This is a genomic window from Collinsella aerofaciens, from assembly GCF_039062365.1.
Lineage (GTDB): Bacteria > Actinomycetota > Coriobacteriia > Coriobacteriales > Coriobacteriaceae > Collinsella.
Genome location: NZ_JBCJBI010000009.1, coordinates 1 through 97218, shown reverse-complemented (window position 1 = coordinate 97218; position 97218 = coordinate 1). Strand labels below are relative to the sequence as shown.

Sequence of the window (97218 nt, the reverse complement as noted above, 5' to 3'; positions counted from 1 at the left end):
AGGACCTCGGGGGCGTTCGGTTAACTGCGGGAGCGTGCCGTCAGCTCAATGTGTTCGGTTGGGATCGGAAATCAACCGAATACAGGTAATCCGATGGCATCGAACAGTCTTGATATCCGTTAAATTACTTCCGCTCTTTAGCCCTTGTGATCATCCCATCAATACGCTCAATCACCTCAATTAAATGCATCAAAATCTGCCCGAGTTCTTCCTCGGGCAGAGAACAGATGTGATCACAAAAGGCTTGCTTTTGAAATTCGGAGATCACCTTTTTATCGCCATAATCTCCAAAGGTTTGCTTTTCCTGATAAAAAGCCGACGTATCGAAATCGCCATCCAGCACTAGGGCATTTTCGATACCCTTCTTAAAATTCTTTCTGGAATCGTAAGTTTTCATTTTCGCGCGGAACACATTGTTGCTTAAGCACTCAGCAATCTTTTGATCGCAATCGTACAGGAAAGCAGTAAAGACCGATGGAGGATTCGCATCCAAATAAGCAGCAGCTTTATTAAGCGATGGTGCGCCCGTGAATTCGCACGACCCATCAGAGCTCTTCTTTCCTATCCATTTAAATCGCAAGTGGTTGTTAGTATGGGCAAAAGAAAGTGCTTTATTGAAATACTGCTCGTCAGTAGGCCCCTCAAGATAAACAGTCGGAGCTTCGTTGGCAAACCACGAGACCGAGAAAGCATCCTTTACAGCCTGGACCGTGCCTGGACCATAGAACTCCGGATTTGTCTGTGCAATCACATCGCCAGACTCATTCCTAGCCAAAACGATTACTTTGTCGTTATATCTTTTATCATCATGAATAATAAAGGGCGAGTGAGTTACGCAAAATATCTGAGAGGTCTGATGCCCGCCTTCGTCCTGGAATAGCGACTTGTAAAAGTGAAGTATCTTCTCTTGCCAAGAAGGATGAAGGCTAATTTCGGGTTCATCAATAAATACAAAAGAGCCTCTGAGCGCATTTGAATCCTTCAGCATAAAGCACCCACGATAGACAATCTGCTTTTCACCAGAGCTCAGTTGATCAACACGAACGTCATGGCCGTTCTTTTTAAACAGAATCACTTTATGGCCTTCACGATTATCAACGCGGTCATATCTCAGATCGTCGAAAATCAAATCAAAGGCTTTGGTAAACCTGGGAATTCTTTGAGGGATTTGAAGTCTCGAAAAACTAACATCGGGATTGTCTCTAACCGCTCTGGCCACATCAGCATCATCAAGCGCCTGAATGTCGATAATAAGCTGATTGATTTCTGTGGGAAGATCGCTAGAAGATCTTCTACTCTCAACCGACTCGTCAATATTTCGGCTTGTAACATTCGTTATTTGTTTAGATTGAAAATTAATATCGACGTCAGAGAAGATAGCGGAAGTAGGAAAAACCTCGGCAAATTGATCCGAACCCACCCAATTATCAAGGCCTAAACCATCTTTGACGTAGAGATAATCGCTCCCATTAATATCCTTGGCATAAAACTTGTACGTTCGTATTTCGGAGTCATATTCGACTTCGATTGAGTCAACATAGCATGGCATATCGTGGTACTTATGCGCCATAATTTGATAAAGCAGCTCAACTAAGCTGCTTTTACCAATGCCGTTATTACCAGCAATGATGACAGTATCAACGGCTTTATTTGAGGAGTCGGTAAAGTCCAACTCTAGATTGCCCAATACCGGATGATTCGATAGTTTCAACTTACGAACTCTGATCATGAGAACCCCGATTCAAACTGCTTTCATAGCAGTTTACTAAACCTATGGTGCCAAATGATCAGCAATACCGGTGTTGCCATTCCACGATATTCAACAGTGGCTATTTAAACAAATGACGCGTCCCGACAAAACATCAGAGACGACGGTTCTAGCCAAAGAAAGACTTAGGCACACTCCGTAAGTAACGGCCAGGGCCGCTGGCCGGACCTCTCGCCAATAACGGAGACGCTTCACACCGCCGGTAATCACCCCTCTCCGTCCATGACCGACCAGCTCACAGGTTCAATGCCTGAAAGAGACGTTAGGCAAGAGGGGCAGGCAACCTGATAATTCCCGTAATTTGTCCTGCGCTGCATAGAAGCGGAGACATATACCGCTTTGCGGGCGCGAGTGACGCCGACGCACAGCAGGCCCATTTCCTCAATAAGCCCGTCTGGCATTTTCTTCGCATCCACGATCCGGCATCCACGCACAGAACGCGAGCATATACCAGCTCTTTCGCACCGAGAGCAAATCCATCCAGGCCAGTCGAAACGCGTAGCGCCCGGAATGAAAACGGTGTCCCACTCGTGCCCCTTAGCGGAGTGAACGGTCATCATCGAGCTATCCGCATCAAGGCAATCGGAGAAACGCCGCAGGGAGCCCTCGGAAAAGATGCTAACGATATAGTCGAAGCGCTCCAAAGAACTCATCGCGACGCAGTCATTTTTACGGTGTTTTCGCAGCGCTCCAAAAAGCATGGCATAGGACCGCTCGCAATCGAATCTCCTGGAGCCAGTCAGCAGTTCATCAGAGATGGAGTCGATTATTTTGTCCGCAGCAGACCGGCTGACGCCTTTTTCCAAGAAGTTACATCTACAATATAAATTCGGCTCTAAATCGGCCCTCGTAATATTGAAAGGCAACTTTTGCTGGGAAAAAAGCATCAGAGCAAGCAGCGCATAAAAGTACGTCTTCAGCCCATTTAGCTAAATCAACAGGCAGTAAATAGGCAACCTCATGCCCATTTTCGGCAATTAGAGCCATTGGAGCACCGTCCTCAGCAAACATGACTTTCAGTACATCATAGTTTCTTGGTTGATCAGTGATCCTAAGACGAGGTCGAAACAAATTACTAGGCTCACTCGAATGGCCAGTCCCCATAGGGTCAACATCCATTACTCGAAAGTGCTCCGAAAGACTTTCACAACATAAGCCGTTGAAGTATTCAGCATTATTCTTGCCCGCCTCATGTAGCTGAGCGGCATTCTCGAAGCCGTTGAGGTAATTAAGAAGAGCAATCAAAACCACAAGGTCATCTGAGTAGCCACTGGCATAAAACTTGTACCAGCATTGATCATACTGAACCAGCACTCGACGCAACTTTTTATACAGAACGAGACGTTCGTCATTTAAGTTAAACCACTCTTTATCAAATTGTTGCTTTTTGAGCTCATCTTCTTGCGATTGATAGGTTTGCTCGTCGCGGATGGCTTTCATGAGTTTTGCAATAATTCCAACAAGCATGTCAGCCATTCTAATGCCAAAGCACTCTGTCGAGTCAGCTTGACACACCCCACTAAAGCCCAGTTGATCCGCAGCGATTCTGGTATTCTCTTCACGATCAATTACAAGCCTGTAGTTATCGACTTCATTATGCTCGCTCAGATAAAGCGCAAATCCTGACAGAGAAGAGCGGTATTCCCACTCATAGTTTTCCAGCGGCTCTACGAAATAAATAACATCCAAAAGCAGCTGACATTGGTCTATTTCAGTATGCTTAAGCTCGGGATTCGTTTTGTCTAACTCAATTCTCTTTCGAAGAAAATCCCGTAGCGGAATTAGAAAATCATCGGGAGATCGGTATAACGACTCAACCACTTCAATAGGCCTATATTGAACTAAAAGCTTTGCAAGAGAGTACTTCAGCGAATCGGCATTAAACCAAAAGTTGTTTTGATATTGACTGAACAGCTTATCAATAAGCCATTCGGCCTTGCTAGAAAAGGCACAGTAAACGTATGTGCCTTCGTCAAACATATCGAGGAAATCACTTATCAAACGCGCATTGATCTGAGATAAAGATTTAAAACCATATTTAAAGTGACTCTTTTTAAGAACAGTACTCTTTAACTCTTTAGCGCTTGGAGAAAGATACTTATTCTCAAACGCGGAGTACCTAGCGGCCAGATCTTGCTCCCGCTTAACGTCCCATCCAACTATTGCAACAACAAATCCATCGTAAAACTCATCGGCAGTGACTGTCTTGAGATTTAGCAGACGGCTATGCTGGCTTTCGTCATAGTAAAAGGTGAAATTAGACATGTCTACAAAACCTCCAATCCTGAATTAATGTCACGATGGAAACGATTCAACTAAATCTTCCCCGTATCGGCAAGGCGCCAATACTGCTTGCCCAGGGCCGTTAGCTCGCAAGATCTAGACTCCATAGCAGCAAAGTACATGTGCTCTGCCCCCACGGGGCGGACAAGGCCAATGCCTTCCAGCTGCTGAAGGATCTTAAACTTCTCCGTATTATCCTTAGTCGCATAGGGCTCAACAATTCGATGCTCTTCCCAATCGGGACTATTGGTGGGCTCAAAAGACGGATCCAAGGACAGCTGAGCACCAGGCGTATCAAACAAAGATGGCAACTGCCGCAACACACTATCCGGAACCTGCGAGACGACTTTCCTTAGCGAAATAAACGAGTTCACATTGGTCCTAAAAACAGGACGTTGATCCCATGGTCCGAGGGCCTTGTCTATAAACGCGTAGACTCCACCAGGGGTAACATGCCCCATCACATCTGCTGCTCCGCCATTTAGCGCATCCACAAGAAGCGATGTGAAAGTCCCTCGGCCGTTATATTCCTCCGCACATTCGTTAGAACAGCATGCACTTAGAATTGTTAAACCCTCATCAAGCAGGGAGGATGTCCCACCCAGCGCTCCAGGAGCCCCCATACACCCAGAATTACAGCTATCGAGAAGAATTACGCGATTTTTAGCTTTGGAGTTATTTGCTATCGTCAGAATCTCGTCAAGGGAAAGCTGTCCCTCTGGATAGCCCTGTCCGGATAGGATAAAACCATTTTTAGTAACATCGCATCTTCCGCCGTGCCCAGCAAAATACAGCAGCGCAATCTCAGGGTCCCCAGAGAAACAGTCTTCGATCATCCGCTTCAATTCAAAAGGAGACTCAACGTTTCTCTCAAGGTGAATGGAGAAATTAGGAGAGCCGTCTCCGTTTTTAGCCAAGACCCCGGCCACCGCATTGGCATCGGCAACACAACCATATAGCGGAGACGACGCATATTCATCAATACCGACAACAAGTGCCTTGCGACCTTGCATTAGATCAACTCCAAAACGGCGGCAAAATAAACTCAAACAGCGAAAACAGACAAACCAAGAACAGGCAGATCGAGACAGCCACGATAAGCAGTATCATCGACGCCTTTAGACATTTTCTCATGTACTCGTTCTTGCGATTAAGCGATTCAAAGTGAGACTGCACTGCTCTTGCCTTACCCTCGGCAACCTCCATTGGAGAGGCAAAAGGCGCACCACGATTGACCTCGCCCGCAACATAGTCATTCAGCTCAGTCGGTGATGCGAGAACACTCATCTTTAGCCTGACTTGACTAATCAATGACAGAAGAAATGAAGCGCCCAACAGCAGCATAACGACAACATAGCCACTCGCCAGCAAAATAAAAGACGCCGTAGCCCCGTTATCGTTATAGCCATATTTAGCAAACAACACTGGGGCCACCGTCAATAAAGCAACGGAAATAATGGAAACGCAGCTCAGCAAACAGTTAGACAAACGCTCATACGAATCACACCGACTCAGCTCTGTCTGATAAGATAGCTCGGTCATCCATGAAAGATATTCGGCAGAATAGTCAACCGCGTCGAAACCCGGGACTACGTTCTCTTTTTGCTTTCGGCTGCGTTTACCCATTTAATCCTTCTTTTGCGGACGAGGCGAAGGAGATCCGGGGTAAGAGAAGCCGGACTTCTTTTCGGTATTGCCACGAACAACTCTAATCGGAGGATTAGGATGACTTGTCGGCTGCTGTTTGCCGGGGGATGACTTCGAAGGATTTCCATCCGAATTGCGCTTATTAAAATGCATGATTCTCCTAGAGTGAATGCTGTCGGACAGCGTCGACAATACCGTCTCTTGTCCAACCAACCATAACGTCGGCATTAGAGGACACCGCATCGGGGACGCGCATCTGGCCCCGAGGCCTAACCCCAATAATCGGCTTGTTGTACCTCAAAGCAGTTTCAATCTCAAAGTCGATCCACTCGCTGTAGGCGACATACATTCCGGAGAGAACAATTACGCAGCTACAGCATGAGATTCGATTTGCGATCCTCTGCTTAAGCTCAGCCTTGCTCTTAGCGTCAATCGGATTCTCGATACCAACAGAATAGTCCGACCACTTAAAGTAGCCTGCTGAATCAAGCCAACTCTTTAACGTCCTATAGTCATCGCTGTAATCCCACGAATGACTAATAAGAATGTGGTAATCACGAAGACCCATGTTACACTCCCCTCCGTGACGTTTGGAGTCTCATTGATTCACCATTCAGCGAATTCAAATTAGACTGCCAATCACTCTTAAAATACTTGACAATAGATTGTTAACGTCATGCCCCAGGCAGTGAACGCCAAAAGTAATGGTACTCCCTAACACTTTTGAAGAAGGCATCTGTCTAGGTTTTTCGTCAAACGGTATTCGGATAATCGAACTGTCTAAGCGCTGATGAATATCGCGAGCCGGCGCCGCTGGTATTGCACTTGGGCACCGGTCCGATGCGGATCCCGATGCCCTTTCTTTGCTAGCGAACCACCCCGCGGCGTTACTGCATGTTGACCCCGTCCATACCGGACCAGACCGCACCGTGCACAATCTTGCCCATGGTCTCATCCGCATGGACCCCGCCACCGAACGTCGACCGCGCCCTCATTGCCGCCATGACCGAGATGCACGCCACCGACACGTACGCCTCTACGGACATACTTGCCTGCCCATCTACTACATGTACACGGTTCGCGAGAACGACATCGTTGGCAACACCGTTAAAATCCCGATGCGCATGATTCGGGAGTTCGGATGCACGGACGGGTGGATCGGCGTTGTGCAGTACGACAGCTTCGCGCGCCTCGCCGACAGACACATTGCCGAAGACGGAAGCATCTACGCCCACGGCCCCATCTCCTACGGCGTCCCTGGGCCAAAACTGATCTGCGAGATCTTTGAAGGCATCCCGCACAATCTCGTTATCAAAACGCCCAAGTACGCATATCAGAAGGAGTATCGAATCATCGGGTCGCGTCCGGTCGAATGTCGCCTTTTACCAGACGAGAATCACCCGGGCTGCAAAATTGAAAAATACGACCACGCAGAACTTGACCTAAGCAGCAGCCTCGCGGACTTTTCCTGGAAGACCTCGGTGCCGAGCCCCGAAGAGGCGCAAGACGGCCTCATGTTAGAGCTGCCGCGTCGCGTATAGTCAACCCAGCTCGGGTCAGAGCGACGCCGGGGACTAAAGCGGGCCCGCCCCCCCAACATTCCCCAGAAAGTTCGCTGATGTTGACTGGTGTTCCCGTAAAATAAACCCCAACAAAATATGTGCGGAGTGCTGGCCTGGAGCTGCCTTCGGACCCTATTGGCTGCTCACCGAGAGGCTCCGCTATGAAACGACCCCTTTACTACCTGCTCTGCGCGATCGCGTGCACGTCTATGGTCAGCGCGACGATGCCCATGGCAGCCATTGCGGAAGCCATTCAGCCTCGAGCGACAACCGAGCAGCAGGCGCAAGCCGACGCCACGAGCATCGACACAGGCAAGGCTGAAGACGGCACCAACACAAATGCGACAGCAGATACCGTAGAGGACAGCACCGCAACATCCACCGGCACCAGCGCAGCCAACACGGAAAGCACTGACGGCACCACCGCCCCATCCCTCCTCGCCCAAGCCACCCCCACGCCCGCCACAATCTCCGCCACGTCACAAACCACCTACGCCCACTCCGCCACGGCAACCCAAAACGGCGTCACCTTCACCGTCTCGTGGAACGACGCCCCCGCGGGCACCGCGACGACCTTCCACGTAACCCAGGCCAACGGCTCGTCCCAGGCCAAGGCGCGCATGGACGTGCCCACCTATTGGGACGGCGGCAGCCAGGAAAGCGTCTGCGACCCGTCGCGCCCGGCATGGGCCGGCTACTACACCCTGGGCACCGCGGGCCACGACTTTACCTTTGACTTCACGGCATCGGGCACGTACCGCATCTACTTCTACTTTATGGACAACGACAGAAACGACCCCCAAAACGACAAGGGGATCTACTACCTGCGCACCACGGCGGAGGTGACCGTCAACGACGCCGCCCGCCCAAGCGTCACGCAGATCGTCAACGATGCCATAGCCCAGTGCAGGCAACAGACAAACGGCTCGGAATACGACATGGCGCTGTGGCTCCGCGATTGGACGCTCGACCAGCTGGAGTACAACCACAGCCTCAACTGGTGCTCGGCCGAAAGCGGCCTCACCCGCCACCAAGGCACCTGCGAGAGCTACCAGCGCATCTACGCCAAGCTCCTTAACGCAGCGGGCATCGACAACGGCCGAACCACCGGCAACGGCCACACCTGGAACGCCGTAAAGATCGACAACAAATGGTGCCAGATGGACCTAACCTGGGACGACACCAGCGACAACTGGTACGGGGACCTGGACCAGCGCCATCTGTACTTTGGCCTGACCGACGAGCTCATGGCAATTGCCCACTCCGACCACACGGCAAACTACCAGAAGGACGGTTACTCCTACCGTTCGACCGACCTGTCCAACAATTACTTTGTGCGAAATGGCAAGGCCGAAGAATGGGCCGAGAAGTATGCCGACCGCATTCAGCAGCACCTGGATGCCAAGGAAGAGAGCTTTTCCATCGATGCCGACAACCAGTCCTTCCCAGCTAGCATCTCGGGGATTCAGAATGGGATTATTGCTTATGCGATGAATCTGAGGTAGTGGAATGCTAACGACGTCAAGGTTGAACTAATCGCAACATCACGCGTCATCACACAGACCAACAACAATTGGTTAGCGAGTTACGACTTCACAGCTAAGATTAACGCGCCGGCCCCTCCCCCGAGCTCTCCGGCGCGACCTAGAGCCTGCTGTCCGCAGACGACCCCTCCCGCGCGGTCGACTGCTGGTAGCGCACATCTCGGCCACCGCCGCGACGAGCGCGCGGTCGACGCACCGGTGGCGCTCGAGGACGTCCTCGGGGAAGAAGCCGCCCGTCCAGAGTTGAGGGACCCTCAGGTTGAGCATGCCCACGCATGTCACGAGGCGGCCTCTGTTGCCGTTCCTATTGTTTGCCCCATCGCCGCAGAGCCGGTCAACCTCGGCGTCCATGATGGCGGCAACCACCTGCACGGCAAGCAGCATGAACAGCAATTGGATGTCCACCATCCCGTCCGCCAACTTCGGCATCGCTACGGACCCGGCATCGCGTCCGACGGCATCTCCATAGCGGTCACCGCCCTTTCCCAGAATCCGTGTTATGGTATTCCGGATTCATGAAAAGGGGGCAGTTTTCCCCTTTTCGACGGCTGGCCGTCGGCGGATTTACATCAACATATCCGGCGCGATCGAAATCATAAGTCACATTAAAGCAGTGATTAACATTTATTTCTTCAACGCGCAGGACCACTGCATGAGACCAGCTCTAATCAACGCAAAATAATGGGAAGAAAATTTACGTGCAAGGTATACAGGCCATTTCCAATTATTATATGTAAGCTGAGCAACCCCATTACCAACCACAAGCGCCCAGACGCCCATGTTAGTAAAGGAAATTAAGACATACGACAATACAAAACCCGCAATAGCCGAAACTATATAAGCCGGAAGATAAGGGATTTCATTTGTACTAATAATGTAATTGCAACACAATGAATGATGGTTCCAAACCGCAAGATAAACAACCAAGGCGAAATAAAGAAGCCCGTCGGGGGAAAAACCTTCCTTAACTAGGAACAAAACTGGGAAGCCGACAAACCAGACACCGATTGTGCATACAACAATTAAAATCCAATATAGAGATAGACTTTTTTCAATAATTTTTCGTGCAGTCTGAACTTCACCACCAGCATAAGCAGATTGAAACATAGGAATAAAAGATCGAACGTAGGCGCTGGCAAACCCGTAAATTGCACCGCCAACTTGAATAATTAATGAATACTGAGAGTTTACCTCCACGCCAAGAAAATAGGAGCAGAGCAGCGAACTCAACTGAGTGGAAGCATAGCAGCAAAGTTGAACAACGCCGTCCCTCCACGCCAAATAAGCCACTGAAATAAACGTTTCTTTTATTTCAGAAATAGAAACACCCGCACAAGCGTCATTTGCTTTTTTCATCGCCTCTGAGTGAACCTCCAGAAAGCGACCGCAAAAAAATCTCAGCACAATGTCATTAAACAGATAACCGATGGCAGCGCCAATAATGCCAAAACCCATAAACAGCAAAAACGCAGACACCACAAGCTGCCCAATGCGACCATAAGACTTTGCCCTGCTTTCAGCGGAAATATCCCCGAACCCTCTCAGGCAGGTCGTATAATGAAAAAAGAATAGATTAAAAAACACATCAAAACAAAAAATTAACCATGCGGTCCAACAAGAAAAGGGATCAATGGCACTCGAAATTGAAGAAATGTAGGCAGTTCCAACTGTAGCGGTAAGTATCAAGACAACGCAAGAAATTAACGCGTAAACAAGCCGAGATGTTTTAATCAGTTTGCCAAGCAGCTCATAGTCTACAGAATCACAAACTTGAGATGAATCGTAGCCGCACTTGCTAATGCTACGTGCACCGCTAAGACAATAGACAATATTTCTCGCAAAAGTTGGCGTAAAGCCAAATTCAAATAGCAGCGTTAAATTGCCTATAGCAACAAAAGTGTACCAGAGACCAAGTTCAGCGCTAGATAAGCAAGCAAGCAGAAACGGAAGAAGGAGGAAGCTACTCCCCATTGAAAGAACAGTACTTACATAATTCCATATAATGTCTGACTTAGTGGTATTAATTTTAGCCATTATTTTGCCATCTCCACAACATCCTTTGATGGCACCCCGGATTGACAGGGCACCTTATCTGAAAAGGCGGGCAACGCCATAAGCATAAAGAAATTACATGCTGGATATAACATTCCGCATTCAACAAACCCCATTAGGCAATACAAGACCAAGCCCATGAAAGTCACGTGGGCCGAAATGCGCGCTTTATTTATCGCTACGCAATAGAAAGCGACAAACGCGGTAAATGGGATCAAACCGTATTGAATAAGTAGTCGACAATAAGCATTATCAAGCATGACTCTTGTTTGGATTAAATAACCGCCCGTTGCAGACGGCAGCGAAACTATGGCCGTTAAGTCATTACCAAAAACAGTCAGAGGGTAGTTTTCAAAATAATAGGCGGAATAAAAAATCCGGTTGGTCACTAAATTATCAAGCTGGACAAGCCATTTATTGCCACCATGGGTCCACATAAAAGGCAGGGCAATACTAACAATCGCCAGAAAAAGCGGTAAAAAAGTAAATAGGAACCCATATGGTTTTGAACGGGGGCTTTTGAATGAAATACCCGCATACAAGGCCATTACGAAAATACCCGCTGCAGAAGTTTTTGAATCGGCTACGAAAAAAGCAATTGCAAAGCAGAAGATACCCACAAGACCGCTTCTGCCTTTCAGCTCAAAAATAGAAGCAGAATAGGCGATAAACAAAAGCTGGCCAAAATTATTAGGATGGGCAAAACCCATCGAATTTCGAACAAAATTGCTACCGCGCGACATTAATACAGAAGGAATGGCACCGACACTATTTAGACCAACAACCATCAATAACGTTAAGACGGAAGATACAAGAATAGACCTAGAAATGTAGGATTCAGGGACGTCTTCAGCACAAAGACAAAGCAGAGCCAACCAAATAATCTGAGGAGCTTTATTTGATTTCAGCGACCCAACGCAAATTAAAATCAACAGCATCCCAACAAGCACTTTTACATGGGAAGTCTTTTGTAGCAAAAGCTTCAACAGTAGAAACGCTAAGGCGCATAACTCAAAAACCAGCGAAAGCGCTGCAAGAGAAATCCCAAACAAATTGTTAGCATTTACTGATCCAATATAATAAGAAGATGAAAATAAAGCCAAAGCGAAGCTGAACAGTACAGCCCCCGCATTTACCCGTTTAATCTCAGTCCAAGATCTTTCAACATTAGTCAAAGTCAATTAACATACCCCATAAACAAACTTAGTAAAGCCAATTGCAGCCATAACACGCCTCGCGAGAAGAAGACGGATCGTAATGCGATTTTTCACTTCAGAGATTAAACGGCGTGAATAACGGTGAGAGGCAAAACCTTCCATTAAATAGCTGAAATACGGCTGGCAGACCATATTAGAGACAGGCATATAAAGCTGATTCGATTCAAACCGTGCAAGATTACGAATCAAAGATAAGACTTCCCTGACTGCAGATTGCTTGTATAGTTCGTTTAAATCCGGATTAACGAGACATAGCTCGTATAGTTTTATCAATAAATTATCGACACCCTCGATAGCCGAGATATCAGTATTTCTCGTCACCGAATCGCTATTGTTCACATAGCAATAGACCGCCGAGTCTACCACTTTTACATTTTCCGCCAGACGATAAGCATCTACCATAAACAGTGCGTCTTCACCGAAACGAATGCCATCTTCAAATTTAAGAGAACCGTTCCGAAATAATGATTTATTAAATATCTTTCCACAGACGCTTCGAAATGCAACACCATTAGCAAAGCTCGGAAACGGTACTTTATTAACATTGTCCCAAAATGCAAGGCTAAGCGAGCATGCTGTTTCCCATCCAATACTTATAGCCTTGCTCGAATTATCGCAATGCTCATTCAGCAGCGCCCCAACAACCAAGCTACAGCCATCTGAGGATTCAAGCAACAGCCTAACTGCATTTATAGGCAGTATATCGTCAGCATCAACAAATGCCACCCAATCACCGGAGGCCTCATCGACACCCCTATTACGCGCCACGCATACACCACTATTGTTTTGACTAATCAGCTTAATCCGGTTGTCGCCCTCCGCTATAGCCATAACTAGCTCAGCGCCACGATCTGTCGACCCATCATCAACAATAATTATTTCAATGTTGCTCATACTCTGACATTGAAGACTATTTAATGTCTTTTGAATCGTTTTTTCAGCGTTATACATCGGCACAATCACGCTCACAAGTGGATTGTCTACCAAGGAAGATTGACAACAATTTACCTGCTTGCTTGTTGACGTCATAAACAGACGCCCCCCCGCAAGCTTATTTGGACGATTCATAGAAATAATTGCGTCGATCCATTCGGCAACATTAAAAGAGCATTTTAAAAATTTATCAGAAATATCAGCCGCATCTGGAACGCCAAATGAACAGACACAAGGCAATCCGTTAAGCTGAGCTTCAATTGCGGCAACACCAAGTCCCTCAAACGTAGATGGAAATACAAAACAGTCAAATGAAGACAGAATGTCTTTAATATCTTTTCTTTCGCCTGCAAACAAGACGCTAGATGAGATACCCAGCGTAGCCGCAGATTCCTGAAGACTCTTGTGTAGGGGGCCATCGCCAACAATCATTAATTTACAGTTGGATTTAACTGTTAGCAATTCCTTCATTATCTTTAAAAGAAAAATATGATTCTTTTGACTAGTCAAACGTCCAACAGTACCAATAAGAAAATCTTTTGGCGAAAGGCCGAACTCTTCCCTAATTACTATCCTGCTGACAGGATCGTACTCCATGTCATTAAAATCTAAGGCATTTGGAAGAATCTGAAAATTATCGCCCCAGAAGTATGAACCCGCTTCTTTTGAACACGCTAGCCTAACATTAGAATTACGCAACGCCACATGGCGATTAAAACGACTTATAACTTGAGTCGGCAAACCACCCAAAAAACGAGAATTGCGAGAATGAGCAATGCGGACAGAGACATTCGCCCGTTGAGCTGCTCGCAAGACATCCGCATATAGAAGATGGTTAAAGTTACACCAGACCGCCTGGTAACGATTTGGTTCATCTTGAAATAGATGGTCTAGATACTCAAAGCGCTTAATGGGCCTATCAATATCCGGGCAAATATGGATTTCTGAGTTCATCTCATGAACGAATGCAACGTCTGATAAATCAGACGTTGCAAGAAATTCAAACGTAGCATATGAGCTAAGGGCCTTTATATACCTCCCAACAACGATTTCGGTTCCACCAAGCCCATTTGAAAGGCCAGAAACTAAAACCCTAGGCTTATTGTGGTCTAAGGCAGACGAAACCATTAAAAAGCCTTCCTTCCAAATCTGAGAACCGATAGAACAGAGGAGATAAACCAAGACAGCTTGGGTCCAATTACTGGCGCAAGCTTTTTCCTCATTTCGACACGAAACTTCTTAGCAGGTGACAACCAGGTGCCTGAATAATGGTGAATAGAATATGTATCCTCAGTAATTTCAAACTTGCCACTATGGCTGTCTAGGGGATCAAAATAAGTAGCAGGGTATGCAGTGAAACCATTTAACTCCTGGAATGAACCGTCTCTCCTAAGAGCGCAATTCACTTCCAAGTAATCAGTCAGCACCCTCGGAGAAGTATCCATAGAGTTGCGGCCTTTTCGCAGCTCAAATTTCATAGATTCATATAATTTTGCGACATCGCTCATGACATGGCTCCCGGCCTCAGAACCCATGATGAGGCCGGGATTCATGAAGAAATTATTCTTCATGAATCCCGCAAAAGCCTCATTATCTAAAAGCTCGTCCAAAGGCTTCAGGACTTCGACATCTGTATCGAGAAGGATTCCACCCTCTGAATACAGTATTTTGTATCGCGCATAGTCGCTGACAAACGCCCATTTTTTTGAGGCATATGCCTCACGAGAAAAGTCGCATTGATTTATATCGAAATTGCTTTCGTCCCATCTACGAATTTCCCAATCAGGCATGATCTTCGACCAAGACTCAATGCATTTTCTTTCAAGTTCAGGAAGCTCACTCCCACCGAACCAGATGTAGTGCAGAACTTTAGGAATCATCAATTCCCTTTCGAACATTAGGCTACTTCTTTATGATTTTTTTAACCAGACGCTTCATCGGGTCATAAATTCCAAGCTTTTCGCATGTATGCCTAGCAAAACGCTCGGCTTTCACTTTTCCGGAATCGGGGAACCACTTATTCATTAGCTCCTCGCCATCCAGATTCGCCACATCAGCCATGAATTCATCGCGGCGCGGATTCAACTTCACGGACTTAGTAAGTTCACGAACACCTTCTACTGCGGCCTCAACATCAATCTCCTTCATACGGGCATAGCTTGAGGCGCGATCAAGCAATTCTTGCCCTTCATCGCTTTGGATTAGAACTCGAGTGACGCCTCTATTGTCATCGAACTCTTTCGAGAGCCGATAAACATCGAAAAAATCCCAGCAAGTCAAATCAGTAACGCGATAACGCTTTTTGAACGGGCATTCGTAACAGATGGGTCGATCTGATAGGTCTGCAAAAAAGGCCCTTAGGTAAGGATCCGTTTCGACACCTTCGCTGTACAGCCTTTCTCCATCCAGAGTCTCGCCTTCGAGCTCGCACATATTTGAATAGCGATAGCCAAACAGTGATTTATCTCTAAAAAGAACGGTCTCACCTTTTACGCCAATCTTTGCGTCAAGCCATTCGACCTGCCGCGCGAACACAGCGCGAGCGGGGTTCGCGTGGCAGACGAAGTCTGCCACGCGTAAATTTACCGGCTTACCGCCCAAAAATCGAAGCAGGCCTTCGCATTGACAAGGGGTACCAATAAAGAGAACTTCACGTCCGGTTTTAAGTTGTTGTTTGACCTCAGGATACGCAGGGCCAACAACGCTCTGAACATATTTACTGTTGCGAAAGCGCCAAAGTTCATCAACGCTCTCCACAGAAAAATGTCCGACCTTAAGTCGCCCAGGCGCTCCTTCGGCCCGAACAAGCTGTTCACCGCGCAAATAGCCTGCGCCAAACACAATACCGCCGTTGGCAATCACGGCCTGAGCAAGGGCAGTAAAGGCCCCACCAGAAGTGCTTTCAGCGAGCACCTTTTGATCATCATGCTGGACTAGAAAGGCTCGCTGAGACTTAGGCTCGTCATTATCAACATTAAGCACCGGGCAAGCCTTTTCGCATAATCCGCAATCAACACACTGGTCAACATTGACTACGGGGTACTCGCAGCCCTCGGCGTCAAATTCCATTGATATGCACTGCTTGGGACATTTATGAGCGCAGGCAGCGCAACCGCAGCATTTACTTTTATCCGTGATGGAAATCATACTGTTCCCTATAACTCAAGAGCGGACATAAGCCAATTGGCCGATTCATTCCTATATGCATTAAGTCGTTGACGCACTGACACAAAGTCGATTTCATTTGTCATTGCGGCATGGAAGGCATCCTTCGATTCGCAAATACGATCGGAGTTTCCAAGGACACGCAGCAATGTATCAATACGTGAGTTCGTAGACTGGGCACCCATATTCTCGTGGCGACGGAACGAAAAGAATGGCACCTCAAAAATATTTGAGAACACGCTTCCGTGGAAAGAGTCAGTACAGACATACGAAGCATGGGCAATCAAGTTGACCCACTCAGCCGGACCTGCCTCCCAAGGATAGTAATCCGCATAATCGTCATCAGCCTTAACATACTCATCGGGATGGGCAATTGCGACGATCTTCAAATTATGCTTCTTGGCAAGCTCCTGAGCACATTCACGATTCCATGCATTCTTACCCATGAAATAGCAGAAAACATACGGCTCGTCAGGAACGTTAATCGATGAAGAACCAGCAAGGCTTGCCCACTGATCTTTAGCCAGCAGCATCGTAGGGTCGCATACAACAGAGCATCGGACGCCCGTAGCTTTCTCTACCAAATCCGCTCCCGTATCCTCGCGAACAGAAATGGCCGAAAAATCAGAAAGAAACTCTTTTGTTTTGAGAAGATATTTTTCAGAAAGGGAAGATACTCCAAAACTAGTGGAATAAGACACCTTGCGGACAGGAGGCTGCACGAAAGAAAGTGTAAAATACCTACCAGCAATGTTAACGGGCAGCCAAAGCTGATCGCTACCAACAACAACGCTGTCATAATCAGCCACAAGAGCCCCAAGATCTTCAAACGAAGCAGCTTGAGGAGTAAAACTAAAATGTGTTGACTCGAAAGAAGAAAATGCACTTTTCCTCTTTGCCATTTTCTTTCCAAAGTCAGCATCAAACTTCTGCTTGATGCGATGCTTTACAAACCCCAGCTTTGCTCGATAAAGGTCTACATCAAATAGATGCTCAAGATAGTAATCATTACGTCCTACAGAAATAGCATGACCCAGGCCACGTTTATCAATAGTATTGACTTCAACACCCAGCTCCTCAAGGGCGCGCTGGGTCGCGTACGCCTGAAGAACGCTGCCAAAGTTGATTTTGTCATGACACGACGCGACTGCAACTCGCTTAGAACATGTAATAGCCAAACTGTCCCCTTAATCAACAGAACCCAAATAGGTCATATAACAATCCAATAAAACTCTGGCCGCAGCATCAATTTCAAATACCCGCAAACCGGCATCGTCACCAGGCGCGAAGACCTTTGTGCTCAACTCAATTAGCCTTTCGGCCCACTTTATACAGGAGCTAGAAAGTGATTCAAATTGCATCATGGTTGTAACAGCAGTCTCAGAGGTAACGGCATCAGACGCAAGAATGGGTGTATGCGATGCCTGGCATTCGACTCCGACCATTGGAAGACCTTCATACAGGCTCGGCAGGCAGAAAACATCAAATGCTCGATATAAAGATGCAGTGTCGCTTCTAGTGCCCAAAAACCGAACAGAATGGCTAATCCCCAGACAATCAGCTTGGTCCTTAATCTGTTCAACTAACGGACCAAAACCTACCAAAACTAAAACTGCATCATTGCGAATCTTTAAAACCTGATCGAATACCTTAAGCAAATATGAGTGATTCTTCTGCTCTGTAAAACGACCAATGTGCCCAATTAGAAGCTGTCCGTCAGCAACACCAAGCGATCGCCGCATCCTTAGGCGATCCTCATCATCTGGCGCGAAAACAGACAAGTCAACAGCATTACGCATGACTTCATATTGAGAACTCGATCCAAATAACCATTCACCAGCGAATTTGCTACATGCAAAACGGTGTGTCGGATACCGATTTGATTGCGTTTTCAGCACTGCCTTCAGGGCATTCTTGGCATACTCACCCTTACCACTCGTAGAATGGCTATGGGCGATACGCACGGGGACGCCCGCCTTCTTCGCGGCACGAAGTGGAAAGACCGAAAGCGCGTTGATGTGACTGTGGACAATCTTCCAGCCCTCTTGTTTAAAGAGGCGCTGAAGCTCTCGCTGATATTCAACAACGTGCTGATAGGGCGGAATCTCAAAGACCCTGCCACCGAGCGATTCGATTTCTTCACGGGGAACAAGCGTCGAATCGGAATCAACAAGAAAGTCAAACTGCACTTTACCGCGATCGATGTGGCGATAGTAATTCATAACGACAGCTTCGACGCCGCCGCCAACCATCTTGCCAACAACCTGAGCCACCCTAACCGGTTCAGTCATTTAGCAAGCACCTCCACCGGTAAAGACCTCAACGACCGTGAGGAGAACAATCTTCAAGTCCGTGATGGGGCCGCGCTTGGCGATGTACTCCAAATCACGGCGGACCATGCCGTCGAAGTCGGTGTCGTTGCGATCGGTCACCTGCCACCAGCCGGTGATGCCGGGCTTAACGGACAGTCGCTGCAGGTCGTACTCGGTGTATTCCGCCACTTCGTTGGGCAGCGGCGGGCGCGGGCCCACGACAGACATCTGGCCCAGGAACACGTTCAGGAACTGCGGGAACTCGTCGATGGAGTGCTTGCGAATGAACTTGCCGATCTTGGTGACGCGGGGGTCATCCCTCATCTTGAACATAGCGCCAGCGATCTCGTTCTGCCCCTTGAGCTCGGCGAGGCGCTCGTCGGCGTCCTTGTACATGGATCGGAACTTCCACATGCGGAAGGTGGACAGGCTGCCGTCGCGGTGGGTCTGGCCCACTCGGATCTGGCTGTAGAACGGGTTGCCCTCGCTCTCCAGGCGGATGGCCGCGGCGAGCACCAGGCTGGGCACCGCGATGATGGCCAGCACGCAGCCGCTGAACACGATGTCAAAGGCGCGCTTAACGGCGCGGTAGGCCAGGCGCGAACGATCCCAGTCCATGATGGATTGCATAGCCTTATATCGACCGGCGCCTTCACGTTGGTCCATGGCCTGAGCAATCAGCGCTGCCCCTACTTGCGCATTGCTCTCTGTCACTTCTTTATTAGCAGTCACGATAAAACTTACGTCCCTGTCCCCAGGAACCCCCCCCCGTCTATGAATTCAAAAAACGAATGATTTGCCGCTGCAACGTCTCCCTTACGTTTTGCTGGGCACGTCGAGCGGAAGTAACTCCCTAAAACTGGAATCGCCCTCGCCCACATCCACCAGGCACCAGCGCTTATGACGGTCGATCTTCTTTACGCGGGCCTCTTGCCCCACCAAGGGACCCTGCTCTATGTGCAACACGCCGTCTTCTATGCGCGCAACGCTGTTGCGCACCACGCCGTCGTCGTCAAGCACGCTGCGGTACCAGTCCTGCGCATCGTCCGGCATGGGCATATACGCCCGCTCCCTGCTACCGGCGATACGACAGCCAAAGCTCAACTGGGCCAAAGCCTTGTCAAGCGCGGCTGCATCGTGCGTGGCGACGAAGAAGTATTCCTTGTACATAGGTTTGGTTTGGAGCGACCATGCGCCGTCCCGCTTAAACCAGAACTCCTTTTGCATCACAAAAGCGTCCTGCATAAGGTTGTGCGGGATAATGCGGCGGACCTTTTCGCAGGTCTCGCGCTCTTTACCATTGGGGGTGTGAACCAAATACCAGCGGACGCGGCCATGCTGGCTGTTGGTGGTGACGCCGTTAAATGCGCCCGGCAGCTGCTCTTGGCGCCGTGCCGTCTGTTCCATGTTCTCGCCCCCTCTTTTGGCTTTGCGATGCACGCAAATGCAGGGGCGTTTAGAACAGGCTTCTCGCTCGCAGCTAGGCGCAGTCGCAAAAGTACAGGTTTTTGTAGAGGGGTATGGAGATGTACCTACTAGCAGTACATTTTGCGTAATCTGGGCAAACGCTGATTAATTGCTCGTATAATGTCGTCTGTCGAAAGATACAAAAACCTGTACCTTTTTGTGCAACAAAAAAAGCCGCTCAACCAGCGGCTTTTCTTATTTTGGCATGAAAAAAGGCGACCGCCCTATATGGACGGTCGCCTTTGTTAATTGTTGTGAAGCTTGCCTTAGGCGCGGGTCTTGATCTCCTCGGTCACCTTCGCAACAAACTCGTCAACGCTCATCTGAACGGTCTCGTTGGAGCGATCGCGGACGGAGATGTTGCCGGCCTCGACCTCCTTCTCGCCCAGAATGAGCATGTAGGGCACGCGGTCGATGCTGCGGGCCTCGCGGATCTTGTAGCCGATCTTCTCGTCGCGGTCGTCGCAGACCACGCGAATGCCGGCCTCCTCCAGCTTGGCGCACACCTCGTGGGCGTAGTCGCGGCTCTTCTCGGAGACGGGAAGCGCCTTGACCTGCACGGGAGCCAGCCAGGTGGGGAACTTGCCCGCAAAGTGCTCAATCAGAATACCGATGAAGCGCTCGATGGAGCCAAAGCACACGCGGTGCAGCATAATGGGGCGCTTCTTGGTGCCGTCGGCGTCCACGTACTCCAGGTCAAAGTTGAGCGGCATCTGGAAGTCGAGCTGTACGGTACCGCACTGCCAGGTACGGCCGAGCGAGTCCTCCAGGTGGAAGTCGATCTTGGGGCCATAGAAGGCGCCGTCGCCCTCGTTGACCTCATAGTCCATGCCCAGCTTCTCCAGAGCGGTGCGCAGGCCCTCCTCGGCGCGAGCCCAGTCCTCATCGGAGCCCATGGAGTCCTCGGGGCGGGTGGAAAGCTCTACATGGTACTTAAAGCCAAACTTCTGGTACACGGAGTCGATGAGGTTGACCACGCCCACGATCTCGTCGGTCAGCTGGTCGGGACGCACAAACAGGTGGGCGTCGTCCTGGTTAAAGCAGCGCACGCGGAACAGGCCGTGAAGGGCGCCGCGCAGCTCGTGGCGGTGCACCAGGCCAATCTCGCCGGCGCGGATGGGCAGCTCGCGATAGGAGTGCGGCTTGGAGGCGTACACCAGCACGCCGCCCGGGCAGTTCATGGGCTTAATGCAGTACTCTTCGTCGTCGATGACGGTGGAGTACATGTTGTCCTTGTAGTGGTCCCAGTGGCCCGAGGTCTTCCACAGCTGCTTGTTCATAATGAGCGGCGTGGAGATCTCCACGTAGCCGGCCTTGTGGTGAATCTCGCGCCAGTAGTCCAGCAGCGTGTTCTTAAGGATCATGCCGTTGGGCAGGAAGAACGGGAAGCCGGGGGCCTCGTCGCGCATCATAAAGAGGTCCATCTCGCGGCCGATCTTGCGGTGGTCGCGCTTCTTGGCCTCCTCCAGCATATGCATGTGCTCGTCGAGCTCTTCCTTGGTGGCAAAGGCGACGCCGTTGATGCGGGTGAGCATCTTGTTGTCCTTGTCGCCCTTCCAGTAGGCGCCCGAGACGCCGGTGAGCTTAAAGGCCTTGAGGGCCTTGGTGTAGCAGATGTGGGGGCCGACGCACATGTCGATGTAGTCGCCCTGCTGGTAGAAGGTGATGCGGGCGTCGTCGTCCAGGTCGCCGATATGCTCGACCTTGTACTTCTCGCCGCGCTCCTCCATAAGGGCGATGGCCTCGGCGCGGGGCTTCTCAAAGACGGTGAACTTGAGGTTCTCCTTGACGATCTTTTTCATCTCGGCCTCGATCGCGGGGAAGTCGTCCTCGCTGATCTTGACGCCCTCGGGCAGGTCGACGTCGTAATAGAAGCCGTTGTCGGTCGCGGGGCCGTAAGCAAAGTCGGCCTCGGGGTACAGGCGCTTGATGGCCTGTGCCATGATGTGCGCGGCGGAGTGGCGGATGACGTGCGTGACCTCGTCCTGCGGGAGCTCGGCCACCGAACCGTCATTGTAGAGTGCCTTCATGGGTATGTTTTCTCCTCTCGGATGCCTGATGCAAGTGCGTGCGATGCGCTCGGCGTTTTAACTTGCATCATTATAGGCAGGTTGCCTTGGTATACAAGCGCCCGCCGCACCTTAATGGCACGACGGGCGATTTTCTACGCATGCTTCATCGTGTGGGGCGGGGTGTGGGTCGCGCGTAGCTTGCGGCGTGCCCGTGGCTTGCACGGGACGCGCGGTGCCCGTGGCTTGCAGCCGGCCCGGCGATGGATGCGTTACTGGATGCGAGTTCGGCAGTAGGGGCAGACCTTCCAGTGCGCATCGAGCGGGCGATGGCAGCTGGGGCACACGTTGCGAACCTGGGTATCGCACACCGGGCAGACGACGAAGTCTTTCTCGATGGGCGCGCCGCACTGCGGGCAGGTGCCGTACTGGGCAAGCTGGCGCTCGCGCAGGGCCATGTCCAGCTCCTGCTCCTCGCGGTCGGCCGCGTAGGAGTGCGGGCGCAGGACCAGGTAGGCGATAAGGCCTACAAACGGGATAAGGGCGATGATGCCCCATGCCACGTAGGCGCTGGCGCCGCGGCGGCGAGCGTCGATGAACACATAGACGACCGACAGCACATACAGGGCGATGATAAAGCCAACGAAGGCATAGACGACGCCCATAAGCTGCGGCGACATGAGCTCGGAGATGTACTTGGACATTACGGGTACCTTTCGGAATATTAACAGTCCGGTCAAGTTTACCACGGGGTTTGTTTATATGGGACCACGGCTAGGGGCGGGGCCGCCGCGGACACAAACATCTCAATCTGTAACAGTTGGGAGCGGAATCCGGGTCTAGATGTTACAGATTTAGACGAATGGGTGCGCCGTCAGACTAACGTCCCAATCTGTAACATCTGGAGCCCAAATCCTCGTCTAACTGTTACAGATCGAGACATTCAAAATCCGCCGGAAGGTTTGTCTTGATCTGTAACATCTAGAACCCAAATCATCAGCTAACTGTTACAGATTGAGACAAAGGAAAACATCCAGGCCGAACGTCTCAATCTGTAACAGATACTCGGCAAAAACAGGTCTAACTGTTACAGAATTAGACATTCGAAATCGACTGATAGGTTCATCTAAATCTGTAACATCTAGACCCCAAAACAGTCCCCAGATGTTACAGATCGAGACGAACGGTTGCCGAAGTTGTCGACAGACGAGGTTGTCGACGTTACCGGGTCTCCCCTCGTCTGCCGTTGGCGGGTGTTGCGGGGCTGTTCGCCGCATTGCCGCTGCGCCGGAGGTGTGTAGACCGTAGGATAGTCTTATTGACGGCCTGTCAACTAGTCTGGGAGGCACTGTGGCAGAAACGTTTGATATCGCGATTGTCGGCGCGGGCATCACCGGATGCGCCATCGCGCGGCAGCTCGCGCGCTATGACCTGTCCATTTGCGTGGTCGAGGCGGCCAACGACATTGCGCTGGGAGCGTCGAAGGCCAACGGCGGCCTGGTGCACGCCGGCTACGATCCGGCACCGGGCACGGTAAAGGCGCAGGTCAACGCGCGTGGTTGCGAGCTATATGGCACGTGGGCCCAGGAGCTAGGCTTTTTGTTCCGCCGTACCGGGTCGATGGTACTGGGGTTTAGCGACGAAGACCGCGCACACCTGGAGAAGCTGCGCCAGAATGGCCTGGCCAACGGCGTGCCCGAGCTGTCGATTATCGGCCCCGACCACATCCGCGAGCTGGAACCGCGCGCGAGCGCCAAGGCAACGAGCGCGCTGTGGTGCCCCTCGACTGGGTTTGTCGACCCGTTTGAGGTTGCCATCGCCGCGCTGGAAAACGCCGTGGCCAACGGGGTGACGTTTATGCGGTCCGCTCCGGTGGAAGCGATTGAAGTCGCGGGCTCGGGCGACGACGCGCGCTTTACGCTGGCGACCCCCACTGGCAACGTGCGCTGCTGCTACCTGATCAACGCCGCAGGCAACGGAGCCGCGGACATCTCGCACATGGCCGGCGCCGAGGAGTTTCAGATGGTCTGGCGCCAGGGCAACATCGTGGTGCTGGACAAGGAGCCACGCACGCTCATGCCGCTCTACCCCGTGCCGACGCCGGTGTCCAAGGGTGTTATCGTCACGGGCACCGTACACGGCAACACCGTGATTACCGCGACGGCTGCCGTGCGCGAGCCGGACGACACGCAGACCTATACGAGCGATGTGAACGCGCTGCTGACCGGCGCGCGCAAGCTGGTGCCCGATCTGGATACGCGCCGCGTGGTGCGCGCATTTGCCGGCGGGCGCCCTGTCATTCAGGGTACGAACGACTTCTTTATTGGGCAGTCAGCCGTGGTGCCGGGTCTTTTCCAGGCGGCGGGCATTCAGTCGCCGGGCGTGGCGAGCGCGCCGGCCATTGCCGAGCGCATGGAGCAGGTACTGCGCGACGCCGGCGTGGCCCTGCGCGAACGTGCCGATTGGGACCCGATCCGCCATGCGCCGGACGACTTTGACCGCGCGCCGCTTGCGCGCAAGGAGGAGCTCATCGAGTCCGATCCTACGTGGGGACAGATTGTCTGCCGCTGCGAGACGGTGCCCGAGGCCGAGATCGTGGCCGCGATCCGACGCCGCCCAGGCGCGGTTTCGGTCGAGGGCGTCAAGCGCCGCTGTCGTGCCGGCATGGGTCGGTGCCAGAGTGGTTTTTGCCAGAGCCGCGTGGTTGCGATCCTTGCTCGCGAGTTGGGCTGCGACCCCAGCGACGTGCTGTTGGAGGATGCCGGATCTTGGCTGGTTAAGGGACCGCTGAAGGGGGTGCGCTAGGATGGCGGAATTCAAATCGAGCGCGATTGATTGCGGCATCGCAGAAGCCGTACAAACGCAAGTCTTCGACGTGGTCGTTATCGGCGGCGGACCCGCCGGCATGGCGGCCGCGCTGGCCGCGCATAAGGCAGGCGCACGCGTGGCCATCGTGGAGCGCGAGCAGCACCTGGGCGGAATACTCCGCCAGTGCATCCACCCCGGCTTTGGCCTGTCGCACTTTAAACAGGAGCTCACCGGTCCCGAGTACGCGCAGCGCTTTATCGACCAGGTGCACGCAACCGACATTGCGCTGTTCTTGGGCAGCATGGTGCTTGGGATCGATTCAGGCGAGGGCGCGGAAACCGCCGCGTTCCGTACCGTCACGCTCATGAGCCGTGCCGGCATGCTGCAGCTCACCGGACGCGCGGTCGTCCTTGCCATGGGTTGCCGCGAGCGCACCCGCAGCGAGATCAAGATCCCCGGCAGCCGCCCCGCCGGCGTGTTTACGGCCGGCCTGGCGCAGCGATACATCAATATCGAGAACCTCAAGCCTGGCTCGCGCGCCGTCATTTTGGGATCGGGCGATATCGGGCTTATCATGGCACGTCGCTGTACGCTCGAGGGGATTTCCGTCGAGGGCGTGTACGAGCTCATGCCATACGCCAACGGTCTGCGCCGCAACGTCAAGAACTGCCTGGACGACTTTGGCATTCCGCTGCACCTGTCCACCACCGTCACACGCGTAATCGGGTACGACCGCGTGGAAGCCGTCGAGGTGAGCCAAGTCGACGAGCGCCTGGCGCCCATTGCCGGGACGGAGCGCATCGTTCCGTGCGACACGCTGCTGCTTTCGGTGGGCTTGATTCCCGAGAACGAGCTTTCGGTGGGCGCGGGCGTTGAACTTGACCCGCGCACGCGTGGCGCCGTGGTTGACCAGAGCCTGCAAACGGGCGTGCCGGGCATCTTTGCCTGCGGCAACGTGCTGCACGTGCACGACCTGGCCGACAACGTGACGACCGAGTCCGAGCGTGCCGGTGCGGCTGCGGCGGCGTACGCGTTGGGTGGCAGCGCGGATGTCAAGACGAACACGGGCTGTCAGCTCACGGTCTCCCCCACCGGCATTGCGGGCTACGCACTGCCGGGACGCATTACGGCTGTGGCACTCACCAAACTCAACTTCCGTGTGCGTCGACCGGTCGACGCCGCCCGTGTGCGCATTCTGGCAGGCGACGAAGAACTGTTTGCAGGCAAGGTCCGCCCGTTTAAACCGAGCGTAATGGAAAGCTTCCCGCTGCCGGCAAAGGCAATCCAGCGCGCACTCGACCTGGGTGCCAGCGAAATTGTCCTGTCCGTCGATCCCGTTGAGGAGGCGTAAGGCCATGAACATAAACGCGATCGAAACACTGCAGTTCAACTGCACAACCTGCCCATCCGAATGCCTCCTGACCGTGGAGGTGGAGCGCGACACGAACGGCAACGTGATAGAGGTACGCTCCGTAACCGGCAACAACTGCCCGCGCGGCGATAAGTTCGCGCATCAGGAGCTCACCCGCCCCATGCGCGTGCTCACCACCACCGTGGCCGTATCCGGCGGCGACGAAGCCCTGCTCCCCGTGCGCACCGCCGAAGCCATCCCGCTAGAACTCCACGCCCAAGCCGTGGCCCTCATCCGCGGCCTGGTCGTCAACGCCCCCATACGCATGGGCGACATCGTGCTGAAGAACCTCCTAGACACCAACATCAACCTAATCGCCAGCATGGACATCGACCGAGCCCAAGTAGCTAATTAGGGACGAGACTCTTTTAGCTACCCCGCCATCCACCCCGCCCCTCCTCAATTGCGGTGAAATAGTTCCTGATTTCCGCCAAACCCCGGCATCCGGGAACTATTCCACCGCAACTATCTTTGGAATTGGTATTTAGCCTGTGCCTACTTTAGTGCCATTTCAAAACTATGCCGGATTACGAGGCTAATTCGGAGACCCCCATCCATACCGGCAATTTTCGATTTTTGATAAGCCGTCTACCTGCGGTTTTAATTTCGCGATTTTTCCCATGGTCAAGTAATACAGGTCCAGCCCCGTAATCCGCCATACTTTTGAAACCAGCCCATTTGGAACGGCCCTCTTTTAGCTACTTTTGTCTGCGCGCATGCCAGACTGGCCATGCCAAGGGGTGTCCCGAAGTGCCGGCATAAAAGGAACGTCCCCATGTGCCGGGCTTGGGATACCATGGTGGCAACCTAGCGAAAGGACGATGTATGGCACATGTCGATGACCAGCGTGTGGCGCGCGTGCTCGATGCGCTCGAGGCCCAGCACCCCGGCGCGCAGCTGCTTGTGAATGACCCGTGGTCGATCTACTATCTGACCGGCTTTTATGCCGATATGTTCGAGCGTTTTTGCGGCGTGCTGCTCGCACGCGGTAACGAGCCCGTGATCTTGGTCAACGCGCTGCATCAACTGCCCGAGTACGACAATGCCCGTGTTGCCTACCACACCGACACCGACGTCGTAACCGATGCCATCGCGAGTGAGATCGACCCGACCAAACCGCTCGGCATCGATACCGTCATGCGCTCCGGCTTCTTGATGCCCCTCATGGAGCGCCATGCCGCAAGCGAATTCTTCCTGGGCGATTATGCAGTCACCGCCGCACGCACCCACAAAGACGCCACCGAGCAGGAACTCATGCGCATGTCCTCGGCCGCCAACGACGCCGTGATGGCCGATGCGATCAAGCTCGTCCACGAGGGTGTGACGGAGCGCGAGATTGCCGACCAGATGCTCGGCCTGTATCGCAAGCACGGCTGCGAGGGCTTTAGCTTTCCGCCCATCGTGAGCTTTGGCGCCAACGCCGGCGACCCGCACCACGAGCCCGACGACACCATACTCAAGCGCGGCGACGTGGTGCTGTTCGACATTGGCGGACGCCGCTGCAACTACTGCTCGGACATGACACGCACATTCTTTTGGGGCGAGCCGGACGAGGAGACGGCGCGCATCTGCGACATCGTTCGCCGCGCCAACGAGGCCGCCGAAGAACTCATCGCACCGGGCGTTCGTATGTGCGACCTAGACCGTGCCGCGCGCGATGTGATTGAGGATGCGGGCTATGGACAGTACTTTACGCACCGCCTGGGGCACTCAATCGGCCTGCAAGACCACGAGCCGGGCGACGTCTCGCTCGTCAACGAGCAGGTCGTCGAGCCGGGCATGACGTTCTCCATCGAGCCGGGCATCTACCTCCCCGGCCGCACCGGCGTCCGCATCGAGGACCTAGCCCTAGTTACCGAGACCGGCGTCGAGATTCTAAACGCCTACCCCCACGATCCGGTCCGTCTAGACTAGCCAATGTGACAAAGGGACAGCCCCTTTGTCACATTGCGATTACGTCGCGCCACGAAAACGGGCCATCTACTACGTTTAACCCGCATGGGTCAACCATGCGGGTCTTTTTTAAAAACCAGCAAGCCGTCTACCTGCGGTTTTGATTTCACGATTTTCCGTGTGGTCGAGGGTAACCGGTCAAACGTAGTAAATAGGCCGATTTCGTGTCAAGCGAGTCAACTCGGGGCACAGGACAGCCAAAAAAGCACCGTCCCAAATTGACTGTTTTTGAGTTGCGGTGGAATAGTTCCTGGATGGGCCGCTAAAAACTGAAACAGGAACTATTTCACCGCAACTGATGAGGGGATGGGTTAACGCAGCAGGCCGGCTACTTCGCCGGCTAGGGTAATGGTGCCGGCGGCTACGAAAGGCTCGCCGGCGGCATCGAGGGCCGCGAGGGCCTCGGACACACTCGGATATACGCCCGTGAGCTTATCGGCATCAACGAGGACGGCGAGCTCCTCTGCCGGCAGGGCGCGGTCGGAATCGGTCTGGGTCACGACGACGCGGGGGAACGCCGGAACCAAAACGTCGACGATGCCCGCCACGTCCTTGTCTGCCAGCGCGGCGCACAGCAGCGTGGGGCGATTCTCCACGCACGGATCGATCTCGTCCAGCGCGCTCACAAAGTTCTCGCAGCTCTGAGGGTTATGGCAGGCGTCGATCAGCTTGAGCGGTTCAGTTCCCAGCACGTCAAAACGACCCGGTGTGGGGCAGCCCATAAGCGAAGCGTCGAGCGCATCGTGGTCGAGCTCGCGGCCCAGATAGCCCTCGCACAGCATAATCGCGCACGCAGCATTCTGCGGCTGATACGCCGGCTTAACCATGCTCGACGTATAGATGGCACGCGGCGTAGTGCAGCTAAACTCCACTGTATCGCCCACGTGAGCCGGAACCTTGGTCGTGGCATGGTTCACCACCAGCGGCACAATGCCGCACTCGCGGCAGCGAGCATCCATTACGCGCTGAACGCTCGCCTCGTGCGTGCCCTCGCCCAGCACAACCAAGCGCCCGGGTTTGATGACCGCGGCCTTCTCCCCCGCAATGGCCTCGAGCGTATCGCCCAAAATGCGTGTGTGATCGAGTCCGATGCCCGTAATGGCGACGGCGACGGGATCGGCCGCACTTGTGGCGTCCCAACGCCCGCCCATGCCAACCTCGAGCACAGCAACGTCCACCGCAGCCTCGGCAAACACCACCAGTGCGGCAGCCGTCAGCAGGTCAAACGGTGTGATGGTATAGGCGAGCTCCCCCGCCGCCACACGGCGCGCATTCACGCGATGTCCCGCCTCAACAGCAGCAGAAACGCCACGGGCAAAGGCCTCGTCGCTCACAACGCGACCGCCAACCTCCATGCGCTCGGGATAGCGAACAAGCTGCGGCGACGTATACAGCGCGGTCTTGAGCCCCTCGCCGCGAAGAATGGCAGCCGAAAAACGCGTAGTCGAAGTCTTGCCATTGGTACCGGCAACCTGAATGCAATCGAAATACTCATCCGGACGACCAAGCTCATCGAGCATATCGACAACCGTCTCGAGCAGAGGACCAGCATCCCCAGAAATCCGCCCCGTATCAGCAGCAAGCCCCACAGCCTCATCAAACGAAAGCAGCTCAAACGAGAACGGCACAGAATACGACCCCGAACGCTTAGGCATAAACCAAAGTCCCCTCAACATAAAAAGAGGCCCGAATCAACAACGAGCCCCTCCCATACAAAATATCAGCCAAACACCGCTTTGCAGCGACCTCAAGGCCACAACCAAGTGGCCCCACCAGGCAGCGGACGCCTCCGTAACCGCCATGGGAGCGGTTTGGGGCTTTGCTCGATACAAGTTCCGCACGAGCCGAAGGCCACTTAATGTGGCCTTCGTGCGAGCAGGACTGTTCGCAGTAGCGAGCAATGCCCCAAACCGCGTCCCTCAGTTACGCCTACGAGAAGTCAGCAACCTGCGAGTTCAGCGCCGCCAGGATCTCCTTGAGCTCAGCTGCACGGTCCCTCTTCTTCTGGACCACCGCGGGCGCGGCCTTAGCCACAAAGCCCTCGTTGGCGAGCGTCTTCTCGCAGCCGGCAAGCTCCTTCTGGGCAGCGGCGATCTCCTTCTCCAGGCGTGCCTTCTCGGCCGAAAGGTCGACCTTGCCCTCGAGCACCACAAAGACCTCGACGCCGCTGTCGACCACGGCAATGCTCGCAGCCGGCTTCTCAACATCGGTGCCCATGACCAGCGAGGAGGTGTTGGCCAGCGGCTCGATGGTCGAGCGCAGGCTCTCGAGCTTCTCGACGTCCTCGGCACCGGCGCGCACGACCACGTCGAGCTCGGCCTTGGGGCTCAAGCGGTAACGCGAACGCGTGGCGCGGGCGGCGGAAACGACGGCGCGGCACAACTCAAACGCGCGCTCGGCGTCCTCGTCGACATACTTAGCGTAGTCGGCGGGCTCGGGCCACTTGGCGATCATGAGCGCCTCGGCGCGGTCCACGTTGCCCTCGGCGTCCAGATCGAGCACGCTCGCCGGCATGTTGTCCCAGATTTCCTCGGTAACAAACGGCATGAGCGGATGCATCAGGCGAATGGAGGTGTCGAGCACAAAGATCAGGTTGCGCTGGGCCTGCAGACGGCCCTCGCCCTTCAGGCGGGCCTTGGTGACCTCGACATACCAGTCGCAGACCTCGTTCCAGAAGAACTGCTGAACGCCGCGGGCCATATCGCCAAAGGTGTAGTTCTCAATACCCTCGGTGACCATCTTCACGGCCTTGGCCAGGCGGCTGAACATCCAGGCGTCGGCCGGCGTCTCAACGACGGGCTCGCCGGGCGTGTAGCCCTCCATGTTCATGAGCAAGAAGCGGCTGGCGTTCCAGATCTTGGTCACAAACGACTTGGCCTGCTCGGTGCGCGGGCTGTCGATGAGCTTCTTGGTCTTCTTGTCGATGTTCGCGTCGAACTTGACGTCCTGGTTGGTGGTGCACAGCGTGAGCAGGTTGTAGCGCATGGCGTCGGCACCGTACATGCCAATGAGGTCCATGGGATCGACGCCGTTGCCCTTGGACTTGGACATGCGGCTGCCGTCCTTGGCCAGAATCGTCGGGTAGATGACGACATCCTTAAACGGGACCTCGTCCAAGAAATACAGCGAGCTCATGACCATGCGGGCGACCCACAGCGCGATGATGTCGCGCGCGGTGACCAGCGCCGTCGTGGGGTGATGGCCCTCGAGCAGCTCCGGCTTTTGCGGCCAGCCCTGCGTGGCGAAGGTCCACAGCTGCGAGCTAAACCAGGTATCCAGCACGTTCTCGTCCTGGTGCACGTGATGGCCGCCGCACTTGGGGCACACGTCGGTGTCCTCGGTGAGGGCGTCCTCCCAACCGCAGTCCTCGCAGTAGAACACGGGAATGCGGTGGCCCCACCACAGCTGACGGCTGATGCACCAGTCCTTAAGATTCTCCATCCAGGTGGTGTAGGTCTGCGTCCAACGCGCGGGGTGGAAGGTGACCTTGCCGGAGTTGACAGCGTCGAGCGCCGGCCCTTTGAGCTTGTCGACGGCGACGAACCACTGCTCGGACAGCCACGGCTCAAGCGCGGCGTCGCAGCGGTAGCAGTGCATGACGGAGTGATCGAGGTCCTCGACGTGATCGAGCAGGTCGTGCTCCTCAAACCACTTGATGACGGCCTCGCGGCACTCGTCGCGGTTCATGCCGGTGAACTCGCCATAGCCCTCGACGACCACCGCATGCTCATCGAAGATATTGATCTGCGGCAGGTCGTGGGCCTGACCCATGGCGTAATCGTTGGGGTCATGGGCCGGGGTGACCTTGACAAAGCCGGAGCCAAAGTTGGCATCGACGTGCCAATCCTCAAAGATGGGGATCTCACGGTTGACGATCGGCAGCATGACGGTCTTACCCACAAACGCTGCCTTCTCGGGATCCTTCGGGGAGACGGCGACGCCCGTGTCGCCGAGCATGGTCTCGGGACGCGTGGTGGCGACGACGATGTAGTCCTGGCCGTTGACCGGCTCGGTCAGCGGGTAGCGCAGGTGCCACAGGTGGCCCTTCTCGTCCTTGTACTCGGCCTCGTCGTCCGAGATGGCGGTGGTGCAGTTGGGGCACCAGTTGACGATGCGCTTGCCGCGATAAATCAGGCCGTCGTGGTACCAGTCGCAGAAGACCTTACGCACGGCCTGGGCGTAGTCCTCGTCCATGGTGAAGCGCTCGTTATCAAAGTCGACGGAGCAGCCCATACGCTTGATCTGCTCGACGATGATGCCGCCGTACTCGTGGGTCCAATCCCAGCAGGCGTCGACAAACTTGTCGCGACCGATCTCCAGGCGGCTGATGCCCTCGCTCTTGAGCTTCTTGTCGACCTTGGTCTGCGTGGCGATACCGGCGTGATCGGTACCGAGCACCCAGCGCGTGGACTTGCCGCGCATGCGGGCCATACGGATGATGGCATCCTGGATGGAGTCGTCGGTGGCGTGACCCATGTGGAGCTTGCCGGTCACGTTGGGAGGCGGAATGGTAACGGTGCAGTCGCCCACGCCCTCACGGCGCTTGTAGTAGCCGCCGTCGAGCCACTTCTGCAGGATCGCCGGCTCGTTGGTCGACGGATCGTAGTTCTTGGGCATTTCTTCCATATATCTCTCCCTGTCCCGCCGGGGAGGAATGTAGGCCCGCCAGGGTCTGCATTCCTCCCCTTAGGTATCGATTACTTCAGTCTGATATGACTTCGCTGAGGCTTAAACAAACACACAGAATAACACAGGTAGTTGGGGTTATTGCGCATATATAAAATAGCCTCCGACCGCGAGTGGTCGGAGGCTATTTGCAAACACGTTTTAGGCAGGTCTAGCCGTAGATGCGTTGGGGCTGTTCTTCGCCCTTGACGGCGGCTTCGGTTACGATGACCTTGGTGACGCCCTCCTCGCTGGGGAGGTCGAACATCGTCTGCTGCAGCACGTCCTCGCAGATGGAGCGCAGGCCGCGGGCACCGGTCTTGCGGGCAAGCGCCATGCGGGCGATCTCGTGCAGGGCGGCGTCCTCAAACTCAAGCTCAACGTCCTCGAGCTGGAACATCTTGCGGTACTGACGCACCACAGCGTTCTTGGGCTCGGTCAGGATCGACACCAAGTCGTCCTCGTCGAGCGCCTGCGTCTGGGTGACGACAGGCGTACGTCCCACGAACTCGGGGATCATGCCAAAGGCGTTGAGGTCCTGCGGGAGCACCTGACGCAGCAGGTCGTTCTCGTCGACCGAGGTGGGGCCGGCGATCTCGGAGTTAAAGCCCACGCCTTTGTTGCCCACGCGGTCGGCGATGATCTTGTCCAGACCCACAAAGGCACCGCCGCAGATAAACAGGATGTTGGTCGTGTCGATCTGCAGCAGCTCCTGCTGGGGGTGCTTGCGGCCGCCGGTGGGCGGAACGCTTGCCACCGTGCCCTCAAGGATCTTAAGCAGCGCCTGCTGAACGCCCTCGCCCGAAACATCGCGGGTAATGGAGAGGTTCTCGGCCTTGCGAGCGATCTTGTCGATCTCATCGACATAGATGATGCCCACCTGCGCGCGCTCAATGTCGCCATCGGCGGCGTTGATGAGCTTGAGCAGGATGTTCTCCACGTCCTCGCCCACGTAGCCGGCCTCGGTGAGCGCGGTGGCGTCGGCGATGGCAAACGGCACCTCGAGAATGCGCGCGAGCGTCTGGGCGAGCAGGGTCTTACCGGTACCGGTGGGACCGAGCAGCAAAATATTGGACTTGGCGAGCTCCACCTCGTCCATATCATCGCCGAGCTGCGAGTCCAAACCGTCGTCAAAGGCCGAAAGCGCAGCGCCGCCCTCGATTACACGGCGGTAATGGTTGTACACGGCAACCGACATGGCGCGCTTGGCGTCTTCCTGGCCCATAACATAGGCCGAAAGCTCGTCATAGATCTCGTGCGGCGTCGGCACGTGCGTGATGACCTGGCGGGCATCGTCCTCGAGCTCAAATCCCTCGGACTCGGGGTCCACGGCGGGCTGGGATGCAGCCTGGCCGTGATCGTTGAGGAAGCCCGGCAGCTTGCCGTTGCGGGCTGCGTCCATAAAGTCCGAAGCCAGCGACTCCTCCAAGATCTCGGAGCAGGCGGCAACGCACTCGTCGCAGATAAAGATGTTGGTCGGACCCTTAACAAGGCGACGAACCTGCCCCTGCTCTTTTCCGCAGAAGGAGCAGCGGATGGGGTTGCCGTTCTCGTCGAAGTTGTCCTGCATGTTACCGGCCATCCTAGGCGTCCTTCGCGGCAAGGTCGCGCGAGGTGACGATACGGTCGATCAGACCGTAGTCGAGGGCCTCGGCGGCCGTGAGGTAGTTGTCGCGCTCGGTATCGGCCTGGACCTTCTCGATAGGCTGGCCCGAGGCGTCGGACAGGATCTGGTTGAGCTCGCGGCGGGTCTTCTTAATCTCCTCGGCCACGATCTCAATCTCGGTCTGCTGGCCCTGGGCACCGCCGCTGGGCTGGTGAATCATGACCTTGGAATGCGGCAGGCAGAAGCGCTTCCTCTTGGCGCCGGCCGAAAGCAGCACGGCGGCCATAGACGCGGCCATACCGACGCAGATGGTGGAGACCTGCGGCTTAATGAAGTTCATAGTGTCAAGAATCGCCAGGCCGGAATAGACCTCGCCACCGGGCGAATTGATGTAGAGCGAGATATCCTTCTCGGCATCCTGGCTCTCAAGATGCAGCAGCTGGGCAACGACCAGGTTGGCGCTGACGGAGTTGATCTCCTCGCCCAAGAAGATGATGCGGTCGTTGAGCAGGCGCGAATAGATATCGTAGCTGCGCTCGCCGCGCGGCGTCTGCTCGATAACGTATGGCACGAGGGCGGAATCGAACTTAGCGATCATACGCATCTCCATTTCTCTCTTGCGGACCAAATTGGTTCTAGATAAACGTACGGTGCCCGCATGCTATGCATTGGCTGGCACCGTACGAAGCAACCGGATAACCGGTGTATAACTTTACCCCATCACGGGCGCACCCATGCGCTCGCGGGCAAGGTGGCGAGAATTACTCGGCGTCCTTGGCGGTCTCGTCGACCTCGGTCACCTTGGCGTTCTCGACCAGGTGATCGACGGCCTTGGAGCGACGGATGGACTCGCGGACGGCAGGCATGCGGCCATCGGCGATGAACTCGGCCTTGGAAGCCTCGACGTCCTTGACGCCAGCCTTCTCGAACTCGGCGTTGATGTCGTCCTCGGTGACCTCGATCTTGAGCTCACGGGCGAGAGCGTCGAGCGCCAGGGACTCACGGGCAACGTCGTTGGCCTGCTTGTGCAGGTCGCCGATGAACTGCTCCATGGTCAGGCCGGAAGCGGGCAGCCAGGTGTCCAGCGTCATGCCGCGGGCAGCGAGGTTGGACAGGAAGTTCTGGCCAAGCTCCTCAAAGACGGACTGCTCGTAGTCAGCGTCCATCTCGTCGAGCTGCAGACGCTCGGCGAGAGCGGAGACGCAACGGTTCTCCTTCTCGGCCGGGAGGCGGGAAGCCTTGTCCTGCTCGATTTCGATCTTGATGGCGTCGCGCATAGCGTCGATGCTGTCGAAGCCAAAGTCGGACTTGACGAGCTCGTCGGTGAGCTCGGGGGTGTTGCGGACCTTGATGCCCTTGACGGTGACCTCGACGGTGTGAGTCTCGGCCTCCTCGCCCTCCTCGGCCTCGTCGGTCCAGGTGACGGACTTGACGTCGTCAACGTTAGCGCCGATCAGGGCCTCGTTGAACTCCTTGGGGTTGCTGTCGCTACCGGCGATGAGCATGCGGCCCTCGGCGGCGAAGTTGTCGGCGTTCTCGACGGCCTTGAGGTCGACGGTCACATAGTCGTCAGCCTCGACGGCGCGACCCTCGACGTCCTCGAAGGTGGCACGGTAGTTGAGGAGCATCTCGACCTGGTTGTTAATCTCGGACTCGGTGACCTCCGCAGGAGGCATCTCGATCTCGACGGCGTCGAAGGAGGAGAGCTCAGCAGCAGGACGCAGGGAGAACTCGACGGTGTAGGTGTAGTCCTCGTGATCCTTGGCGAGGTCGAGCTCCTTGTAGTCACCGTTCTTGGTGGGGACGATGTCCAGCTCGTTGAGGACGGCGGGCTCGTTGGCGGCGATCAGGTCGTTGGTGGCCTGAGCGAGGGTAGCCTCGGCGCCAAGAGCGGAGTCGATGACCGGACGGGGGGCCTTGCCGGCACGGAAGCCCGGGAAGCGGTACTTCTTGGCGGTGTCCTTGTAAGCCTTCTTGATCGCGGCGTCGACGTCGGCGGCCGGGATGGTGACCGTAGCGGTGAGCTTGGCGTCCTTGACGTCAGAAGCGGTGATGTTCAACACGTTCCTCCTCATACTGCCCAGCTTATCTGAGGTGCTGGTACCTTTATGCAACAAAGAGTCGCGACGGCCGAAGCCGACGCAGATGCGTTGGTGCGGGCGAAAGGACTCGAACCTTCACGGGAATCCCACCAGAACCTAAATCTGGCGCGTCTACCAATTCCGCCACGCCCGCATGAGCGCACAGACTAGGAATGATAGCAGATACGAACGGCAAGCGCACGCACACCTTTTACAAGCTCACGACCTCACCACGAGTGCAAAAGGCGGGACGAGTTGCCCCACCCCGCCAATTACGACTTGTTCGCTGACCTGTTACTCCCCCAGCAGGGCCTTCTCGGGCGTGATCGGCAGCGAGCGCACCTGGTGGCCGGTGGCGTGTGCCACGGCCGAGGCCACGGCGGCGAGCGGCGTGTTGATGACGACCTCGCCGATCGACTTGGCACCAAACGGGCCCGTCGGCTCGTAGCTCGGCTCAAAGGCCACGCGAATGCTGCCGATATCCAGGCGCGTGGGCAACTTGTAGCTCATAAAGTTGCCGGTGCGCAGGCGGCCGCGGTCGTCGTGCTCGACGATCTCGTAGAGCGCGTGACCGATGCCTTGGGCAATGCCGCCCTCGGCCTGGACGCGCGCGAGCGCCTCGTTGATCACGGTGCCGCAGTCAACGGCAGCGGCGTAATCCACCACGGTCACCTTGCCAGTGGCCTTGTCGACCTCTACCTCGGCAATACCAGCCATAAACGGCGGGGGCGAAACGGGCAGGCAGGCAGAGGCGTGCGAGGTGAGCGCGTCGCCGCCCGCGATGTTCTTGACACACAGGTTGGCAAAGTCGCGCAGCGTGAGGTAGCGGTTCTGCTCGCGCGCGGCACGCTCGTCGGACAGGCGCACGTACTGGCCATCAAAGACCACGTCGGCGGCGTCCACATCCCACATCTGGGCGGCCTTGGCGCAAATCTTCTCGCGCAGCTCGGTCGCGGCGTTCTTGGCGGCAAGGCCCGTCACGTAGGTACCAGAGCTCGCGTACGAGCCGGCGTCGAACGGCGACACATCGGTGTCTACGCCGCGCACCACGATCTGCGAGCTCTCCACGCCCAGCTCCTCGGCAGCAATCTGCGCCAGAATCGTATCGACGCCCATGCCGTTATCGGTGGCGCCGGTGCCGATGGTAATGAAACCGTCCTCTTCCAGGCGCATGTCGATGCCGGCGATGTCCACGTTGGAGATGCCCGAGCCCTGCATGGTGAGCGCGCAGCCCAGGGCGCGCACGCGATCGCCCAGATCCACGGCCAGCGGCTTGTCGCGCCAGCCGATCATGTCCATCGCTCGCAGCAGGCAGCGGTCGAGTGCGCAGGCGTTAAGCTTCTCGTTGTAGTACTGCGGCATGGTCTCGCCCTCGCGAACCATGTTCTTAAGGCGCAGGTCGGCGGGGTCCATGTGCAGCATGTCGGCGAGCTCATTGACGGCGCTCTCCACGGCAAACTGGCCCTGGGTGGCACCGTAGCCGCGATAAGCGCCGCCGCGGTTGGTGTTGGTGTAGACGGCGTCCCACCTAAAGCGGCTCGCCTTCACGTGGTTGTAGATGGGCAGGCTCTTGTGGCCCGACAGGCCAATCGTCGTGGTAGCGTGCTCGCCGTACGCGCCGGCGTTGGACAACGTATGCAGGTCGATCGCCGTGATGGTGCCATCGTTCATGGCGCCCAGCTTGACGGTCATCTGCATCTGGTGACGCGAGTTGCCCGCGGTGATGGTCTCCTCGCGGGTGTAGCAGCAGTAGCTCGGACGGCCGGTCTGCTGGGTGACGAACGCCACGAAGATCTCGCAGCAGCCCGTCTGCTTGGAGCCAAAGCCGCCACCGATGCGCGGCTTGATGACCTGCACCTGCGACTGCGGAATGTCGAGCGACTGCGCGACCATGCGACGCACGTGGAAGGGCACCTGCGTGGAGGTGGTCACCGAGATGCGGCCGAACGCGTCGGTCGTCGCGAAGGCGCGGAAGGTCTCCATGGGCGCAGTCTGCGTGGCCTGGCTGGTGTAGGTGCGCTCAAAGACGATGTCGCTCTGGGCGAAGGCCTCGTCCAGATCGCCATAATCGCTGGTACCGCTGCACACCAGGTTGCGCGGGACATCGCCGCCCTGCGGGAACATAAAGGTCACGTCGCCCTCGGGGTGAATCACGATGTCGTTATCGAGTGCCTGGGTAAAGTCGAGCAGCGGTTCGAGCACCTCGTAGTCGACCTTGATGAGCTTGAGCGCCTTGTCGGCGGCCTCCTCGGTCTCGGCGGCGACAATCGCCACTTCCTCGTTTTGATAGCGCACGAGGTTCTCGAGGATCAGGCGGTCGTAGGGACTCGGCTGCGGATAGCTCTGGCCGGCGATGGTAAAGCGGCGCTTGGGCACGTCCTCGTAGGTGTAGACGCCCACGACACCGGGCACCTTCAGCGCGCGCGAGGTGTCGATGGAACGGATCTTAGCGCGGGCATACGGGCTGCGCTTGAGTTTGACAATGAGCGCGCCGGCGGGAACCATATCGCCCGTGTAGACGGGACGGCCCTCGAGCAGAGCCTTCGAGTCCTTCTTGGGCTGTTTGTGAGTAATCTGCTTGTACGCAACACCGTCGGAGCTCGTGTCGTTGACCGGCAGCTCGGGCATCTCAAAGCCCACCCGTACGCCAGACTCGTTGAGGAAGCGAACGATGGCGCGCAGCTGGCTCTCGTAGCCGCTGCAACGGCACAGGTTGCCGGCGAGCTGGCGCGAGAGCTCCTCGCGCGTGGCGACGAGACTCGGGTCCTCCTTGGCGGCGCGGGCGAGCGCCAGCACGTTCATGATGAGGCCGGGGGCGCAAAAACCGCACTGCTCGGCGCCTTCGGCGGCCATCGCACGGGCAAGCGCCTCGGACTCGGCCTTGAGGCCCTCGAGTGTGGTGATGGAGCGGCCCTCGACGCGCGCGGCGGGAACCGAGCAGCTCAGCACCGGATCGCCATCGAGCCACACCGTGCACAGGCCGCAGTTGGTGGTCTCGCAGGCGCAGCGCACCGACGCGCAACCCTGCTCGCGCAAAAGCGCAAAGAGCATGGTGTCGGGGGCAATCTGGACCTTGACCTTGCGGCCGTTGAGCGTAAAGGAAAGATCGATGAGTTTGGCAGCCATTAGCGCACCTCGCTAGAATCGACGCCGGGCACGCGGCGGCAGGAATACTCGTCCGTGGCAAACTTGGGGACCTGCACGGTCTCGAGCTCGCGGGCAAGCGCGGCCGAAAGCTCGATGCCGGCGGCGCGACGCACGGCCTGGACGGCGAGCGGTGCCGAGATGCGGCGGCGGTAGTCGGCCGAGCCCCACAGGTTGGTGCCGTAGCTCAGCGCGCGTACGGACGCGGCCAGGGCGCGCAGCTCGTTTTCGCAAGGACGCTCATTCACCAGGCCGCACGCCTCGCCCTGCAGCAGGGTCGCGCGCAGCGGACGGGCGCCCACGGTGACGTGCCAGGTGTTGTCCCACCAGGCGGCGGTGACGTTCAGCGAGGGGAAGTCGGTAGCGGCCTTGCGTACGGCCTCGTAGCTCGCGCGGTAATCGTGTTTGATGACCACGATGTGCTCGATAACGTCGCGCACGTAGCCCATATCGACGAACTCGGCGAGCGGCACGCGGCCGGCCCCCGTCAGCTCAACATAGGAATCGAGCGCGAGGAAGGCGGAGAGAACGTCCGAGAAGCCAAAGCGGCCGTAGATGCTGCCGCCAACCGTGGCGGTATTGCGCAGCTGCACGCCCACGATGTCGTGGACGGCGAACTCAAAGACATGGTTGACAAGCGCGTTGAGCCCGGCATGACGCTCGAGCTGGCGCAGGGTGCACATGGCACCGATGCGAAACTCGGTCTCGGTCTCCTCGATCTGATCGAGTCCGCAGGCCGAAAGGTCAATCGCCGTCGCCACACGACGCGAACCCAGGCGCATCCAGATGCCGCCGCCCACAATCTTGTTGTTGCGGTTCTTCTGCAAGAGCTCATAGGCTTCGGCCGCGTTTCCAACACGGACGTAGGTACCGAACTTGAGCACGTTCTCCCCCATCTCTCCACTTGTCCAGTACCTTTAAGTGTACCAAACGAGGGGGCACAGCTCGTGTCGGGACAAAATGAACCGTTTTCCTCCGTCGCGTGCGGATCAAAAAGGCTCCCAGCCAAGATGACTGGGAGCCTTCTGCGATGCTATATCGAGCGAAGATTTAGCAGACGCCCTGAGCGAGCATAGCGTCGGCGACCTTCAGGAAGCCGGCGATGTTGGCGCCCATGACGAAGTTGCCCTCCTCGCCGTACTCCTTGGCGGTGTCGTCTACGTTGTGGAACATGCCGCGCATGAGCTGCTCGAGCTTGCCGTCGACCTCCTCGAAGGTCCAGGACAGGTGCTCGGCGTTCTGGCTCATCTCCAGGCCGGACACGAGCACGCCGCCGGCGTTGGCAGCCTTACCGGGCATAAAGGCGACGCCGTTCTCCTGGAAGTAGGTCGTGGCCTCGATGGTCGTGGGCATGTTCGCGCCCTCGCCGACCACCTTGCAGCCGTTGGCGACGAGTGCCTGGGCGTCCTCGAGCAGCAGCGTGTTCTCGCGAGCGCAGGGCAGCGCGATGTCGCAGGGAAGCTGCCACACGCCGCGGCCGTCGCCCTCGTGCCACACGGCGTTGGGCTTCTCGTCAACGTACATAGCGAGCGTAACACCCTTGTCGTGGCCAGAGCGCTTCTTATTGTAGATGTGCTCGAGCACGGTGTAGTCGATGCCGTCGGGATCCTCGACCCAGCCGTGGGTATCGGAGCAGGCCAGCACCTTGCCGCCGAGCTGGGAGACCTTCTGGACTGCGTAGATGGCGACGTTACCGGAGCCGTGAACGACGACGCTCTTGCCCTCGAAGGAGTCGCCGCGGCTCTTTAGGTACTCGTCCACAAAGTAGGCCAGACCGTAGCCGGTGGCCTCGGTACGGGCGAGCGAGCCGCCAAAGGAGAGGCCCTTGCCGGTGAGGACGCCGGTCCACTCGTTGGTCAGGCGCTTGTACTGACCGAACAGGTAGGCAACCTCGCGGCCGCCAACGCCCAGGTCGCCGGCGGGAACGTCGGTGTTGGGGCCGATGTGGCGATAGAGCTCGGTCATAAAGGACTGGCAGAAGTGCATGATCTCGTTGTTGGACTTGCCCTTGGGGTCAAAGTCGGAGCCGCCCTTGCCGCCGCCCATGGGAAGGGTGGTCAGGCTGTTCTTAAGGATCTGCTCCAGGCCCAGGAACTTGAGCATGCCCAGGGTGACCGTCGGGTTAAAGCGCAGGCCGCCCTTGTAGGGTCCAATGGCAGAGTTGAACTCGACGCGGTAGCCGCGGTTGACCTGGACCTTGCCCTGGTCGTCGACCCAGGGGACACGGAACATAACGATGCGCTCGGGCTCGACGAGGCGCTCGAGCAGAGCGGCCTCCTCGTACTCGGGATGGGCGTCGAGCGCCGGCTGGATGGTGCCGAGGATCTCGGTCGCGGCCTGGATGAACTCAGGCTGCTCGGGATAGCGGGCCTTGAGCTCGTCGAGAACTTTCTGCGTGTAGCTCATGCTTCCTCCAATTGATGGAAAAGAAAAGTGTCGTTCGAGGCGCCCCATGCGCCGCGAGCTTTATCGAGTATGGATAATATCGCACTGTTGCGGGAAAGTTTCGCATAAGCCGACGAGCAGATGTTTCGTTTTGATTACGATGCAGGTAGAGGCGTTTTTGAGTGCCTGACGTGCAAAACCCGTGTTTCAAACCTGTTTCGTCCACGTGTTCCAAACCACCACATTGGGGACAGGCACCTTTGTGGTGGTTTTGGTGGTTAGAGGACGAGCTGGTGGTAGTCGGCGGGGGTTATGCGGCCTTCGGTGGCAGCGCGGAAGGCGGCAAGCGCATCGCCCGAGAACGGCATGGCCCAGCACAGGCCGCAACCCGCGGTAATGGAGCCGGGCAAAGGCATAATGCGCCCGGGCACACCGGCATCCAGGCACAGCTGCTCGCATTCCATCACATCGAAGGTGCTGTCAAACGACACAATAATCTTGCGCTCGTGGTCGAGGGCATCACCGGACGGGCCTTCGCGGTGTGCCTCACGATACGCCGCGGCGGCCGCTTCCTCTTCCGCAGTATGTCCACAGCCACCACAGCCGCAGGTGCAAGGCTCGGACCCATCGCAAGTGCAAGGTTCCCCGGTATCGGGGCAAATATCGTGAGACATGGCAACTCCTGTCATCGATGTGTGCAGATCTAGGCGAGTAACTCGGCCGCAGCAAACTCCTCGGGCGTATTGACGTTCTCGAAGCAGAGCGTCGAGCCCGCGGCCTTAACGATCTGCGGCTCATCTATGTAACCAGCCTGAACGCGATTGATCAGGCAGCGAATGCGCTGGCGGTCGCAGGCGAGCAGCTCTTGGGCAACCGGCGCACACGCGTCACGGCGCCAGACGGCGCAAAGCGGCTCAATCCCCCGCTCCTCGCGCGGCACGCACACGTCGAGCGCCTCGGCCTCAACACGATCGGCAAGCGCGCCGATGAGTTCCGGCGAGACGAACGGCATATCGCAGGCGACGATCGCCACGAGCGGCAATCGGGCCGCGGCCAACGAACTCGCGATGCCGCGCATGGCACCCGCCGGTCCTTCAAGGTCCGCCACCACACGCGACACCAGGCCGCCAAACGCGTGCTCCTCAAGATAGGCAAGCTCGCTGGGACGCGAAGTCGTCACGACCAACTCGCCGGCAACTGGCGCCAGCCGACCCAGCACGCGCTCGATGAGCGGCTCGCCGCAAAACGCCATGCGAGCCTTATCGCAGCCCATGCGTGAGGACAACCCGCCCGCCTGGACGACACAAGAAAGATTGGCACGTCTTACGGTAGTCATACGACAAAACACCTCCATCGGCATGCTCGAAACCCGGCACACGAAGCCAAATACCGTCGCCGATAAAGCGGGCGGCACGGCAAACCCGTGCAAAAACAAAACAGCGCCTTTGCGGCACGCAGCAAGACCGCGAGCACAAAAGCGCTGGTAGCGTATGGCGGGAACGTATGTGAATCGAACACATCCAAGACGTTTTGCACGCCTCGCAACGGTTTTGAGGACCGCGGAGCCCACCGGAGCCCATCCGTTCCCAAGTGCGGCGGTATTTTACCAAACCGAAACGGCTCTATCCCAAAAAGACGAGCAAGAAGTTGCGGTGGAATAGTTCCTGCTTAGGCTGCAAGACCCCAAAAACAGGAACTATTTCACCGCAACTGATAAGGGTAGGCTAGCGCAGGGACCTCAGGCCGCCGGCGTCCTTGTCGAGCACCGTAAAGCGCACGGCATCCAGGTGCTCCAAGATGCTGATGGCACGTTTGCGCGACACACCCAGGGCCTCGCGCAGTACGCTCGTGGTGGCAGCACCGCCGGATGCCTCAATGGCGGCGGCAACAAGCTCGCGCGCATGGGCCTCGGCGGCAGCGGACAGGGCAACGTCGCGCTCGACCTTAACGATCGAGCGATTGAGCGAAAGCTCGCGCAGGGCACGCGTCATGGTGTCGCGATCGAGCTGCAACTGCTCGCCCACCTCGGACAATATCGGTGCATCGAGGCCGGCTTCGTCCAGCAAGGCAACGATACGTTCGCAGGCCTCGCGCACCACACGCGCCGCGGCGGCAGCGGAGTGCGGGTCGAATACCTCGGCACCCTCGGCGGCACACACGCCACGCGAGCAGCCCTCGGCAATCAGAGCCGCGGCAACGCCATCATCAGCGGCAGGCCACGCAGCATGGGCAACGGCGCCGGGCGTAAAGCCCGTCTCCTTGGGAGACGCCGCGTGCATGGCTGACAGGGTCGCCGCCAGTGCATCCATCGCAGCGTCGAGCACCACGGCGTCCGCCAAGTAGTCCGCATCACCCACAGCAAGCTTGCGAACAGAGCCCTGCGACACCAACCCGCGCAGTGCGGCATCGACCTCGCCGACACCAAGATCCAAAGCGTCGGCAACATCAACCGCCGTAACTGGCAGCATCTGCAGCGCCAGCCAAGCGCCCACACCGCCCGCGGTATCGCCGGACTCAAGCGCCGCAAACAGTGCGCGCTCGCCGGCAGAAAGCTCGCGCGAGCGACGGCAGCGCGAAAGCAGCACGCGCCCGCCGCCGATGAGCATAACGGGCGAATACGACAGCACCACGGCATGGTCTCCGGCACGCAGCGGCAGCGGATCATCCAGGCGCACCTGCACGGTACGGGTCTCGCCCACCGCCATGGGGGCCTCGCCCTCCAATAGCATGATGCGGCCGACGACCTCGGCCGTGCCGGCCATCACATGCACACGCGCGCCCGACTCGAGCACGCGCGGCTTGGCGCCCTCGCGGCCGAGGTAGGTGAACGTCATCATAAAGCGCAACGTCTGGCCAAAGCGGTCCGCAACGCCCAGCATCTCGCCACGGTCAAGCGCCGCGGCACCGTCACCAACTAGGTTGAGCGCCACACGCTGACCAGGCAGCGCGCGCGGCGTATCGCCATGCACCTGAATCCCGCGCACGCGACAGACCGTACGCGACGGCAAGGCCATCAGCTCGTCGCCCACCGCAACCGGCGCATCGTGCAGCGTTCCCGTTACGACAGTACCGACGCCCTTAATCGTAAAGCAGCGGTCAATCGGCAGGCGCGGCGCGGCATCGGTGCGCTCGGCACGGTCGCGGCAGGCATCCCAGCAGGCACTTACCCGCTCGTCGAGCACCGCAAGCAGCCCGTCGATCCCCTCGCCCGTCTTAGACGACACGGGCACAATCGGCGCGCCCGCAAACACGGTACCCGACAAAAAGTCATCGACATCGAGCTCGGCCAGATCAACCATCTCGCTATCGGCCAGGTCGCACATCGTCAGCGCGACTACCATATGCGTAACGCCCAGCAGCTCCAGCACATGCACGTGCTCGCGGGTCTGCGGCATTACGCCCTCGACGGCAGAGACCACTAGCACGGCCACGTCGATACCCGTGGCGCCCTGCACCATGGCGCGCAAGTAATGCGCGTGGCCCGGCACATCGGCCAGACCAACGATCTTGCCACTCGGCAGCGCCAGCTCGCCAAAGCCCAGCTCCACGGTCATACCGCGACGGCGCTCAACCTCCAGGCGGTCGGGGTTTTTACCCGTCAGCGCCTCGATCAGTGCCGACTTACCGTGGTCGACATGTCCCGCCGTGCCAACGATAACGGGACACTCCACCAGCGCTTGGACCTCACTCATCGTGCAACTGCCTTCTCAACGCACGCGACGAGCGTCGATGCCGCCGTCTCGATATCGCGGTCGCCCACAAGCGTACGGACGTCAAACAAAATGCGATCGTGCGAAGTTCGCGTGACGACCGGCGTGTCGAAGTCCTGGACAAGCGAGCGCTTGAGCGCGTCGACGGACAGGCGCCCGTCGACCGGGCAGACGGCCACGCACATCGTGGGCAGCTCGACGGTAGGCAGCGAGCCGCCGCCGGGAGTCGACGACTCCTCGACGATTTCCACCTGCACGGCGCGCGGGCAACCCGCCTTATCGAGGCCCGCCACCATCAGCTCGCGCAGTTTGCGTGCGCGGCGCTCCAGATGAGCCTGCGGAAGCGTGAGCATGTTGAGCACCGGCACCTCGCGATGGGCCACATCCGCCCCATCCATGTAAATGCGCAGTGTAGCCTCGAGCGCCGCCAGTGCGAGCTTGCCCGGACGCAGGGCACGCATAAGTGGATGCGACCCGCAGGCCTGGACCAGATCGCGACGACCCATGATAATGCCCGCCTGCGCGGCGCCGAGCAGCTTATCGCCCGAGCATGACACGATATCGAGCCCCGCCGCGACCGAAGCCGGCGTGGTTTCTTCGCCTCCGCGCACCAAGATGTCGTCGGGCAACAGCGCGCCCGACCCCTGGTCCTCGTAGAACAGCAGGCCATGCTTGTGAGCAAGCGCCGCAAGCTCCCGAGAACCCACCTCCTCGTGGAAACCCTCGATGCGATAGTTGGAAGGATGAACCTTCAGGATCATGGCCGTTTCGGGCGTGATGGCGCGCTCGTAGTCGCCCAGATGCGTGCGGTTGGTGGCGCCCACCTCGATGAGTTTGGCGCCCGAAGCCACCATGACGTCGGGGATGCGGAAGCTGCCGCCAATCTCGACAAGCTCGCCGCGGCTGACGATAACCTCTTTGCCCGCAGCGTGAGTCGCCAGTACCAGCAGAACCGCGGCGGCATTGTTGTTGACCACAAGCGCGTCCTCGGCACCGGTAAGCGAGCGGATGAGCTGCGCGGCATGCTCCTTGCGCGACCCGCGCGAGCAGGTGTCCACGCTGTACTCGAGCGTGCTGTAGCCGCGCGCGACCTCGGCCACGGCCTTGGCGGCCGACTCCGCGAGCGGGGCTCGACCCAGATTGGTATGGATAACAACACCCGTGGCGTTGACGGCGGGACGCAGGCTCGGCAGCGCGGAGCGATGCGCACGCCACTCGATAGCCGATGCCAGCTCGCGCTTAGAGCGCGGGGCGGCACCGGCGCGAATGGCGGCGCGCTCCTCGTCGAGCTCGACCGTGACGGCGGCATGCACCACCGCGTCGCAGGTCTCCCCCGCCGCCTTCACTACCGGCCATTCGGCAAGCAGCTCGTTGACGGAGGGAATGGCGCGCAGGCGGGCGCGCACCTCATCGGACATGTTCTGGCTATCGCTCATGTGCGGCCTTTCAAAACCAAAGGTGAATCAATCGTTCGAACGTCAAACTATCAGCCAATTCGATCGGCTGAGTCAATCAATCGCTATTATCCTCGCGCGCCGCGATCTTTTCCACGCGAACGGCGTTTTCCTGAGTGAGCGCGGCGCCCGTCAACGGGTCCCAACGCAACGGTGTATGGTCGAGCGGGCCCACGCCCAAGGCTTGAGCGCCACCGGCATCGGCGCCAAACGAACGCCCGCCGGGGGCGGCCGAGGTGAAGATGCACGCCGGATGCAGATAGGGCGTCGTCTCCACGCGCACGCGGTCGCGGCCCATATCGCTCACGAGTTCGACGATCTCGCCGTCGACGATGCCCATGCGCGCAGCGGCATCGGCATTCATCTGCACGGCATCCAGATCCGAGCCCGCCTCGGCGGCGCCAGCCGCCGCGAGTCTGCGCGAAGTGTGCGACTCAAAGGGACGGTTGCCGCTAATGAGACGAAACATCCCCGGGCCGGGCTCCACCATGGGCGCGATCCAGTTGGGCACACGACCCAGGCCGGCTCGTTCCCATACGTCGCTTGCCAGCGCAATTTTGCCGCCATCCAAGGGAATCGCCGGCTCGCCCGTACGCGACGGCAACGCAACACCCGTGTCGGCCCAGCCGCGCTCCTTGAGCTCGTCCAGATTGATCCCAAAAGGCGCCACCTGGGCAGCCGTCAGATCGTCAGACGTAAACTGGAAATACTCGCCCACGCCACACGCCTGCGCCAGACCGGCAAAAATCTCCCGACCGGGACGTGTGCCGTCATGCTGCACGGGCAGCACGGCGTTGCGGTAGAACACGCGCGAATCGTTGGCGCCCACGACTGTGCCCACACCGCGGTCGGCCTCCAGATACGTCACGTCGGGCAGCACGAAGTCAGAAGCACGCGCCGTCTCGGACCAACGAATATCAATCGTCACAAGCAAGTCGAGCTGCTGCAAAATACCCAACCAAGCCTGTGCATTGCCATAGCCTGCACCGGGGTTACTGGCATAGACGATGAGCCCACGCAAATCGCCGGCAAGAATCGACTGACCGATGGTCGTGCACAGCCCGCGCACCGGATCGACCAGTGAATAGCGCTCGGACCCCAACTTGGGCTCGCGCGGCACCGGCGGCGTCGCAAAGCGAGTGGGATCGAGGTCGCCCAGTGAAAGCGGTGTGGGCGGATTGAGCGCGCCACCCGCATGTCCAATACAGCCCAGCAGCACATCGACCAAGCAGATAGCGCGTGCGGTCTGGGTGCTATTGGCATACGCGATGCCGATGCCACCATGAAAACCCGCATCCACCACAGCGGCAGGCGCGGCGGCAGCGAGATCGCGCGCCGTGGCGACAATCTCTGCGGCCGGCACGTCGCACATCGATTCGGCCCACTCGGGTGTCCAAGAACTGGCCGCCTGCGCCAGCTCGTCAAAGCCTGTGGCGTAGCGGTCCACGAACTCGTGATCGTACAGGTCCTCGGCTACCAGCACATGTGCGATACCCAGCAGCAACGCCAGATCGCATCCAGGACGTACGCGCAGCCAGCGGTCGGCAAGCGCAGCCGAGCCACTGCGCCGGGGGTCAACCACGATAATCTTAGCCCCACGTCGACGGGCATCGTTGAGCGCATCAACGGCCCCCATCGTCGACGAATCGACAATGGAGCGCCCCAGATACATGATGCAATCGGTATGCGCCAGGTCGGAGGCGGGGCTGTAGCCCAAGCTGTGCTCCCAACCGGTAAGTCGGCTTACCTCGCAGGCACCGTCGGCACCGTACACGTTGGGCGAACCAAGCGCATGCATAAAACGATACGCCCAGTAGCGGTCGAACGAGGGCACGCCGAGCGTCATGCCCAGTGCACGGGGCCCGCGCTCGCCAACAATCCCCAAAAGACGCTCGGCAATCTGAGCAAACGCCTCGTCCCAGGAAATCGCATCGAACCCCGAACCATCAGCTCGTCGGCGCATAGGATGCAAAATCCGGTCGCGCTCGTCAAACGGCATTGCCAGGCGATGCCGTCCGCGGGCGCAAAGGGCACGCGCCGCGCACGGGTGCCCCGGCACCGGCAACTCGGCCACCACGCGACCGTCCTCAACGCGTGCCGCAAAGGCGCAATCGGCATAGCATCCCCCGCATGTGGTCACCACGGCGCGACCGTCACGCTTCGCAGCAGATGCCATCTCGATTACCCCTTTCATCAGCCAAACACAACAGGCCAAAAGCCCGGCAACGAGCCCCAGACCCAAAAAGCCTCCCGCACGGCAACGCCCCGCGGGAGGCCCAACGTCAAACAGACGGTACCTTACGCCTCGGACTTCTTAGCGTAGATAAACCAGTAGCCGAGTGCGACCAGAACCGCACCGCCCACGATGTTTCCCAGCGTGGCGGCGGACAGGTTAAACGCAATGCCCGCGACGTTGAGTGCACCGGCCCCGGCAACCTCGGCACCATAGCCGCACGCATGCATCACGGCACCCATGGGCAAAAAGTACATGTTGGCAACGCAGTGCTCAAAACCGCAGGCCACAAAGGCAGCGATGGGCAGCAGAATGCCCACAACCTTATCGACTACGGTCTTGCCGGCGGTACCGATCCACACGGCAAGGCACACAAAGATGTTGCACAGGATGCCGCGGAAGAAGATCGTCACCCAGTCGATCGTCACCTTGCCGGCGGCGACGCTCACCATGGAATTGGCGACCGCCTCGCCGTTGAGCTTGTAAATGCCGGCCATGTACACCAAAAAGACGATGAACAGAGCACCGACAAAGTTACCGACCCATACGACGACCCACGCCTTGAGCATCTGGACCAGGGTGATCTTTTTGCTCTTGAGCGCGCAGACCATAAGCGAATTGCCCGTGAACAGCTCGGCGCCGCACACCAGCACCAGCACCAGGCCCAGGCAAAAGCACAGGCCGCCCACGACACGCTGAGCGCCCCAGCCCAGCGTGCTATCGCTCAAGAACACGGTAAAGAACAGACCGCCGAAGGCAATGAACGCACCGGCGAACATTGCCAACAGAAAGGCCTTTGCGACCGGCAGGTTGGCCTTGGTCACGCCGGCGGCCTCGGTCTTGGCCTCGATCGCGGCGGGCGCCAGGCAATCGGGAGCGGGATATTCTGCCTTGGAATCTGCCATGTCAATCACTTCTTTCCTAATCAGCAGGGACAAGCGCTCCTATTGCTCTTGTCCCAAGCGGACAAAGTGGGAAAAGTCGTTGGCGGCCACGGCGTCGTACACGGCGTCGACGGCGTCAAAGACCTCCGGGGACATAGGGTTGTAGAACTCCGTATCGCCCGGCTGAATCCCTATGAAGACGATATCTTCGCACGATTGCTCGATTTCCTCGATCAGAATCGACAAAGGGAGCGAATGCGTGGTGAACATCGACTTGCGGGCCACGTCACGTTTGTCGAGCAAGCGGATGGCGCCGACGGGCAGCGCCATGTCGGCGGCATCGACCAAAACCAAACGCGGCGGACGCTCGCGCTTGACCTCGATGATGTCATCCTCGGGTGTTTGCCCGCCGTCGATGGTGTACCAACCGGCGATGGGCGCGTCTTCCATCTTTTTGGAGAGCACGGGGCCGGCGGCATCGTCGGCACGCAGCACGCTTCCCGCCGTGAGCACGATACCCGCAAACGGGACGCCGTTCACACGACCATCCACAACGCGACCCATTACTGCAACCTCCCCGTCAGATACACGCCCGACACATCGCGCACGCGCTCCACCAAATCGCGGAACTTCATTAAGAACGCGACCTGCTGGGCATGCAGGCCAAAGTCGTCGTCGAACACCGAGATGCCGGCCTTGGCCGACCCGCGAAAACCGCGCTCGTCGAGCAGCGTGTCGCAGGCCTCGAGCAGCGACGGCACCGCCGCCTTGTCAAGCTGGCACTCGCCAAAGGAGCGGATGGCCTCGAACTTGGTCTTGGCCTCTCCCTCCGGCAACGCGTCGACGAGCGAATAGAACACATCCACCGGCACCGACAGGCGCGGCTCAAAGCAATCGAGCACGCCGGTGTGGTGGCCCACGGCGAGCGTGTAGTACAGCACGTCGCAGGCCTCCTGGGGAACGTCTTCCTCGGTCTCCACAAACTTACGCGTGAGCTCATAGAAGACCACCTGGTCGGGCGCATGGCCCAGGCAGGGGTCGGCGACGCCCTCGGCAGCCTCGTCGCTCGCGCGCGAGGCATCGCCAAAGGAGCCGCCGAGCATGCCGGGACCCGCAAAGTAACCAGAGCGGTCCGTGAGCTCCATCTAGCGACCTCCGGCCAGCACCAGATCCTGCAGCGCCGAGTAGACCTCAACGCGGCGCGGATCGTCCTGCTTGTCGATGAGCAGCGCCATGGCACCGCGGATATCGCCCTTGGGCGCGCCCTCGAGCGTATCCATAAACTCATTGGCCAGGTCGCGGCCGTAACGATAGCCGCTCATGGCGCGAGCCTCGCGCTCAATGGCAACGCGCAGCTTGTACGGCACGCCGGGGTGCAGGATATCGGCCTGCTCGCCGGCGGCCTCCACCGTGGTCTCGGCATGGAGCTTTTGGTCCAGCAGACCGAGCGCCATGGCAAAGCCGTAGATGGTCTGCGCGGGGCTGGGCGGGCAGCCGGGGATATAGACATCGACCGGCAGAATCTTGTCCGTGCCGCCCCAGACGCAATAGTTGTCGTAGAAGATGCCGCCGGTGCAGCCGCACGCGCCATAGGACACCACGATCTTGGGATCGGGTGCGGCCTCAAAGGCGCGCAGGGCCGGCATGCTCATGGCACGCGTCACGGCGCCGGTGTACAGCAGCACATCGGCGTGACGGGGCGAGGGCACGACCTTGATGCCAAAGCGCTCGACGTCGAAGACGGGCGTGATGGAACCGAAGATCTCGATCTCGCAGCCGTTGCAGCCGCCGCAGTCGACACGGTAGACGTACACCGAGCGCTTGATCTTCTTAAGAAGAGTCGCCTTGGCCTTCTCGATGCTCTCGTCGAGCTCGATCTTGGTCGGGCGGTACTGAAGCCGCTCGGGCAAAAGCGTGGGTTCGGCCATGGTTACTCCTCCTTCGTTTCAAAATCCATGATGATGCCCTCGACCGGCGCCGGACCGGCGGGAATCTCGGGCGCATCGGGGTTGAGCTCGCGGTCGATATACTCCGGGTTCACGCCGTGGCCGCCCAGATACTCCATGCCGGGGCCCTGGGGCTCACCGGACGCAAGCGTCTCGTTGGCGGCCATGCCGTGCGCGTTGCCGGTCTTTACGGCCGAGGCGGCGCGCAGGGCGTCGAGCTCGCGCTTGCACTCCTGGCACATACCGACGGTACGGGCGGCCTGCTCGGCCTCCATGCCGCCGGCCTTTTGCAGCAGGCGCTTGGCGTAGTCGATCTCCTTGTGCGGGGCGAACGGCTTGCCGCAGCGCGAGCAGTGCTCGAGCGTGTAGACGCTCTTGCTGGTGAGGTCGTCCTTGCTCATGACGGCCAACTCAAACTCCTCGGTGAGCTTGATGGCCTCCATGGGGCAGGCTTCCTCGCAACGGCCGCAAAAGATGCAGCGACCGTAGTCGATCGACCAGGTGATGGTATCGGCCGCAAGGTCGGTGTCCATGCGAATGGCATCGGCCGGGCACGCCACGCCGCAGGCACCGCAGGCGATGCAGAGCTCGGCATTGTGCTCGGGCTTGCCGCGCATGTCCTTGTTGGTGGGGAACGGCGCAAACGGGTACTTGACCGTCGCGTCGCCGGCCTTGGCGTTAACCTTCCAAAGCTTCAGCATATTAGAGCGCCTCCTCATCGAGCGGAGCGGCCATAGTGCCCTCGCCCGCAAGCGGCGACTTGTCGCGCCAGACGTTCTCGAACTGCTCCTTGTCGAGCACGTGGTCGCGCTTAGCGGCGACATCGGTCACCGTCACGCGGTCGGTGCAGGAGTAGCACGGGTCGAGAGAGCCGACGATCAGCGCCGCGTCACCCACGGTGTTGCCGCGGAACATGTAGCGCAGGACCGGCCAGTTGCTGTACGTGGCGGCCTTGGCGCGCCAGCGGTAGCACTTCTGGTTGTTGCCGAGCATGGCCCAGTGCACGTCCTCGCCGCGCGGCGCCTCGGTGGCGCCGATGGCGTACTTGTGCGGGGTGTACTCCCAATCCGTGGTGAGGATGGGGCCCGACGGGCAGTTCTCGAGCATGGTCTCGATCATATCGATCGAATCGTAGACCTCCTGGATGCGAACGGCGGTACGGCCGAAGGCATCGCAGGTGTCAGCCGTGGCGGCGTGCATCTTTTGAACGTCCGGATCGGCGTAGCCGTCGAAGGGATGGTCGAAGCGCACGTCGCGGGCATAGCCCGAGCCACGCATGAGCGGGCCGACCGGCGAGAAGTCGCGTGCGATCTTGCGGTCCAAGATGCCGATGCCACTCGTACGCCCAATAAAGTTGGGCGTGGAGAGCAGCATATCGACGAGTTCCTGAACCTCGGAGCGCAGCTGGTGAATGGTCGTGAGCGTGGAGAGCTTCTGCTCGGCCAAAATGTCGCGACGCACGCCGCCGATCACGTTGAGGCCGTAGGTCTTGCGGTGACCGGAAAGCTTCTCGGCCAGGTCCATGGACTTCTCGCGGACGCGGAAGAACTGCTGGAAGCCGGAGTCGAAGCCGGTGTAGTGCGATGCGAGGCCAATATTGAGCAGGTGTGAGTGCAGACGCTCGACCTCGAGCATGATGGCGCGGATGTACTGGGCGCGCGGCGGGACATGGATGCCCTGGGCGCGCTCAACGGCCTCGGCATAGGCCACCGAGTGGGCGCAGCCGCAGATGCCGCAGATGCGGTCGGCGAGGAACGTCACGGCGTCATAGTTCAGGCGCGTCTCGGCGACCTTCTCCATGCCGCGGTGCACGTAGAACAGACGGTAGTCGGCGTCGACGATCGTCTCGCCCTCGACGAACAGGCGGAAGTGGCCGGGCTCGTCGGAGGTAATGTGCAGCGGGCCCATGGGGACGAGCGTGGTCTCCTTGCCCTTGGTGTCGGCCAAGAACTCATAGTTTTCCATGTCGCTCGCGGGAGCGGGACGGAAGCGGTAGTCCATAGAGTCCTTGCGCAGCGGATACAGGCCGCTGGGCCAATCGTCGGGCAGCACCAGGCGACGACGATCGGGCAGGCCCTCGGGGATCAGGCCGAACATATCGCGTAGCTCGCGCTCGCCCCACACGCAGGCGGGGACGAACGGCGTCACGGACGGGAACGTCATCTTGGCGGGATCGACCTCGGTGCGCACGGTCACCCAGCCGGGGTCCTCTCCCTCCATGGAGATAACGTAGTACACGGCGTAACGGCCGCACAGACTGCGCTCGTCGTTGCCGATGATCACAGGAATCCAGCCGTAGCGCTCGTAATACAGGTAGTGGACGGCCTCGGGCAGCTTGTCCTGCTTGACGGTAATCGTCAGCTGGTCCTCGCACTGCCACTCAACCTTCTCGATAGCGCCCGGCACTGCGGCGCGCAGGGCCTCGACGTGGCTTTCGCAACGACGAGCGTAGTCCTTCTTTTCAGGTTCTGCCATGGTGCTAATTCACCTCGCTTGTCTTGGTCTGGGAACTGAACACCATGCGGTAGAGAGGAGCCTCGTGGAGCTCTTCGACGCTCTGGTTCAAAACGACGGACGTTGCATCCTCGACGCCGCTCGTGATGGCGACCGGGGTGGCGATACCGAACCACATGACCACGATCGCGAGGGCGATCTCGGGGATGATCATGAGGGCGGGCACCTCGTGGCGCTTCATGCCCTCGGGCGCCTTGCCGAAGATGGACTTGAGCGCGATGCCGGTAAGGGCAAAGTACACGCCGGTGAGGCCAATGGCCACGAGCACGACCACCCAGATGGGACCGGACTGGACGCCGGCCACGAAGGTGAGGAACTCGGAGATGAACAGGGCGAACGGCGGGAAGGCGGCGAGCGCGAGCAGGGCGATGATGGTGAGCGCTGCCGTGACGGGAGCGATCTCGACGACGCCCTTGATCTTGTTCAGGTCGCGGGTGTGGTAGATGTGCTGGATGTTACCGGCCATGCAGAAGGCGAGCGCCTTCGTGAAACCGTGGAAGATGCAGTGCAGCAGGCAGGCGGCGATACCGAGCGGACCACCGATACCCAGGCACAGCGCGACCACGCCGACGTTGTCGACGGAGGAGTACGCGAAGCGGCGCTTGATATCGTCCTGCTTAAAGATGCACAGGGCGGCCACCAGGATGGACAGCGTGCCCAGGATGAGCAGGAGCGTACGCGGATAGGTGTCGCCCACCGTGATGATGGACAGGGAGTAGAAGCGGATGATCACCAGCATGGCGCACTTGAGCAGCACGCCCGAGAGCAGCGCGGAGACCGGGCTCGGAGCCTGGGAGTGCGCGTCGGGCAGCCAAGTGTGCATGGGGAACAGGCCCGCCTTGGTGCCGAAGCCGATGACGATGAACGCGAACGCGAGGCGCACGAGCATCGGGTCGAACTGGTCGGCGTAGGGCATGATGGAGGTGAGGAAGGCTGCCTCATGCGCGTTGGGCATGATATCGGCGGCGTTCGCGTAGATGAGCAGCGTGCCGAACAGGCCGAAGGCCACGCCGGCGGTGCAGACCATCGCGTACTTCCAAGACGCCTCGAGCGCCTGCTTGTTCTTGTAGATGCCCACGAGGAACACGGTCGACAGCGTGGTGGCCTCGACCGCCGCCCAGGTGAGGATGATGTTGTTGGACAGGCAGGCGAGCAGCATCGTGAAAACGAACAGGCTAAACAGCGCGTAGTACTGCTTGGTGCGCTCGGCCGGCATGGTCTTCTCCTCGATATCGATCTTGATATAGGAGATGGAGTACACGCCGGTGATGAACCCGATGATGCCTACCAGAAGGACGAAGATCGACGAGAGCGAATCGAGATGGAGCCACAGGCCCAAAGCGTCGATATTCTGCCCGCTCGAGAGCATGGTTCCCGCGGTGACGACCGAAAGGACAAGGGTCGCCGCGACGGAGATGGTGTTGAGCCCCGCGAAGACGTTGTAGGACGTCGTCTTGGGGAGCGCAGCCATAATCAGGGAGAACACGAGAGGACAAGCGAGCAGGGCGACCGTCAGCATTGAAACATCCATGGCCTACCCCTTCAATTCGGTCAGGTCGTGGGAGTCGAGCGACTTGGTGTCGTTCCAAATCCTCACGACGACGGCGGACATGATGATGACGGCGAAGATGGCGTCGGTGGCGATGCCGATCTCGATGATCTCGGGGGCCGTGGGCGCGAGCAGAGCGAGCGTCACGTGGCTACCGTTCTCCATAAGGCAGTACCCGAAGATCTGCTTGAGGATGTTGCGCTGGGAGATGATGCACGTGAGGCCGACGAAGAAGTGCGCGAAGCTGATGGCGAGGGCCGGAGTGGCCACCTCGGCGGTGGGCAGGCTCAGGCGCGTGACCACCGCGAAGCAGACGGCCACCTCCAGACCGGTGAGGATGATGGTCCAGGCCGGCTTGATGGAGGAGGTCAGCGTGCTATCGGCAGGCGAACCCATCTTCTTGTAGGCACGGTTGAGAATGAACGGAACGAGGATCACCTTGGTGACGAAGGCCGACGCGGCCCACATGAGAAGCTCGGTGGCACCGGTGGTGAGGCCCAGGGTGAGCAGCACGCCCACCAGGACAACCGACTGGATCGCGTACCACTTGATGGCGGACGGGATGGTCTTCGAGACGACCACCATGGTGGAGGTCACGATCAGAAGACCGCCCAGGATATTGACTAACGAATAACCCATGTCCTACCTCCTAACCCATCCAACTAGAGGACAGAGGACCGGCGACGACGACCATGATCATGAGGACGACGAACACGAACGCCATGGCGCGCGGAAGGGGCTGGCCGGCGGCCACGGTCTCGCTCGGCTCACCGGGCAGGACCTTACCCATCCAACGCAGGAACCATGCGAAGGTGGCGACGGTCTCGACGACCATGACGCACACGAGGACAAAGATGACCGTGTTGGTAGCACCAACCGCGAAGCCACCGGAAATGATCTGGAACTTGGAAAAGAACGTGCTCATGGGGGGCACGCCGGCGATAGCGGTCGCGGCGACCGCAAAGCCCACGCCCGTGACCGGGTACTTCTTCATGAGGCCCTGGATCTTGGGCAGCATACGGGTTCCCAGCGTGAAGCTGAGAGAGCCAGCGATGAGGAAGAACAGGGTCTTGGTGAACGCGTGGTTGAAGATGTGCTCGACGGCGCCGTTAAACGCCATCTGGCTTCCGAACACGGAGAGGCCCAGGCCAAAGAACACGTAGGCGAGCTGCGCGATCGTCGAGAAGGCGAGCAGGCGCTTCATATCCTTCTGGGGCAGGTACATGAGGAAGCCGAAGAGCATGGTCACGACGGCGTCGATGATGGCGACCCAACCGACGATCTCGGGGATATCGCCGGCGCTCGCAAGAGCGCGGGCGAACACGCACACGCCGACCTTAACCATGGACGCGCCATGAAGGTAGGCGGAAACGGGCGTGGGGGCCTCCATTGCGGAGGGCAGCCACATGTAGAGCGGGAACTGGGCGGACTTGGCCCAAGCAGCGAACAGGATGAGCAGCAGCACGACGGTCTTCATACCGGAATCGAGCTGGGAGATCGCGCTCAGCGCGAACGTGCCGGTTCCGGCGAACAGGAAGGCCGCGCCGATGTAGAGTCCCAGAGCGCCGATATGGGTGATGATGAGCGCCTTCATACCGGCCTTCTTGGCCGTGGGCGTCATGTAGTAGCTGATGAGGCCCCAGGAGCACACACCGGTGATCTCGAAGAAAACGAGCTGGCCGACGATGGTGGAGCTGTAGGCGAGACCGGCCATGGCGCCGATGAACGTGGAGAAGTACACGTAGAAGCGACGACGGGGCGCGTCGGGATGCTCCTTATTCTTATCGCTCATGTACGGGAACGAATAGATGACGACGAGCAGGCCGATAGCGACGAACGCGGGTGCGAGCAGCGTGCTCATCCGGTCGAATATGAAGCCCATGACCAAGGTCTGGCCCATACTCGCCCAGGTTACATCGACCGCGTTCATGCCGTTTCCGGCAAACGTCGCGGCCAAGCCAACGGAAGCGACCGTGGCGATGCCGCCGGCAAAGGCGCAGATCCATTTAGCGTAGGGACGCGGCAGCATGACGATGAGCAGGGAGCCCAGCATGGGGACGGCGATCGCCACCATGGCAAAGAGGGACAAGCTCGATTCGATTGACATAGTTTCTCCCTTCTCCCTACACGCCTACGACGACGAAGACGAACGCGAGGACCGCGATGCCGACGACGGCCCAGGTCTGGTTACCGAGCACCTTGAAGCGCGAACGGGAAACGGAGTTCTCGAGCACGCCGCAGACGACGAAATCGACCAGGCACTTGACGAGGAAGACGACGGCGCCCACGAGAGCGGTGACACCGATGGTCGCGGGCTCTCCCCAGGGGATGAAGATGGAGGTGAACCAAGCGACGACCACGACCTGCTTCATGCCCATGGCGAGCTTCATCATGGCCAGGGACGGGCCGGAGAGCTCGGCGAGCGGGCCCTCCTGGAGCTCCTGCTCGGCTTCGGCCTGATCGAACGGAAGCTTGCCGAGCTCCATGTAACAGGCGGCCGCGAAGGCGACGCCGGCGAGGATAACGGCGACGACGCTCGAGACGTTGCCCGTAACGATGTGCTGACCCATGGTCGCAATGTCCGTGGAGCCGCACACGATGGCGACGGTGAACAGCGCGATGAGCATGGACGGCTCGATGAGCACGCTCATGAGGAGCTCGCGGATACCGCCGAAGCCCGCGTAGGCGTTGGAGGAATCCACGCCGGACAGCGCGAAGAAGAAGCGGGACAGCGCGAGCGCGTACATGATGGTGATGGCGTCACCAAAGACGGGCATGGGGCTCTGGAGCGTGAACATGGGCAGGCCCATGGCGAGCATAAACGACACCGCGAGGAACAGCGGCGGCATGATGCGCAGCACGAAGCTCGAGTCGGAACTCACGGACTCGGGACGCGCCATGAGCTTCGCGAGGTCCCGGTAATCCTGAAGGATGGACGGACCGCGGCGATTGTGCATCTTCGCGCGAATCACACGGGCGAGGCCGGAGAAGAAGGGCGCGACCAGCATGACCACGAGGCCCTGCGCCATCGCAAGAACGATGTTCATAATATCCTCTCCCCTCTCTAGACCATGACCACGGCGAGCACGAGGAAGACCACGAGCGCCGCGACGATGTAGCAGATGTATACGGAGTAGTTGCCGCCCTCGATCTTGGAGGCGAGGCCGGCCAGCTTGTCGGCACCCTCGCTCGGTGCATCGACCAGGAAACGGTCGGGCAGGGGCTCGACGCCCTGGGCGACACCGGTGAGCTTCTGGAACACGTGCGCGATGGACCAGCAGATCTTGGTGCATACCTCGCGCAGGGTGTAGAGCGGGCCCATGAAGAGTTCGACGTCGGACGCGAAGCTCGTGGCGACGACGGGCATGTGCTCGTTGGGCTCGTAGCCGCACGCCCAAGGGTCGGTCTTCTTAGCGGGGGCCTTGGCGCCGAGGCAGGACCTCAACGCGAACGCGAGGCCGGTGAGGACCACGAGCGCGATGGCGATCGCGGGGGTGGAGGTGGCGGCACCGGAAATCTCGTTCACGAGAGACACGCCCGAGGTGGCTGTGACGGCGGAGCCGGCAAGCACGCTCTGGGCGACGTCGCCCAGAACCGGGGCGATGACCGGGGAGCCGATTCCCAGTACCACGCAGATGGCCGCGAGGAGCATCTGCGAGAACAACATCGGAGCCGGGGACTCCTTGGCGTTCGCGGCCTCCTGGGAACGAGGGCTGCTCGCGAACGAGACGCCGTAGGCCTTCACGAAGCACGTGACGGCCAGGGCACCGGTGATGGCGAGGGCGGCCGCGGAGGCGACGGCGAACACCATGACGACCGGGTCGGAGAGCGTCGAGATGTTGAACAGGGACTGGTAGGTGAACCACTCGGAAACGAAGCCGTTGAGCGGCGGGATGGCCGAGATGGCAAGGGCACCGATGAGGAAGCAGACGGCCGTGACCGGCATGCGGCGGAACAGACCGCCCATCTTCTCCATGTTGCGCGTACCCGTGGCATAGAGCAGGGAGCCCGCGCCGAGGAACAGCTCGCCCTTGAACATGGCGTGGTTGAGCGTGTGGTAGAGGGCGGCCATGAGCGCGATCGTCGCGATGACGTCGTTGCCCAGGGCGTGCGCCGTCATGGACGCGCCGACACCGAGCAAGATGATGCCGATGTTCTCGACGGAGTGATAGGCAAGCAGGCGCTTGATGTCGTGCTCGTGGAGGGCGTAGACGACACCCAGGACCGACGAGATGGATCCGAAGACCAGGACCATGAGGCCCCACCAGAGCTGGACGCCCGAACCCGCGAGCAGGTCGAGACCGACCTTGAGGATTCCCAGGATGCCGATCTTGATCATGCCGCCGGACATGAGGGCGGACACGTTGGACGGCGCCTCGGGGTGCGCCTGGGGCAGCCAGGAGTGCAGCGGAATGATACCGGCCTTCGCGCCAAATCCGAAGAACGCGAGGACGAAGCACGCGGAGGAGACGGCGGGTCCAAAGTCATGCGTACGGAAATCACTGAAGCTGAAGGAACCGCCCACGCCGTTGGTCATGAGCAGGAAGCTCGCCATGATGAGAACGAAGCCCACGTGCGCGATGACGAAGTAGAGCCAACCGCCCCTAATGGAGTTCTTGTTCTCCTCGATAACGACAAGGAAGTAGCTCGTAAGGGACATGAGCTCAAAGGCGACCAGGAACCAGAACACGTTGTCGGCGGTGATGACGAGCATCATCGAGGCGACGAAGGTGTTCATAAAGAAGCCGGCGCGCCCGACCTTGCCCGGGTACTCGTCGAAGTAGGACAGACCGTAGATGAAGCCCGCAAAGGCGAGAATCGAGATGAGGACCACGATCAGGCCCGCAAGGCCGTTGAGCAAGAGCTCGAGACGGGCGAACGGGAAGAAGAAGACCGTGTTGAGGGACGAAACGTCGCCAAGCACGGCCTCGAGGCCCGCGATGAACGACAGCACGGCCGCGACGGCGCCGATCAGGCAGCCGGCGGTCTTGGCGGCGTTGTCGGCCTTAATCAGCAGAACCGAGGCGAGCGCACCGATGCACGAGACGGCAAGCGATGCGATAAACAGCGTCATGCTATCCATTGTTTACGCTCCCTTCTGCTTTCTCGGACAGACCCTGGGCCACAGCGGTAACGTCGACGACCGGACCGTTTTCGATCGAGCGCAGGCGCTTGGCCTCGTCGAGCTCGCGATCGGCCGCGCCGCCCATGACGGTCAGCGCCTTGGTGGGGCACGCCGCCACACAATGCGGACCGTCCGGATCGAAGGCGCACAGGTCGCACTTGACAGCGCAGGTGTACTGGCCGGGAGCCCACGTAAGCAGGCTGCTCAGGGACTTAGGATACGAAGGCGTCGGGTCGCACATGCCTGCGACACCGGCGATAGACGTGCCATCGGGATGGATGGCTCCGAAGGGGCACGCGATGGCGCACAGCCTGCACCCGATGCACTCCTGCTCCTTGACGTGGATGCGATCGCCATCGTGCTCGATGGCATTCACCGGGCAGACCTCGGCGCAGGGGGCACCCTCGCAATGGTGGCAGGCAAGGGCGGCCGAAATACCGCCGGTCTTCACGAGCGCCAGGCGCGGCGTATCCTGAAGACCCTGCATCCGGTGGGCGTCGGCACAGGCGGACTGGCATGTTCCGCAACCGATGCACCTCTCCGGGTTGATGTCGATGAAGCGGTTCATCCCCACTTCCTTTCAAAATAACGGGCCGGGCTCCCGAACGTACGGGACGCCCGGCCCAAAAAGCCAACGAGAACGGGACTACACGATTTGATTCACGTGCGTCTCGTCGTCGAACTTGGCGGCGCCAGGCTCAACGTCCTGGGGAGCGGCGGCGTCCACCAGAGCCTGCTTGAGCTCGGTGTACTGACGCTCGACCTCGCCCTCGGCCCAGACCTGGTCGGCGATAGCGTCGACCTGGCAGGCGGAGAACTTGTCCTCGGGCGTATGCGAGACCGGGTCGACCTTGTGCATGGTCAGCTCGTTGCACTTGCCGATCCACCACTGGTAGGTCATATAGACCGTGCCCTTGTTGATGCGGTCGCTCACGTCGGCGCGGCTGTATACCTGGCCGCGGCGGCTGTGGATCGAGACGATGTCGCCATTCTTGATGCCGCGTGCCTGGGCGTCCGCGGGATTCATGCGGACAAAGCCGGGCTCGTCGGCAAGCAGTGCCAGCGTCTTGCAGTTGCCGGTCATCGAGCGGCAGCTGTAGTGGCCGACCTCGCGGACGGTGCACAGGATGAGCGGGTACTCATCGTCGGGAAGCTCGGAGGGCGCCTCCCAGTCGTGTGCCATCAGGTTGGCGCGGCCGTCCTTGGTGGTGAACTTGCCACCAGCGAACATGTCGGGCGTACCGTGGTCGTTCACATCAGTGCTCTTGACGGGCCACTGGGCGTAACCGCCCTCGGGAGCCATCTTCTCGTAGGTCGCGCCCACAAAGTTGGGGCACAGGCTAATGCACTCGTTCCAGATCTGCTCGGTGTTGTCGTAGTGCATGGGGTAGCCCATGCGCGTGGACAGGTCCGCGAAGATCTCCCAGTCGTGGCGGCACTCGCCCTTGGGCGGAACGGCCGCGTCAAAGTGCTGGAAGCTACGGTCGGATGCAGTAAAGACACCCTCGTGCTCGCCCCAAGAGGTAGCGGGCAGGATGACGTCGGCGAGCATGGTCGTCTGCGTCATAAAGATGTCCTGGCAAATGAACAGATCCAGCTCGGAGAGCGTCTTGCGCATACCGGCCGAATCGGGCTCGGTCTGCACCGGGTCCTCGCCGTAGTTGTAGAAGCAGTGCACCTTGCCCTCGTCGACCAGGTGGCCCAGGTCGGTGAGCTTGTAGCCCTCCTCGAGCGGGAGCTTTTCCTCGGGCACGCCCCAAGCCTTGGCAAACTTGGCGCGAGCGGCGGGGTCGGTGACCTTCTGGTAGCCAGGGTACAGGTTGGGCAGCATGCCCATATCGCAGGAGCCCTGGACGTTATTCTGACCGCGCACGGGCGCGAGGCCGGAATTGGGTTTGCCGATCTGGCCGGCAACGCAGGCGATGGAGGCGATGGTGTGCACCGTCTTCAGGTTCTGCTTCTGCTGGCATACGCCCATGCCCCAGCCAATGATGGCAGAAGGCTTCGCCGTGGCGTACATCTCGGCAGCTTGGTGGATCAACGCGGGCTCGACACCCGTGATGTCCTGTACGGATTCGGGAGTGTAGTTCTTGATGGTCTCCCACCACTCGTCAAAGCCGTTCGTATGCTCGGCAACGAATTCCTTGTCGTAGAGGCCATCGTTGACCAGACAGTTGGCAAAGGCGTTGAGGAACGCAACATTGCAACCGTTCTTGATCGGAAGGTAGAGATCGGCGATACGCGCGGTTTCGATATGGCGCGGGTCGGCGACGATGATCTTGCAACCCTTTTCTTTGGCTCGCACGATACGCCTTGCGACGATGGGGTGCGAATCGGCAGGGTTATAGCCGAAGAGGAAAATGCAGCCCGCATCCTCCATACCGGGGATGGAGCATGACATGCAACCTGAACCAACCGTGTCCATCAGACCGAGGACAGTAGGGCCGTGTCAAGTACGGGCGCAGTTGTCCACGCTGTGGGTGCCGATGCACGCACGCGTAAACTTCTGCATGACGTAGTTCGCTTCGTTGCCGCCGCCTCGCGAGGAGCCGGTGGTCATGACAGCGTTAGGACCATATTCGTCAATTATGGCCTGCATCTTAGATGCGGTGAAATCCAGTGCCTCGTCCCAGCTTACGCGCTCAAGATCCGCGCCCTTAGTGCGGCGGATCATCGGGTGCAGTACGCGAGGAGTCAAGATCTTGGTGTCGTTGATGAAGTCGTAGCCGCTCATGCCCTTAAGGCACAGCTCGCTCTGGTTGGTGATGCCGTTGAGCGGTTCGGTACCCACGACCTGGCCGTTTTGGACCAAGAGGTTAAACTGGCAACCGGCGCCGCAATACGGGCAGATCACTTTATGCTTCTCCATGACACCCTCCTTCCTTTCTCTGCTACCGAATACTCGGTACTTATTTGACAATCATTAGGCCTGTCGCCCGACGCTTACGCCTCGTTTTCGATGGTGGCGCGGGCACGCTCGGCAGTCAGTTCTGCCAGACGCTCCTCGTCCACCAGGGTGAGGCCCTTGGTCGGACACGCCTCGGCACACGCCGGACCGCCGGGACGGTCCACGCACAGGTCGCACTTGAGCACGAAGCTCTTAGTCTGCGAACCCACGCGAACGTCACCCATCAAGACGGGGACCTGCGTGGTCGCCACGCTCACGGCGCCAAAGGGGCATGCCATAACGCAGCTCTTGCAGCCGATGCAGTTGTCCTCGTTGACGCCGATACGATGGTTCTTTGGATCAAAGAACAAGGCGCCCGTAGGACAGACCTTCGCGCACGGAGCGTCCTCGCAGTGGTGACATGCCACCGGCGCGGAGATCTCGTAGGTGCGCGTTACGCGCAAGCGAGGTGCGGCGATGTTGCCGGGAATATCGTGTGCCTCGATGCACGCCGCCATACAGGTTTGGCACCCAATGCAGCGTGAGGAATCGGCTACGACTCGTTTATTGCCCATGTTGTTCACTCCCTCCTGAATCCCATGCCGGAGAGACCCTGTCGACGTTGCCCCGGACCGCCCGTGGTCCGGCATCGGCGTATCGAGTGCATGCGGCGAAACAGGCACTTCGATAGAATTCCTCCAACGATATACAGGTTAAATATACGCAGTTGCAGGGGGTAAACTTGAGCATAGGCCCTGCAATACGGATGTATTGCAGGGGTTTTGGCAGGTTGGAACTATTCTCTAGAAGCTATAAAGGTGAGTGTATTACATGCGTACGCCCCAGAGATTTTTACGCGCTCTCATTTTGGATGTACTACGCTTGTATACGTGTTAATGGTTATTTACTTGAGTGAAATAAAGTAATGGTTATAAGATTCTAAGAGGTCGGCATATGCCGCATTAGACCGACTATATTGCACGTTAGCTAAGGGAGGGCAGTGATGTCATCGACGCAAAAACGAGCCATCCTGCAGGTGCGCATTCGCGAAGAGGACAAACAGCATGCCGAGCGCCTCTACGACGCCATGGGCACATCGCTTGCCGAGGCCGTTCGCCTTTTTGTCGCGCAAAGCATTTTGATGCGCAAGCTCCCCTTTCAGCCGGTCGCCGTGCGCTCAAAGGACGGCACCGCCGCCTATGGATCGCTCAAAGCATATGGGGACCCCAATCGCCGCTCCGAGGAGCGCAATGCCTGGATTGAATACCTTGCTACAGAAAACGACGATTCGATTTTGGGTCCCGAGGAAGTAGATATCCATGAGTAGCACCATCATCGACGAGACCGTCATACTACGCTACCTGCTCAACGACGACGAAGTTCTGTCACCGCGCGCCGCCAAGGTCATCGCCACGCGCACCGCTCATGTCTACCCCGAAATCATCACGCGCGTCATGGTCACGCTGCGCGACGTCTATAAGGTTCCCCGCGTTGAGATTGCTGCGGCCATGAAAAGGCTGCTCGATGACGTCATGGTCGACGAGCCCACCGTTGTCGCCCTTGCCGTCAAACTCTTTGGCAAGACCCATATGGACTTTACCGACTGCCTCCTCGCAGCCCGAACCGCCATCTACAACGATGATGTCGTGAGTTTTGGCAAGCCCATCATCCAAGGCATGATCGATTACCGCCGCAAGCGCCAAACCGCAGCCGAAGCCCGCGACCGCGCCGCCGAATCCCGCAGCCGAAGCACCGACTCCACCATCGACAAACTCCGCCACCGCCCCCGCAGCTAATCCCCATCCCCTCCTAAGTTGCGGTGAAATAGTTCCTGGTTTTAGGCTTATTCGAGCTTTTCAGGAACTATTTCACCGCAACTTTCTGTAAGGGTGGTTTTTAGTGCCGCCGAGGGGCACTAATCAACCGTTTGCCGATATGTTTGGCTCCGACTCATGACTCTGACCTGCCCCGTCAAGCTTTTGGTCAGTTCATGGCAAGGTCTGGCGGACCAAATATGGGATAGCGTAGTGTCATTCACTCCCCCTCGAGACCATGGGGTCGAAAATGAGTCATGATAAACGCTGTTCCAAATCGCAAGCAGAGCTATTCTTCCGGTTATTCGAGGCCCATCATGGCGGGCATCTGTTTGTAGCTACCAAAAAATGGGATGAACGCTGTGCCTACGCGCTCATGCAAAAAGAGATGATTATTCGACTCTACAACCATGTCTACGCTGATCCCGCGTATTGGAATGACCTCGGCGTCGAAGATCGCATCTTTCAATTGGCATCCGCTATTGCGGTCGTTGAACCGGATGCCGTGTTTTGTGGAGCAACGGCGGCACTGCTCTATGGCGTCGGTTCTGCATATTCCCTTCTCGACAAGGTGCAAGTGCTGCTGCCGCGTTCCACCAGACGCGATATGTACGAATTCGTTGAATACCGACGCTGGCGGGCGGGCAACGTATGGCAGCTCGGACCGTTTACGTTAACGGATCCATATCGCACGGTGGTCGACATCGCCCGAACGAGCGCTTTTCGATATGCACTAGGCTATGTCGACGGGCTGGCTCGTGAGTACGGTGTCGAGCGTGAAGAATTGCGTGCATATGCACAAGCGAACTGCCGCGGACTGCACGGCATTGCGCGCGCATTTAACGTTTTTGAACACATGGATGGCAGATCGGATAACGGTGGAGAATCCGAGGCACGGGCGGCAATGATTCTGGCGGGAGTTGCCGCTCCCGAACTTCAGGTTGAAATCACTCGACCGGGAAACGCCGGCTATTATTTGGCAGATTACGGCTGGCAGATGCCAAACGGCTCTTGGATGCTGGCTGAGCTGCATGGACTAGGCAAGTTTGAGGACGATGCCCAAAATGATCCGGAACATACTGCGGCAAAAACCTATCGAGCTGCCCTTATGCGCGATGCGAACCTGCGTGCCATGGGCCACAACGTCATTCATTTCAAGCTCTCAGACACCTACGATGTCAAAACGTTCGGCTCCATGATGCGCGGCTACGGTATACCAACCACAAAACCCTACGCAGACTCCTGACCGGCTGCCCTCATCTTCTCGACAACAGAACCCATCATCGAACCAGCCCGCTCGGCCTCAATAAGTTGCGGTGAAATAGTTCCTGGATAACAGCTTTTGTGGCTAATCCAGGAACTATTTCACCGCAACTTAGGAGGGGATGTGGGGTCCCTGGCATGTATATGAAAATGGCTCTGATTCCCAAAAGGAACCAGAGCCATTCATCTATCTTATGGAGCGGGCGACGGGAATCGAACCCGCGTCATCAGCTTGGAAGGCTGGGGTTCTACCATTGAACTACGCCCGCAAGATATGGTCGGGACGACAGGATTTGAACCTGCGACATCCTGCTCCCAAAGCAGGCGCGCTACCAAACTGCGCCACGTCCCGAAGGTGTTGAGCAGCTAAGGTCTAAACCTTGCGTGTCCCAAAGCGAAGGAAATTATAGGGGAGACTCCCCGCCTGTGCAAGCATTGATGCCTTAGCTCCTCGAATGTGCGACAAAACGACTATGGAGTAGACCGATCACAAAGGCAACCACGGCGACCGGCGCCCACGCGGCTCCAATGTCCGCCAGCGGCAGCACATCAAACGGCAGCCATGCGCCCGCAAAGAACGCATCACGGACCGAGGTGATCACACTCTGTACCGCGACAACGCCGCCGACCCAGACCCACACCTGCGGATGCGCGTCGCAAAAACCGTGTACCAGGCCCATCAGTACCAGCACGATGGCAACGGGATACAAGGCGTTGAGCATAGGCACCGAGAACATAAGAATCACGTCGAGGCCCACGTTTGAAAGCACGCACGAAAACGCTGCGAACACAAAGGCGAGAACCGCAAAGGGACGGCGCATGGCCTCCTCGGGCGCCTCCGCTCCCCCATCGACCACATACGTTTCGCAAAAATAACGCGAGCAGCAGCTGATAAGGCCAATGCACACGTTCATGCAGGCGAGAAAGAAGATGGCGAAGACCACAACCGTGCCGGCAAGCCCAAAGTGCATGGAAGCCGAACGGGCGAGGATGGCGGCGCCGTTGGTAGCGTCGGGCATCACGGTGCCGAGCTGCATACCGGCAAGGCCCAAGCCGCAGTAGATGATGGCCATGAGCACACCGGCGATCACACCGGAACGCGAAATCTCGAAGGCCACGCGCTTGTCATCGGTAACACCCAACTCGTGGATGGTCTCGGCGATGATGATGCCAAAGGCGAGCGACGCGAGCAGGTCCATGGTCTGGTAGCCAGTCAAAAAGCCCTGCACGGCAGCACCGGCATTGTAGGGAGCCTGCGGCGCGGCAGCGGGACCCAGCGGCGAAATCACGGCAGCACCCACGACCAGCACGATGAGCGCAATGAGCGCGGGGCCCGTAATGCGGCCGAGCACGCGTGTGATGACGCCCGGACGCAGCGTGAGCACAAACGCGACCACGAAGAACCCGATGGCAAACACCAGGCGAGCCGTGCCGAGCGAAACGCCCTCGGGTAGCAGCGGCACCAGCATTTCGAACGCCGTAGAGCTTGTGCGCGGAATGGCCAGGCACGGACCGATGGCCAGGTAGACCGCCGCAACGAAGAATTCGCCAAACTTAGGATGCACGCGGCCGGCCAGCTCGCGGGCCGTACCGGCGAGCGCGACGGCGATAAAGCCCATGACGGGCAAGCCGATGGCGGCAATCAGAAAGCCGAGCATGGCGACCGGCGTGGCAGAACCTGCCTGCAGCGCCAGCAGCGGCGGAATAATGAGGTTGCCGGCGCCAAAGAGCATCGAGAACAGGGCGATGCCGACGGTGACGACATGGTCGGAGCGCAGACCGCGCGGGGCGGATGAAGCCATGAAAGCACCTTTCGAATCGAAACAAAAACGGGACGGGCAAAAGACCCGTCCCGCAAGTATATACGCTTTAGCAGGCTAAATCGCGCAAAGCGTCAATCGCGGTGTCGACTTCCTCGTCCGTGTTGAAATAGCCAAACGAGAAGCGGACGACACCTTGGCGCTCGGTCCCCAGCGCACGGTGCATGAGCGGAGCGCAATGGGCGCCGGGGCGCGTCGCAATCCCCCACCCTTGCATGAGCGCATCCGAGATCTCGGCAGAATCGATATCGCCCACGTTGAGTGAGACGATCGCCGAGCGCACGGGCTGGTCAAACGCACCGTAGAGCTTAATCCCCGGAATCTTGCGCACACCGGCAAGGAAGCGATCAGCGAGCGCACGCTCGTGGGCAGCAATCGCCTCGGCCCCGCCTTGCGCCTCGATAAAGTCGAGACCGGCGGAAAGGCCCGCGATGCCGTGGCCGTTGAGCGTGCCCGCCTCAAGGCGCGTGGGCCACTCCAGTGGCTGCAGCTCATCGAAGCTGTGTACACCGGTGCCGCCCATGGCCCAGGGCGCCACGTCGACGCCCTCCGCCACGGCCAGACCGCCGGTGCCCTGCGGGCCCATCAGTCCCTTGTGGCCGGTAAAGCACACCACGTCAAGCCCCATGGCTTGCATATCGATATGCGCCGTACCGGCAGACTGAGAGGCGTCGACGATCACCAGCGCGCCGGCCGCATGGGCGATGGCAGCCACACGCGAAACGTCGACCGCGTTGCCGGTCACATTGGAAGCGTGCGTCACCACCACGGCACGCGTACCGGGCGCGACCAGCCGCTCGAGCTCGTCGTAGTCGAGCGCGCCGTTCGCGTCGCAGCCCGCATGCTCAACGGTCACACCCCGCTCCGCTGCCAGGCGGTTGAGCGGGCGCAGCACAGAGTTGTGCTCGAGCACCGTCGTGACCACACGATCGCCGGGGTGCAGTACGCCGTTAATGGCAGTGTTGAGCGCCGCTGTTGAGTTAGGCGTAAAGCACACATGGTCAGCCCGCGGGCAGCCCAAAAGGCGCGCGAGCTTGGCGCGACAACCGTGAATCGTACGAGCGGCATCGAGGGCACCCGACGTGGCGCCGCGTCCGGCATTGCCGAGCGAGCACATCGCCTGCGTCACGGCATCGATGACCGTTTGTGGCTTGTGCATGGTCGTCGCCGCGTTATCCAGGTAGATCATCGCACGACCTCCCACATATCAATCACGGTATAGCCCTCGGTAGGAACGCCCGCCGCGGTAAGCTCGCTGCGCAGCAGCTCCTCATCGGCAGGCAGCGCCTTCCACGCCAAGCCGCAGCCGGCAGCGACCTCCCCGGGCACGGGAATCGTTCGCCCGGGAAGGCCGCGCTCGATGCACAGGGACTCGCAGCCCATGGCGGCCGCCGTGGTAGGAAACGTGATGACAAGCGCAGGGCGCTTCTCCCTCATGGCAACTCCAACCAATACGCTACGGGCGCACGACGCGCACGGCCTGCTCCATCTTCTCCACGATCACGTACATGTTGGTGACCTCGCCCACCGCGAGCTGGTCTTTAATGCCATAGTGGTCCAGGCAGGTACCGCAGGTAAGGATCTCGACGCCCTGCTCCGCCAGGCCCTTCAGGTCGTCGAGCACTGGCGAGCCCTCGACGGTGAGCTTGGCGCCGCCGTTGTAGAACAGCATGGTCGCGGGCAGTTCCTCCTGCTGCGTCACGGCAAAGATGAAGGCCTTCATGAGTTTGTGGCCCAGCTCGTCGTCGCCACGGCCCATGCAGTCGGTGTAGACGGAAATGACGAGCTTGCCCTTGCTGGCGCTTGCGTCGCAAAAAGCGGCACCGTCCTGCTCGGGGTCCACAACGGCCACGGCGCCAGAGGTCGCCACGGTCACGTGCCACTCGGCGTCAGAAACCTTCTCGACCGAGGCCGTGCAGCCCTTCTCCTGCGCCATCTTGGAGATGTTCTTGACGGCGGTCTCGTTATCGACCGAGGTCACGACAACGCCCTCGCCATCGAGCTGCTTCAGGGCTTTAAGCGTCTTGACGACGGGCAGCGGGCAGGCATCGCCCATGGCATTGACTTCAATCTTGGTAGACATAGCAAATTCCTTTCGAAAGAACCGTTCTAGAGAACGGCAAACAGTTACATAAACGTGCGGGCTAGCGGACAACGTGGACGGCAGGACCGCCTGGCACCGGCTCGCACACGCGACCGACAACGGCCGCGATGCGCCCCTCGGCATGCAGTCGGCGCGCAAGCTCATCCACATCGGCAGCAGGTGCCGCGATAAGCAAACCACCCGAAGTCTGCGGATCGTACAGCGCATCCAACATGCCCGGCTCCAGGTCATCGTCAGCCGTCACACGCGGGCCAAAGAAGTCCTGGTTGCGGTAGGAGCCCGCGGGAATAATGCCCAGACGCGCCATGTCGAGCACTTGATCAAAGAGCGGCACCGACCCCGACGCAAGCTCAACCTGCACGCCCGAGCCCTCAGCCATCTCGCACGCGTGCCCGATCAGGCCAAAGCCCGTGATGTCGGTACAGCCGTGAAGCTCGAGTCCCTCGGCCAGACGAATCGGGGCCTCGTTGAGGGTGCGCATCGAGTCAAACATGGCTGCGGCCTCGTCCTGCTCGATGAGCTCGCCCTTAATGGCCGTGGTGATGATGCCCGAGCCGATCGCCTTGGTCAGCAGCAACGCATCGCCCACGCGCGCGCCGCTGTTGGCGAGCATACGGTCAAGCGCGACAAACCCGCTCACGGACAGGCCGTACTTGGGCTCGTCGTCGTTGATGGTGTGGCCGCCCGCGATGGAGCAACCCGCCTCGACGCACTTATCGGCGCCGCCCGCCAGAATCTGACCGGCAACCTCAACGCCCAGGCAACTGGGTATGCAAAGCAGGTTCATGGCATGGCTCGGCCGCCCGCCCATGGCGTAGATGTCCGACAGCGAGTTGGCCGCAGCGATCTGGCCAAACAGGAACGGGTCATCGACCATCGGTGGGAAGAAGTCGATGGACTGCACGAGCCCCAGGTTCTCCCCTACGCGGAAGACGCTCGCATCGTCGGAGGTATCGAACCCCACGAGCAAGTTGTCGTTATGCACATTGGGTAAGTCGCCCAGGACCTGGGCGAGGGCTCCGGGAGCCAACTTAGCGGCTCAACCGCTCGCGGCCGTCATGGACGTGAGCCTCATGGTGTCCTTAGCCATACGAACCCCCTTCCAACAAATCAACGACTTTAAGTATACGCCCCAGGCACGCTTCCCAAGAGACCGCCGACGGCTCGAACGTCGAAGGCGGCGCCGCAAGCGCCTGCGCGATAGCATCTGCCAGCGCGCGCTCAAACAGCGGAAGGTCGGCCGCCACGGGCGTGCCGACATCCGTCATACGCGGCGACGCCACCCACGTCACGGGAGCACCGGGAAGCATCGCCTCCATCCAGGGACGAACGCCGGGCAAATCGGTCGCCACAACTTTGCAGCCGCACGCGAGGGCCTCGATCGTCACGAGCGGCAGACCTTCGTAAAACGAAGGCAGCACAAAGACGTCGGAACAGCGGTAGGCACCCACGAGTTCATCGCTATCCAGGCGCCCCGCCAGCGTCACCGGCACATCCGAGGCCGCGGCCAAGCGCTCGATACGCGCGTACTCGGCATCGTCCCCGCGGCCGCCCACAAGTACCAAGCCAGATGGGCGGACGCCATCGTCAATCGGCAATGACACAGCTCGAACCAGTGACTCGACGCCCTTTTTAAAGCAAATCTTACCCACGTACGCAAGCGATCCCGGCTGCCTCGCCACGCTTGCGTCGCGGCAGAAGACGCGATGGTCGTAGCCCGTCCCAATCACGTGGATGCGATCGGCATCGACGCCGCACACCAGGCCAATCTGCTCAGCCTGCTCAGCATGGAGCGCAAAGACGGCATCGAGCCGACGAACCGCACTTACGATGCGATCATGCTCGAGCGCATGCGAACGCAACTGGCGCAGGTCGGTCGAATGGCACACGGCAACAACCGGCACGCCCCGGACGCACTCGCGCGCCAATGCGGTCACCAGATACAGGTGATGGCAGAGCACCAGATCGGGCCGAAACTCAGCCACCGCCCGATCGATTGCAGCAGCAAATGCCCGCTCAAATGCCTTGAGCATCGAAGGCGTCAGGTCACGATAGCGAGTGGAGGGATAGGGCATGACATCGGACATACCGCAGATGGGAAACGGCAGCTCGGGCGACTCGAACGGTACGGCAAACACGGCAGCATGCCGGTCCAGCTCGCCTTGGGTATCACCCGGTGCCGCGCCGCAAAGCACGGCGGCGCGATGCCCCGTCTCGATCTGCTCGCGTACAAGCGCGGCAAGGTAGGTGCCACTGCCAGTGCTATCTGGTTTTTGCGCCGAGATATTGAGGATGCGCATGTCGCGGTACACCCCTAGGCCAAGGCGGCGGCGCGAATCGCCGCGCCGATCGCTCCGGCAAAGCGAGCCTGGGGCGAGGTGGTCACCGGCGACCCAAGTAGCTCGCCCAACCGCTCCACCACGAAGGCGTTCTCACACAAACCGCCGGTCAGATAGTACGGGGCGCCCGCGGCCTGCCCGGCCATGGTCGCCACGCGCGAGACCACGCTGTCGATCACGCCACGCGCAATGTTCTCGCGTGGCTCACCGCGACCGATCAGGCTGATAACCTCGCTTTCGGCAAACACCGTGCACATGCTGCTGATCTTGGTGGGCTCACCGGAACGCGCCAGGTCGGCCATCTGCTGCTGGGAAATGCCCAGGCGGTCGGCCATGATCTCCAAAAAGCGCCCCGTGCCGGCGGCGCACTTGTCGTTCATGGCAAACTTGGCCACGCGGCCACTTTTAAGCTGAATGACCTTGGTGTCCTGGCCGCCCACGTCAATCACCGTGCCGTGATCGCCAAACAGGCGCACGGCACCGGTGCCGTGGCAGGTGATCTCGGTCACGACCTTGTGCGCATAGGGCACGGCGACACGGCCGTAGCCAGTCGCGACCACGCGAGTATCTTCGGCCGTCGCGTCATAACCCGCCGCTGCCAGTGCCTTGCGCAGCCGCTCGGAAGCATCGACCGAGGAGAACCCGGTTGGCTGCACGCACGTCCACGCCACCGAACCCTCCCCGTCGACCACAGCAGCCTTAGCCGCCGTAGACCCGATATCGATCCCGATCCCTATCATGGCTCTCTCCCAATCTAAACATCAAAGACAGCGGCGCGTTCAGGCGCCTTAGCTCTAGGTTTCTCAGGTGCCGGAGATTGCCCCGAAAGAGGAGCGCAGCGTACTTTGGGTACGCAAGCGACGGTTTGAGGGGCAAGATCCGGTGCCTGAGGAAGCTAGAGGGTTTCGATGAAGGCGGCGATGCGGGTCTCGATCTGGCCCATGTCGCCGTTGCTGTAGTCGGTCTCGATCTTCATGTACGGAATATCCGCACCCTCGACGACCTCCTGCATGCGCGCACTCTCAACGTTGAAGGTGTGGCACGCCTGGAGCACGCTCTCCACTACGCCATCGACATGATACTTCTCGCACATGGCCAGCGTGTTTTCCATACGACCGTCGTTGGGCGTCATGACCGAGCAGTTGATATCCAGGTAGCGGTCGGCGATGGCGCGCAGGATGTCGGGAGCCTCCGGATCGATCATCATGGCCGCCGTGCGCTCGCCCGAGCAGTCGTCCATGCACACGACCACACCGCCGTTGGACTCGATGGTGCGACCGATCTTATTGATCACGCCACCCACCGGGCAGCCGGTGATCAGAATGCGCTTGGCATCCGCCGCGACCGGGCGTTCGCCCGCGTCGTAGGCCTCGCGCAGCTTGGCGACCTTTTGCTCCAGCTGCTGTGTATAGGCCTCGATATCAAAGCTGAACGTACCGGCAAACATGGTGCTCATCAGGTCGACGCCGCTCATAGCCGCCGGCTGATTGGCCTGCAGCGCAAACATGTCGAGCTGGGCCGCACGCAAGCGGTTGCGACGACGGACGGCAGCGCGCAGGTCATCGTCGGTAATCGTGATGCCGTAGAAGCCCTCGAGCTCCTCCTTGAGCAGGCGACACTCCTCGTACCAGCCCTCGCGCTCGTAGGCGCGATCGCGACCCTGCGGAAGATGCAGAATGTGTGTGCGCTTGAGCTCGTTGAGCAGCTCGTACATCTTCTTCTTGCCGTCGCAGGTGGTCTCGCCGATGATCATGTCGCTAAAGTACGTAAACGGGCACTTTTGCGAGTAGGCAAAACCGTACGTCGATTTGATGAGCGGGCAGAGGTTTGCCGGCAGCACCTTCTCGGCCTCGGGAATCACCTCGTCGGATGTGCCGCACAAGGCCACACTTGCAGCGCCCGCGGCATCGATAATCTCGAGCGGCGTGTAGCTGCACAAAAAGCCGACCAGGCGATTACCGGCCTGCTTATAATCCTTAACGCGAATAAACGCCGCCTTGCGCTGCTCGTTGAACTCCTCAAACGTGCGCGGCAACGGCTGTTCCTCGATATCGGCCATAGTAGTTCCCCTCTCTTGCACCGATATACCGACAATTAAACAACGAATCCACGCCATACCCAAAAGGAAGCATCCTCTAGGGAATGGCGTCGATAAGCTCCTGCGTATACGGATCGCTCGGGTGCGCGATCACATCCTCGGCCGCGCCTTCCTCGACAAGACGACCGTGGTAGAGCACGCCAATCCGGTCGGACATATGCCGAACCACACGCATATCATGCGTGATAAACAGCAGCGCCACGCCCGTCGTGCGCTGCAGGTCGCGAAGCAAGTTGAGCACTTGGGCCTGAACGGACACGTCAAGTGCCGAGACCGGCTCGTCGCATACCACAAGGCGCGGCTCGCAAATAAGCGCCCGTGCCAGATTGAGTCGCTGACGCTGTCCCCCCGAAAGATCATGCGGATAGCGGTCATAATGCTCTGCCAGAAGACCGACCGAGGCCAGGGCCGAGAGCGCGCGCCCATGGCGTTCATCCGCATCGCGCACGCCAGCGATAATCAGTGGCTCCTCCAAAATGCGGCCGACACGGTTGCGCGGGTCAAAAGCCGTAGAGCTATCCTGGAATACCAGCTGGATCTCGCGGCGAAACGGCTTGCGTTCGCGCTCCGACATTGTGGCGAGGTCGTGCCCGCGATAGACAATCGAGCCGGAATCCGCACGCTCGAGACCACAGATCAAGCGTCCAGTCGTCGACTTGCCCGATCCGGATTCGCCAACTAGGCCATAGACCTCGCCCGGCGCGATCTCAAACGACAGATCGTCCACGGCGGTAAAGGCCTGACGCTTAAAACCTGAGCCCGGCATGGGATACGCTTTAGTCAGATGTGAGACCCTAAGCAGGGCTTCGCTATCAACAGCCATGGCACTCCCCTTTCTCGACAAGCCAGCATTTAGACTGGTCGCACACATTCACGGCAAACAGCGGAGGCTCCTGCGCGCGGCAACGCTCGTCCGCCCGGGCACAACGGGGCGCAAAGCGACATCCACAGGGTATTGCCGTAAGCGGCGGCACTGTGCCCGGAATATCCGCCAGCGTGTCAACTCGCTCGCCTTCGAGCGGCGGAATGCTCGCGATGAGCCCCTGGGCATACGGGTGGCTCGGGCGCTCCATAAGGCCGCAGGCGTCGATCTCTTCTACGATTTGGCCCAGATACATGACGTGCACGCGCGAGCAGATGCTCGTGACGACACCCAAATCATGGCTGATAAAAAGCACCGCCATGCCCTCGGAACTGTTGAGGTCGCGCAGAAGGTCCAAAATCTGTTTTTGAGTCGTCGTGTCGAGTGCCGTGGTGGGCTCATCGGCGATAAGCAGGCGCGGGTGTCCGGCGAGCGCCATGGCAATCATCACGCGCTGGCGCATACCGCCGCTAAAATCGCCCGGATACATGTCGAAGCGAGCCGCGGCATCTCGAATTTCCACACGCTCCAACAGCGATAGAGCCTCGTTGCGGGCTTCGCGTCGGCTCACCTTACGGTGGGCCCGCACCGCCTCGATAACCTGCGCGCCCACCGTCATGACGGGGTTGAGTGAGGACAACGGGTCCTGGAAGATCATGGCGATATCGCAGCCGCGCACCTCGCGCATGCGCTTGAGCGGGCGCGCGAGCAGGTCCTCCCCGTCAAAGAGAATCTGACCGGTATAGGCCATCTTCTGTTCATGCTCCAATAGGCGCATGACACTCTGGGCAAACACCGACTTACCGCAGCCGGACTCGCCGACAACACCAACGATCTCGCCGGCGTCGATATGTAGGTTGAGTTTGTTGACGGCTTCCAGCGCGTTGCCATCGCGGCCCACAAACGAGATACAGAGGTCGCGCACGTCCAAAAGATGCTGAGCCATGGGCTAGTCCTCCTTGGTCTTGGGGTCGAGGGCGTCGCGCAGGCCGTCGCCGGCGAGGTTCAGCGAAAGCACGCTCGCGATGATGGCGATAGCCGGGAAGAAGATCATCCACCAGGCTTTGCGCATCACGTTCTTGCCCGCCTGTAGGATGTTTCCCCAGCTGGCGTCGGGTGCCTTGATACCCAGGCCCAGAAACGAGAGGGCGGCCTCCGAGAGCACGGCCTCGGCAAAGACAAAGGTCGCCTGCACCAGGAAGGGTGCCATAACATTGGGCACGATATGCAGCCACACGATACGCGCGGTCGAGGCGCCCTGCACGCGCAGGGCCTCCACAAAGAGCTCCTCCTTAACCACCATCGCGCGCGAGCGTACGATGCGTGCCATGCTCGGCGTGTACACAATGACGAGCGCGATGATAACGTTCCAGACCGAGGCGCCCATCATGGCCATGAGTGCGATAGCCAAAAGCACGCCCGGAATAGACATAAGGCCGTCGCAGATGCGCATGAGAATATGATCGAGCCTCTCGTTGTAGCACGCATAGGCGCCGATCACCAAGCCGAGCGCACTCGTCGCGAGCGTGACGGCAATGCCAACGCCAAGCGACACGCGCGCGCCCGCGATGACACGGGCAAGCAGGTCGCGGCCAAAGTCATCGCAGCCAAAGGGATGCGCGGGCGAAGGTGCCGAAAGTCGCAACGTCATCTCCTGCGCATTGGGATCAACCGTCCACACCAGCGGACCGACGAGCGCGATCAGCGCAATCGCCAGGAAAATGCAGCCGCCGACCACAAACCCCTTGTTGGCAAGAGCCTTCTTAAAGTTTGCCATCATGCATCGCCCCATTTGCGAGCGCGCGGGTCAAAAGCGCCGTAGGCAAGGTCGACGACCAGATTGATCACCGAATTCAACAAGGCGATGACCAGTAGCACGCCCTGAATCACCGGATAGTCGCGACGCTCGATAGAGCTCGTGACCAGCTGGCCTAAACCGGGGATGTTAAAAATGGCCTCAGTCACCACGGCGCCCGTAATCAGGGCGCCAAAAGAATAGCCGACCGAGGTGAGAATCGGCAGCGCCGCGTTGCGCAGGGCATGGGCCAGCACCACGCGAAACTCAGAGACGCCCTTGGCACGCGCCGTCTTGACGCAGTCAAGCTGCATGGCCTCGATAACGCTCGAACGGGTCATGCGCATGAGCAGGGCCGCCTGCACACATCCAAGCGATATGGCCGGCAACGCAAGATAGCGTAAATGGCTGAACCAGCCCTTCGATAGCGGCGCATAGCCGGCCACCGGGAACACACGCAACGTGACGGCAAACAGCCACATAAGCATGAGCGCCATCAAAAAGCCGGGTATCGCCACGCCCAAAAGAGCAACGACGCGCAAGACCGCGTCGGTGCGCGACCCATGTTTGAGGGCAGCGACGACGCCGCAGGGCAGCGCAATCAACAGCGCGATGAGCTGTGCTAGAAGCGCGAGCGATAGCGTGGGGCCAAAGTGCTCGGCAATCGCCTGCGTGACGGGCTGGCGCATAAAATACGAATCGCCCAGGTCGCCGGTAAGCACGCCGCCCATCCACTCAACGTAGCGCTGCGGCAGCGGCTCGTTGAGTCCCAGACTATCGTTGACGCGCTCGATCTGGTCGGCCGAAGCCTCCATGCCGAGCATCGAAGAGGCCGGGTCACCCGGTGTGAGATAGATAATCAAAAACACGACGACCGAGATGATGAGCATCACCGGAACCATCGCGCCTATACGTTTGAGCGTGTACTTCAACATGCGAGGCGTCTATTTCCCCTCTGAACGTGGACAGGGCGTGGCGGCCACAGGGGACCAGACCCCTCCAGCCGCCACGCCATCTATTGCATTACTCCGGACGCTTGGCATTCCAAACGATGGCACCATCGAGCACTTCGACGTCCTCGACGTCTGCCTGGGTGCCCGTGATGGAAGCGTAGTGGCAAAGCGGCTCGATGACGGCGATCTCATAGAGGCGCTCCTGAGCCTCGGCCCACTTCTTGGCCGCGGCGTCGGTGTCCTTGGCGGTGCGGGTCTCGGCCACGAGCTTGAGCGCCTTCTCGTCGGACAGGCCATAGAAGGCCTTGGAGACCGAGAGGGACTGGGCCGGGATGGGCTTGTAGTTGGTGGAGGCCACAAAGAGGTCCCACTGCTCGGGCTTGCCGGAGCGGATGTCCATAAAGGTCGCGAACTCGTAGCTGTCGACCTCGGCGGTGAAGCCGGCCTTCTCGAGCTGCTCCTGCAGCGCGACGGTGGCGTTGTACATATCCTTGTAGTCGGGGGTGGTCAGCAGCTTGACCGTCTCACCGGCATAGGAGGTCTTGGCCAGGGCCTTCTTGGCGGCCTTGGCGTCGGCCTGGTTAAAGTACTTCTTGCCCGCGTCAGTCGCCCACTGAGTGTTCTCGGGGTTGCCAAGGTTGGGATCGATGTTGAAGAGCTCCTTCTCGCCATAGGCGGCAAGAGCGGCCGCCTCGCAGTCGATAGCCATGAGGGCGCACTTGCGGATCTCCTCGTCGGCGAAGACGCCCTCGTTCATGTTGAGGAAGGCGGTCAGAACGCCGGCGTTATGGGTGTAGAGCTTGACGTCGTCGTTGCCGTCGAAGTCGTGGTAGTTCTCGGTGGGGATCTCGCCAGCGATATCGTACTCGCCGGTCTCAAACCCGCTCACACGCGTGGAGGCCTCGGTCACGAACTGATAGTAGATGTCCTTGGTAGGCGCGGAGACCTTGCCGGTGTAGCCCGAAGCCTTGCCGTGGGCGGCGACATAGTCCTCGTAGCGGGTGAGATGGATGTACTGGTCCTGCTTCCACTCCACCAACTTGTAGGCACCGGTACCCACGTATTCGGTCACGCCGGTATCGCCCGCGGCCTCGATGACCTCGGAGGGGAAGATGCCCGGATACTGGGAGTGGTTGCCCAGGATGATCAGAAAGTCGATGGCGGGCTCGGTCAGCGTGCAGGTGACCTCGTGGTCGCCCGAGGCGGCGAAGGTGGCGCCGGGCAGCAGTCTCGCGGCGCGGTCGTTGACGGTGAGCCAGCGGTTCATCGAGGCCACGACGTCCTCGGAGCCAAACTCCTTGCCGTTGTGGAAGGTGACGCCCTCGCGCAGCTTGATGGTGTAGGTCAGGCCGTCGTCGGAGACCTCATAGCCCTTGGCCAGCACGGGCTGGGGCTCGTAGTCGCTATCGAGGCCAAAGAGCGGCTCGACAACGTTGCAGATGACGTCCATGGTCACAAGCGACGACGTGGTGTGCGGATCGAGCCCGTCCGGGCTCGCCGGTAACGCGATCTGCAGCTCGTCGCGATACTCCACATCCTGGCCGGTGGCAGCGGCGCTACCGCTCTCGGCGCCCGAACCGCCGCAGCCGGTGAGGCCGAGGCCCGCCATGACGCACAGGGCAGCGGAGCCGGTCAGAAAACCGCGACGGGAAACGCCCGCCTTGAAAAGGTCGTTGTTCATTGAGTTCCTTTCGTGTCTGAACAAACGGACAGAATCTGCCGGGACGGCGGAAATCCCCGCCCCGGCAGCTATGCGAAGCCGATCGGCGCCCTGCGGAGCATCCGGACACCGACCAGCATGGCAACAGAGAAATCCCTATCGCATGGATAGGAACACCCGGCGGCACAGCCTAGCGCAGGTGCGGCTAAATCGTCTCGAGGAAGGCCTCGATGCGGGTCTGGAGCTGGCCTGCATCCTCGCCGGCGTAGTCGGTCGTGATGTGCATAAACGGAATGCCGGCCTGCTCGGCGGCCTTCTCCACGGCAAACGACTCCATCTCGTAGAGCGTGCAGAACTGTAGGGCCACGTCGACGATGCCGTCGGCATGCAGGTCCTTGGCCATCTGGACAATGTCCTTCATACGCTGATCGTTGGGCGTAAAGACGGCGCAGTTGATCTTAAAGTAGCGCTCGGCGATGGCGTCGAGCATCTCGTCGACCGTCTCGCCGGACTCGTCGACCAGGTCCTTGTAGTAGCGCGAGCCCGTGCAGGACTCCTCGCCCACCACGACGCCGCCGGCTTTCTCGATGAGGTTGAATAGCTTCCAGTTGGGCACGGCCATGGGCGTGCCGGTGTACAGGATGCGCTTGGTCCCCTTGGGCGCCACGCCCTCGCCGGCCTCGACACGCTGCTCGCACTCAGCCGCCATATCGTTGATGGCTCCGGTCAGACGCGGCGTGTCGTCCATAAAGGCGGCCTGAACGGTCAGCAGGCTATCGAGACCGCTGATGGGCGCCGGGTCGGCAGCGCGCGTGGCTGCGAGGCGCTGCAGGGCGCGACGCTTCTCATTGACGGCGTGGATGGCGACCTTCAGACGCTCGGGCGTAATCTTGACGCCACACTCTTCCTCGATCTTGGCGGCGAGCTTCTTGACCTCGGCCTTCCAGGTCACGAGCGTCGACTCGTCGTGTACGTTGGGAATATCCATGACGTACATGTTCTTTTGCGTGGCAAAGAACTCGTAGGCTTTCTTCTTGCCATCGCAGGTGTTCTCGCCTACCACCAGGTCGCTCGACTCGATGTAGGGGCAAACCTCGCCCAGCTTAAAGCCGGCAAAGCTCTTGATAAGCGGACAGGTGTTGCGCGGCAGGTGCTCCTCGACCTTATCGGTTGCCCAATCGGCACCAGAGCACAGACCCACGGGGATACCGTCGCAGGCGAGCACAATCTCCTCGGGCACATAGACGCAGAACGAACCGACGATCTTGGTGGCCTCGCCGGCTTCCTTCTTGTCGAGCATCTCCTTAATACGGCCGCTGTGGATGTTGGTGGCCACAAAGTCCAGGTAGGACGTGGACTTGGGGCGATTGTTCTGCGTCAGGAACATATCGCCGTACATCTGGCCCACGGCGCCCAGCAGCATGTCGTGGTCGGCAAGATTCATGCCGAGGCTCTCCCACATCGGATGGAAATCGAATTCTTCAGCCATAACGGTTCCCCTCTCGAACCAAAAACGGATAACAGCGGTATCGATGCACGACGAGCGGCGATTGCCCGGCCGTGCTCAAACCCGGAATTTTAGGGAACCTGCTTTGCGGTCGATTATTTAGTTGTGCGTCGTCTCTCCCGGAGCCGTGAACATACCTGCTCATATGCGACTCCGAGCCATATACAGGGCGCGCGCGGCAACGCGGCGAATGTATGTCGTCTGCGGCATGTGCGCACCCTCCTTTACAAGTTGAGGTCAACTATATCAACGATCGTCGACCATGCGAACACCGTTGACATTCGTACGACAGCGTCGCGTGCCGTAGTTTAATAAATAATTATCTTTATTGATAAGAGTTTGCCATCCTTCATTCGGCGAACGGCAAGACAAAGCCGCCGAGGCCTATATCCCCGACGGCATTACCCGGCGCTATCGACAAACCAAATGGATCCTACTCGCATCGAAGTGCATGCGCAGGCTCTCGCCTGCTTGCGGCAGCTCGTCGACAGGCACGCCCACTTTGTTGACCTTCCACTGCAGACGCGTGGGCGCATCGACGCGCGGCACGTCCAGCAACACCAGCCGCTCAAAGCGCGAATCGCTCACACGGGCCACATGCAAGTCGTAACTGTTGCGACCCCGCTCCGCGCGATTGTCAACATGGAAGTAGCTTGCGCGAATGCCCAAGTACGCCACATTATCGGGAACCTCGCGACCCACGTTAAAGCTCATGCCCCAGTCGAGGGCCTCAACTTCTTCGTCGCCGATCTTGCGCGCCCGGCTTGTGTTCTTGCAGCCCGTCAGGCGCAGCGCCGCCAGCGTCTGCGGACGGCGGACCACGTCCTCGACGGAGCCGATCTCCTCAACATGCCCGTCGTGCATCACGCAGATGCGCTGGCACAGGCGGCACGCTTCGTCGATGTCGTGGCTCACGTAGAGCACGGTGCGGTTGCATACATCGAACAGGTCGAGCATGTTCTGCTCGAGGGCGCTCTTAAGATAGGAATCGAGTGCGCTCATGGGCTCGTCGAACATAAAGATGCCCGGATGCGCCGCCACCATGCGCGCAAGCGCCACACGTTGCTGCTGACCGCCCGAGAGTCGCACGGGATAGCGGTCGGCAAAATCGGCCAGTCCAAAGATACCCAGGTAGCGCTCGGCAAGCTGCTTGCGCGCCGCGGCGTCTCCCGCGCCCTTTACACCGGCGCATACGTTGTCGGCCACCGTCATGTTGGGAAACAGCTGATAGTTTTGGAACAACAGGGCGCATTTTCGCTCCTGGGGCGACAGGTCGATGCCCGCCGCCGAGTCAAAAAAGGTCACGCCGTTGACGACGATCTTGCCCTCGTCGGGCGTTTCCACACCGGCAATGCAGCGCAGCGTACAGCTCTTGCCGCAACCCGAGGCGCCCAGCAGCGCCACGCGCTCCTCGCCGGCCTCAAGCTGCATGTCGAGCATAAACCCGGGATAGTGCTTTTTTATATCCAGAACGAGCGGCATGGCTTATCGACCTCCCTGCGGCGCCGCATCATCGCGCATGAGCTCGGCCAGCGCCTCGCGATCGATACGCAAGGCATCGCCGCCCGCCGGGTCGAGCGAATCGCCCTGTCCGGTGAGATCTTTGGCCTGTTTGCGCTCCGCACGGGAAAGGCCACGCTCGCGATACTTTTGCGAATGAGCGGTGTACATGTTGATAAACAGGATGACCAGGAAACTAAACACAATCACGACGACGACCCAAAAGAGGGCCACCGACGTGTTGCCGCCCATCCACTCAAAGTAGATGGCGATGGGAATGGTCTGCGTAATACCGGCGTAGTTGCCCGCAAAGAACAGCGTGCAGCCAAACTCGCCCATCGCGCGGGCAAAGGCGAGCACCGTGCCGGCGGCAATAGAGGGCCACCCAAGCGGCATCATAAGCTTGGTAAAGATGCGACGCTCGGACCAGCCCAGCGTGCGCGCCGCATCGAGCATCTGCGTGTCGAGACTCTCGAAGGCTCCGAGCGCCGTGCGGTAGACCAGCGGAAACGACACAACGACGGCCGAAATGACCGCCGCGGGCCAGGTAAAGACGATCGAGATGCCGTGCGCGATGAGCCACTGGCCCACCCCGGTCGAGCGGCCAAACAGCATAAGGAGCAGAAAGCCGCAGACCGTAGGCGGCAGCACCATAGGAATCGTAAAGACCGAATCGAGCAGGCCCTTGATGCGACTCAAGGTACCCACAGTCTTCCACGCGGCGAACAGGCCCAGCGCAAAGGAGATCAGCAGGGCAAGGCCGCTCGTTTTTATGGACACCCAAAACGGGCGATAGTCGATGTCGCCCAATAAGGAGGCCAGAGAGGTCAAGGGCCCCTGCTCATCCCGCAACACGACAGACGATGCCTCTACCATTTGAGCGCTATCAAGCCAACGCGCGCCGCCCTTGGCATCACCCGAGGCTGATGTAATCACCACATAGCGGTCCCCATCCGCACCGCGCTCGTCAAAGCCATAGGTATACCCGCCGGTATCAAACGTTGTTTCCGGCGTGACATACCAAGGAAGATCCACGTCCCCCAGCTGCGCACCTCCCATGCAGTTTGCGCTGTCGAGCTCACAGACGAGGGCTTTGAGACCCGATACGCACTCGTTGTCCTGCGGATCCAATCCATACTTCTCGACCGCCTTGGGCGATATCCACACCACAACGCGATCGGCAGCAGGCGCCACTACAAGGTCCACGTCCTCGTCAACGGGAAACCGGTAACCCTCAGGCTGGCCCTCCATGGCGCGAGCAGTCCCCTTGGCCAGCCGCTCAAAACCCTCGATCCCATAGGAAAGCCCATGGGCGGTCGCAGCAACCTGGGCCCCGTCCTCAGCGTCCCCAGCAAACGCAAATCCCGGCACCCAGCAAAGCGCGAAGGTCAAAGCACAGGCGACAAGCATGCGGAATCTATTAAGCACGAAAAGCTCCAAGCGAATACAAGGACGGAGTGAAACACAAAACGATGGAATTATCGCGCCAAGCCGCACTACGCGGAAAGCTCAAAGCCGTACTTGGCCCAAATCTTCTGGGCCTTTTTGTTGGTCAGACAGAAGTCGATGAACGCCTTGGCTTCGTCGGCATGCTCGGAGCTCTCGGCGACAGCGCCCGGATACACGATGGGCTTGTGCGAGTCCTCGGGACACACGAAGGCCTCCTCGATGCCGTCGTAGCGGAAGATATCGGAGCTGTAGACAAAACCGGCCACGCAGTCGCCTGTGGACACATAGGCGGCGGCGGTACCAACTTTGTCGGCCAGTGCGACCTTGTCGGCGATCTCGGAAGCATACTCGCCGTCGTCGCCCTCGGTGCCGGTATAGAGGCCCACGGAGGCCAGAGCCTGGTTGGCGTACTTTCCGGCGGGAACGGTCTTGGCGTCGCCGATGGCGATCTTGCCGTCCAGATTCGCGACGTCGGCGATGGCCTCGACCTTGGTGTCGGAGCCCTCGGTGCGAATGATCACGAGGTCGTTGACAAACATATCCTCGCGGGTGTCGGCGTCGACGAGCTCAGCGGTCTCAGCGTCATCCATGGTGCCCTTGGAAGCAGTGATGAGCACGTCGACCGTGGCGCCGGCACGCATCTGCTCAACGAGGTCGCCGGAGGCCTTAAACTGCGTGTCGGCAAAGGTGGTGCCGGTCTGGTCGGTGTAGAGCTCTTGGACCTCGGGAAGGGCCTTCTCGAGGGAGTTAGCAGCGAAGACCTGAAGCTCGACAGCTTTCTTGGAAGATGCCTTAGCAGAACCGGCATCGGATCCGGCCGGCTCGGACGTCTTGCTGCCCGAGCAGCCGGCAAGACCAAGGCCGGCAGCGGCGACAGCAGAAAGCGAGACGAATTCGCGGCGAGAAACCATATCGAACATATTCAACCCTTTCGGACCTTGTGCCCGGGTACCCCACCGCGGGCTTTAATCTGCAACCAGATTATACTTCTGCGCGAATAATGATAGTGAGAAATTATTCTCGCCAGAGAATATAGTTTCGAGTTAGCGTGCACCTCGGCGTCGCTTCGGCGGAAAACAAAGGCGGAGCAGCCCGTAAGGTCGCTCCGCCGCAGGCAGTGCGCTTATTTGGCGTGCCCGCCGCCCGCCGTCATCTGGGCCGCATGCTCCAGCTGGTCCGCTATGGCCTCCCAGCTTTCGCGGGCGGCCTTCGTGGAACCGGGAAAGTTTACGACAAGTGTATGACCTCGTTGCATGCAAATAGCGCGCGAGAGCATGGCGCGGCGCGTCTTGGTCATGGAGTATGCGCGAATCGCCTCTGCAATACCCGGCACATCGCGGTCGCAGACGGCACGCGTCGCCTCGGGCGTCACGTCGCGCATCGAAAGTCCCGTGCCGCCACAGGTGAGCACGACATTGGCGTGGCACTCATCGGCAGCTTCCACAATGGCATCACCGATCTCGCTGGCGTCGTCGCGCACGACCACATGTGAGACGACCGTCCAGCCCTGCGCCTCGATAAGTTCCTCGAGTGCGGCTCCAGCCTCGTCCTGAGCAAGATCGCGCGTATCCGAGCACGTCACGATCGAAATCTTCAACTCCATAGTCTTCCTCCTACAACACCGTTCCCTCGGGCAGGTCGACGCGCACGACATCCACGACGTCGCCCGCCTTAAGCTCGCACGGTCCTTCGTCAATACGCAACAGGCAGTTCGCGTGCTGCATAGTTCCGAGCAGCGCCGAGTTCTGCGTCTTAGCCTCGGTCACCAACAGCTCACCGGTCTCGGGGTCGCGCAAAACCGTGGCGCGATCGAAGAAGCGTCGGTCCTGGCGCTTCTTCACGCCGTGCGTCAATATCGCCTGCTGCACGGGACGCGCACCCTCGGCAAAGCCGCGCATCTTGCGGATCGCCGGACGGGCAAGCATCTCAAAGCCTACATACGCCGCGGCCGGATTGCCTGAAAGCCCTAGGTAGGGCTTACCCCCGAGCAAGCCAAACGTGATGGCCTTGCCCGGACGCATCGAGATGCGATCGAACAGCACCTCGCCCTCGCGCCTGACCAGCGCCGTCACATAGTCGTAATCGCCCGAAGAGGCGCCGCCGCTCGTAATGACAAAGTCGCACTCCTGCACGGCACGATGAACCAGCTCGGCAATCGCCTGCTCATCATCGGGCGCAATGCCGTAGAACACGGGCTCGGCGCCGGCATCGAGCGCTTCGGCCATCAACGCCGACGAGTTGGAGTCGCGAATCTGCCCGCGCGCCGGCAGCTCACTCGGAGCGACCAGCTCCGTGCCCAGCGAGATAATGCCCACGCGCGGAGCGGCATGGACCTTCACGCTCGCGTATCCGGCGCTTGCCAGCAGACCCGCGCCCGCCGGAGCCACAACCTCGCCAGCACGCATCACGACGTCGCCGGCATGGGCCTCCTCGGCGGCAGAGCGAACGTTCTCCCCCACCCTGGCCGGCGCCGAGAACCTCACACACGAGCCCTCGTTGCCGTCACCGTCGAGCACATCGACGATCTCGTATTTCACCACGGCATCGGCACCTTCGGGTACCGGCGCGCCCGTCATGATGCGGACTGTCTCGCCCGCGCCGATTACGCCCTCAAACACATGTCCAGCAGCCTCGTGTCCGATAACGTCGAGCGTCACCGGCGCCTCGCCAGATGCCTGTGCCAAGTCCGCCGAGCGCACGGCATATCCGTCCATAGCGCTGTTGGCAAACGGCGAGATATCGATATCGGCCACCGCGTCCTCGGCCAAGGGAAAACCAGCCGCCTGCCACACGGGAATCTCGATGAGATCCGTCGGAGCAACGTGCGACAGGACAATCGACTGTGCGTCATCCAGCGGAATGAGTTTCTCTGCCATATGCACCTCTTAATGTCACGGCGCACAACAGGGGCGCCGATTCTTTATGCTTGTCACAGTATAATCCCCCGACGCACGACCGCGACTCGGCCTGTACCCGCAAATACACCTGTCGGTTGCAGGCTGCGAAACAGAATGGAAACCAACCCACCGGCTCGTCGCGTTTGCCGCGTTTTATAATGCTTGCGTTACAACCTAAAAGAGGAACGTATGGCTCATAACGACAAACCCGAAAGCGCAAACGAGGCGCAGGATCATTCCCAGCCGCTCGACGACGGCGGCTTTTTCTCCCTGAACGACATCATCACGGCAGGCAGGCATCAGATCACCCGCTCCGAGCATCTCTTGGCTGCCGACACGCGCCGCAACGCCCGCAACCTACTCGCGAGCGCTAAGTTACTCGTACTCGTCGTCATCGTCTCGCTCGCCATGGGCGTTGCCGCTTGGGCGTTTTTGGCCTCGTTGAATATCGCGACCGACTATCGCGAGCACCATGTGTGGGTCTACGCACTGCTTCCCGTTGTGGGCGTTGCCACCGCATGGGTGTACAAAAACCACGGTCTTGCCGCCAAACGCGGTAACAACCTGGTCATCGACTCCGCTCTGGGCACACGCCTCATCCATATGCGCATGGCCGTCCTCACCTTCGTCTGCTCCACGCTCACGCACCTAACGGGTGGATCGGCCGGTCGAGAGGGAGCCGCGGTTCAGATTGGCGGCACCATCGCCAGCAACATCTCGAGCCTCGCCCACCTTAAAAAGCATGACCACCACGACCTCATGCTCGCCGGCATCTCGTCGGCCTTTGGCGCCGTATTCGGCTCGCCCCTTGCCGGAGCTTTCTTTGGCATGGAGATGTGCTTTATCGGCAAAATCGACTACACCGCGGGCATCTACTGCCTGGTCGCCTCGTTTACCGGCTACTTTACGTCGCTTGCCTTGGGAACCGAGTACGAAGCGAATGTTATAGCCAGCGTTCCCAACATGACACCACGGACGGTTGTCATCGTTGTTATCAGCGCCATTATCTTCGGTTTGACGGCACGCCTCTTTGCCTGGTCGGTTCGAACCGTCAAGAGCCTGTACGGTCGCTTTATCACCAATTACCTTATTCGCGCACTCATAGGCGCACTCGTGGTTTTGGCCGCCTATGCCCTCCTCGACGCCTGGGACTACGCCGGCCTTTCCACGTGGCTTTCCGGCGCCGGTTTTGCAGGCAACACCACCCTGGCGGACGCAGCCATCAAGTTGGTCGTCACAGCGCTTACCCTGGGCGCGGGCTTCCAAGGCGGCGAGGTCACGCCCCTGTTTGGCATCGGTGCGGCACTCGGTGGCTGGATCGGTTGCCTTACCGGGCTCGATCCCAGTTTTCTGGCGGCTCTCGGCATGCTCGGCGTGTTCTGCGCCGGCCTCAACGTGCCCATCACCACCTGCATGATGGCCATCGACCTGTTCCACGGCACGGCAGCCGGGTTCTTTGTCATCGTGGCCTTTATCAGCTACCTAACCGCCGGACACCGCGGCGTATACCCCGCCCAGCGCATCATCTCACCCAAGCGCCGTTCGCTTATTGTGGATGAGGGCGGTACGGTAGCGGATGCTATCGAGCGCCACAACGACCTGATAGAGTAGACGTTAGTATTCGCCGTGCAGCCACAATCGGGGGCAATCCGACCTGAGCGCGACCGCACTGCCATGTCACACGCCGGGAGTCGCCCCATGCACGCAACTGATTTTGGTCGCACGCTCATCATCGCCAACCCAGCCGCCCAGTCGGGCGCCGCGCATGAGGTTGCCGAGCGCCTGCAGCGCTTTTTGGATATGACCGCGCGCGCATCCCAGTTTGACTTGGTGCTAACCGAGCGCATGGGACACGCCAAGGAGCTGGCCGCCCAAGCAACGGACTATCGCACCGTTATCGCACTCGGCGGCGACGGCGTAATCCACGAGATCGTCAACGGGCTTATGACACAAAAGGAGGACGCCCGCCCCGCTCTTGCCGTCCTGCCCGTGGGCTCCGGCAACGATTTTGCCCAGACGCTCGGCATCGACGATTTCTCCGGCAAGGATTTTGGCGCGCTGCTCACCTGTGAGCTGCAGCGTCAGGACATCGGGCGCATTCGCTCGTGGAACCCCGCAAGCGGTAGCGGCGAGGCTTCCGTTGAGCACTACGACCAAACGCTTTCGGTCGGGATCGATGCCGCCATCGGCCTTGGCACCACCGAGCTGCGCAAAAAGACCGGCTTGACAGGCGCACCGCTCTACACCCTCTCGGGACTTGAGCAGTTTGGTCTACGCTATCGCAACTACCCCATGACAGTCAGCTTTGACGGCGCGCCCGCCGAGCGCGTGAGGGCGATCATCATGGCGATTCAGCTGGGCCCCACGTATGGCTCGGGCTATCGCATCTGCCCCGATGCCGACCCCTGCGACGGCATGCTCGACGTCTGCTACGCCTGCGGCCCCGTCCCCCGTGCGGTCGCGCTTCCCATGTTCCTTTCGGCCAAGGACGGCCACCATACCAAGTTGCCACCGGTTCGCATGCGCCGCTGTCGCCACGCCGAGCTCACCTTTGAGGAGCCCGACTACCCCATCCAGACCGACGGCGAGCCCGTTGTCGCCTCGCGCATCGAGGTGGACGTCCTCGGCGGAGCCCTTCACGTCTGGCACCCCACCCGCTAAACCCACCTAAGTTGCGGTGAAATAGGGACTGTTTATGCATCTAAAGCCGCAAAACAGTCCCTATTTCACCGCAACTTATGAAGAGATCATTCGTCGCTGCCCGGTTTGCGACGGTTAGCCTTTTTAATCGCGTTGAAGTGCTTGTCATTGAGCCTGCGCTGGCGAGAGCGCTGAGGCACCTTGGTCTTTACGCGTCGGCGCGGTGGACGCCCGCGACGCTCAAGCTCAGCACGCAGCTTACGCAGGCAGCTACTACGGTTTTGGAACTGGCTACGGCTCTCGCGCGCCGTCACGGTAATCCCCGTGGGCCCATGCTTCATGCGCACCGCCGAGTCCGTCGTGTTCACGCCCTGCCCACCCGGGCCCGTCGCGCGAAACACCTGCACCTCGCAATCGCGCGCCAACTCCTCGGCCGGCATCTCGGCAAAGCGCGCATACTCACGCCATCCCATCTTGTTCTCATCCATATCAACACCTCCCCTCATACAAAAAATGTGACAAAGGGACAGTCCCTTTGTCACATCACATACCAATCGCTTGTGTTGCGCGCTTAGGCGAAGGTGATCTCGCCGGTCTCGCAGTCCATATCGGCGATACGGGCCAGGCTCTCGACGCGGAAGCCGCGCTCGCGGAGCTTATCGCCACCGCCCTGGAAGCCCTTCTCCACCGCAATGCCAATACCGGATACCTCGGCACCCGCAGCCTCGCAGATCTTGATAAGACCCTCGAGCGCGCAGCCGTTGGCCAAAAAGTCGTCGATAATCAGGACCTTGTCACCCTCGGACAGGAAGCGCTTACCAACGATGACCGGGTACTCTTTCTGCTTGGTAAAGGAGTAGATGGTCGTGGCATACTGCTCGCCGTCGAGGTTGATGGACTGCGCCTTCTTGGCAAAGACAACCGGCACGCCGCCAAAATGCTGGGCCGCGATGCAAGCCATGCCAATGCCCGAAGCCTCGATCGTCAGGATCTTGTTGATCTCGACGCCCTCGAACAGACGGGCCCACTCGGCGCCCATGTGGTCGAACAACTCAACGTCGCACTGGTGGTTGAGGAAGGCATCAACCTTAAGGACGTTACCGGCCTTTACGATGCCGTCATGGCGAATACGATCCTCAAGCTCCTGCATGGCGCAACCCCTTCTCGCGGCAACGATACCGCGCGATTAATAAACGTTGTTCGATAGTCTACCACGGACCGACCCCCGCCCGCCCCACAAGCCGCATCGCACCACAAACCAGTCTTTTTGGGACGGCGCGAATCGTGGCAGACAGCCTCCCAACACGCTAATGGCGGGCGCGCATCTTCACCAAACGCACCATGGCAAGCGCAAAGCCCACAGCGGCCACAGCCATGAGTACGTAGAACACCGAGCGAAAGCCGAATAGGAATACATCCGGACGGCCTGCAACAAAACTGGTCACGGCCTCGCCCATCGCCATGCTCATCTGCCCATACAGGATATGCGACGCCGCCGTAATGCCGAGTGCCATGCCGGCGTAGCGCGCCAGGCTGCCCAGGCTGCCCGCAAAGCCGAGCGCTTCGCGCGGAGCTGAGCCCATATACAGCGAGTTGTTGGGGCTCTGGAAAATCGACGTGCCACACGACATAAACGCAACGCAGCACACGATCACAGGGATAGAAGAGCGCTCGTCGAGCGTGCTTACCGCAAAGAGACCGCACACGTACACGCCCAGGCCGACCGCCGTGGGGCCCTCGCAGCCAACACGGTCCGAAACCGTACCCGAAAGCGGTCCGATAAAGGCATTCACCATCGGCAGCGCCAAAAAGAGCAATCCGGAAATGTCGGAACCAAAGCCATGGGCGTCCTGAAAATAGAACGGCAGGATAAACTCGGATGCGCCAATACCAACGAACACGATGAGCATGCAGGCAAGGTTGATGGTGAAGGCCGAATTTGCAAAGCAGCGACGAGCGGCCTCGATCAGGGACATGGGGCGCTCGCCGGCCTCCGGCTTAACATGCGGCAGCGTGTAGAGCCCCACGATAAACGAGATGACGCCAATGGGCAGGTTGATGAGGAAGATGCTCTCCCAAGGAAAGCTTGCCACCAGCATGCCGCCGAGCACGGGGCCACACATCATGCCGAGGGCCACAAAGGTCGCAAGAATACCCATGGCACGGCCTCGTTCGCGCGCCGGAAACGACTCGGTGATGATACCCATGTTGTTAGCCATGGCCGCCGCGCAACCGACGCCCTGCACAATGCGTGCCAGAATAAGAACCTCGAGCGAGGCCGAAAGGCCGCACAGCAGCGAACCGACCGAAAAGACGATGACGCCCAACTGGAACACATTCACCTTGCCGCGCACGTCGCCCAGACGGCCAAACGGCAACATAGCCACGCAAGTCGCAAGCAGATACACCGAGCTTACCAGCTGAATGCGATCGAGGCCCACGCCCAGCTCCTTTTGCATCACGGGCAGCGCCACGGTCACGACGGTCGAATCCAGACACACCATAAACGTCATGATGAGCACGGTAAACAGAATCGCCCACTTGTTCTTGCCATGGGTGTCGCCCTCTAGGGCAATGTGCTCGCGGCGCAGCTGCTCTGCGGTTTTCTCCATATCCATCCTTTCGAGTGGCCCAACGCAAAAACGGGGCCCCAATCGCCTGTAAACAGTCGCGATTGGGGTCCCGCCTACGGAATCGGAACTAAAGGTCGCCGAAGCTTTCTGCCAGCATCGGCGCATTATGCGAACGCTAGCCTAGCACTGCTCGAGCGCCTGCTCAAGGTCGGCAATCAGATCGGCCGTGTCCTCGAGGCCGCACGACAGGCGCACCATGTCGGCGGAGATACCGCAGGCGATGAGTTCCTCGTCGTTCATCTGGCGATGCGTAGCGTTAGCAGGATGCAGGCAGCAAGTGCGGGCGTCGGCAACGTGCGTGGCGATCTGGGCGAGCTTGAGGCTCTTCATAAAGGTCTCGGCCGCCGCGCGACCACCGTTAAAGCCAAAGCTCACAACGCCGCAGGTACCGTTGGGCATGTACTTCTGAGCGATGTCATAGTACTTATCGCCCTCCAGGCCCGGATAGCTCACGAAGCGCACCTTGGGATGGCTCTGCAGGAACTTGGCAACGGCCAGGCCGTTCTCGCAATGACGCGGCATGCGCACATGCAGGCTCTCGAGCGAGCTGTTCAGGAAGAAGGCCGCCTGCGGATTCTGCATAGGACCAAGATCGCGCATGAGCTGAGCGGTTGCCTTGGTAATGAAGGCACCCTCGCGACCAAACTTCTCGGCATAGGTTACGCCGTGGTAGCTCTCATCGGGCGTGGTAAGACCCGGGAACTTGTCCGCATGAGCCATCCAGTCAAACTGGCCGTGGTCAACGATCACGCCGCCCAGGTAGGCAGCATGTCCATCCATGTACTTGGTGGTGGAGTGCGTAACGATGTCGGCGCCCCACTCAAAGGGACGGCACATCACAGGCGTCGGGAAGGTGTTGTCGACCATCAGCGGTACGCCGTGGTCATGTGCGGCCTTGGCAAAGCGCTCAATATCGAGCACGGCAAGGGCGGGGTTGGCAATCGTCTCGCCAAAGACGAGCTTGGTATTGGGCTCAAAGGCTGCCTCGAGCTCCTCATCGGTGCAGTCGGGGGCGACGAACGTGCAGGTCACGCCCATGCGGCCCATGGTGTGGGCGAGCAGGTTATACGTACCGCCGTAAATGGCAGAGCTAGCGACCACATGATCGCCGGCACCGGCCACGTTAAAGATCGCGAGGAAGTTCGCAGCCATGCCCGAGCTCGTGAGCATCGCGGCGGTGCCTCCCTCCATCTCGCAGATCTTGGCGGCAACCAGATCGCACGTGGGGTTCTGCAGGCGGCTGTAGAAGTAGCCCGACTCCTCCAGGTCAAACAGCTTACCCATATGCTCCGACGTGTCGTACTTCCACGTGGTGGACTGGTAGATGGGCACCTGGCGCGGCTCGGCATCTCCCGGGTGATAGCCGCCCTGAACACATGTAGTACCGATGGTCTGCTCGCTCATATCTAGCTCCCTTGCCTGGGTTACGTTTTATTCGGTTCACGATACCGCTACCCCGCACCCCTCTCAACCCATCCCCAAGGTAGGTTATGGGACAAATTGATCAGGGGTATTTATCTCAAGCTTTGGGCATTTGCTCGATAGATAAAAACGAGGCATACATGAAGCTCTCGATGATTACATGCCCCGTCACGGGTACCATAGGCGGGTACACCGTGACCAAGGAGACAACGATGAAGCAAATCGATACGGCCCAGCTCGACATCACCGCCTGTCAGGCTCAAGCTGCCGAATATCACGCCCGCGGCTTTAACTGCGCCCAGGCCGTCGCTTGCACGCTCGCGCCCGCCGTCGGGCTCGACCCCCAGGTCGCCTTTACCCTCACCGAGGGCTTTGGCGCCGGCATGGGCGGCATGACCGAAACCTGCGGCGCCATCTCGGGCGCCGTAGCCATCATGGGCTTTGTAATGAGCGACGGCATGGAAAACCCCAAGACTAAGGGACAGACCTACAAGCTGTCGCGCGAGATCGCCAAGCGTTTTGGCGAGAAGAACACGACGACCGTCTGCGGCACGCTCAAGGGCATCGGATCGGATAAGGGTCCGCTCCGCAGCTGCCCCGGTTGCATCGACGATGCCGTCGAGATTGCCTGCGATGTGCTAAAGCAGCTCGCCGAGTAATCGACAGCAACAGCAAAACGACGGCCGGCGCGCTTTGGATCCATCCAAAAGCACGCCGGCCGTCGCCGTTAGAACTCGGCAAATTCGGGAGCTCCGACCTCAATCTCCTCACGCCCCGCCATAAGCTCGCGCATCTTAGCGCAAAACGGCTCCTGCTCCCCCGCCTTAAACACCAAATGAAGTGTCACGGCATCCGCGTAATCGGTATCCGAAACCTTGGCACCCGAATCCTGCGCCAAACGAAGCACCTGCTCGTACTGCGGATAGGCCACATGCACGTCAACCAGCACGACGCTTGTCATCTCAACGATCTGCCCGGCCTCCTGAGCCGCGGCCACCGCCGCCTGCGTCGCCGCGGTATAGGCGCGCACTAATCCACCAGGCCCCAATAGCGTGCCACCAAAATAGCGCGTCACTACGCAGCAAACATTTTTGAGCCCTGCGCCGCGCAACACCTCGAGCGTCGGCATACCGCTCGTGCGGCTCGGCTCGCCGTCATCGCTCTGGCGCTCGCGTCCATCGACCAAAATCCACGCGGGAACATTGTGTCGAGCGTCGTAATGACGCTTGCGAACCATCTCGATAAAGGCATTCGCCTCATCCTCGGACTCAATATGGACCAGCTGGGCAATAAACCGGCTCTTGCGGTCCACAAACTCGCCCGAAGCCTCAATATTCGATTGCAGAGTAAAATAGCTGTCCAACAAAGCCCCTCAACAAAACTAAGCGCGGCAACAAACAGCCTCAATAATACGGCAAAGGCCGTACCGATTGTCAGGGTAACAAAAATGCCAAGTGGGCCTATAAGCCGGGTTCTGTCGTGAACGGTCATTTATCTTGTCTGTACGTTACCGTGCAGCTCCACGCACGCTACCCGAACGCGGACCGGGCCGGCCCATAGCGTTCCTATTCGCGCTTGCTCCGGATGGGGCTTGCCAAGCCGCCGTGTTGCCACGACGCTGGTGGTCTCTTACACCACCGTTTCAGCTTTTCCCTTTACGCCTTGCGGCGCAGGTGGGAGTCTTCTTTTCTGCGGCGCTTTCCGTCGGATCACTCCGCCCGGCCGTTAGCCGGCATCCCGCCCTCTGGAGCCCGGACTTTCCTCACGCGTGCTGCAAGCAGCACATCGCGCGACCGTCTGGCCCACTCAGCAGTGCAAGAGTGTAGCACACCGTTGCCGCAGGCAGTGGCACAACACAAGCGTTCGACACGATAAACCAAGAACCACGCCATGCAGTACAATAGAGTCGTCGATGGGCAACGTCGTCAGTCGAGACACGGCCGCGCTCCGCACCCCTCCGTCTACTCGGTGTGTTCCCGCCTCCTCCCCGAGGCGGGATGTCGGCATTTTTTCATGCACCGACAATCCAATAGCCTGTGGACAGCCCGGCAGCATTGCGCATCTCGGCGCCAAATCAGAACCACCCTTAAAAAGGGTGGTTTGCTCTTAGGGTATAACCCACGGGCCCCGGGCTCGCGTCTAAAGGCG

82 protein-coding genes, 4 tRNA genes, 1 other RNA gene and 1 pseudogene are annotated in these 97218 nt (G+C 59.2%); 12 read left to right on the top strand and 76 right to left on the bottom strand.

The features are described from left to right. Positions 1-124: 124 nt before the first annotated feature. From ABCN01_RS06235 to ABCN01_RS06210, 7 genes are all read right to left on the bottom strand, one after another. Positions 125-1729, bottom strand: coding sequence for an AAA family ATPase (locus tag ABCN01_RS06235; RefSeq protein ID WP_343014232.1), 1605 nt, complete (start codon positions 1727-1729; stop codon positions 125-127). A gap of 245 nt (positions 1730-1974) precedes the next feature. Beyond that, on the bottom strand, positions 1975-2325 hold the full coding sequence (locus ABCN01_RS09540) for a 3'-5' exonuclease (RefSeq protein WP_425458807.1): 351 nt from the start codon (positions 2323-2325) through the stop codon (positions 1975-1977). Positions 2326-2584: 259 nt separating this feature from the next. Then, entirely contained in the window at positions 2585-4033 is a 1449-nt protein-coding gene (locus tag ABCN01_RS06230) for a DUF3800 domain-containing protein (RefSeq protein ID WP_342996466.1), read from the bottom strand. Positions 4034-4083: 50 nt separating this feature from the next. Further along, positions 4084-5064 carry a caspase family protein gene (locus tag ABCN01_RS06225; RefSeq protein ID WP_342996467.1) on the bottom strand — a complete coding sequence of 327 codons (981 nt, stop codon included), beginning with the start codon at positions 5062-5064 and terminating at the stop codon, positions 4084-4086. Between the two features lie 4 nt (positions 5065-5068). Next, on the bottom strand, positions 5069-5677 hold the full coding sequence (locus ABCN01_RS06220; RefSeq protein WP_342996468.1) for a hypothetical protein: 609 nt from the start codon (positions 5675-5677) through the stop codon (positions 5069-5071). Positions 5678-5858: 181 nt separating this feature from the next. Next, positions 5859-6266, bottom strand: a complete 408-nt coding sequence (locus ABCN01_RS06215; RefSeq protein WP_342996469.1) for a TIR domain-containing protein — start codon at positions 6264-6266, stop codon at positions 5859-5861. 319 nt (positions 6267-6585) lie between these two features. Further along, on the bottom strand, positions 6586-6744 hold the full coding sequence (locus tag ABCN01_RS06210; protein ID WP_342996470.1) for a hypothetical protein: 159 nt from the start codon (positions 6742-6744) through the stop codon (positions 6586-6588). A gap of 120 nt (positions 6745-6864) precedes the next feature. Between ABCN01_RS06210 and ABCN01_RS06205 the strand changes: the two genes are divergently transcribed. Further along, positions 6865-7239 carry a hypothetical protein gene (locus ABCN01_RS06205; protein WP_343014231.1) on the top strand — a complete coding sequence of 125 codons (375 nt, stop codon included), beginning with the start codon at positions 6865-6867 and terminating at the stop codon, positions 7237-7239. A gap of 182 nt (positions 7240-7421) precedes the next feature. Beyond that, positions 7422-8765, top strand: a complete 1344-nt coding sequence (locus ABCN01_RS06200) for a transglutaminase domain-containing protein (RefSeq protein WP_342996472.1) — start codon at positions 7422-7424, stop codon at positions 8763-8765. Between the two features lie 72 nt (positions 8766-8837). Here ABCN01_RS06200 and ABCN01_RS09535 read toward each other — a convergent pair whose 3' ends face one another. The 12 genes from ABCN01_RS09535 to ABCN01_RS06145 form a co-directional block, all read right to left on the bottom strand. Further along, positions 8838-9155 (bottom strand): transposase, encoded by a 318-nt coding sequence (locus ABCN01_RS09535; protein WP_425458806.1) that lies wholly within the window; start codon positions 9153-9155, stop codon positions 8838-8840. A gap of 273 nt (positions 9156-9428) precedes the next feature. Further along, complete coding sequence (wzx, locus tag ABCN01_RS06195; protein WP_342996475.1) at positions 9429-10838, bottom strand: O-unit flippase-like protein; 1410 nt, start codon at positions 10836-10838, stop codon at positions 9429-9431. Then, entirely contained in the window at positions 10838-12037 is a 1200-nt protein-coding gene (locus ABCN01_RS06190; RefSeq protein WP_342996476.1) for a hypothetical protein, read from the bottom strand. The genes wzx and ABCN01_RS06190 overlap by 1 nt, the downstream gene beginning before the upstream one ends. Continuing rightward, positions 12038-14134, bottom strand: a complete 2097-nt coding sequence (locus tag ABCN01_RS06185; RefSeq protein ID WP_342996478.1) for a glycosyltransferase — start codon at positions 14132-14134, stop codon at positions 12038-12040. Continuing rightward, positions 14134-14904 carry a glycosyltransferase family 32 protein gene (locus ABCN01_RS06180; RefSeq protein WP_342996480.1) on the bottom strand — a complete coding sequence of 257 codons (771 nt, stop codon included), beginning with the start codon at positions 14902-14904 and terminating at the stop codon, positions 14134-14136. The genes ABCN01_RS06185 and ABCN01_RS06180 overlap by 1 nt, the downstream gene beginning before the upstream one ends. Before the next feature lie 4 nt (positions 14905-14908). Then, positions 14909-16153 carry a Coenzyme F420 hydrogenase/dehydrogenase, beta subunit C-terminal domain gene (locus tag ABCN01_RS06175; protein WP_343014229.1) on the bottom strand — a complete coding sequence of 415 codons (1245 nt, stop codon included), beginning with the start codon at positions 16151-16153 and terminating at the stop codon, positions 14909-14911. 8 nt (positions 16154-16161) lie between these two features. Continuing rightward, positions 16162-17349 carry a polysaccharide pyruvyl transferase family protein gene (locus ABCN01_RS06170; RefSeq protein ID WP_342996485.1) on the bottom strand — a complete coding sequence of 396 codons (1188 nt, stop codon included), beginning with the start codon at positions 17347-17349 and terminating at the stop codon, positions 16162-16164. Between the two features lie 9 nt (positions 17350-17358). Beyond that, a complete protein-coding gene (locus tag ABCN01_RS06165; RefSeq protein WP_342996487.1) occupies positions 17359-18462 on the bottom strand; it encodes a glycosyltransferase family 1 protein in 1104 nt (367 codons plus the stop codon). Further along, complete coding sequence (locus ABCN01_RS06160) at positions 18463-19149, bottom strand: sugar transferase (RefSeq protein ID WP_342996488.1); 687 nt, start codon at positions 19147-19149, stop codon at positions 18463-18465. Between the two features lie 150 nt (positions 19150-19299). Further along, on the bottom strand, positions 19300-19890 hold the full coding sequence (locus ABCN01_RS06155) for a hypothetical protein (RefSeq protein ID WP_342996489.1): 591 nt from the start codon (positions 19888-19890) through the stop codon (positions 19300-19302). Positions 19891-20216: 326 nt separating this feature from the next. Then, positions 20217-21980, bottom strand: coding sequence for a threonine--tRNA ligase (gene thrS, locus ABCN01_RS06150; protein ID WP_342996491.1), 1764 nt, complete (start codon positions 21978-21980; stop codon positions 20217-20219). Positions 21981-22231: 251 nt separating this feature from the next. Then, positions 22232-22663 carry a double zinc ribbon domain-containing protein gene (locus tag ABCN01_RS06145; protein WP_035138069.1) on the bottom strand — a complete coding sequence of 144 codons (432 nt, stop codon included), beginning with the start codon at positions 22661-22663 and terminating at the stop codon, positions 22232-22234. Positions 22664-23309: 646 nt separating this feature from the next. Between ABCN01_RS06145 and ABCN01_RS06140 the strand changes: the two genes are divergently transcribed. The 4 genes from ABCN01_RS06140 to ABCN01_RS06125 all read left to right on the top strand — a co-directional run bounded on the left by ABCN01_RS06140 (position 23310) and on the right by ABCN01_RS06125 (position 28092). Continuing rightward, a complete protein-coding gene (locus tag ABCN01_RS06140; protein ID WP_342996492.1) occupies positions 23310-24764 on the top strand; it encodes an NAD(P)/FAD-dependent oxidoreductase in 1455 nt (484 codons plus the stop codon). A 1-nt stretch (position 24765) separates the two neighbouring features. Then, entirely contained in the window at positions 24766-26118 is a 1353-nt protein-coding gene (locus tag ABCN01_RS06135) for an NAD(P)/FAD-dependent oxidoreductase (RefSeq protein WP_342996493.1), read from the top strand. A gap of 4 nt (positions 26119-26122) precedes the next feature. Beyond that, entirely contained in the window at positions 26123-26533 is a 411-nt protein-coding gene (locus ABCN01_RS06130) for a DUF1667 domain-containing protein (protein WP_342996494.1), read from the top strand. A gap of 470 nt (positions 26534-27003) precedes the next feature. Then, positions 27004-28092, top strand: a complete 1089-nt coding sequence (locus ABCN01_RS06125; RefSeq protein ID WP_342996495.1) for a M24 family metallopeptidase — start codon at positions 27004-27006, stop codon at positions 28090-28092. A 350-nt stretch (positions 28093-28442) separates the two neighbouring features. Here the strand turns inward: ABCN01_RS06125 and ABCN01_RS06120 are convergent, their stop codons facing one another. The 30 genes and pseudogenes from ABCN01_RS06120 to ABCN01_RS05980 form a co-directional block, all read right to left on the bottom strand. Beyond that, a complete protein-coding gene (locus ABCN01_RS06120; RefSeq protein ID WP_342996496.1) occupies positions 28443-29786 on the bottom strand; it encodes a bifunctional folylpolyglutamate synthase/dihydrofolate synthase in 1344 nt (447 codons plus the stop codon). Between the two features lie 274 nt (positions 29787-30060). After that, positions 30061-32757: a valine--tRNA ligase gene (locus ABCN01_RS06115; protein ID WP_342996497.1), complete on the bottom strand. Its 2697-nt coding sequence runs from the start codon at positions 32755-32757 to the stop codon at positions 30061-30063. Between the two features lie 211 nt (positions 32758-32968). Next, positions 32969-34378 (bottom strand): ATP-dependent Clp protease ATP-binding subunit ClpX, encoded by a 1410-nt coding sequence (gene clpX / locus ABCN01_RS06110; RefSeq protein ID WP_342996498.1) that lies wholly within the window; start codon positions 34376-34378, stop codon positions 32969-32971. 1 nt (position 34379) lies between these two features. Next, a complete protein-coding gene (locus tag ABCN01_RS06105) occupies positions 34380-35000 on the bottom strand; it encodes an ATP-dependent Clp protease proteolytic subunit (protein WP_342996499.1) in 621 nt (206 codons plus the stop codon). Positions 35001-35163: 163 nt separating this feature from the next. Continuing rightward, the gene (gene tig, locus ABCN01_RS06100; protein ID WP_271729728.1) at positions 35164-36465 is read right to left on the bottom strand and encodes a trigger factor; all 1302 of its coding nucleotides are present in this window, start codon (positions 36463-36465) and stop codon (positions 35164-35166) included. 88 nt (positions 36466-36553) lie between these two features. Further along, positions 36554-36637, bottom strand: a tRNA-Leu gene (locus ABCN01_RS06095). A 140-nt stretch (positions 36638-36777) separates the two neighbouring features. After that, positions 36778-39609: a molybdopterin-dependent oxidoreductase gene (locus ABCN01_RS06090; RefSeq protein ID WP_342996500.1), complete on the bottom strand. Its 2832-nt coding sequence runs from the start codon at positions 39607-39609 to the stop codon at positions 36778-36780. Further along, positions 39609-40511 (bottom strand): FAD binding domain-containing protein, encoded by a 903-nt coding sequence (locus ABCN01_RS06085; RefSeq protein WP_342996502.1) that lies wholly within the window; start codon positions 40509-40511, stop codon positions 39609-39611. The genes ABCN01_RS06090 and ABCN01_RS06085 overlap by 1 nt, the downstream gene beginning before the upstream one ends. A gap of 166 nt (positions 40512-40677) precedes the next feature. Next, entirely contained in the window at positions 40678-42033 is a 1356-nt protein-coding gene (gene gdhA, locus ABCN01_RS06080) for an NADP-specific glutamate dehydrogenase (RefSeq protein ID WP_342996503.1), read from the bottom strand. A 257-nt stretch (positions 42034-42290) separates the two neighbouring features. Further along, positions 42291-42686 (bottom strand): putative Se/S carrier protein, encoded by a 396-nt coding sequence (locus ABCN01_RS06075; RefSeq protein ID WP_195193057.1) that lies wholly within the window; start codon positions 42684-42686, stop codon positions 42291-42293. A 29-nt stretch (positions 42687-42715) separates the two neighbouring features. Further along, on the bottom strand, positions 42716-43348 hold the full coding sequence (mobA, locus tag ABCN01_RS06070) for a molybdenum cofactor guanylyltransferase (protein WP_342996504.1): 633 nt from the start codon (positions 43346-43348) through the stop codon (positions 42716-42718). Between the two features lie 155 nt (positions 43349-43503). After that, positions 43504-43600, bottom strand: a tRNA-Sec gene (locus ABCN01_RS06065). Between the two features lie 136 nt (positions 43601-43736). Then, positions 43737-45704 carry a selenocysteine-specific translation elongation factor gene (gene selB, locus ABCN01_RS06060; RefSeq protein WP_342996505.1) on the bottom strand — a complete coding sequence of 656 codons (1968 nt, stop codon included), beginning with the start codon at positions 45702-45704 and terminating at the stop codon, positions 43737-43739. Beyond that, on the bottom strand, positions 45701-47158 hold the full coding sequence (gene selA / locus ABCN01_RS06055) for an L-seryl-tRNA(Sec) selenium transferase (RefSeq protein ID WP_342996506.1): 1458 nt from the start codon (positions 47156-47158) through the stop codon (positions 45701-45703). Before selA ends, selB begins: the two co-directional genes overlap by 4 nt. Positions 47159-47234: 76 nt before the next feature. Beyond that, on the bottom strand, positions 47235-49352 hold the full coding sequence (locus ABCN01_RS06050; protein ID WP_342996507.1) for a molybdopterin-containing oxidoreductase family protein: 2118 nt from the start codon (positions 49350-49352) through the stop codon (positions 47235-47237). Between the two features lie 122 nt (positions 49353-49474). Then, positions 49475-50314 carry a formate/nitrite transporter family protein gene (locus ABCN01_RS06045; RefSeq protein ID WP_342996509.1) on the bottom strand — a complete coding sequence of 280 codons (840 nt, stop codon included), beginning with the start codon at positions 50312-50314 and terminating at the stop codon, positions 49475-49477. Between the two features lie 39 nt (positions 50315-50353). After that, the gene (gene hycI, locus ABCN01_RS06040) at positions 50354-50857 is read right to left on the bottom strand and encodes a hydrogenase maturation peptidase HycI (protein ID WP_342996511.1); all 504 of its coding nucleotides are present in this window, start codon (positions 50855-50857) and stop codon (positions 50354-50356) included. Beyond that, positions 50857-51438 carry a formate hydrogenlyase maturation HycH family protein gene (locus tag ABCN01_RS06035; RefSeq protein ID WP_055286175.1) on the bottom strand — a complete coding sequence of 194 codons (582 nt, stop codon included), beginning with the start codon at positions 51436-51438 and terminating at the stop codon, positions 50857-50859. Before ABCN01_RS06035 ends, hycI begins: the two co-directional genes overlap by 1 nt. Then, positions 51439-52221 carry an NADH-quinone oxidoreductase subunit B family protein gene (locus ABCN01_RS06030; RefSeq protein ID WP_342996513.1) on the bottom strand — a complete coding sequence of 261 codons (783 nt, stop codon included), beginning with the start codon at positions 52219-52221 and terminating at the stop codon, positions 51439-51441. A 2-nt stretch (positions 52222-52223) separates the two neighbouring features. After that, on the bottom strand, positions 52224-52940 hold the full coding sequence (locus tag ABCN01_RS06025) for a formate hydrogenlyase complex iron-sulfur subunit (RefSeq protein WP_196022398.1): 717 nt from the start codon (positions 52938-52940) through the stop codon (positions 52224-52226). A 1-nt stretch (position 52941) separates the two neighbouring features. After that, a complete protein-coding gene (locus ABCN01_RS06020; protein ID WP_342996515.1) occupies positions 52942-54714 on the bottom strand; it encodes a hydrogenase large subunit in 1773 nt (590 codons plus the stop codon). Positions 54715-54718: 4 nt separating this feature from the next. Beyond that, positions 54719-56284 carry a hydrogenase 4 subunit F gene (locus ABCN01_RS06015; RefSeq protein WP_099431575.1) on the bottom strand — a complete coding sequence of 522 codons (1566 nt, stop codon included), beginning with the start codon at positions 56282-56284 and terminating at the stop codon, positions 54719-54721. A gap of 3 nt (positions 56285-56287) precedes the next feature. Further along, positions 56288-56941 (bottom strand): hydrogenase 4 membrane subunit, encoded by a 654-nt coding sequence (gene hyfE, locus ABCN01_RS06010; RefSeq protein ID WP_099431574.1) that lies wholly within the window; start codon positions 56939-56941, stop codon positions 56288-56290. A 10-nt stretch (positions 56942-56951) separates the two neighbouring features. Beyond that, positions 56952-58409 (bottom strand): hydrogenase 4 subunit D, encoded by a 1458-nt coding sequence (locus ABCN01_RS06005; RefSeq protein WP_006234112.1) that lies wholly within the window; start codon positions 58407-58409, stop codon positions 56952-56954. Positions 58410-58425: 16 nt separating this feature from the next. Then, a complete protein-coding gene (locus tag ABCN01_RS06000) occupies positions 58426-59349 on the bottom strand; it encodes a respiratory chain complex I subunit 1 family protein (RefSeq protein ID WP_006234113.1) in 924 nt (307 codons plus the stop codon). 17 nt (positions 59350-59366) lie between these two features. Further along, positions 59367-61385: a hydrogenase 4 subunit B gene (gene hyfB, locus ABCN01_RS05995; protein ID WP_099431573.1), complete on the bottom strand. Its 2019-nt coding sequence runs from the start codon at positions 61383-61385 to the stop codon at positions 59367-59369. Then, positions 61378-61995, bottom strand: a complete 618-nt coding sequence (locus ABCN01_RS05990) for a 4Fe-4S dicluster domain-containing protein (RefSeq protein WP_022095203.1) — start codon at positions 61993-61995, stop codon at positions 61378-61380. The genes hyfB and ABCN01_RS05990 overlap by 8 nt, the downstream gene beginning before the upstream one ends. Before the next feature lie 78 nt (positions 61996-62073). After that, positions 62074-64161, bottom strand: a complete 2088-nt coding sequence (gene fdhF, locus ABCN01_RS05985; RefSeq protein WP_484039380.1) for a formate dehydrogenase subunit alpha — start codon at positions 64159-64161, stop codon at positions 62074-62076. Further along, positions 64147-64296, bottom strand: a pseudogene (locus ABCN01_RS09545) (hypothetical protein); the annotation flags it as partial. The gene fdhF and the pseudogene ABCN01_RS09545, both read right to left, overlap by 15 nt. 74 nt (positions 64297-64370) lie before the next feature. After that, positions 64371-64889 (bottom strand): 4Fe-4S dicluster domain-containing protein, encoded by a 519-nt coding sequence (locus ABCN01_RS05980; RefSeq protein WP_342996520.1) that lies wholly within the window; start codon positions 64887-64889, stop codon positions 64371-64373. Between the two features lie 428 nt (positions 64890-65317). Between ABCN01_RS05980 and ABCN01_RS05975 the strand changes: the two genes are divergently transcribed. The 3 genes from ABCN01_RS05975 (at position 65318) to ABCN01_RS05965 (ending at position 67374) form a co-directional block, all read left to right on the top strand. Then, positions 65318-65641 carry a type II toxin-antitoxin system RelB/DinJ family antitoxin gene (locus tag ABCN01_RS05975; RefSeq protein WP_342996522.1) on the top strand — a complete coding sequence of 108 codons (324 nt, stop codon included), beginning with the start codon at positions 65318-65320 and terminating at the stop codon, positions 65639-65641. Continuing rightward, complete coding sequence (locus tag ABCN01_RS05970) at positions 65634-66110, top strand: type II toxin-antitoxin system VapC family toxin (RefSeq protein ID WP_342996523.1); 477 nt, start codon at positions 65634-65636, stop codon at positions 66108-66110. Before ABCN01_RS05975 ends, ABCN01_RS05970 begins: the two co-directional genes overlap by 8 nt. 268 nt (positions 66111-66378) lie before the next feature. Further along, positions 66379-67374, top strand: a complete 996-nt coding sequence (locus ABCN01_RS05965) for a hypothetical protein (RefSeq protein WP_342996524.1) — start codon at positions 66379-66381, stop codon at positions 67372-67374. Between the two features lie 212 nt (positions 67375-67586). Here the strand turns inward: ABCN01_RS05965 and ABCN01_RS05960 are convergent. The 21 genes from ABCN01_RS05960 to ABCN01_RS05860 form a co-directional block, all read right to left on the bottom strand. Continuing rightward, positions 67587-67660, bottom strand: a tRNA-Gly gene (locus ABCN01_RS05960). 6 nt (positions 67661-67666) lie between these two features. Further along, a tRNA-Pro gene (locus ABCN01_RS05955) sits at positions 67667-67743 on the bottom strand. A gap of 91 nt (positions 67744-67834) precedes the next feature. Beyond that, positions 67835-69193, bottom strand: coding sequence for a branched-chain amino acid transport system II carrier protein (brnQ, locus tag ABCN01_RS05950; RefSeq protein WP_342996525.1), 1359 nt, complete (start codon positions 69191-69193; stop codon positions 67835-67837). A gap of 67 nt (positions 69194-69260) precedes the next feature. Further along, on the bottom strand, positions 69261-70400 hold the full coding sequence (locus tag ABCN01_RS05945) for an aminotransferase class V-fold PLP-dependent enzyme (RefSeq protein WP_342996526.1): 1140 nt from the start codon (positions 70398-70400) through the stop codon (positions 69261-69263). Next, the gene (locus ABCN01_RS05940) at positions 70397-70648 is read right to left on the bottom strand and encodes a putative Se/S carrier protein (RefSeq protein ID WP_117736415.1); all 252 of its coding nucleotides are present in this window, start codon (positions 70646-70648) and stop codon (positions 70397-70399) included. Before ABCN01_RS05940 ends, ABCN01_RS05945 begins: the two co-directional genes overlap by 4 nt. A 19-nt stretch (positions 70649-70667) precedes the next feature. After that, entirely contained in the window at positions 70668-71294 is a 627-nt protein-coding gene (yedF, locus tag ABCN01_RS05935; RefSeq protein WP_342996527.1) for a sulfurtransferase-like selenium metabolism protein YedF, read from the bottom strand. Between the two features lie 61 nt (positions 71295-71355). Further along, a complete protein-coding gene (selD, locus tag ABCN01_RS05930) occupies positions 71356-72405 on the bottom strand; it encodes a selenide, water dikinase SelD (RefSeq protein WP_342996528.1) in 1050 nt (349 codons plus the stop codon). Next, complete coding sequence (locus ABCN01_RS05925; RefSeq protein ID WP_342996529.1) at positions 72398-73615, bottom strand: glycosyltransferase family 4 protein; 1218 nt, start codon at positions 73613-73615, stop codon at positions 72398-72400. The genes selD and ABCN01_RS05925 overlap by 8 nt, the downstream gene beginning before the upstream one ends. 14 nt (positions 73616-73629) lie before the next feature. Continuing rightward, complete coding sequence (locus tag ABCN01_RS05920; RefSeq protein WP_342996530.1) at positions 73630-74394, bottom strand: acyl-CoA dehydratase activase; 765 nt, start codon at positions 74392-74394, stop codon at positions 73630-73632. A gap of 155 nt (positions 74395-74549) precedes the next feature. After that, positions 74550-75713 carry a double-cubane-cluster-containing anaerobic reductase gene (locus ABCN01_RS05915; RefSeq protein WP_342996531.1) on the bottom strand — a complete coding sequence of 388 codons (1164 nt, stop codon included), beginning with the start codon at positions 75711-75713 and terminating at the stop codon, positions 74550-74552. Positions 75714-75789: 76 nt separating this feature from the next. Next, positions 75790-76575, bottom strand: a complete 786-nt coding sequence (locus ABCN01_RS05910; protein WP_342996532.1) for an ATP-binding cassette domain-containing protein — start codon at positions 76573-76575, stop codon at positions 75790-75792. After that, entirely contained in the window at positions 76565-77560 is a 996-nt protein-coding gene (locus ABCN01_RS05905) for an ABC transporter ATP-binding protein (RefSeq protein WP_342996534.1), read from the bottom strand. Before ABCN01_RS05905 ends, ABCN01_RS05910 begins: the two co-directional genes overlap by 11 nt. Positions 77561-77563: 3 nt before the next feature. Beyond that, positions 77564-78394 carry an ABC transporter permease gene (locus ABCN01_RS05900; RefSeq protein WP_343014228.1) on the bottom strand — a complete coding sequence of 277 codons (831 nt, stop codon included), beginning with the start codon at positions 78392-78394 and terminating at the stop codon, positions 77564-77566. Continuing rightward, complete coding sequence (locus ABCN01_RS05895) at positions 78391-79344, bottom strand: ABC transporter permease (protein ID WP_342996537.1); 954 nt, start codon at positions 79342-79344, stop codon at positions 78391-78393. Before ABCN01_RS05895 ends, ABCN01_RS05900 begins: the two co-directional genes overlap by 4 nt. Positions 79345-79432: 88 nt before the next feature. Next, positions 79433-81043: an ABC transporter substrate-binding protein gene (locus ABCN01_RS05890; RefSeq protein ID WP_342996538.1), complete on the bottom strand. Its 1611-nt coding sequence runs from the start codon at positions 81041-81043 to the stop codon at positions 79433-79435. Positions 81044-81227: 184 nt separating this feature from the next. Further along, positions 81228-82511, bottom strand: a complete 1284-nt coding sequence (locus ABCN01_RS05885) for a double-cubane-cluster-containing anaerobic reductase (protein ID WP_342996540.1) — start codon at positions 82509-82511, stop codon at positions 81228-81230. Between the two features lie 429 nt (positions 82512-82940). Continuing rightward, positions 82941-84011 (bottom strand): sulfate/molybdate ABC transporter ATP-binding protein, encoded by a 1071-nt coding sequence (locus tag ABCN01_RS05880; protein ID WP_342996541.1) that lies wholly within the window; start codon positions 84009-84011, stop codon positions 82941-82943. A gap of 3 nt (positions 84012-84014) precedes the next feature. Further along, entirely contained in the window at positions 84015-85457 is a 1443-nt protein-coding gene (modB, locus tag ABCN01_RS05875; RefSeq protein WP_342996542.1) for a molybdate ABC transporter permease subunit, read from the bottom strand. A 68-nt stretch (positions 85458-85525) separates the two neighbouring features. Next, entirely contained in the window at positions 85526-86398 is an 873-nt protein-coding gene (gene modA, locus ABCN01_RS05870; protein WP_342996543.1) for a molybdate ABC transporter substrate-binding protein, read from the bottom strand. 203 nt (positions 86399-86601) lie between these two features. Continuing rightward, positions 86602-87081, bottom strand: a complete 480-nt coding sequence (locus ABCN01_RS05865; protein ID WP_342996544.1) for a MogA/MoaB family molybdenum cofactor biosynthesis protein — start codon at positions 87079-87081, stop codon at positions 86602-86604. A 10-nt stretch (positions 87082-87091) separates the two neighbouring features. Further along, positions 87092-88354, bottom strand: a complete 1263-nt coding sequence (locus tag ABCN01_RS05860) for a molybdopterin molybdotransferase MoeA (protein ID WP_342996545.1) — start codon at positions 88352-88354, stop codon at positions 87092-87094. A gap of 210 nt (positions 88355-88564) precedes the next feature. Here ABCN01_RS05860 and ABCN01_RS05855 point away from each other — a divergent pair, with 210 nt between their 5' ends. Further along, positions 88565-89986 carry a chloride channel protein gene (locus tag ABCN01_RS05855; RefSeq protein ID WP_342996546.1) on the top strand — a complete coding sequence of 474 codons (1422 nt, stop codon included), beginning with the start codon at positions 88565-88567 and terminating at the stop codon, positions 89984-89986. Positions 89987-90073: 87 nt separating this feature from the next. Then, positions 90074-91036, top strand: coding sequence for a diacylglycerol/lipid kinase family protein (locus ABCN01_RS05850; RefSeq protein WP_342996547.1), 963 nt, complete (start codon positions 90074-90076; stop codon positions 91034-91036). Positions 91037-91122: 86 nt separating this feature from the next. On the opposite strand, the gene ABCN01_RS05845 is transcribed toward ABCN01_RS05850, so the two are convergent. From ABCN01_RS05845 to ABCN01_RS05830, 4 genes are all read right to left on the bottom strand, one after another. Continuing rightward, entirely contained in the window at positions 91123-91503 is a 381-nt protein-coding gene (locus ABCN01_RS05845; RefSeq protein ID WP_425458735.1) for a peptide chain release factor family protein, read from the bottom strand. An 83-nt stretch (positions 91504-91586) separates the two neighbouring features. Beyond that, complete coding sequence (locus ABCN01_RS05840) at positions 91587-92165, bottom strand: xanthine phosphoribosyltransferase (RefSeq protein ID WP_022095227.1); 579 nt, start codon at positions 92163-92165, stop codon at positions 91587-91589. A 157-nt stretch (positions 92166-92322) separates the two neighbouring features. After that, the gene (locus ABCN01_RS05835) at positions 92323-93627 is read right to left on the bottom strand and encodes an MFS transporter (RefSeq protein ID WP_342996548.1); all 1305 of its coding nucleotides are present in this window, start codon (positions 93625-93627) and stop codon (positions 92323-92325) included. 141 nt (positions 93628-93768) lie between these two features. Then, entirely contained in the window at positions 93769-95052 is a 1284-nt protein-coding gene (locus ABCN01_RS05830; protein WP_006234141.1) for an O-acetylhomoserine aminocarboxypropyltransferase/cysteine synthase family protein, read from the bottom strand. A gap of 230 nt (positions 95053-95282) precedes the next feature. Between ABCN01_RS05830 and ABCN01_RS05825 the strand changes: the two genes are divergently transcribed. Next, positions 95283-95729 carry a C-GCAxxG-C-C family protein gene (locus tag ABCN01_RS05825; RefSeq protein WP_055251626.1) on the top strand — a complete coding sequence of 149 codons (447 nt, stop codon included), beginning with the start codon at positions 95283-95285 and terminating at the stop codon, positions 95727-95729. Positions 95730-95797: 68 nt separating this feature from the next. Here ABCN01_RS05825 and ABCN01_RS05820 read toward each other — a convergent pair whose 3' ends face one another. Further along, positions 95798-96436, bottom strand: coding sequence for a YigZ family protein (locus tag ABCN01_RS05820; protein ID WP_342996549.1), 639 nt, complete (start codon positions 96434-96436; stop codon positions 95798-95800). 81 nt (positions 96437-96517) lie between these two features. Further along, positions 96518-96879: RNase P RNA component class A (gene rnpB, locus ABCN01_RS05815), an RNA gene on the bottom strand. Between the last annotated feature and the right edge of the window lie 339 nt (positions 96880-97218).

Bases quoted from the DNA above. Each gene is read 5' to 3' on its own strand.
- ABCN01_RS06120 (WP_342996496.1), bottom strand. From the start codon at position 29,786: ATGCCTAAGCGTTCGGGGTCGTATTCTGTGCCGTTCTCGTTTGAGCTG.
- wzx (WP_342996475.1), bottom strand. From the start codon at position 10,838: ATGGCTAAAATTAATACCACTAAGTCAGACATTATATGGAATTATGTA.
- ABCN01_RS06155 (WP_342996489.1), bottom strand. From the start codon at position 19,890: ATGGAACAGACGGCACGGCGCCAAGAGCAGCTGCCGGGCGCATTTAAC.
- ABCN01_RS05835 (WP_342996548.1), bottom strand. From the start codon at position 93,627: ATGGAGAAAACCGCAGAGCAGCTGCGCCGCGAGCACATTGCCCTAGAG.
- ABCN01_RS05845 (WP_425458735.1), bottom strand. From the start codon at position 91,503: ATGGATGAGAACAAGATGGGATGGCGTGAGTATGCGCGCTTTGCCGAG.
- ABCN01_RS05970 (WP_342996523.1), top strand. From the start codon at position 65,634: ATGAGTAGCACCATCATCGACGAGACCGTCATACTACGCTACCTGCTC.
- selA (WP_342996506.1), bottom strand. From the start codon at position 47,158: ATGAGCGATAGCCAGAACATGTCCGATGAGGTGCGCGCCCGCCTGCGC.
- ABCN01_RS05920 (WP_342996530.1), bottom strand. From the start codon at position 74,394: ATGATAGGGATCGGGATCGATATCGGGTCTACGGCGGCTAAGGCTGCT.
- ABCN01_RS05925 (WP_342996529.1), bottom strand. From the start codon at position 73,615: ATGCGCATCCTCAATATCTCGGCGCAAAAACCAGATAGCACTGGCAGT.
- ABCN01_RS05945 (WP_342996526.1), bottom strand. From the start codon at position 70,400: ATGATCTACCTGGATAACGCGGCGACGACCATGCACAAGCCACAAACG.
- ABCN01_RS05915 (WP_342996531.1), bottom strand. From the start codon at position 75,713: ATGGCCGATATCGAGGAACAGCCGTTGCCGCGCACGTTTGAGGAGTTC.
- ABCN01_RS05990 (WP_022095203.1), bottom strand. From the start codon at position 61,995: ATGAACCGCTTCATCGACATCAACCCGGAGAGGTGCATCGGTTGCGGA.
- ABCN01_RS05880 (WP_342996541.1), bottom strand. From the start codon at position 84,011: ATGCCGCTCGTTCTGGATATAAAAAAGCACTATCCCGGGTTTATGCTC.
- ABCN01_RS06225 (WP_342996467.1), bottom strand. From the start codon at position 5,064: ATGCAAGGTCGCAAGGCACTTGTTGTCGGTATTGATGAATATGCGTCG.
- ABCN01_RS06220 (WP_342996468.1), bottom strand. From the start codon at position 5,677: ATGGGTAAACGCAGCCGAAAGCAAAAAGAGAACGTAGTCCCGGGTTTC.
- ABCN01_RS06035 (WP_055286175.1), bottom strand. From the start codon at position 51,438: ATGGAGCTCACGGACCGCTCTGGTTACTTTGCGGGTCCCGGCATGCTC.
- ABCN01_RS06180 (WP_342996480.1), bottom strand. From the start codon at position 14,904: ATGTTCGAAAGGGAATTGATGATTCCTAAAGTTCTGCACTACATCTGG.
- ABCN01_RS06165 (WP_342996487.1), bottom strand. From the start codon at position 18,462: ATGACTGAACCGGTTAGGGTGGCTCAGGTTGTTGGCAAGATGGTTGGC.
- ABCN01_RS05940 (WP_117736415.1), bottom strand. From the start codon at position 70,648: ATGAGGGAGAAGCGCCCTGCGCTTGTCATCACGTTTCCTACCACGGCG.
- ABCN01_RS06145 (WP_035138069.1), bottom strand. From the start codon at position 22,663: ATGTCCAAGTACATCTCCGAGCTCATGTCGCCGCAGCTTATGGGCGTC.
- ABCN01_RS06105 (WP_342996499.1), bottom strand. From the start codon at position 35,000: ATGATCGCTAAGTTCGATTCCGCCCTCGTGCCATACGTTATCGAGCAG.
- ABCN01_RS09535 (WP_425458806.1), bottom strand. From the start codon at position 9,155: ATGGACGCCGAGGTTGACCGGCTCTGCGGCGATGGGGCAAACAATAGG.
- ABCN01_RS06045 (WP_342996509.1), bottom strand. From the start codon at position 50,314: ATGGCAGATTCCAAGGCAGAATATCCCGCTCCCGATTGCCTGGCGCCC.
- ABCN01_RS05860 (WP_342996545.1), bottom strand. From the start codon at position 88,354: ATGGCAGAGAAACTCATTCCGCTGGATGACGCACAGTCGATTGTCCTG.
- brnQ (WP_342996525.1), bottom strand. From the start codon at position 69,193: ATGGCTTCATCCGCCCCGCGCGGTCTGCGCTCCGACCATGTCGTCACC.
- ABCN01_RS06075 (WP_195193057.1), bottom strand. From the start codon at position 42,686: ATGTCTCACGATATTTGCCCCGATACCGGGGAACCTTGCACTTGCGAT.
- gdhA (WP_342996503.1), bottom strand. From the start codon at position 42,033: ATGAGCTACACGCAGAAAGTTCTCGACGAGCTCAAGGCCCGCTATCCC.
- ABCN01_RS05865 (WP_342996544.1), bottom strand. From the start codon at position 87,081: ATGGAGTTGAAGATTTCGATCGTGACGTGCTCGGATACGCGCGATCTT.
- ABCN01_RS06215 (WP_342996469.1), bottom strand. From the start codon at position 6,266: ATGGGTCTTCGTGATTACCACATTCTTATTAGTCATTCGTGGGATTAC.
- hycI (WP_342996511.1), bottom strand. From the start codon at position 50,857: ATGGGTCGCGTTGTGGATGGTCGTGTGAACGGCGTCCCGTTTGCGGGT.
- ABCN01_RS05855 (WP_342996546.1), top strand. From the start codon at position 88,565: ATGGCTCATAACGACAAACCCGAAAGCGCAAACGAGGCGCAGGATCAT.
- modA (WP_342996543.1), bottom strand. From the start codon at position 86,398: ATGTTCGATATGGTTTCTCGCCGCGAATTCGTCTCGCTTTCTGCTGTC.
- ABCN01_RS06030 (WP_342996513.1), bottom strand. From the start codon at position 52,221: ATGGCCGAACCCACGCTTTTGCCCGAGCGGCTTCAGTACCGCCCGACC.
- hyfE (WP_099431574.1), bottom strand. From the start codon at position 56,941: ATGGGTTATTCGTTAGTCAATATCCTGGGCGGTCTTCTGATCGTGACC.
- ABCN01_RS05825 (WP_055251626.1), top strand. From the start codon at position 95,283: ATGAAGCAAATCGATACGGCCCAGCTCGACATCACCGCCTGTCAGGCT.
- ABCN01_RS05980 (WP_342996520.1), bottom strand. From the start codon at position 64,889: ATGGGCAATAAACGAGTCGTAGCCGATTCCTCACGCTGCATTGGGTGC.
- ABCN01_RS05895 (WP_342996537.1), bottom strand. From the start codon at position 79,344: ATGTTGAAGTACACGCTCAAACGTATAGGCGCGATGGTTCCGGTGATG.
- ABCN01_RS06210 (WP_342996470.1), bottom strand. From the start codon at position 6,744: ATGTCCGTAGAGGCGTACGTGTCGGTGGCGTGCATCTCGGTCATGGCG.
- ABCN01_RS06115 (WP_342996497.1), bottom strand. From the start codon at position 32,757: ATGGAAGAAATGCCCAAGAACTACGATCCGTCGACCAACGAGCCGGCG.
- ABCN01_RS06000 (WP_006234113.1), bottom strand. From the start codon at position 59,349: ATGAACATCGTTCTTGCGATGGCGCAGGGCCTCGTGGTCATGCTGGTC.
- ABCN01_RS06160 (WP_342996488.1), bottom strand. From the start codon at position 19,149: ATGGACCAACGTGAAGGCGCCGGTCGATATAAGGCTATGCAATCCATC.
- ABCN01_RS06230 (WP_342996466.1), bottom strand. From the start codon at position 4,033: ATGTCTAATTTCACCTTTTACTATGACGAAAGCCAGCATAGCCGTCTG.
- ABCN01_RS06005 (WP_006234112.1), bottom strand. From the start codon at position 58,409: ATGTCAATCGAATCGAGCTTGTCCCTCTTTGCCATGGTGGCGATCGCC.
- selB (WP_342996505.1), bottom strand. From the start codon at position 45,704: ATGAGTGAGGTCCAAGCGCTGGTGGAGTGTCCCGTTATCGTTGGCACG.
- mobA (WP_342996504.1), bottom strand. From the start codon at position 43,348: ATGACTACCGTAAGACGTGCCAATCTTTCTTGTGTCGTCCAGGCGGGC.
- ABCN01_RS05840 (WP_022095227.1), bottom strand. From the start codon at position 92,165: ATGCAGGAGCTTGAGGATCGTATTCGCCATGACGGCATCGTAAAGGCC.
- ABCN01_RS06090 (WP_342996500.1), bottom strand. From the start codon at position 39,609: ATGGCTGCCAAACTCATCGATCTTTCCTTTACGCTCAACGGCCGCAAG.
- ABCN01_RS09540 (WP_425458807.1), bottom strand. From the start codon at position 2,325: ATGACCGTTCACTCCGCTAAGGGGCACGAGTGGGACACCGTTTTCATT.
- ABCN01_RS05830 (WP_006234141.1), bottom strand. From the start codon at position 95,052: ATGAGCGAGCAGACCATCGGTACTACATGTGTTCAGGGCGGCTATCAC.
- ABCN01_RS06235 (WP_343014232.1), bottom strand. From the start codon at position 1,729: ATGATCAGAGTTCGTAAGTTGAAACTATCGAATCATCCGGTATTGGGC.
- hyfB (WP_099431573.1), bottom strand. From the start codon at position 61,385: ATGGATAGCATGACGCTGTTTATCGCATCGCTTGCCGTCTCGTGCATC.
- ABCN01_RS06025 (WP_196022398.1), bottom strand. From the start codon at position 52,940: ATGCTGAAGCTTTGGAAGGTTAACGCCAAGGCCGGCGACGCGACGGTC.
- ABCN01_RS05885 (WP_342996540.1), bottom strand. From the start codon at position 82,511: ATGGCTGAAGAATTCGATTTCCATCCGATGTGGGAGAGCCTCGGCATG.
- ABCN01_RS06200 (WP_342996472.1), top strand. From the start codon at position 7,422: ATGAAACGACCCCTTTACTACCTGCTCTGCGCGATCGCGTGCACGTCT.
- ABCN01_RS06135 (WP_342996493.1), top strand. From the start codon at position 24,766: ATGGCGGAATTCAAATCGAGCGCGATTGATTGCGGCATCGCAGAAGCC.
- ABCN01_RS06020 (WP_342996515.1), bottom strand. From the start codon at position 54,714: ATGGCAGAACCTGAAAAGAAGGACTACGCTCGTCGTTGCGAAAGCCAC.
- ABCN01_RS05910 (WP_342996532.1), bottom strand. From the start codon at position 76,575: ATGGCTGTTGATAGCGAAGCCCTGCTTAGGGTCTCACATCTGACTAAA.
- ABCN01_RS05890 (WP_342996538.1), bottom strand. From the start codon at position 81,043: ATGAACAACGACCTTTTCAAGGCGGGCGTTTCCCGTCGCGGTTTTCTG.
- ABCN01_RS05965 (WP_342996524.1), top strand. From the start codon at position 66,379: ATGAGTCATGATAAACGCTGTTCCAAATCGCAAGCAGAGCTATTCTTC.
- ABCN01_RS05900 (WP_343014228.1), bottom strand. From the start codon at position 78,394: ATGATGGCAAACTTTAAGAAGGCTCTTGCCAACAAGGGGTTTGTGGTC.
- ABCN01_RS05975 (WP_342996522.1), top strand. From the start codon at position 65,318: ATGTCATCGACGCAAAAACGAGCCATCCTGCAGGTGCGCATTCGCGAA.
- ABCN01_RS06175 (WP_343014229.1), bottom strand. From the start codon at position 16,153: ATGATTTCCATCACGGATAAAAGTAAATGCTGCGGTTGCGCTGCCTGC.
- ABCN01_RS06050 (WP_342996507.1), bottom strand. From the start codon at position 49,352: ATGGCATCTGCTGCGAAGCGTGACGGTCGCGCCGTGGTGACCACATGC.
- yedF (WP_342996527.1), bottom strand. From the start codon at position 71,294: ATGTCTACCAAGATTGAAGTCAATGCCATGGGCGATGCCTGCCCGCTG.
- ABCN01_RS05850 (WP_342996547.1), top strand. From the start codon at position 90,074: ATGCACGCAACTGATTTTGGTCGCACGCTCATCATCGCCAACCCAGCC.
- ABCN01_RS06185 (WP_342996478.1), bottom strand. From the start codon at position 14,134: ATGGTTTCGTCTGCCTTAGACCACAATAAGCCTAGGGTTTTAGTTTCT.
- ABCN01_RS06125 (WP_342996495.1), top strand. From the start codon at position 27,004: ATGGCACATGTCGATGACCAGCGTGTGGCGCGCGTGCTCGATGCGCTC.
- clpX (WP_342996498.1), bottom strand. From the start codon at position 34,378: ATGGCCGGTAACATGCAGGACAACTTCGACGAGAACGGCAACCCCATC.
- thrS (WP_342996491.1), bottom strand. From the start codon at position 21,980: ATGAAGGCACTCTACAATGACGGTTCGGTGGCCGAGCTCCCGCAGGAC.
- ABCN01_RS06015 (WP_099431575.1), bottom strand. From the start codon at position 56,284: ATGGATGTTTCAATGCTGACGGTCGCCCTGCTCGCTTGTCCTCTCGTG.
- ABCN01_RS06130 (WP_342996494.1), top strand. From the start codon at position 26,123: ATGAACATAAACGCGATCGAAACACTGCAGTTCAACTGCACAACCTGC.
- ABCN01_RS05905 (WP_342996534.1), bottom strand. From the start codon at position 77,560: ATGGCTCAGCATCTTTTGGACGTGCGCGACCTCTGTATCTCGTTTGTG.